The 115,343-nt window shown below is 35.6% G+C and carries 102 protein-coding genes, 4 pseudogenes, 1 riboswitch and 2 other annotated features (2 of these 109 only partly in view); of the genes and pseudogenes, 56 read left to right on the top strand and 50 right to left on the bottom strand.

What is annotated here, in order from left to right:
* Positions 1-224 carry the 5' end (the start) of an isochorismatase family protein gene (locus ACQKTA_RS12625; RefSeq protein WP_427814929.1) on the bottom strand. 367 nt of this gene lie to the left of the window's left edge, so only the first 224 of its 591 coding nucleotides appear in the window; it begins with the start codon at positions 222-224; the stop codon falls past the left edge of the window.
* Positions 225-360: 136 nt separating this feature from the next.
* Between ACQKTA_RS12625 and ACQKTA_RS12620 the strand changes: the two genes are divergently transcribed.
* Both ACQKTA_RS12620 and ACQKTA_RS12615 read left to right on the top strand, forming a co-directional pair.
* The gene (locus ACQKTA_RS12620; protein WP_427814648.1) at positions 361-819 is read left to right on the top strand and encodes a MarR family winged helix-turn-helix transcriptional regulator; all 459 of its coding nucleotides are present in this window, start codon (positions 361-363) and stop codon (positions 817-819) included.
* Positions 820-935: 116 nt separating this feature from the next.
* Positions 936-2,288: a dihydrolipoyl dehydrogenase family protein gene (locus ACQKTA_RS12615; RefSeq protein ID WP_427814647.1), complete on the top strand. Its 1,353-nt coding sequence runs from the start codon at positions 936-938 to the stop codon at positions 2,286-2,288.
* 94 nt (positions 2,289-2,382) lie between these two features.
* Here ACQKTA_RS12615 and ACQKTA_RS12610 read toward each other — a convergent pair whose 3' ends face one another.
* Positions 2,383-4,695 (bottom strand): HAD-IC family P-type ATPase, encoded by a 2,313-nt coding sequence (locus tag ACQKTA_RS12610; RefSeq protein WP_427814646.1) that lies wholly within the window; start codon positions 4,693-4,695, stop codon positions 2,383-2,385.
* A gap of 278 nt (positions 4,696-4,973) precedes the next feature.
* Between ACQKTA_RS12610 and ACQKTA_RS12605 the strand changes: the two genes are divergently transcribed.
* From ACQKTA_RS12605 to yjeM, 3 genes are all read left to right on the top strand, one after another.
* Positions 4,974-5,738, top strand: coding sequence for an ABC transporter ATP-binding protein (locus tag ACQKTA_RS12605; RefSeq protein ID WP_427814645.1), 765 nt, complete (start codon positions 4,974-4,976; stop codon positions 5,736-5,738).
* Positions 5,728-7,323 carry an ABC transporter gene (locus ACQKTA_RS12600; RefSeq protein ID WP_427814644.1) on the top strand — a complete coding sequence of 532 codons (1,596 nt, stop codon included), beginning with the start codon at positions 5,728-5,730 and terminating at the stop codon, positions 7,321-7,323. Before ACQKTA_RS12605 ends, ACQKTA_RS12600 begins: the two co-directional genes overlap by 11 nt.
* Before the next feature lie 618 nt (positions 7,324-7,941).
* Entirely contained in the window at positions 7,942-9,429 is a 1,488-nt protein-coding gene (yjeM, locus tag ACQKTA_RS12595; RefSeq protein ID WP_427814643.1) for a glutamate/gamma-aminobutyrate family transporter YjeM, read from the top strand.
* A 35-nt stretch (positions 9,430-9,464) separates the two neighbouring features.
* Here yjeM and ACQKTA_RS12590 read toward each other — a convergent pair whose 3' ends face one another.
* The gene (locus tag ACQKTA_RS12590) at positions 9,465-9,764 is read right to left on the bottom strand and encodes a DUF2316 family protein (protein ID WP_427814642.1); all 300 of its coding nucleotides are present in this window, start codon (positions 9,762-9,764) and stop codon (positions 9,465-9,467) included.
* Between the two features lie 261 nt (positions 9,765-10,025).
* Here ACQKTA_RS12590 and serC point away from each other — a divergent pair, with 261 nt between their 5' ends.
* The 6 genes from serC to ACQKTA_RS12560 all read left to right on the top strand — a co-directional run bounded on the left by serC (position 10,026) and on the right by ACQKTA_RS12560 (position 16,516).
* A complete protein-coding gene (gene serC / locus ACQKTA_RS12585; RefSeq protein WP_427814641.1) occupies positions 10,026-11,108 on the top strand; it encodes a 3-phosphoserine/phosphohydroxythreonine transaminase in 1,083 nt (360 codons plus the stop codon).
* Positions 11,109-12,293, top strand: a complete 1,185-nt coding sequence (locus tag ACQKTA_RS12580) for a phosphoglycerate dehydrogenase (RefSeq protein ID WP_427814640.1) — start codon at positions 11,109-11,111, stop codon at positions 12,291-12,293.
* Positions 12,293-13,519 (top strand): DUF1015 domain-containing protein, encoded by a 1,227-nt coding sequence (locus ACQKTA_RS12575; protein WP_427814639.1) that lies wholly within the window; start codon positions 12,293-12,295, stop codon positions 13,517-13,519. The genes ACQKTA_RS12580 and ACQKTA_RS12575 overlap by 1 nt, the downstream gene beginning before the upstream one ends.
* Before the next feature lie 84 nt (positions 13,520-13,603).
* Positions 13,604-14,704, top strand: coding sequence for an SLC13 family permease (locus ACQKTA_RS12570; RefSeq protein ID WP_427814638.1), 1,101 nt, complete (start codon positions 13,604-13,606; stop codon positions 14,702-14,704).
* Between the two features lie 115 nt (positions 14,705-14,819).
* Positions 14,820-15,977 carry a trans-sulfuration enzyme family protein gene (locus tag ACQKTA_RS12565; RefSeq protein ID WP_427814637.1) on the top strand — a complete coding sequence of 386 codons (1,158 nt, stop codon included), beginning with the start codon at positions 14,820-14,822 and terminating at the stop codon, positions 15,975-15,977.
* A gap of 80 nt (positions 15,978-16,057) precedes the next feature.
* Positions 16,058-16,516 (top strand): hypothetical protein, encoded by a 459-nt coding sequence (locus ACQKTA_RS12560; protein WP_427814636.1) that lies wholly within the window; start codon positions 16,058-16,060, stop codon positions 16,514-16,516.
* Positions 16,517-16,708: 192 nt separating this feature from the next.
* Here the strand turns inward: ACQKTA_RS12560 and ACQKTA_RS12555 are convergent, their stop codons facing one another.
* The 3 genes from ACQKTA_RS12555 to ald all read right to left on the bottom strand — a co-directional run bounded on the left by ACQKTA_RS12555 (position 16,709) and on the right by ald (position 21,561).
* On the bottom strand, positions 16,709-18,454 hold the full coding sequence (locus ACQKTA_RS12555; protein ID WP_427814635.1) for a putative polysaccharide biosynthesis protein: 1,746 nt from the start codon (positions 18,452-18,454) through the stop codon (positions 16,709-16,711).
* 179 nt (positions 18,455-18,633) lie between these two features.
* On the bottom strand, positions 18,634-20,331 hold the full coding sequence (locus ACQKTA_RS12550; RefSeq protein ID WP_427814634.1) for a M3 family oligoendopeptidase: 1,698 nt from the start codon (positions 20,329-20,331) through the stop codon (positions 18,634-18,636).
* A gap of 102 nt (positions 20,332-20,433) precedes the next feature.
* Complete coding sequence (gene ald / locus ACQKTA_RS12545) at positions 20,434-21,561, bottom strand: alanine dehydrogenase (RefSeq protein WP_427814633.1); 1,128 nt, start codon at positions 21,559-21,561, stop codon at positions 20,434-20,436.
* 311 nt (positions 21,562-21,872) lie between these two features.
* Here ald and ACQKTA_RS12540 point away from each other — a divergent pair, with 311 nt between their 5' ends.
* Positions 21,873-22,256 (top strand): hypothetical protein, encoded by a 384-nt coding sequence (locus tag ACQKTA_RS12540; protein ID WP_332579698.1) that lies wholly within the window; start codon positions 21,873-21,875, stop codon positions 22,254-22,256.
* A gap of 5 nt (positions 22,257-22,261) precedes the next feature.
* On the opposite strand, the gene ACQKTA_RS12535 is transcribed toward ACQKTA_RS12540, so the two are convergent.
* From ACQKTA_RS12535 to ACQKTA_RS12525, 3 genes are read right to left on the bottom strand one after another with little or no spacing between them, the layout of a single operon-like run.
* The gene (locus ACQKTA_RS12535) at positions 22,262-23,050 is read right to left on the bottom strand and encodes a hypothetical protein (protein WP_427814632.1); all 789 of its coding nucleotides are present in this window, start codon (positions 23,048-23,050) and stop codon (positions 22,262-22,264) included.
* Positions 23,051-23,056: 6 nt separating this feature from the next.
* Positions 23,057-23,797 carry a helix-turn-helix domain-containing protein gene (locus ACQKTA_RS12530; protein ID WP_427814631.1) on the bottom strand — a complete coding sequence of 247 codons (741 nt, stop codon included), beginning with the start codon at positions 23,795-23,797 and terminating at the stop codon, positions 23,057-23,059.
* Complete coding sequence (locus tag ACQKTA_RS12525) at positions 23,775-25,298, bottom strand: helix-turn-helix domain-containing protein (protein ID WP_427814630.1); 1,524 nt, start codon at positions 25,296-25,298, stop codon at positions 23,775-23,777. The genes ACQKTA_RS12530 and ACQKTA_RS12525 overlap by 23 nt, the downstream gene beginning before the upstream one ends.
* 324 nt (positions 25,299-25,622) lie before the next feature.
* Between ACQKTA_RS12525 and ACQKTA_RS12520 the strand changes: the two genes are divergently transcribed.
* The 3 genes from ACQKTA_RS12520 to ACQKTA_RS12510 all read left to right on the top strand — a co-directional run bounded on the left by ACQKTA_RS12520 (position 25,623) and on the right by ACQKTA_RS12510 (position 27,834).
* The gene (locus ACQKTA_RS12520) at positions 25,623-25,898 is read left to right on the top strand and encodes an HU family DNA-binding protein (RefSeq protein WP_427814629.1); all 276 of its coding nucleotides are present in this window, start codon (positions 25,623-25,625) and stop codon (positions 25,896-25,898) included.
* Between the two features lie 162 nt (positions 25,899-26,060).
* Positions 26,061-26,987 (top strand): permease, encoded by a 927-nt coding sequence (locus ACQKTA_RS12515; RefSeq protein ID WP_427814628.1) that lies wholly within the window; start codon positions 26,061-26,063, stop codon positions 26,985-26,987.
* 10 nt (positions 26,988-26,997) lie between these two features.
* Entirely contained in the window at positions 26,998-27,834 is an 837-nt protein-coding gene (locus tag ACQKTA_RS12510) for a TIGR03943 family putative permease subunit (protein ID WP_427814626.1), read from the top strand.
* Positions 27,835-27,970: 136 nt separating this feature from the next.
* Here the strand turns inward: ACQKTA_RS12510 and ACQKTA_RS12505 are convergent, their stop codons facing one another.
* On the bottom strand, positions 27,971-29,131 hold the full coding sequence (locus ACQKTA_RS12505) for a cation diffusion facilitator family transporter (protein ID WP_427814625.1): 1,161 nt from the start codon (positions 29,129-29,131) through the stop codon (positions 27,971-27,973).
* A gap of 231 nt (positions 29,132-29,362) precedes the next feature.
* Between ACQKTA_RS12505 and ACQKTA_RS12500 the strand changes: the two genes are divergently transcribed.
* The 6 genes from ACQKTA_RS12500 (at position 29,363) to ACQKTA_RS12475 (ending at position 36,844) form a co-directional block, all read left to right on the top strand.
* Positions 29,363-29,701 (top strand): hypothetical protein, encoded by a 339-nt coding sequence (locus ACQKTA_RS12500; RefSeq protein ID WP_427814624.1) that lies wholly within the window; start codon positions 29,363-29,365, stop codon positions 29,699-29,701.
* 378 nt (positions 29,702-30,079) lie between these two features.
* Complete coding sequence (locus ACQKTA_RS12495) at positions 30,080-32,122, top strand: glucosaminidase domain-containing protein (protein WP_427814623.1); 2,043 nt, start codon at positions 30,080-30,082, stop codon at positions 32,120-32,122.
* Between the two features lie 179 nt (positions 32,123-32,301).
* Positions 32,302-33,159: a formate/nitrite transporter family protein gene (locus ACQKTA_RS12490; RefSeq protein ID WP_332579707.1), complete on the top strand. Its 858-nt coding sequence runs from the start codon at positions 32,302-32,304 to the stop codon at positions 33,157-33,159.
* A 273-nt stretch (positions 33,160-33,432) separates the two neighbouring features.
* Positions 33,433-34,953 (top strand): metal ABC transporter solute-binding protein, Zn/Mn family, encoded by a 1,521-nt coding sequence (locus ACQKTA_RS12485; protein WP_427814622.1) that lies wholly within the window; start codon positions 33,433-33,435, stop codon positions 34,951-34,953.
* A gap of 182 nt (positions 34,954-35,135) precedes the next feature.
* A complete protein-coding gene (locus ACQKTA_RS12480) occupies positions 35,136-36,071 on the top strand; it encodes a YibE/F family protein (RefSeq protein ID WP_427814621.1) in 936 nt (311 codons plus the stop codon).
* Positions 36,068-36,844: a YibE/F family protein gene (locus ACQKTA_RS12475; RefSeq protein WP_427814619.1), complete on the top strand. Its 777-nt coding sequence runs from the start codon at positions 36,068-36,070 to the stop codon at positions 36,842-36,844. Before ACQKTA_RS12480 ends, ACQKTA_RS12475 begins: the two co-directional genes overlap by 4 nt.
* Positions 36,845-36,927: 83 nt before the next feature.
* On the opposite strand, the gene ACQKTA_RS12470 is transcribed toward ACQKTA_RS12475, so the two are convergent.
* Positions 36,928-37,209 (bottom strand): hypothetical protein, encoded by a 282-nt coding sequence (locus ACQKTA_RS12470; protein ID WP_332579824.1) that lies wholly within the window; start codon positions 37,207-37,209, stop codon positions 36,928-36,930.
* A 176-nt stretch (positions 37,210-37,385) separates the two neighbouring features.
* Complete coding sequence (locus ACQKTA_RS12465) at positions 37,386-38,345, bottom strand: YncE family protein (protein ID WP_427814618.1); 960 nt, start codon at positions 38,343-38,345, stop codon at positions 37,386-37,388.
* A gap of 124 nt (positions 38,346-38,469) precedes the next feature.
* Positions 38,470-38,708 (top strand) — a binding site (T-box leader).
* Positions 38,709-38,754: 46 nt separating this feature from the next.
* Positions 38,755-38,986 (top strand) — a binding site (T-box leader).
* Between the two features lie 96 nt (positions 38,987-39,082).
* Between ACQKTA_RS12465 and ACQKTA_RS12460 the strand changes: the two genes are divergently transcribed.
* The 13 genes and pseudogenes from ACQKTA_RS12460 (at position 39,083) to cydC (ending at position 54,055) form a co-directional block, all read left to right on the top strand.
* The gene (locus ACQKTA_RS12460; protein ID WP_427814617.1) at positions 39,083-40,429 is read left to right on the top strand and encodes a chorismate-binding protein; all 1,347 of its coding nucleotides are present in this window, start codon (positions 39,083-39,085) and stop codon (positions 40,427-40,429) included.
* A complete protein-coding gene (locus ACQKTA_RS12455) occupies positions 40,426-40,956 on the top strand; it encodes an anthranilate synthase component II (RefSeq protein ID WP_332579713.1) in 531 nt (176 codons plus the stop codon). Before ACQKTA_RS12460 ends, ACQKTA_RS12455 begins: the two co-directional genes overlap by 4 nt.
* Positions 40,957-41,970 (top strand): anthranilate phosphoribosyltransferase, encoded by a 1,014-nt coding sequence (gene trpD / locus ACQKTA_RS12450; RefSeq protein ID WP_427814616.1) that lies wholly within the window; start codon positions 40,957-40,959, stop codon positions 41,968-41,970.
* Complete coding sequence (trpC, locus tag ACQKTA_RS12445; RefSeq protein WP_427814615.1) at positions 41,970-42,725, top strand: indole-3-glycerol phosphate synthase TrpC; 756 nt, start codon at positions 41,970-41,972, stop codon at positions 42,723-42,725. The genes trpD and trpC overlap by 1 nt, the downstream gene beginning before the upstream one ends.
* Positions 42,722-43,327 (top strand): phosphoribosylanthranilate isomerase, encoded by a 606-nt coding sequence (locus ACQKTA_RS12440; protein ID WP_427814614.1) that lies wholly within the window; start codon positions 42,722-42,724, stop codon positions 43,325-43,327. The genes trpC and ACQKTA_RS12440 overlap by 4 nt, the downstream gene beginning before the upstream one ends.
* Positions 43,328-43,339: 12 nt before the next feature.
* The gene (gene trpB / locus ACQKTA_RS12435; RefSeq protein ID WP_427814613.1) at positions 43,340-44,530 is read left to right on the top strand and encodes a tryptophan synthase subunit beta; all 1,191 of its coding nucleotides are present in this window, start codon (positions 43,340-43,342) and stop codon (positions 44,528-44,530) included.
* Positions 44,527-45,279, top strand: a complete 753-nt coding sequence (gene trpA, locus ACQKTA_RS12430; protein WP_332579718.1) for a tryptophan synthase subunit alpha — start codon at positions 44,527-44,529, stop codon at positions 45,277-45,279. The genes trpB and trpA overlap by 4 nt, the downstream gene beginning before the upstream one ends.
* Before the next feature lie 124 nt (positions 45,280-45,403).
* The gene (locus ACQKTA_RS12425; RefSeq protein WP_427814612.1) at positions 45,404-46,810 is read left to right on the top strand and encodes a C69 family dipeptidase; all 1,407 of its coding nucleotides are present in this window, start codon (positions 45,404-45,406) and stop codon (positions 46,808-46,810) included.
* Between the two features lie 153 nt (positions 46,811-46,963).
* Positions 46,964-47,863, top strand: coding sequence for a diacylglycerol/lipid kinase family protein (locus ACQKTA_RS12420; RefSeq protein ID WP_427814611.1), 900 nt, complete (start codon positions 46,964-46,966; stop codon positions 47,861-47,863).
* Between the two features lie 306 nt (positions 47,864-48,169).
* Positions 48,170-49,591 carry a cytochrome ubiquinol oxidase subunit I gene (locus ACQKTA_RS12415; RefSeq protein ID WP_427814610.1) on the top strand — a complete coding sequence of 474 codons (1,422 nt, stop codon included), beginning with the start codon at positions 48,170-48,172 and terminating at the stop codon, positions 49,589-49,591.
* A pseudogene (cydB, locus tag ACQKTA_RS12410) lies at positions 49,584-50,601 on the top strand (cytochrome d ubiquinol oxidase subunit II). The gene ACQKTA_RS12415 and the pseudogene cydB overlap by 8 nt, the downstream one beginning before the upstream one ends.
* Positions 50,598-52,310: a thiol reductant ABC exporter subunit CydD gene (cydD, locus tag ACQKTA_RS12405; protein WP_427814608.1), complete on the top strand. Its 1,713-nt coding sequence runs from the start codon at positions 50,598-50,600 to the stop codon at positions 52,308-52,310. The pseudogene cydB and the gene cydD overlap by 4 nt, the downstream one beginning before the upstream one ends.
* The gene (gene cydC / locus ACQKTA_RS12400) at positions 52,307-54,055 is read left to right on the top strand and encodes a thiol reductant ABC exporter subunit CydC (RefSeq protein ID WP_427814607.1); all 1,749 of its coding nucleotides are present in this window, start codon (positions 52,307-52,309) and stop codon (positions 54,053-54,055) included. Before cydD ends, cydC begins: the two co-directional genes overlap by 4 nt.
* A gap of 154 nt (positions 54,056-54,209) precedes the next feature.
* Here cydC and ACQKTA_RS12395 read toward each other — a convergent pair whose 3' ends face one another.
* Positions 54,210-55,505 carry a chloride channel protein gene (locus ACQKTA_RS12395; protein WP_427814606.1) on the bottom strand — a complete coding sequence of 432 codons (1,296 nt, stop codon included), beginning with the start codon at positions 55,503-55,505 and terminating at the stop codon, positions 54,210-54,212.
* Positions 55,506-55,561: 56 nt separating this feature from the next.
* Positions 55,562-55,635, bottom strand: a riboswitch (Fluoride riboswitch).
* A gap of 361 nt (positions 55,636-55,996) precedes the next feature.
* Between ACQKTA_RS12395 and ACQKTA_RS12390 the strand changes: the two genes are divergently transcribed.
* Complete coding sequence (locus tag ACQKTA_RS12390) at positions 55,997-56,779, top strand: sortase (protein WP_427814605.1); 783 nt, start codon at positions 55,997-55,999, stop codon at positions 56,777-56,779.
* 104 nt (positions 56,780-56,883) lie between these two features.
* On the opposite strand, the gene ACQKTA_RS12385 is transcribed toward ACQKTA_RS12390, so the two are convergent.
* On the bottom strand, positions 56,884-58,434 hold the full coding sequence (locus tag ACQKTA_RS12385; RefSeq protein ID WP_427814604.1) for a helix-turn-helix domain-containing protein: 1,551 nt from the start codon (positions 58,432-58,434) through the stop codon (positions 56,884-56,886).
* A gap of 163 nt (positions 58,435-58,597) precedes the next feature.
* On the opposite strand from ACQKTA_RS12385, the gene ACQKTA_RS12380 reads away from it, so the two are divergent.
* From ACQKTA_RS12380 to ACQKTA_RS12370, 3 genes are all read left to right on the top strand, one after another.
* Complete coding sequence (locus ACQKTA_RS12380) at positions 58,598-59,971, top strand: M24 family metallopeptidase (RefSeq protein WP_427814603.1); 1,374 nt, start codon at positions 58,598-58,600, stop codon at positions 59,969-59,971.
* A 199-nt stretch (positions 59,972-60,170) separates the two neighbouring features.
* Positions 60,171-60,629, top strand: a complete 459-nt coding sequence (locus ACQKTA_RS12375) for an RrF2 family transcriptional regulator (RefSeq protein WP_427814602.1) — start codon at positions 60,171-60,173, stop codon at positions 60,627-60,629.
* 24 nt (positions 60,630-60,653) lie between these two features.
* Entirely contained in the window at positions 60,654-61,376 is a 723-nt protein-coding gene (locus ACQKTA_RS12370; RefSeq protein ID WP_427814601.1) for an SDR family oxidoreductase, read from the top strand.
* 1,143 nt (positions 61,377-62,519) lie between these two features.
* Here the strand turns inward: ACQKTA_RS12370 and ACQKTA_RS12365 are convergent.
* From ACQKTA_RS12365 to ACQKTA_RS12355, 3 genes are all read right to left on the bottom strand, one after another.
* Complete coding sequence (locus ACQKTA_RS12365) at positions 62,520-62,882, bottom strand: cupin domain-containing protein (RefSeq protein WP_407855229.1); 363 nt, start codon at positions 62,880-62,882, stop codon at positions 62,520-62,522.
* A gap of 96 nt (positions 62,883-62,978) precedes the next feature.
* A complete protein-coding gene (locus tag ACQKTA_RS12360) occupies positions 62,979-64,226 on the bottom strand; it encodes an MFS transporter (RefSeq protein WP_427814600.1) in 1,248 nt (415 codons plus the stop codon).
* Between the two features lie 67 nt (positions 64,227-64,293).
* Positions 64,294-65,505 (bottom strand): pyridoxal-phosphate-dependent aminotransferase family protein, encoded by a 1,212-nt coding sequence (locus tag ACQKTA_RS12355; RefSeq protein WP_427814599.1) that lies wholly within the window; start codon positions 65,503-65,505, stop codon positions 64,294-64,296.
* A 136-nt stretch (positions 65,506-65,641) separates the two neighbouring features.
* Here ACQKTA_RS12355 and ACQKTA_RS12350 point away from each other — a divergent pair, with 136 nt between their 5' ends.
* Positions 65,642-67,276, top strand: a complete 1,635-nt coding sequence (locus ACQKTA_RS12350; RefSeq protein ID WP_427814598.1) for a PucR family transcriptional regulator — start codon at positions 65,642-65,644, stop codon at positions 67,274-67,276.
* 30 nt (positions 67,277-67,306) lie between these two features.
* Here the strand turns inward: ACQKTA_RS12350 and arcC are convergent, their stop codons facing one another.
* The 7 genes and pseudogenes from arcC to allC form a co-directional block, all read right to left on the bottom strand.
* Positions 67,307-68,245: a carbamate kinase gene (arcC, locus tag ACQKTA_RS12345; protein WP_427814597.1), complete on the bottom strand. Its 939-nt coding sequence runs from the start codon at positions 68,243-68,245 to the stop codon at positions 67,307-67,309.
* 45 nt (positions 68,246-68,290) lie between these two features.
* Positions 68,291-69,145, bottom strand: a complete 855-nt coding sequence (locus ACQKTA_RS12340; protein ID WP_427814596.1) for a DUF2877 domain-containing protein — start codon at positions 69,143-69,145, stop codon at positions 68,291-68,293.
* A gap of 33 nt (positions 69,146-69,178) precedes the next feature.
* A complete protein-coding gene (locus tag ACQKTA_RS12335) occupies positions 69,179-70,441 on the bottom strand; it encodes a DUF1116 domain-containing protein (RefSeq protein ID WP_427814595.1) in 1,263 nt (420 codons plus the stop codon).
* An 11-nt stretch (positions 70,442-70,452) separates the two neighbouring features.
* Positions 70,453-72,210, bottom strand: a complete 1,758-nt coding sequence (gene fdrA / locus ACQKTA_RS12330) for an acyl-CoA synthetase FdrA (RefSeq protein WP_427814594.1) — start codon at positions 72,208-72,210, stop codon at positions 70,453-70,455.
* A 15-nt stretch (positions 72,211-72,225) separates the two neighbouring features.
* Entirely contained in the window at positions 72,226-73,293 is a 1,068-nt protein-coding gene (gene allD, locus ACQKTA_RS12325; RefSeq protein WP_427814593.1) for an ureidoglycolate dehydrogenase, read from the bottom strand.
* A gap of 20 nt (positions 73,294-73,313) precedes the next feature.
* Positions 73,314-74,100: pseudogene (gene allE, locus ACQKTA_RS12320) on the bottom strand ((S)-ureidoglycine aminohydrolase).
* Between the two features lie 24 nt (positions 74,101-74,124).
* A complete protein-coding gene (gene allC, locus ACQKTA_RS12315; protein ID WP_407855237.1) occupies positions 74,125-75,354 on the bottom strand; it encodes an allantoate deiminase in 1,230 nt (409 codons plus the stop codon).
* A gap of 154 nt (positions 75,355-75,508) precedes the next feature.
* On the opposite strand from allC, the gene ACQKTA_RS12310 reads away from it, so the two are divergent.
* Positions 75,509-76,351 carry an alpha/beta hydrolase gene (locus tag ACQKTA_RS12310; RefSeq protein WP_427814592.1) on the top strand — a complete coding sequence of 281 codons (843 nt, stop codon included), beginning with the start codon at positions 75,509-75,511 and terminating at the stop codon, positions 76,349-76,351.
* Between the two features lie 58 nt (positions 76,352-76,409).
* Here the strand turns inward: ACQKTA_RS12310 and ACQKTA_RS12305 are convergent, their stop codons facing one another.
* The gene (locus tag ACQKTA_RS12305; RefSeq protein WP_427814591.1) at positions 76,410-77,687 is read right to left on the bottom strand and encodes an MFS transporter; all 1,278 of its coding nucleotides are present in this window, start codon (positions 77,685-77,687) and stop codon (positions 76,410-76,412) included.
* 252 nt (positions 77,688-77,939) lie between these two features.
* Here ACQKTA_RS12305 and ACQKTA_RS12300 point away from each other — a divergent pair, with 252 nt between their 5' ends.
* A complete protein-coding gene (locus ACQKTA_RS12300) occupies positions 77,940-78,128 on the top strand; it encodes a hypothetical protein (protein WP_407855241.1) in 189 nt (62 codons plus the stop codon).
* A gap of 177 nt (positions 78,129-78,305) precedes the next feature.
* On the opposite strand, the gene ACQKTA_RS12295 is transcribed toward ACQKTA_RS12300, so the two are convergent.
* The 14 genes from ACQKTA_RS12295 to ACQKTA_RS12230 all read right to left on the bottom strand — a co-directional run bounded on the left by ACQKTA_RS12295 (position 78,306) and on the right by ACQKTA_RS12230 (position 91,981).
* Entirely contained in the window at positions 78,306-79,310 is a 1,005-nt protein-coding gene (locus ACQKTA_RS12295) for a PfkB family carbohydrate kinase (protein ID WP_427814590.1), read from the bottom strand.
* Positions 79,311-79,314: 4 nt separating this feature from the next.
* Complete coding sequence (locus ACQKTA_RS12290; protein ID WP_427814589.1) at positions 79,315-79,959, bottom strand: bifunctional 4-hydroxy-2-oxoglutarate aldolase/2-dehydro-3-deoxy-phosphogluconate aldolase; 645 nt, start codon at positions 79,957-79,959, stop codon at positions 79,315-79,317.
* Positions 79,960-80,016: 57 nt separating this feature from the next.
* The gene (locus ACQKTA_RS12285) at positions 80,017-81,522 is read right to left on the bottom strand and encodes a UxaA family hydrolase (protein WP_407856908.1); all 1,506 of its coding nucleotides are present in this window, start codon (positions 81,520-81,522) and stop codon (positions 80,017-80,019) included.
* A 95-nt stretch (positions 81,523-81,617) separates the two neighbouring features.
* Positions 81,618-83,081, bottom strand: coding sequence for a glycoside-pentoside-hexuronide (GPH):cation symporter (locus ACQKTA_RS12280; protein ID WP_427814588.1), 1,464 nt, complete (start codon positions 83,079-83,081; stop codon positions 81,618-81,620).
* Between the two features lie 96 nt (positions 83,082-83,177).
* Complete coding sequence (gene uxaC / locus ACQKTA_RS12275; RefSeq protein ID WP_427814587.1) at positions 83,178-84,593, bottom strand: glucuronate isomerase; 1,416 nt, start codon at positions 84,591-84,593, stop codon at positions 83,178-83,180.
* Between the two features lie 18 nt (positions 84,594-84,611).
* The gene (locus tag ACQKTA_RS12270; RefSeq protein WP_427814586.1) at positions 84,612-86,030 is read right to left on the bottom strand and encodes a tagaturonate reductase; all 1,419 of its coding nucleotides are present in this window, start codon (positions 86,028-86,030) and stop codon (positions 84,612-84,614) included.
* Positions 86,031-86,233: 203 nt separating this feature from the next.
* Positions 86,234-87,037 carry a LacI family DNA-binding transcriptional regulator gene (locus tag ACQKTA_RS12265; RefSeq protein ID WP_427814585.1) on the bottom strand — a complete coding sequence of 268 codons (804 nt, stop codon included), beginning with the start codon at positions 87,035-87,037 and terminating at the stop codon, positions 86,234-86,236.
* 4 nt (positions 87,038-87,041) lie between these two features.
* Positions 87,042-87,242, bottom strand: a complete 201-nt coding sequence (locus tag ACQKTA_RS12260) for a LacI family DNA-binding transcriptional regulator (RefSeq protein ID WP_427814584.1) — start codon at positions 87,240-87,242, stop codon at positions 87,042-87,044.
* Between the two features lie 293 nt (positions 87,243-87,535).
* On the bottom strand, positions 87,536-87,784 hold the full coding sequence (locus ACQKTA_RS12255; protein ID WP_427814583.1) for a GlsB/YeaQ/YmgE family stress response membrane protein: 249 nt from the start codon (positions 87,782-87,784) through the stop codon (positions 87,536-87,538).
* 26 nt (positions 87,785-87,810) lie between these two features.
* Positions 87,811-88,434 carry an Asp23/Gls24 family envelope stress response protein gene (locus ACQKTA_RS12250; protein ID WP_427814582.1) on the bottom strand — a complete coding sequence of 208 codons (624 nt, stop codon included), beginning with the start codon at positions 88,432-88,434 and terminating at the stop codon, positions 87,811-87,813.
* Between the two features lie 56 nt (positions 88,435-88,490).
* The gene (locus tag ACQKTA_RS12245; RefSeq protein ID WP_427814580.1) at positions 88,491-88,691 is read right to left on the bottom strand and encodes a DUF2273 domain-containing protein; all 201 of its coding nucleotides are present in this window, start codon (positions 88,689-88,691) and stop codon (positions 88,491-88,493) included.
* Between the two features lie 11 nt (positions 88,692-88,702).
* Positions 88,703-89,278 carry an alkaline shock response membrane anchor protein AmaP gene (gene amaP / locus ACQKTA_RS12240; protein WP_427814579.1) on the bottom strand — a complete coding sequence of 192 codons (576 nt, stop codon included), beginning with the start codon at positions 89,276-89,278 and terminating at the stop codon, positions 88,703-88,705.
* Between the two features lie 138 nt (positions 89,279-89,416).
* Positions 89,417-90,310, bottom strand: coding sequence for an SDR family oxidoreductase (locus ACQKTA_RS12235; protein ID WP_427814578.1), 894 nt, complete (start codon positions 90,308-90,310; stop codon positions 89,417-89,419).
* A gap of 615 nt (positions 90,311-90,925) precedes the next feature.
* A complete protein-coding gene (locus ACQKTA_RS12230) occupies positions 90,926-91,981 on the bottom strand; it encodes a bifunctional transcriptional activator/DNA repair enzyme AdaA (protein WP_427814577.1) in 1,056 nt (351 codons plus the stop codon).
* A 206-nt stretch (positions 91,982-92,187) separates the two neighbouring features.
* Between ACQKTA_RS12230 and xerS the strand changes: the two genes are divergently transcribed.
* Entirely contained in the window at positions 92,188-93,297 is a 1,110-nt protein-coding gene (gene xerS, locus ACQKTA_RS12225; protein WP_427814576.1) for a tyrosine recombinase XerS, read from the top strand.
* Between the two features lie 171 nt (positions 93,298-93,468).
* Here the strand turns inward: xerS and ACQKTA_RS12220 are convergent, their stop codons facing one another.
* The 4 genes from ACQKTA_RS12220 to ACQKTA_RS12205 form a co-directional block, all read right to left on the bottom strand.
* Positions 93,469-94,155, bottom strand: a complete 687-nt coding sequence (locus ACQKTA_RS12220) for a hydrolase (protein WP_427814575.1) — start codon at positions 94,153-94,155, stop codon at positions 93,469-93,471.
* A 152-nt stretch (positions 94,156-94,307) separates the two neighbouring features.
* On the bottom strand, positions 94,308-94,838 hold the full coding sequence (locus ACQKTA_RS12215) for a PadR family transcriptional regulator (protein ID WP_427814574.1): 531 nt from the start codon (positions 94,836-94,838) through the stop codon (positions 94,308-94,310).
* A gap of 15 nt (positions 94,839-94,853) precedes the next feature.
* A complete protein-coding gene (locus ACQKTA_RS12210) occupies positions 94,854-95,696 on the bottom strand; it encodes an NAD(P)H-binding protein (protein ID WP_427814573.1) in 843 nt (280 codons plus the stop codon).
* A 276-nt stretch (positions 95,697-95,972) separates the two neighbouring features.
* The gene (locus ACQKTA_RS12205) at positions 95,973-96,566 is read right to left on the bottom strand and encodes a TetR/AcrR family transcriptional regulator (RefSeq protein WP_427814572.1); all 594 of its coding nucleotides are present in this window, start codon (positions 96,564-96,566) and stop codon (positions 95,973-95,975) included.
* A 121-nt stretch (positions 96,567-96,687) separates the two neighbouring features.
* Here ACQKTA_RS12205 and ACQKTA_RS12200 point away from each other — a divergent pair, with 121 nt between their 5' ends.
* From ACQKTA_RS12200 to ACQKTA_RS12180, 5 genes are all read left to right on the top strand, one after another.
* On the top strand, positions 96,688-97,914 hold the full coding sequence (locus ACQKTA_RS12200; protein ID WP_427814928.1) for an MFS transporter: 1,227 nt from the start codon (positions 96,688-96,690) through the stop codon (positions 97,912-97,914).
* Between the two features lies 1 nt (position 97,915).
* Entirely contained in the window at positions 97,916-98,506 is a 591-nt protein-coding gene (locus ACQKTA_RS12195) for an isochorismatase family protein (RefSeq protein ID WP_427814571.1), read from the top strand.
* Positions 98,499-99,008, top strand: coding sequence for an isochorismatase family cysteine hydrolase (locus ACQKTA_RS12190; RefSeq protein WP_427814570.1), 510 nt, complete (start codon positions 98,499-98,501; stop codon positions 99,006-99,008). Before ACQKTA_RS12195 ends, ACQKTA_RS12190 begins: the two co-directional genes overlap by 8 nt.
* 186 nt (positions 99,009-99,194) lie before the next feature.
* Positions 99,195-100,961 carry a CocE/NonD family hydrolase gene (locus ACQKTA_RS12185; protein ID WP_427814569.1) on the top strand — a complete coding sequence of 589 codons (1,767 nt, stop codon included), beginning with the start codon at positions 99,195-99,197 and terminating at the stop codon, positions 100,959-100,961.
* Between the two features lie 76 nt (positions 100,962-101,037).
* A complete protein-coding gene (locus ACQKTA_RS12180; RefSeq protein WP_427814927.1) occupies positions 101,038-101,934 on the top strand; it encodes a LysR substrate-binding domain-containing protein in 897 nt (298 codons plus the stop codon).
* Between the two features lie 26 nt (positions 101,935-101,960).
* Here ACQKTA_RS12180 and ACQKTA_RS12175 read toward each other — a convergent pair whose 3' ends face one another.
* From ACQKTA_RS12175 to ACQKTA_RS12165, 3 genes and pseudogenes are all read right to left on the bottom strand, one after another.
* Positions 101,961-102,680, bottom strand: coding sequence for an alpha/beta hydrolase (locus ACQKTA_RS12175; RefSeq protein ID WP_427814568.1), 720 nt, complete (start codon positions 102,678-102,680; stop codon positions 101,961-101,963).
* A 147-nt stretch (positions 102,681-102,827) separates the two neighbouring features.
* A pseudogene (locus tag ACQKTA_RS12170) lies at positions 102,828-103,744 on the bottom strand (aldo/keto reductase).
* A gap of 112 nt (positions 103,745-103,856) precedes the next feature.
* Positions 103,857-104,723 (bottom strand): VOC family protein, encoded by an 867-nt coding sequence (locus ACQKTA_RS12165; protein ID WP_427814567.1) that lies wholly within the window; start codon positions 104,721-104,723, stop codon positions 103,857-103,859.
* A gap of 159 nt (positions 104,724-104,882) precedes the next feature.
* Between ACQKTA_RS12165 and ACQKTA_RS12160 the strand changes: the two genes are divergently transcribed.
* Entirely contained in the window at positions 104,883-105,185 is a 303-nt protein-coding gene (locus tag ACQKTA_RS12160) for an ArsR/SmtB family transcription factor (protein ID WP_427814566.1), read from the top strand.
* Positions 105,186-105,337: 152 nt separating this feature from the next.
* Positions 105,338-106,522, top strand: coding sequence for an NADH-dependent flavin oxidoreductase (locus ACQKTA_RS12155; RefSeq protein WP_427814565.1), 1,185 nt, complete (start codon positions 105,338-105,340; stop codon positions 106,520-106,522).
* 134 nt (positions 106,523-106,656) lie between these two features.
* On the opposite strand, the gene ACQKTA_RS12150 is transcribed toward ACQKTA_RS12155, so the two are convergent.
* Entirely contained in the window at positions 106,657-107,451 is a 795-nt protein-coding gene (locus tag ACQKTA_RS12150) for an ankyrin repeat domain-containing protein (protein WP_427814564.1), read from the bottom strand.
* Between the two features lie 21 nt (positions 107,452-107,472).
* Positions 107,473-108,426: a DUF4822 domain-containing protein gene (locus ACQKTA_RS12145; RefSeq protein WP_427814563.1), complete on the bottom strand. Its 954-nt coding sequence runs from the start codon at positions 108,424-108,426 to the stop codon at positions 107,473-107,475.
* 311 nt (positions 108,427-108,737) lie between these two features.
* On the opposite strand from ACQKTA_RS12145, the gene ACQKTA_RS12140 reads away from it, so the two are divergent.
* From ACQKTA_RS12140 to ACQKTA_RS12125, 4 genes are all read left to right on the top strand, one after another.
* Positions 108,738-110,081: a sensor histidine kinase gene (locus ACQKTA_RS12140; protein WP_427814926.1), complete on the top strand. Its 1,344-nt coding sequence runs from the start codon at positions 108,738-108,740 to the stop codon at positions 110,079-110,081.
* Positions 110,081-110,773 carry a response regulator transcription factor gene (locus ACQKTA_RS12135; RefSeq protein WP_427814562.1) on the top strand — a complete coding sequence of 231 codons (693 nt, stop codon included), beginning with the start codon at positions 110,081-110,083 and terminating at the stop codon, positions 110,771-110,773. Before ACQKTA_RS12140 ends, ACQKTA_RS12135 begins: the two co-directional genes overlap by 1 nt.
* 346 nt (positions 110,774-111,119) lie before the next feature.
* Entirely contained in the window at positions 111,120-111,425 is a 306-nt protein-coding gene (locus tag ACQKTA_RS12130) for a hypothetical protein (RefSeq protein ID WP_427814561.1), read from the top strand.
* Positions 111,426-111,569: 144 nt separating this feature from the next.
* Positions 111,570-111,908 carry a RidA family protein gene (locus ACQKTA_RS12125; RefSeq protein ID WP_427814560.1) on the top strand — a complete coding sequence of 113 codons (339 nt, stop codon included), beginning with the start codon at positions 111,570-111,572 and terminating at the stop codon, positions 111,906-111,908.
* A gap of 47 nt (positions 111,909-111,955) precedes the next feature.
* Here ACQKTA_RS12125 and ACQKTA_RS12120 read toward each other — a convergent pair.
* A pseudogene (locus ACQKTA_RS12120) lies at positions 111,956-112,362 on the bottom strand (NUDIX hydrolase).
* A 214-nt stretch (positions 112,363-112,576) separates the two neighbouring features.
* On the opposite strand from ACQKTA_RS12120, the gene ACQKTA_RS12115 reads away from it, so the two are divergent.
* Positions 112,577-113,095: a VOC family protein gene (locus tag ACQKTA_RS12115; protein ID WP_427814559.1), complete on the top strand. Its 519-nt coding sequence runs from the start codon at positions 112,577-112,579 to the stop codon at positions 113,093-113,095.
* A gap of 83 nt (positions 113,096-113,178) precedes the next feature.
* Here the strand turns inward: ACQKTA_RS12115 and ACQKTA_RS12110 are convergent, their stop codons facing one another.
* The gene (locus tag ACQKTA_RS12110) at positions 113,179-113,577 is read right to left on the bottom strand and encodes a DUF4430 domain-containing protein (RefSeq protein ID WP_427814558.1); all 399 of its coding nucleotides are present in this window, start codon (positions 113,575-113,577) and stop codon (positions 113,179-113,181) included.
* 312 nt (positions 113,578-113,889) lie between these two features.
* Between ACQKTA_RS12110 and ACQKTA_RS12105 the strand changes: the two genes are divergently transcribed.
* Complete coding sequence (locus ACQKTA_RS12105; protein WP_427814557.1) at positions 113,890-115,056, top strand: CynX/NimT family MFS transporter; 1,167 nt, start codon at positions 113,890-113,892, stop codon at positions 115,054-115,056.
* Between the two features lie 31 nt (positions 115,057-115,087).
* A protein-coding gene (locus ACQKTA_RS12100; RefSeq protein WP_427814556.1) for a FadR/GntR family transcriptional regulator crosses the window boundary here: on the top strand, positions 115,088-115,343 show its start. Its footprint extends 329 nt past the window's final position; 256 of the gene's 585 nt are visible here — the first part of the coding sequence; its start codon is at positions 115,088-115,090; the stop codon falls past the right edge of the window.

The following is a 115,343-nucleotide window of genomic DNA, read 5'->3' as shown; positions in this document are numbered from 1 at the left end:
GCAGCTGAGTGATGGGGATGTAGATAATGGAAGGTAGATACGTCGACATTGACTAATGTAATCAAGGCATCAGTATTTTTAAGAGCTTTGGCAATTTGATTATTTGCTTCAAGCACCTCGGTATTTGAATGAGGGAGAAGCGTACCAGAATTTAAAATTCCTTCTTGTAAGTCAATAGAGATAAAGGCTGTTTTTGATAAATCTAAAGTTTGAATCACTGATATTCCGGCTTTCTTATTTTTTATAACTGGATCATAGCAGAAAAAAGTAAATTTTGACAATAATATTTTTTACTTTACAAGAATCTAGAAAAGAATTAAGATATAATAAATCGCACGCGATATATTAAGGAGCTTTTATATGACTAAAAATGTTTCTCGAAATGAATTGAATTTGACTAATCAGCTTTGTTTTGCGATTTATGATTCAAATCGTTTATTTAATAAATTTTATCAGCAAGCATTAAAACCATTTGAATTGACCTATCCTCAATACATCGTTTTATTATCGCTTTGGGAAAATGATCGTCAAAGTCTAAAGGATTTGTCAGAAGAGTTGTCGCTTAAAAGTAATACGTTAACACCTTTATTAAAGCGGCTAGAGGATCATGGATGGGTTGTTAGAAACCGACCAACGTCTGATAAACGTCAATTAGAAATTTGTTTGACAGAGAAAGCCAATGAAAATAAGGATGCTGTTCTTCAAGCGATTGAAACATGTATCGGAAATCAATTAGATTCAGATATGTTGTCTTATCAAAATGCGTTAAATACTGTTTTGAAGATCAATCATGGGCTTAAAGAATTGATAAACGAATAGTTCAGATTCATTAAAAATTGAGAGCAATCCTCTTTGAAGTGTACAGTAGTATAGTTCAAAGAATTTTTTAGCTAATATATCGTGTGCGACTTAAAATTAAAAAAGAAGGTTATACAATGAAAAATTTTGATGTTTTATTTATCGGTAGTGGACAAGCTGCTTGGAACGCAGCATTACCATTAGCAATGGCTGGAAAAAAAGTAGGCGTCATCGAAGAAAATAAAGTAGCTGGTGTTTGTACGAATTTTGGTTGCGATGCAAAAGCGGTATTAGATGGTCCGGTCAAAGCACTAGAAATTATGAAACAATATGAAGAAGTAAGTTTGAATCCTTTGGATGCATCAATCAATTGGGAAAAATTAATGCAGCATAAACATACAATCATTGACCCATTAGCTGATCAAGTTCAAGGACTTTTAGAACGAGTAGGCGTGACCTTTATTTTTGGTCATGCAGAATTCACAGATCCAACAACGATCGAAGTAAAAAATGAAAAGTATACCGCAGAAAAATTTGTGATTGCTACTGGACAAAGACCAGCTCGTTTAAATATTGAAGGTAAAGAATTACTAAAAAGCAGTACTGACTTTTTTGATTTGGAAAAATTGCCAAAGGAAATGGTCTTTGTGGGAGCTGGATATGTATCGATGGAATTAGCATCAATTGCAGTTTCATCTGGAGCAAACGTGCAGATCATTGAATTTGGTTCGCGGGCATTGAGTGGTTTTGACTCAGAATTTGCGGATAAATTAGTTAAGAAAATGAGTAATGAGGGTGTGTCCTTCCACTTTAACCAAGCAGTAACAAAAGTTGAAAAAAATGGAGCGGATCAGTTGATCGTTACAACGGACGGAGGCAAACAAATCACCGCTGACTATGTGATCGATGCGACTGGTCGTATTCCGAATGTTGAACATGTCGGCTTAGATAAAGCGGGCGTAACCTATGACCGCCAAGGAATCATTGTCGACGGTTATCTTCAAACTACACAAAAAAATATTTATGCTAGCGGAGATGTTGTCAAAAAAGAAGTGCCTAAATTAACACCAACAGCCGCTTTTGAAGCCAGATATTTAACCCGTTTATTTACTGGTCAAACACAAGCAGAAATCGACTATCCTTTGATTGCGACCGCTGCTTTTACGCTTCCAAGAATTGCTCAAGTAGGTGTAACAACAAGTGAGGCTACAGAAAACCCTGAAAAATATACGATCAAAACAATTGATTTGGCCAATACTTGGGACTACAAAGCCATGAATGAAAAAGAGTCTGCAATGAAATTGATTTTTGATCAATCAAAAAATCTAGTTGGAGCTGCAAATTATAGTAATGAAGCGCCGGAAGTAATTAATAGTTTAACCACCATCATCCAAAATAAATTGTCTTTAATGGACTTGGATAAAATGTTGTACGCTTTTCCAACCTTAGATTACAATTTACCTTTCTACCTTATGCAAGCAATGGGGTAAAAATATAGTACGATTAAGATAAATTATTACTTTAAGCAACGATGAAAAACGTGAAACAAATCCTGCACTGATTTGTTTCACGTTTTTTAGTATTTTAAATTTGTAAAAAGGCCAATTTCAACTTTTGTACTTGTTTAGCCAGTGGCTTCCAAAAGAGTAGATTACCCAGCATAAAAATAATAAATAGTTCAAATGTCAGTGGTGAAAGCGTCCCTACAGATAGCAATTGATGGAATAAGATGATTGCTATATAACTTCCGATAGTTGTAGTTATGGTAAGAAAAAGACGTAACTGATTGAATGGCTGACAAGATTTCATGACCGCAAAACAACTAATCCCAATCAAAAGATAATACATCAAGGTACGAGCATCGGCGGAGGGTAGAAAGAGTTTTTCTAACAGCCATACAAGTAGAATATTAGCCATAACGAGCAATCCGCTTGGTAAAGCGCGTTTGATCGCGGTAGGTAAAAAGCGTCCCATGATTTTTTGATTGTCTTTTTCAAAAGATAAGAAAAAGGCGGGATAACCTTCGATTGCTAAATCAATCAATGTAATTTGCAGTGGGATAAATGGAAACGTTGAGACGGACAAAATACAAAATAGAGAAACAAGTAAAGAATAAATCGTCTTAATAAAAAATACGCCTGAAGAACGAGTGATATTATTAACTACCCGTCGACCTTCAAAAATGATTGCAGGCAGTTTGCCAAAATCTGAGTCTAACAAAACGATATCTGCAATTTGACGAGTTGCATCATCACCTTCAGCCATCGCAATTGAAATATCAGCTTCTCGTAGGGCTAGAATGTCATTAACACCGTCACCAGTCATACCGACAGTTTGATTTTGCTGTTTTAATTCATGGATCAATAATTTTTTTTGCTGCGGTGTCACTCGACCAAAAATTGAATGGCTATGAGCCAACTGGCGGATATCACTTTCATCTGAATAATCGGAAAGATCAATCGCCGTTTGATAATTTTTAAAACCAGCTTTTTCGGCAATCGCCGCTACAGTTTTAGGATTGTCACCCGAAATGATTTTTAAATCAACTGCTTGCGTTTCAAGAAAATCCAATGTTTCTCTAGCATTGTCGCGAATTGGATCGCTTAAAGTAATAAAGGCGATAGGCATTAAATCAAGTGGGACATCTTGAATGGCAGTTGTACTCAGTGCGATCAAAAGAATTCGTAGCCCTGATGCTTGATACTGTTGGATGATCTCAGGAATTTGATTTGCCGCTAAGAGATTTTCAGGCGATCCTAAGTACAAAGTCTGATGATCTTCAAATGTCACAGCCCCATATTTTCTTTCTGATGAGAAGGGGAGTATCTGTTCAGCTGCTTTCGTTTGGCCTTCGCCAAAGAATTGTTTAAGAGCTTGTGCAGTTGGATTACTATCATCGGTTGCTGAAAGATAATTTTTCATTAAATCAGGTAGCGATTTTTTATAAGTATCGTTTAAATAATGCAGTCCTTCTACTTGCATCTTGCCTTCTGTTAAAGTCCCTGTTTTGTCTAAACACAGAACATTCATATGGGCTAAATTTTCGATTGCATACATGTTTTGGACTAATACTTGCTTTTTAGCTAATTTTAAAACACCGGTTGTCAAGGCAATACTAATTAACAGAACCAAACCTTTTGGCAGCATACCTAATAAAGCGGCAACAGAAGCTACGACGGCTGTATTTGTCGCACTATGCTTTAGAAAGAAAGCTTCTATAAATAGTAAAATTCCGATTGGCAAGATGATAAAACTAGTGAACTTTGATATCTTACGAATCGAACCAATCAATTCTGATTTTAATGGTTTAGCAGACTTGGTTTCATTGATTATTTTAGCTGCGTAATTATCCGCACCGACATGTTTAACTTCTGCCAATACCTGACCGCTAGTTAAAAAACTGCCAGATAAAAGCGGATCCCCTATTTTTTTTAGGATTGTATCTGATTCTCCAGTCAGTAACGACTCATTCACTTCGGCTTTGCCATCCAATACTTTCATGTCACTAGGGATTTGTTCACCAGATTTCAACTGAACATAGTCACCTAAGACTAATTGATTAGGAGCAATTTTTTGTTTCTTGCCATCTCGTATGACAGTGATATCACTCTGAGCTAATAAAGTTAAACGTTCCACCATTTTTTTTGCTCGAATCTCTTGGACGATACCAATCGTAATGTTCATAATAATGATGACAATGAAAAACATATTGCTATATGCTTTCACTGCAAATAAACAGGCCGCCAATAAAAAATTGAGCAGATTAAACAAGGTAAACGTATTTTCTCGGATGATTGTTCCAATCGTTTTTCCTGGATTTAAATTTTGTTCATTGTGTTGACCAGCGCTGTGCCTTTTTTCCACTTCCTCTGTTGTTAGTCCAGTAAATTTGTACATAAATAAGTGCCTCCGTTAAATAAGAATGTATTCAGTAGTATTAGTTTAAGCTTATACTAATCAATAAAAATAACGTCAAGAATACGTTAAAATTAGTAAAATGTTTACAAATTATAGGTGTTTTGCTGAGAAAATTTCTCAGAATACCTGAAAAATAATAAAGATAACTAAAAAAAGTTTTAGAAAAGCTAGTTTAATCTAAGTGTTAGGTTCTTAATCAGTAAGTGATTGTCAGGCGTTGCTTTTTCTCGTATAGTAGAAAAAAGGAGTGAGTAAACATGATTGAATTAGTTGGAGTAACGAAGACGTACGGAAATAAAAAGGCATTAAATAATTTGAATTTAACGATTGAAGCAGGTAAGATTTTCGGTTTTTTGGGACACAATGGAGCTGGAAAATCAACGACTATCAAAAGTTTAGTGAGCATCTTAGAACCGTCTCAAGGTGAAATCTTCTTTGATGGTAAAAATCTAAAAGAGAATCGCTTAGCAATCAAACAAAAAATCGCGTATGTTCCTGATTCACCAGATATTTTCTTACAATTAACCGCCAATGAATATTGGGATTTAATTTCTGCAGCATATGAACTTCAAGCCAGTGATGATAGGCGTCAAGAATTGATCGAATTGTTTTCCTTGGTTGGTCATGAAGATGAAACAATCGAAAGTTTTTCTCACGGAATGCGGCAAAAAACGATTATTATCGGAGCACTGTTACCTGACCCGGATATTTGGATCCTAGATGAACCACTGCAAGGACTAGATCCGCAAGCTGCCTTTGACTTGAAAAAGATGATCCGTCAGCATGCTGAAAAAGGGAAAACGGTTATTTTTTCAACCCATGTATTAGACAGCGCTCAGCAATTGTGTGATGATTTAGCTATCTTGAAACAAGGAGAATTGCTTTATAACGGATCTGTAGTTGATTTACTCAATGCGCATCCTGGAGCGTCTTTAGAAAGTATTTATTTAAAAATGACTGGACGACAGTCAGATGAAGACCTAATAGCGGAGTTGGAAGTGGGGCAAGATAATGAATCGTGAACTCATCAAAAAATTGATTGCTGTAAACATGCTGTACGTGAATCCATCTACCACTAATCAAGTTCGTAAAAAAGGCCATGTAGGTAAGAAGGTTATTCATAGCATCTTGAGACAATATTTGATGTCTGGAATTATTTTTGTCATCATTTATGGATTAACAATGGTAATGATTGATTTTGGAAAATTACCGGGCTACTTCACTTATTATATGGCCTTGTTTTCTTTGATTGGTTTTTCGCAATCCTTATCGGCTATCTTCAATGTTTTTTTTGAGAGTAAAGACTTGATGGACTATTTATCTTTGCCAATTAAACAAAGCCAAGTGTTCATTGCTAAATTTTTAGCAGTAGGAATGACGATCATCCCATTTTTATTGCCACTGTTAGTTTTATTCTTTTTAACAGCTTTTAAGAGTGGAATACCTATTGTCTTAGCTATTCTTTTCGCAATCGTCCTATTTTTGGTTTTTTTCTTTTTATTGTTTAGCCTATGTAGCTTGATTGTTTTTGGGTTAACGAAAACTAAATTATTTCGCCGGCATAAAAAATTATTTACTAGTTTGATGTTAGGTTTTTCAATGCTGATATCTATCGGCGGGATTTTAGCAATCAATTTCACGCAAAATTCAGGTAGCTATGAAAGTGTTCGGACAGACCGGGCACCAATCAGTTTGTTCTTACCTTTTTATCAAGTCCTGCATCAGTTATTTTCGATTGAAGGATTGTTGATGCTTTTAAGTATTTTATTCGTAACAGTCATCTTATTTGCAATCCTAAAAGGATTTGTGATCCCCAGTCTCTATGAGCAATTCAGTGATGAGGGAGCCCAGGACTTTGCTACCAAAAGAAAACACAAAAGCAATCAATCTTTAAAAAGGCAGTTAAGCAATTACAATTTTCAATTGATAAAAAATCCATCCCTGATCATGCAAGTCTTGACATCTTCTTTAATCATGCCAATCGTGATGATGGCTACGATCATATCAACAAATGTTATAAATTTACAGGGACTTTCAAATAAATATTTTGGTGTTTTATTTTTAACAGGGATCGTTTTTTCTAGTGTAATGATGAATCAGACATCATTTGTCAGTAACTTTATATCGCTGGATCGTGAAAATTTTTCATTTATTCAATCGTTACCATTATCAATGCATCGCTATCTGAAACAAAAATTTTGGATCGGTTGTAAACTACAGCTAGTAATTTCAGGGATTATCGGTTTGATCATCGCAAGTATCGTTCATTTACCATTAAGCTTGCTTTTGTCTTTCTTGGTTGGGGTGATTTTTGGGACATACTTGCTTTCCTTACACTTTTTTACTCGGGATTATCGGTTGCTAAATGTTACTTGGACCAATGTGAATCAACTATTTACTCGAGGAGGAGGAAATTTTGGATTAGTCTTATGGATGATGGCAGTCATTATTCTTGGAGTGATCCTCATCTCATTATATGCTTTTGCTATTAGTTCAAATTTCAATGCGTCAATTATAAACGTGCTTGTATTACTATGGCTTTTGATTATGTCAGGTGCTTGGATTTGGATCAATCATAATAATTTTTGGAAAAAATTTATCCAGTAATCAGGAATAGGTAATAGCTACAAGTCAATGCGTACGTAACTTTGACGAACAATTATGATTACTCAATTAAGATTTAAATTTTATAGAATTTAAATTGAGTGGTAGAAAAATGGTATTTTGATAAAAAAAAACAAATTTTTAGACAGTCTAAAATTAAATAAAAACATTAGTAAAAAAATAAACACAACTTTAGTGATAATAATTTTGAAAGATAGTCAATAAGACTGTCTTTTTTTAATTTTTATCATCAATTATGATTGCTGAGATAAAAAAATTTTTTGAAAAGATGAATAATAACGTGTGATATAACAGCTTTTTTAAATTATTTCTAACATAGATTATTTTAAAGAGAAATACAGACACGTTTTTATTTTTGTTGTAAGCGTTATTTTTTAATCTTTTCTTTTAAATATACAGATAGGGCTAACTCTATTAAGAAGAGATTTTTCAGAATATTTATAAAATATTGATAACTTGCAAAGTGTATTTTTTCATTGTAAAGTTATAGTCGGGGTTTTACTTTGTTTGAGTTATTATTGTCTAATTAATAACTAGTTATATAGATCGAATAAATTAAAAAAAAACAACCCCTAAATTAATTGAATAGGAGTGGTTTCAATGTCCAAAGCAGAAAAAGGCATGACGCTTGGCGCTCTGGTCATGATGATCTTTACCTCAGTATTCGGGTTTGCCAACGGACCGGTAGCCTTTTACTTGATGGGGTATGGCTCAATCGTCTTTTATGTCGTAGCTGCAATTCTATTTTTCATTCCATTTGCCTTGATGATGGCTGAATTTGGTTCAACAATCAAAGGTGAAAATAGCGGAATGTATAAATGGTTAGAAGTCAGCGTAGGACCACGTTTTGCATTTATCGGAACATTTATGTGGTTTGCTTCTTACGTTGTCTGGATGGTGTCTACATCATCTAAAGTTTGGATTCCTTTTACAACAGCCTTTGCTGGGAGTGACCAAACACAAAAATTACACATGTTTGGTTTAAACTCAACGCAAATGGTTGGGATCTTAGCCTGTGTCTGGATGGTAATCGTTACTTTAGTCTCTATCAAAGGGGTCAAAGGAATCGTTAAAATTACTAGTCTAGGTGGACTTGCTGTAACAAGTTTAAATGTAGTATTGATCGTGATTTCAGGAATTATCTTGGTTGCTAAGGGTGGACATTTAGCTCAACCATTTGATCACATCCTACATTCTCCAAATCCTAGTTACCAAAGTCCGATTGGTTTATTAGGTTTTGCTGTATTTGCTATCTTTGCTTATGGTGGTTTAGAAGCTGTCGGTGGGATGGTGGATAAAACAAGAAATCCAGAAAAAACATTCCCTAAAGCAGTTGTTCTCTCTGCTTTGATTATTTCTGTAGGATACGCTCTAGGAATCTTCCTTTGGGGTGTAAGTACAAACTGGCAAGATGTTTTATCAGGTGATACAACAAACTTAGGAAATATCTCATATGTTATGATGAATAACTTGGGAGTAGAATTCGGTAATGCTATCGGCCTGAGCCATTCTGCTGCTATCAGCATGGGTAATTGGTTTGCGCGCTACACTGGTTTAGGAATGTTCTTAGCCTATAGCGGTGCGTTCTTCACATTGACTTATTCACCATTAAAAACGTTGATTATGGGAACGCCTAAAAAATTATGGCCTAAGAAATTTACAGAATTGAATGAAAATGGTATGCCAAGTTATGCGATGTGGGTACAATGTTTAATCGTTGTGGCAATCATCTTAATTGCATCATTTGGAACGCCTGATCCATCAGCGTTTTATAAGATCTTGACATTGATGGCGAATGTCTCAATGACATTACCATACCTTTTCTTAATTTATGCATTCCCTAAATTTAAGAAAAAACCAGGTTTGGATCGTCCATTTGAAGTATATAAATCTTATGGATTAACAATTGTGATTAGTGTTGTCGTCTTCTTACTTGTTTTAGGTGCGAATGTCTTTACGATTTTCCAACCAATCATTGAAGGTGCAGGTGCACACGATACATTATGGATGATTGCTGGTCCACTTGGATTTACAATTGTGGGTATTATTCTTTACCAAAATTATATTCGACGTTCAAAAGCAGAATAACAAAAAATCCTCAGCAGAAATTGCTGAGGATTTTTTTATCCAATCTTTCTTTTTTCAATTCGGCGGCTATTTAAAAACCAATGACGATGATAATCTCCTACTAGTGCGCTAAAAGGAACGCTAGCAATACCTTTTTTATCAAGCACGGACTTTAAATAATTTTTTAAAACCCAAGGATCTTCAATTCGAGAAACGTTTAATACTAACGTATCCGCAATGATGGCAGGTGAAGTATGCAAATCTTCGGCTATTTGTTCTAAAGTTAAACCAGTACGTTCAAAATTTTCCTGAAATTCTTTCTTTGTATCGAGTGTTTGTTGAGCAGTTAAAGACATGGTATCCGCTTCTTTCTTAAAATAAATAGTTGTAATTTAAACTATAAGAAGAGTAATCCATTCTATTTTAGTTGTCAAATAAATAGTTGTCTTTTTAAGTAAATAATCAATTAAAGATTTACATCGCTATTTTCATCAAATAAATAAGTGGAGTTGTATCAAATTGATTAAATTGCTGATTAATTAGTTTTGGATTAAGCTTTTATCATTTAAAGACATCTGTTATAATTGAAATCACATCTTAAGAAGGAGCGATAGTATATGACAATTTATAATTTCTCAGCTGGCCCAGCAGTCTTACCCCAAAAAGTATTGGAAATTGCACAATCCGAATTGCTAAATTACAGAGGTAGCGGCATATCGGTTATGGAGCTGAGTCATCGGTCCTCCTTATTTGATGAAATTATTTGTTCGACAGAATCTTTATTAAGAGATTTAATGGAGATTCCTAATAATTATAAAGTATTATTTCTTCAGGGAGGGGCTAGTCTGCAGTTTAGTATGGTGCCGTTGAACTTAGCTCAAGGTAAAAAAGCTTTGTATGTAGATTCAGGCTCATGGTCTAAAAAGGCGATCGCTGCAGCAAAAGCAATCCCGAAAGTTGATGTTGAAATTATTGCCTCAAGTCAAGATAAAAATTACAGTTATATTCCCGAGTTGCCGCAAACAGTAGATCAAGAAGCTGCATATGTTCATATCACAACCAACAATACGATTGAAGGAACAGCCTATACGACTATCCCAAATTTTGGAAAAGTTCCTATTGTAGCTGATATGTCGTCAAATATTTTAGCTAATGATTATCAAGTAACTGATTTTGGTTTGATTTATGCAGGAGCCCAGAAAAATATTGGTCCGGCAGGATTGACGGTTGTGATTATTCGTGAAGACTTATTAAATCAAGAGGCCATTTTTTCCCCAATGCTCGACTATACTTTACAAGTCAAAAATAATTCGATGTATAATACACCGCCGACCTATAGTATTTATATCGCTCAGTTAGTTTTTGAATGGTTGAAGGAACAAGGTGGTATTGATAGTATTCTTAAGCAGAACAAAGAAAAAGCAGCAGTGTTATATGATGCTATCGAAAAATCAGCTCTTTTTGAAAGTCCGGTTCGACAGGATAGTCGTTCTTTGACGAATATTCCGTTTATTACAGGAACTGCGGAATTAGATAAAGCTTTCAATCAATCAGCTGTAGCTGAAGGGTTTCAAAACCTAAAGGGGCATCGCTCTGTCGGCGGAATGCGAGCGAGTTTGTATAATGCTTTTCCGCTTGAGGGTGTCAAAGCATTAGTAACCTTGATGGAAAAATTTGAAAGTGAACATGGAGGGAAGTAAATGTTTCAAATAAAAACATTCAATGCGATTGCCCCTGAAGGATTAGAACGATTTGATCAAGAAAATTATCAAATCAATAAGAAGAATGATCCAGATGGAATCATTTTAAGAAGTCAAAAACTCCATGAGTATGATTTTCCTGCATCTGTATTAGCTGTTGCCCGAGCAGGCGCGGGCACAAACAATATACCAGTAAAAAAATGCACTGAAAATGGTATCGTTGTTTTTAATACACCAGGAGCGAATGCAAATGCAGTCAAGGAGTTAGTGATCGCTAGTTTATTATTAGCTGTTCGACCAATGGTAAAAGGAATCGGTTGGATTCAGCAGCTTAGTGGTTCTGATGTGGACGAACAAGCAGAGGCTAAAAAAGCTCAGTTCGCTGGAACGGAACTAGAAGGCAAAAAATTAGGAGTAGTTGGTTTAGGTGCTATTGGAGCAATGATCGCCAATGATGCGTATCGATTAGGAATGGAAGTAACTGGATATGATCCCTATGTTTCCGTTGATACTGCATGGAGCATTTCTAGAAGAGTGCGACGGGCTCAGGATTTAAAAGAGGTTTTAACTAATTGCGATTTTATTACGATCCATGTACCACTGAATGATCAAACACATCACTTGATTAGTGAAAAAGAATTATCGCAGATGAAGCCGACCGCTCAACTACTTAATTTTGCGCGTGGCGAAATCGTTGATACGGATGCCGTTTTGAAAGCAATCAATAAAAATCAACTTGCTGGATTTACGACTGATTTTGCAGAAGAGAAATTATTGCATAACGAAAAAATTACTGTATTGCCGCATCTAGGTGCATCTACAGCAGAGGCAGAGGTGAATTGTGCCAAAATGGCCGCACGTGGCTTGAAACGATTTTTAGAAACAGGCATCATCAAGCGTTCAGTCAACTTTCCTACGGTTGAGATGGCCTTTGATTCGCCATACCGGATTACAGTAATCAATCAAAATGTTCCGAATATGTTAGGAGTAATTGCTTCTGAGATTGCTGCTTTAGAAGTTAATATTGATAATATGGTCAATCGCGGAAAAGATGACTATGCTTATACTTTAGTCGATATTTCTGAAAAAGATCCTGAGAAAATTTCTGCTATTACTGAAAAATTAAATCAAATTGCTGGCATTATCCGTGTGCGGGTTATCAAACATCAGGAAGGGGAATTTTAATGGTTCAAGTATCGCCGTTCAAAGCTATTCGACCGGATAGAAAATTGGCTTATAAAGTAGCCGCTTTGCCTTACGATGTCGTGAACTCACAGGAAGCTCAAGAATTGGCTCAAGGCAATCCTTACAGCTATTTCCATATTGATAAAGCAGAGATTGATGTCTCAGAATCCATTTCTGTTTACGATCAAGAGGTCTATCAAACAGCAGCTAAAAATTTGACCGATTTTTTAGCTAAAGGTTGGTTAGTAAAAGAAGCAGCTGCTGCTTTTTACTTATATGAATTAGTAATGGATGGACGTAGCCAAACAGGGATCGTGACTTGTACGTCTATCCAAGATTATCTAGATGAAAAAATAAAAAAACATGAATTTACTCGTCATGAAAAAGAAATCGATCGAATGAATCATATCCGAACGTGTGATGCTAATACAAGTCCGATTTTTTTAAGCTATCGACCACAGAATGACATTCAAGTATTAGTAGCAGAATGGAAATCTACGCATAGACCCATTTATGATTTTACTAGTTTTCATGAAGTGACTCATCGTGTGTGGATGATTGATGACCCATTAACGATTCAAACAATTAGTGATTTATTTACGAAAGTTGATGCTCTGTATATTGCTGATGGGCATCATAGAACAGAATCAGCAGTGAAAGTCGGTCTAGAAAAAAGAAAAAACGGGGAACAAAATAGTGAAACGGAAAAATTCTTATCGATCATTTTTCCAGAAGACCAATTAGCGATCTGGGAGTACAATCGAGTGCTCAACGTTGATGTACCTGAAGATTTCTTTCCCCGTATGGCTGAAAATTATACGATAACAAAAACACAGCACAAGAAACCAACTCAAGCGGGGGATTGCCAACTATACGATGGTCAAGCTTGGTATACCTTAAGCATTAAACCTGGGAAAATACCTCAAGACCCAGTTGGAAAATTAGATGTCGCTTTGTTACAAAAATATATATTAGAATATATTTTTGACATCAAGGATATTCGAACAGATCAGCGAATTGATTTTGTCGGTGGAATTCGTGGGACAGCGGAATTAGAAGAGTTGGTCGACTCTGGTGCCTATCAATTGGCCTTTTCAATGTATCCGACTCAAATGAAGGATTTGTTAACAGTGGCTGATGCAAAACAGATCATGCCGCCAAAGTCTACCTGGTTTGAACCGAAACTGTTAAGTGGATTGTTTTTACATGATTTAGAAACAAAATAACTTTTAAAAGACTCTTGTTTTAAGAGTCTTTTTTTTGTAAAATTTTTGTTTGCTAAGGTATTCTAAAGATGGAGGTGAGAATATATGAAAAAAGTTCTAAATTATTTTAAAAACAATAAATTATTGAGTTTCTCATTTCTATTAGCAATTATCAGCTGTCTTATTGGTCGCTTTTCGATTGGAGATATTGATTTCAAAGTTATCTTGACTTTATTTGGTTTGATGTTATTGATTCAGGGATTTGAAGAAATCGGTTTTTTACGCTTTGTTGCTCAAAAGTTGATGCATTATTCAAAAGATAGTCGCCAATTAGTTCAACTAATGATCATTTTAGCTTTGATTGGTTCAATGTTTTTGACAAATGACGTAGCGATTTTGACGTTATTACCGATCTATTTGGAAATATTACAAATACTCCCACAGTTTAAAGGGCGTTTTTTGGGCGCGGTATTGATCATTGTAGCAGCAAATTTAGGAAGTAGTTTTTTTCCTTTTGGAAACCCTCAAAATTTATACTTATATGACTTCTATCATGTTGAATTAGGTCAATTTTTGTCATGGATGGGAGCAGTCTTAGTATTAAGTAGTGTATTGATTGGATTGCTGACTTTTTTTGTAGAAAAAGATCCTTTATCGGAAATGACTTTTGAAGAACAAGTAGTAGATAAAAAAGAAGGCTTTTTGTTAGCCGGTTTGATGCTTGTGATGATTCTAGTTGTTTTAAATATTTTTGCATATTTATGGGCGGTGGCGTTAGTCGCATTAATCATTCTATTTTATCGTCGAGAATTATTTGCTCGTGTCGACTATGGTCTATTACTGACTTTTGTTTTCTTTTTTATTATCGTGGGAAATATTGGCCAAATGGCTGCTATCAAAAACTTTTTACAGTCATTGAATGGGCACAGTGTTTATTTAGCCAGCTTAGGATTAAGCCAAGTCATTTCTAATGTACCTGCAGCATTTTTGATTGCACCATTTACGACAAATCAACAAGCTGTGATTTTAGGTGTGAATATCGGCGGATTAGGAACCTTGATTGCTTCCTTAGCAAACTTAATCGGCTATAATTTATTTCGCGAATACTATTCGAATGAAACAAAAAAATTCTTAGTTTTATTCAGTGTCATCAATTTTACGCTCTTACTGGTTTTAGGTGGAATCTTTTATTTTGTGATCCATTAGAATTAGCTAGCTTTTACTAAAAGTTAGCTAAATTTTCTATGGGAATTCTTCTAAAAACGATGAAAACGCTTTTAAAAATGATAAGCTTAAATTGTAGATAAAAGGGGGATTTCTGATGGAAAATAATACTAAATTAATACACGGCTATCGTGCCTTTGATGAAACGACTGGGGCATCATCGATTCCGATTTATCAATGCTCGACATTTAAACAAACGTCAATCAAAGAGGGACAACCGTATACGTATTCTCGTTTCGGAAATCCAACGCGTGCAGCTCTAGAAGAGGCAGTTGCGGCAATGGAGAATGGGAATTACGCTGTAGCTTTCGCTTCTGGAATGAGTGCTATTTCAGCAGTTTTATTGAGCTTTGATCAAGGCGATCATTTAGTGATGTGTAAAAGCATCTATGGTGGGACTTTTCAATTAGTCAATGAGGTCATGCAACGCTTTGGAATTGAGATAACTTTTGTAGATGAAACAGATTTAACTGCTTGGGAAGAGGCGATCCGACCAAATACTAAAGGACTTTATCTTGAAACACCATCTAACCCATTGCTTTCGGTAACTAATATTGCTGGCGTTGTCTCGATTGCTAAAGCACATGGATTAGTCACGATGATTGATAATACATTTATGACACCACAATTTCAAAACCCTTTAGACTTAGGAGTGGATATCGTGATCCATAGCGCTACAAAGTTTATCAATGGGCATAGCGATGTCGTCGCTGGATTAGTCATTACAAATGATCCGGTGTGGCATGAACAAATCTTTTTACAACAAAAAGTATTGGGCGGTATTTTAGGTGTTGAAGATTGCTGGTTAACGATGCGTGGACTCAAAACGATGGGGCTACGGATGGAACAAAGTGTTCGCAGTGCAGAAAAAATTAGTCAGATGTTAGATCAGCATCCGGCAGTAAAAAAGGTCAATTATCCCGGCTTAAAAAGTCATCCTGGATATGAGATCCAAAAACAGCAAGCCTCATCTGGTGGAGCTGTTTTATCCTTTGAATTAGCGGATCAAGAAGCGGTTTTCGCTTTTGCAGAAGCTTTAAAAATACCGATCGCTGCTGTTAGCTTAGGTGGGGTTGAATCAATCTTGTCTTATCCTGTGACGATGAGTCACGCTTGTGTGCCGAAAGAAGAGCGAGAGAAGCAAGGAGTGACTGATGGGTTATTAAGATTATCTGTAGGCATTGAAGATACAGCCGATTTATTAGCTGATTTGACCCAAGCATTAGCCAAAGTTGAAGAAAAAATAGAAAAATAAATAAATAGCGTTGGGATTTTTATCCCAACGCACTTTTTTTTCGGTATAATAGGAACATCATTTAGAGGAAGTGAACGTGAATGGGAAGTAGTAACATCCCCAAAATTTTACTAGCAATTATCGTTATTGGCCTATTTATATTTATTTTATGGCGCCAGAGCAACAAGAAAAAGCAGCCAGTAGCTGAAACGACGGAAACGATTACCGTGCCAGATAAAACGAAAGACATCGCTGCAGTAATAGAAGTTTCGATTCAAACAATGCAATCTTATAAGAACAATTTGAATAAATATGGTTACGTTTATTTTCAAGAGACGACGCCATTTGTTGTTCAACAATTGAAAGCTGAAGCAGACAGCCTATTGTTGGAAGAAATAGAAAATCAAAAAATTTTGACTCAGTTACAAAATAATTACGAAAAGCTCGAAAAATTTTATCAATCAGAGGCTGCGGATCCTAAAAAAACGGAGTTGGAAGTTTTGAATCATGTCAATAAGACAATGATTACTTGGCGGAATCTATTGAAAGAAAATCAATAAGTTTTAATCCAGAAGCCTATTGTTTTTAGAGAGTAATGCTTTGATCTTCACGTGGCTATTGAGATGACTTAAATTTTAAAAAATATATAAGCATTCTAACTATTTGAATAGTTCAAAAACAACCCAAATAAACGTATTTGAGTTGTTTTTTTTTATAAAAAAGACACGTAATATCATACGTGTCATAAAAAACTATTTAATGTGTAAACGACGGCGAATACCATCTACTCTTGGTCCTAGTAAATTATCAGCCATACGTGTTTTTAAAGCTAGGACGATATAACTCAATCCTCCTAGAGCCGCAACGATTAAGATAATAATCATCGATTGAACTTTAGAATCAGAGCTTAGAACGGCCTCACAAATAAATTTCACAACAAATGCTATGATCCCCATTGCAATTGACATGCCGGCGATTTTAACAATAGCATTAAGAGTATCTCGAAAGGCAAATCCGGTCAGTACATGAATCCGATCCAATAAAAACATATTTGCAACGAACAAGCCGACAAAGGTAGCAATCAAAGGACCGTATGAGCGGAACATATAGATCAATGGGAACTGAGTCAAAACTTTGACTAAAATACCCACTCCTAAGAACCAAACAGCTTGCATGTTTCCATCCAGTCCTTGAAGCATTGTTGAACAAACCATAAACAACCCCATCATGATTCCAACGATACAAGAAGCAGCCAATAGGTGAGCGCCTTGCAGATTAGGGCGATAGAACAATGTATTCAATGGGTATGAAAGAACGATCATCCCAATAGTCGCAGGCATCATGACAAAGAATAGTAACTGAATATTATTCGTTACTAGTTTTGCCAATCCAACATGATCCTTTTTAGTAAAGCGTTCTGTGATCAATGGAAGTCCAGCAGTTGCCATCGCTGTTCCTAATGCGATCACGACCATAGTCAATTTATCTGGGTTGGCAGAAATTAAAGCAAATAGTTCTGCATTTTTAGCAGCAGAATAATTTGTGACCATTCCCATGATCGATTCAAACGAATATTGATCGATCAATTTAAAAATACTGATTCCACTACCGACAATGATGAATGGAATAGCTTGGGCAATCATTTGTAAGACTAATTGACGTCCAGAAAAACTAACCTTATTGCTACTCTCTTTGATCATTTCTCTGAATGTAGCTCGTTCTTTTAATAATGAAACCAGTAAAACGGCCATTGCGAAGGCTACACCGATAAATGCAGCAAACGTTGATTGGACAACAGCTGTTTTATAGCTGCCTTGATTGACTTGCATAATGATATAAGCTGTCGCTAGCATATAGCAAACTCGAGCGATCTGCTCAACGATTTGTGAAATAGCATAGGGCTTCATATTGTTATTTCCTTGGAAGAAACCTCGGATTACGCTCATTGCTGGGAAAATCAATAAAACTACGCTTAGTGAGCGCATAACCGGAATCAAATCCGCATTTCCTTGAGCTAAGAAAGGGGCTCCCAAGTACATAATACCTGCACAGATAATACCACCAATGGTCATCAAGCGTAATGTATAAAAAAGTAATTTTTTACTTAATCCATACTCATTCATGGAATTGTATCGAGCCGTTTGTTTGGCAACGGCGGCTGGAATTCCGGCCGTGGAAATCATCAAGAACAAGGCATAAACGTTGTAGCCTTTGGTATATAAATAATTGGCAGCTTCCCCGTGAGGTTGCATCCACATATACCAAGGGATGACATAAACAGCTCCTAAAAGACGGGAAAAAATATTTCCGACAGTCAGCCAGGCAGTGCTTTGTACCATTTTTTCTTGAGCCGTGGCTTGTTTCTTTGGTGCAGTAGTCGCAACGGCTACTTCTTCATCAGGTTCCTTTTTAACGATTGGAGCCTTCTCAGTGTGATAACGGGCCACTCGTGAAGAACTATTTTGCGACTCCGCCTCATGTAAATTTTTTTCAGTCATATAAACCAGCTTTCTACAAAAGTGTCCTCCATATTTTACCCGTTATTCCGCTGAGATACAATCCTGTCAGCAAATTATTAGAAAAAACGGATAATCTATATAGTTCTATTTATATTTAGTGGTTGATAAATAAAATAATAAAAGCCTCTTAAATTAGAAGAGGCTTTTATTATTCACAATTAACATAAGTCAGATTCATTGATCATTGATAAATAATCATCGGCAACAGTAAGTAAAGACTTCATTTTATTTTGATCGAAAGGGGAAGCGAGGTGGCCGGTTTTAATTGTTTCTAAAAATGTTTTACTGCCGCCGATGCGACAAATAGCGAGGTAATCCGTCCAAGTCGTAGGATCTCGTTCGACGATCGCTCGTTGCCAAAATTGTAATGCACAAACTTGAGCTAACGTATAATCAATATAATAAAAAGGAACTTCAAAAATATGACCTTGACGGTACCAATAAATTCCACGCGCCAACGCTTCAGATGTTTGATAATCACGTTCAGGACAATACAATTTTTCTAATTCGCGCCAGCAATTTTTTCGCTCTGTTGGTGTCCATTCAGGATGTGAATAGACTTTTTCTTGAAAATGATCAACTAATGCTCCATAGGGCAGAAATTCTAGGGCACTGCTTAAGTGAGCAAATTGATACTTTTTACTTTCTTCTCCAAAAAAGTTAGACATCCAAGGCCAGGTTAAAAACTCCATGCTCATTGAATGGATCTCAGCAGTATCTGAAGTTGGAAAAACTAATTCAGGTTCTTCAATCCAGCGTGACAGATAGCTTTGGAAGGCATGACCAGTTTCGTGGGTCAGGACATCGACATCATCAGAAGTACCGTTAAAATTTGCAAAAATAAAAGGCATTCTGACTTCATCAATGTATTCACAGTAGCCACCACTTTGTTTTCCAGGCCGACTAATCAAGTCCATTAATTGTTCTGCAATCATTTGATCAAAAAATTCGCCGGTTTCTGTAGATAATTCATGATACATTTTTTTTGCTTCGTGAACCAATGTTTCAGCGTTACCATGAGGTTGAGGATTTCCTTTGGGATAGACAAGGGGTAAATCATAATACTCCAATGATGCTATATCCAGACGTTCTTGTTGTCTTTTATATAGTTTTTGATTGATCGGTACAACATTTTCAATGATAAATCTACGAAAATTCTGAAGCTGTTCACGATTATAACTCCAACGATTCATCAAACGATCGCCATATTCCACATAATTTGCAAAACCTAATTTTTTTGCCTGCTGATCTCTTAAATGAACGAGTTGGTCAAAAATTTGATCGAATTCTGATTCATGCTTACTAAAAAATTGAATGTAGGATTCTTGCGCCGTTTTACGTAGTTCACGATCAGGTTGACTGAAATATGCTGCTAATTCAGAAAGGGTACATTTTTTTCCATCGAACAATAATTCTGCAGAAGCAATCAATTGAGTATAGCGGCTAACGACTTCATTTTCTTTTTGTTTCAATTCAATGACTGATTCGTTTAATAAAGCGAGTTGATCTTCTGCAAAAAGAAAAAGTGTTTCTGGATAGTCATTCAGTAAGTCCGTTTTAAAAGGAGAAGCGAGCAGACTTTGATAAAAGGTATTATGTAGTTGATCAACTAGTGGTTCATGATGATCCCAAAATTCATTTTCTTGATTGTAAAAATCATCCTTTGTATTGATAGAATGGCGAATATACGCCAACTTCATATTTTTAGTCATTTCACTGCGCATCGCATTTAATTTTTTCATGGCGTGTTTCGCATTGGTATAATTTTTGGCTGTTGAAAATGTTTGCGTTGCGGATTCAAATTCCTTTTTGTATTGTGCTAGATCCGGACGTTCATATAGAAAGTCAGAAAACATAAATAAGATCCTCCAGTCTTGTAGTAAAAATTGTTATTAAAATATAATATCCTTCATTATACCAAAAAAACCTGTCAGTAAGAGCTGACAGGTTTTTTATTCCTATGAATTTGCTGGCGCTAATAAATCGTTGATCGGAGTATAATCCATTGATAAATCTTTTGCCACTGCTTCTAAGGTTAAGCTTCCATTGAAAGTATTCACACCGCGACGGATAGCTAAATTATCAGCTAATACTTTTTCTAATGGATTATTAGCTAGGATATTGGCATAGGTCATTGTGCTGTTACTCAAAGCATGGGTTGCTGTTTGCGGAACTGCACCCGGCATATTAGCTACAGCATAATGGACGATTCCTTCTTTAACGTACGTAGGATCATCATGGGTCGTTACGTGATCTTCTGTTTCGAAAATTCCTCCTTGATCGATAGCGACATCGACAACTACAGAGTGATCAGGCATTGCAGCCACCATTTCTTTAGTTACTAAAGTAGGTGCTTTATGGCCAGGAATCAAAACAGCGCCAATGACTAAATCGGCAGTTTTCAAACATTCTTGAATATTGAAACTGTTAGACATCATGGTTTGGACACTGTTACCAAAAATGATATCTAATTCTTTCAATCGAGCAACACTAACATCTAAAATCGTTACATTTGCACCTAATCCGACAGCGATTTTTGCAGCGTTCAAACCAACGACACCGCCGCCGATCACTACTACATTCCCTCGACGCACACCCGGAACACCGGATAATAAAATACCCTTGCCACCATTGATACGTTCTAAATAGTTGGCACCGATTTGTGCAGCCATGCGACCAGCAATTTCACTCATTGGAGCTAGTAAAGGAAGTGTGTTGTCTGCTGGTTGAACATTTTCATAAGCAATCGCATTTACGCCACTTTCAATCAATGCTTCGGTTAGTGGTTTATTTGCCGCTAAGTGTAAATAAGTAAATAGGAGTAGTCCTTTGCGGAAGTATTTATATTCTTCTTGTAATGGTTCTTTTACTTTCATCACCATTTCAGCAGCCCAAACATCCGCTGCGTTCTCAATAATCGTTGCACCTGCTTCGATGTATTCATCATCTGAAATGGCAGAACCTTTACCAGCGTCTTTTTCCACTAAGACTTTGTGACCACGATTTGTTAGATCAAAGACACCAGAAGGGGGAAGGGCTACTCGATTTTCGTTGTTTTTGATTTCTTTTGGAATTCCAATAATCATTTGACACACTCCTTTTTGACAGTTTTCGCGCGAAAACGAATTCGCTTACACTATAATTGTACAGGTTTTTGTGAATATTTCAAATAAGAATTTGCCTAGTATTATTAACTATTTTGATAATAGGCCATGATAAAAAAGCTTATAATTAATTAGTATCATGTGCTAGAGAGAGTTTAATTATTAAGAATTTTGGTCGATATTTTCTATTTGTTTAACAAAAAGGAAAATATCGATTAGATAGACCAGAAAATATTTGCTTAAAAGGCATTTAGTAGAGATAATAGAGCCAGAGTATAAGGAGCGAAATAATTATGCCGGAACAACGGATTGACTTATTAAAAGAACAAATTAGTTTTCTTGAAGCTCGATTGATACGCTATGAAGGATTGCTTAACGGATCAACCTTAAATCGAATCATTTTTGGCGGTGGACGTCGAGCAAAATTGAGTATCATCGAAACGGTCATTGCTATCATCGTATTGTTGTATACATTACTACGAGTGAATCTGAATGCTATTTCAATTGTTGTGATTCTCTTAGCGTTAATAGTTATCCTATTTTCATTTGTTGAATTGAACTTGATTCGTAAAAAAAATGGGAAAGAAAAATATCAGCGTATGATCGATAGTTTGACAGCAGAAAAAAATTCTATGGAAAAAGAATTATCCCGATTAAAAAATGAAAAAACACAGTAGAATAATTATTCTACTGTGTTTTTATTTGTTTCTATAAATTTTTGACTACGTTCTCTTTGCAATTGATCGATTAAATTTTGGATTTTATTCAATGATTGGATGCTGGGACAAAGTTCAACTGCGATGATAGGGGTTTGACAATTTGGCACGTCGAAGGTGGAGGTACTGACTACGATATCACTCCGATTAAATACGGGTAGTAGATTATCGCCCTGTATTTCATCTATTCCAATTTGTTGCAGTCGATAATTTCCACGGATCGAAAATTTGATAAACTCTGTCAATAAAGCCTCTTGCATTTTTGAATCGGTCGAAATAATCGTAATATCTATCGGTTTTTCACTTTGTTTCATACCGTCCATACAACGAGGGATCGTAGCGATGATTTGGTAAATGTAATTATCAATAAATTCAGGTGTATTGAATAATTGATATTGCTCAGTAAAGTCAACAACCAATTGTCGTAATTGATAAACACAATGAGCGTGGAAAGCTTCCATTAATTGAAGACAGTCGCGTTTACGATCTTGTACAACGCTGATAAATTCTTTCGTTTTTGCATGGAAAAGATGTTGATTAATTAAAATCGTGGCTAATTCATCTTTCTGTTGCTCACTCAAGGGTTCGATCAATCGTTTACTGAGTGTTTCAGCAAATTCATAGTGGGTCTCGTAGTGATAAGCTAATGAAAAGTTAGTACTTAATGACTTTTGCTTTTGTTTTTCACTTAATAAAAAAAGATCTGCATATAACAGCCAAAAACTATCTTTCATGATATCTTCAGAATAAATCAATCGTAATTATCTTCTTAAATAAGGACTAAAATTATTGATCGCATGTTGATTTGGTGCCTCAATACTTTTAGACGTCAAATTACGAGAAGTAATTCGATGTCCCTTAGAGATTCGAATCAAACTAATAAAAAAATTGAGATTCAATCGATTATATTGAGCTATTGAAACAGGAAGCTCATTTTCAGTAATCATTGAGCGAACGATAGCATCACCAAATTGATAAAATTCAGTACTATAACGAGTCTGCTCACGAACGAATTTTTTCTCTGAAAAATACAAAAAGAACAAGTGTCGAATGGCGATCTCATTTCCAGTTAAACGAAATGGGCGGCGTTCTACGGTCATTTTCCATTGTCCTAGAGCTTCTTGCAAGTCTTTCATCGCAGACTGAACAGTCGTCAAACTACAAAATAATTTTCGTGACAATTCTTGCAAGGTGGAGCAATCCTCAAAAAAGATGGCCTCTAAGATTTTAAAGGCCATTGATTGGTTGATCAAAGTAGAAAAAAGGACATCGATCGTCGCGTTATCTGCTAACTCTAAGCGGTACAAACTATTTTCGCGAATAATTTGATAATAGTCACTTTGGGTATTGATTGAACGAATATCATTTAAGAGCGCTGGTGTCGTACATTTTGTGATTTTAGAAAGCTCTTCACTAGACCGTGGATTCGGAGAGTAATAGAGTGTTTCTATCAATTGTAATTGTCGTTGGCTGTCGCGTTTAAGTAGATGGCGTAAGTTCATTGCTCTGTTCCTTTCGTGATGTAAGAGGTTCGTATTGATTAATAAAATGTTGGATTCGATCATAGTCTTTGCTTGTAGGATACGTATTGATCGCAATCAAAGGGCAGGCGAAGTATAAATGATCCATCGTGATATTGGTAATGACCAAATCATAATGTTTGGTTAAACTTGTCAATTCGTTTTGCGAAATAAAACTATTTTCGAAGTATTCATAACAGACCGATCCCTTGATGAAAGCGGGAAAAATCGATTGCCAAAACCGTTCATGAGTAGAAGAAGTATCTGAAAGTAACAAAATTTTGATAGGTTTTTCTGCATCAATTAGTCGTTGTAATAAACCATCGATAGTTGTAATCAAGCGACTAACATACATATCAATAAAGGCAGCGTCGTATTGATCAACTAAGAAATCAGCAACTAATTTTTTTAGTTTTCGAATTTCACGATTATACTTTTTATCAAGCAAAACCAATGAGTTTTTACTCGTTTGTTGGAGTATTTCGATCGAATGTCTTTCGGGATAATAGCAGAATAACTCATTTCCTAGCAAGCGTAATGCTTCGACTATCTCAGTTCTTACGATTTGGTGACTTAATTTAAGATTTAGTTGTTCTAACAATAGATTATGAGCTTCGTAAAAATCCGATAAGTCTTCGTCCATTTGATTTGCCAATGATTGTTGTCGAGCATTCAAAATCAATTGATGTGTAAACAACGGCCATAAGCATTCTGTTAATTGTGCTTTATTGAAATCTAAATTCGTTTCACGTTTAATTAACTTGGCTAGTCGTTCCAATTGATCTAGTGAAGGGATGATCAAGCCACTATCTGAAGAAAGCTTGGCTATATGATGTCCTTGTTTAATGCGCTGCAATCCAATTAGAAAGCTGTGCATCAATTGCGAATGGATATTTATATTGTTACTGATTTGATTCATTTCTAATAACTGTTGAACCATTTGGTCAATACTTGAAATAAGTTCTTCAGAAAAATCATATTCATTAAAAGACATCCGAGATTCTTTAAAGAAAAGGTAATAGAAATGTCGAATCGTTACTTCATCACCAGCTACACGAAGAGGACGATGATAGACGTTGATGTCCCAATAGGCTAATTTATTTTTTATGGATTTCAAGTAACGCTGCATGTTAGAAAAGCTACAGTTCAAACGATCAGCAGCTAGTTGGATTCCGCGATTCTTCTCAAAAAATAAACTTTCAATTACTTGAAATTCTAAACTTGTTTTCAAAATATAAGCGTACATTACATCAATAGTTGCATGGACATCAAAATCGATTGAATTTAATCCTTTGATTTTTGTGATGGTTAAAGGCAAAGGTTCCTCATTTAAAAAACGAATGTCACTAATCAATGCAGGTAATGAGCATTGTAATAAGTCCATAAGTTGTTCGGAAGTAAGACGATCCTTGGCGTAATATAATTCCTCGACCAATCGTAATCGTCTTGTTGTTTCTTTTTTCATTAAGCTTCTAAGATTCATATTAAACTCCTTGAATATTTTTTTATTTAATATAATGTTCAAAGCTTGTTAAAACAACCTGTAAGTGCTTAATTTTCAGTTATTTTCGTTATTTAACTAAGTATCAATAAGCTTTATTATAATTAAATGTATTAATTTAATAAGGGAAATGCCAATTAATAGAAAAAAACTTTTAGAGATTTTTTTATTTTTTTTATTTGGATAAATAAAAAAATAAAGTTGAGAGAAATTCGATTAAAAAAGAGGTTAAGTGTTGCCTTTCTGGGAAAGAACGAATAAAATTAGCCTTGGAATACATTATAAAGATAGTGGAGGCAATACAATATGATTAATAAACAAAGCTTAGTTGAACAAGTAGCAGAAAAAACTGGTTTAACAAAAAAAGACGCAACATCTGCAGTAGATGCATTGTTTGACGGTATCCAAACATCACTACAAGCTGGAGAAAAAGTTCAAGTTATCGGTTTTGGTAACTTTGAAGTACGCGAACGTGCTGCACGTAAAGGTCGTAACCCTCAAACAGGGGAAGAAATTACTATTGCTGCAAGCAAATCACCAGCATTTAAAGCTGGTAAACAGTTGAAAGATGCTGTGAAATAAAAAAGTTAGTATAAAGCCCACTCCTTAGAGTGGGCTTTTTTTAATAGAAAAGAGCCTAAAATATAAAAAAGACTAAAAAATAACTTTGTGAATCATTCTTTTCTTGTTTCTTACTAAAAAAAAGAGTATATCTGTAAACAGTGAGAAATATGGAGGAATTATATGTTTGATTTTTTACCCCATTCAGTTTTACAGATGAGTACCATTTTTTTATCGATTGTCATTGAGGCAATCCCTTTCGTATTATTAGGTTGTATCATTTCGGGAGCATTACAGGTGTTTTTAACACCAGAGCGTGTTCAAAAAATTATCCCTAAAAATAAATTTTTAGCTATTTTAGTAGGTTCTTTTTTAGGCTTTTTCTTTCCATCCTGCGAATGTGGAATTGTTCCTATCGTGACGCAATTTATGAAAAAGGGCGTTCCTGAGCATACAGCATTTGCTTTTATGGTTACTGCGCCAATCATTAATCCGATTGTTTTGTTTTCTACTTATATTGCATTTGGAAATAGTACAAAATTTGCGCTATTAAGAGCTTTGGGAAGCTTACTAGTTGCATTAGTTATAGGCTCCTGGATCGCCTATTTCAATCGTTCACCGATTTTAAAAAATGAAGAAGGCGCTGATCATCCTCATGGCGAACATAGTCACGTTCATCACGAGGAAGAAAATCACCCGGAACACCCGCTAACTGTTTGGAATAAAATCTGGTCAGTTTTAGTTCACGGAATTGATGAATTTTTTGATACCGGTCGTTACTTAATTATTGGCGCTTTGATTGCCAGTGGGATGCAAGTCTTCTTGCCGACCCAATTCATGTTGCAATTAACTTCATCAAAAATTATCGGAATTTTAGTTATGCTGGTCTTAGCATTTACAATGTCGCTTTGCTCTGAAGCAGATGCGTTTGTAGGCTCTTCTTTGTTAAGTTTATTTGGAATCAATGCGATCGTAGCCTTTTTAGTTTTTGGACCGATGGTCGATATCAAAAATTTGATGATGATGAAACACAATTTCCACGGGAAATTTATTGTCCAATTAATCGCTCTGATCAGTGTGGTCGTGACGATTTTTGCACTTGTAGTATAGGAGGAGACATATGATACGCTTTTTAATTTTATCTGGCTATTTTGAATTAATGATGTATCTTCAAGTCTCAGGGAGATTAGATCAATACATCAATGTACATTATCGTTATTTGGTTTTTTTGACTATGGGTTTATCGATTTTATTAGCCCTCGTTCAATTAAAAATTTGGGCTGATGGCGATAAACATAAACACCATGATCCTCACGATGGTCATGAATATGGATTGAAGAAACCCTACCAACGTGCGATCGCTTATGTTTTACTGGTCGTTCCTTTAGTGGTTGGTTTGTTATTTCCTACAATTACTTTGGATACAACAATCGTAGAAGCGAAGGGATTCAGTTTTCCTATTAGTAAAGAATCCGTTGGTGATCCAGAAATGAATACTCAGTATTTAAAACCGGATACGAGTATCTATTACAATAAGAGTGATTATAATGAACAAATGACAAAACTAATGAAGAAGTATGAAACCGATCAAAAACTAGAAATTACTGATGAAAATTATTTAGAAGTGATGGAGTTGATCTATAATTATCCGAACTCCTTTGTCGGGAAAAAAATATCTTTCAATGGTTTTGTTTATGAAACCTCTAAAGACAATCAAAAATATGATTTCCTTTTCCGTTTTGGAATCATTCATTGTGTTGCTGATTCGGGTGTCTTTGGATTGATGACCAAGTTACCCGCTAATATGACGGTCAAGAACAATGAATGGCTGCATGTGGAAGGAACGATCACTTTAGATTTCTTTGAACCATTTGATCGCCAAATACCATCAGTAGAAGTAACGAATGCTCAGACAGTATCTGCACCTAAAAATCAATATGTCTATCGTGCATTTTAGAATAAGTCATCTCTCTTCGTTTTTAGAAGAGAGATGACTTATTTTTTTATAAATAATATTATAATAGAAGAAAACGGCAGTATTTTTGATTGAATACTAAAAAACCTGTACCAAATAAGGGTACAGGCAAGGAAATTTATAGTAAATAAGTACGATCAAAGGTGATCGTTAATTTTGCTGGTTCAATCAATACAATAAAACTTTCACTGATTCGATCATGTAATTCGGGATTGCTTATTTTTTTTAGATCGCTTGGAACAACCAAATCAAAATAAATAGTTTCCGGAGTAGTAGACTTATCTACCCTCAAATCATGGAACCGCAATTGGGGATGAATGGTTTTTAAAATCATTTTTAATTTTGGTGCGATGCGTTTAAAATCAGGATCGTTTAGAGGATAAGGATCTAAGTGACAAACCAAATCAAAACCTAAATTTTCTTTGATGTCATACTCAATGGCATCAATTACTCGGTGTGCATGGGTCAAACTCCAAGTTTCATCGACTTCAATATGAACTGAAGCAAAAATACTGTTCGGCCCATAACTATGAATAAGTAAATCATGGTAGCCAATTATATCGGGATAATTATCTAAATGTTTGCGGATGGCTAAAATCTCTGTTTCTGGCGCTCTGCCACCCATTAAATCATTGATAAAACTCATGATCATTTTGATACCTGAGTAAATAATATAAAGAGCAATTAAAAATCCGATATAACCATCGATCCGCCAGCCGCTAAACCATTCAATGATGGCGGATAATAAAACGGCAATTGTTGTATAGACATCATTGATACTATCTTGTGCGGTTGCTTTTAATGTGTCTGATTGAATATCTTTACCTAATGAACGGTACATGTGAGCTTGCCAAAATTTCATCAAAATTGATAATCCTAGTACGATGTACACGATAGGAGACAAAGAAATACTACTAGGATGCAAAATCTTTAAAAATGAACTATCTAAGAAACGGAAACCAACATAAGTAACTAAGATAGAAATCACAAAACCACTGATGTATTCAAAACGTTCATGCCCATAAGGATGTCCTTCATCCGCAGGCTTTCCAGCAATTTTAAATCCAGCTAAAGTGATTACTGAAGAGGCGGTATCAGAGAGATTATTCATAGCATCTGCCATGATTGATACACTACCGGATAAAGAACCAATAAAAAACTTAGCCAAGAATAATAATAGGTTTGAAATTAACCCTAAAATCCCTGCTAAGATTCCGACACTCGTCCGTTTATTTCCTTTAGAACGAGCAATAATTTTGTTAGTTAAAAAATTCAGCATAAAAATCATCCTAATCAATAAAGTAGTAACAGTATAACGGAAAAATGAAAAGAGAAAAAGTTAAAACGATTAAAAATGATTTTTATAAATAAAGTTTACTTTATTTATAAAAGGTTTACTTTATTATTTTGCTGTTTAGTTTTTAATAAAACTTTTTTTGATATCTCAGACATTTAAAATGAAAGCACTATATAATAACAATGTAAAGGTATTCAAAACGGAGGTGCTAAGATGAATAGTCAAATAAATATAACGTTATGGAACATCCAGACAACAAATGTTGTTACTGCTTTAGAAGATTTTATCGAGGATTGGAAAGTTTCTAAAAATAGTGATCTTGAAGAGTATTTACGTAGTTATCCAGGATATTTTAAAAGTGATGAGGACACACGTGAAGCGATTCGTTTAGTGTTAGGTTATGCAAAAGAATTGATGGATGGGCAAAGAGATACCGTTGGTTTTTACGAAAATAAAATTTGGCGGACGGAAGATGGTGAAAGTGTCCGTATGACACATTTCCATGAACGGACGATTTCAACTTTAATGCAAAAAATAGTGGTTGAACGATAATAGCAATTCAAATCATCGGTTTAGGATTGATGATTTGAATTTTTTTTTGCGTAATTTATAATAATTACTAAAAAAATAATATACTCAAAATAAATGTATCATTTATTTAATTGAGACGAATGAAATTCTTTTTGTTAAAAAGTAAAATCAAATGAAAGATAACTAAGCATTTTTATCTTTGATAAATTTTGAATTTCTTTATTTTGCTAGTTAATATAAATGATAATTGTTAGATCAACGTAAAATGAAACTATGAAGAAACTGTGAAGTCTGCTGTTCAATTTAGACAGTGCTATAAAATAATGATATTATATTATAGAATTAAGAAATTTAATTGTTAGATCCTTGTATCCAAAAAGAAGAAATGAGGTATAAATGGTGAAGTACAATAAAATTGTAAGTTTAATGGCGATTGGTACTTTGTTTGGACCAACACTATTATCCTCACAACAAGTTTTAGCGGAGGAAACAAGCACGGTTGGAAGTAATACTGTCGCTACAGCGAATACGGTGGATTCGCAAGTTGCTGATGAAACGACTGTAAGTTCAGAAACACCCGCTCCAACCTACCAATTTAAAGTAAATGATAAAGCAATTGAAAATAACTACGTTGATGAATATGGTAATACTATCGCTATTCAATATGATGCTGCTAAGGGATCAAGTGAAGGAAGTGCCATTCATTATATTGTGACACCTTCAACAGACAAAGCTGTTCACTTAAAAAGTGTTAAATTTGTTAGTCAGTCTGATAACAAAGTGTTAGCTGAAAATTCAGATATCACTGCGGCTGTAAATGGTGATTTTAGTATGCCTGCTTCGGATGTCTCAATTGTCATTGAAGCGTCAAAAGATGCTACGGATAATTCATCAAACGGTGAAAGTACGGATACTTCTAATAGTAACAGCTCAAATAGTAGTTCTGAAAGTAGCAACTCAAGTAATAGTAGTACCGGTAATAATAATAGTTCTTCGGGTACTAACAACAGCTCAAATAGTAGTACAGGTAATTCAACTACTGGAAGCAGCAATAATTCTTCAACAAATAGTAATGCAAGCACTAATAATCAAAATGCCAATAATTCAACTGAAGTACAAGGCCCATCTGCTGCGCGTCAACCAGCAAAAGATTCGACAGCTTCAGACGTACGTGTTCCTTCTAACCAGAATGTTCCAACATTTAGTAACGATGTTCAAACAGCCATTGTTCAAGAAGCCTATCGTCATTTAGGAAAACCGTATGTTTGGGGAGCTAAAGGTCCCAATGCTTTTGATTGTTCTGGCTTAGCTTATTTTGTTTATGCGAATGCAACAGGACATAATATTGGCGGATGGACCGGCGATCAACAATACGCAGGAACTCAAATCCCTGTTAGTGAAGCTCAACCGGGGGATCTGCTTTTCTGGGGAGCACCAACGAGCGTGACAACACACGTTGCTATTTATATTGGAAATGGTCAATATATCCATGCGCCCCAACCAGGCGATGTGGTGAAAATTGGAAATATCAGTGATTTTACACCGACCTTTGCAGTACGTGTCAATGTGGCTGGCCTGTCTCAAGCAACAGCTTCTAGCTCGCTATCAAATGCATTCGGGGAATATAGTACGGATACACCGTTTATTTTTAATAAAAATCAAAGCACCGATCAGTTTATCAAAAAAATTGGTGAAACAGCTCGTGAGATTGGACAAAAGAATAATGTTTATTCTTCTGTAATGATTGCGCAAGCTATTTTAGAAAGCGGCTCTGGCAATAGTTCTTTAGCTAGTGAACCGAATTACAATTTATTTGGTATCAAAGGTAAATATAAAGGCCAAGGTGTAACTTTCCAAACTTTAGAACAAGATGAAGCAGGCGCAAATTATCAAATTTCAGCTGAATTTAGAAAATATCCTTCTTATAAAGAATCGTTAGAAGATTACGCAAAATTAATTAAGAACGGGATCTCTGGTAATTCTGATTTCTACAAAGCTGCTTGGAAGAACCAGACAAGTTCATATGAAGAAGCAACAAAACATCTTCAAGGTCGTTATGCTACTGACAAACAATATGCTGAGAAATTGAATGCTATCATTAAAGCTTATGATTTAACAGAATTTGATCAAGCAAAAAATAGCAGTGCCACAACGCTGAAAGCTACAAAAGGTCCTGTGATCAAGTCAATGAAGACGTCCTTCGATTCTTATGATCGGATACAGGCAAAATTGATTGCAAGTGTTATTACCAGTTATCGAATTCCACAGATCATGTCAGCAAAACATTTTGTTAACTTATTTAGAGGAGATAGCCTAATTGCATTAGCGGCAACAGCAACTCCAAAAATCAGTAATTCTGACTCACCTTTACCAAAGACGGCCTCAATTTATGTCGCATTGAGTAACGGATTATTAGCAGTAATACCACCACTAAATGAATGATTTTTTTAAAGCTATTGCTTTTTGCGATAGCTTTTTCTTTTTGAAATTTAATATAAACTAGCGTTTTGTGCATTTTTTAGCAATATTTGTCTATTTCCTGTTTATTTAGTTGTAAAGACACATTGAATCAGGTATGATATTTTTACATTGTGGAATTTTTCCAAGAAGGAAGGAACTATATGAAATCGGATTTGTTTATGGAAATTGAGGAACAACCAGTTGCTAAGAAAGAGAAAATGGTCACATCAGATTCAAGTTTGATGTCACAATTAGAATATTCGATTAGCAAAAAAATTGATTTATTTAATACAAGTTTACCGCGTTATGCTGTACGATCGATGCTAGCGTGTTTATTTTTGTCATTAGGAACAGCAATTGCCTTTTATATTGCAATTCGGATGCAAGAAGCGATACCTGGATTGGAAAAAATGGCCTATGCATTTATGTTTAGTTGGTCTTTAGTCATGATTTTATTTATGAATGCCGAGTTAGGAACTTCCAATATGTTATATACTACGATTGGTGTGTATAAGAAAAAAATGGCGGTATCTTTCGCATTTAAACTATTGTTTACCTGTATTTTATTTAACTTAATTGGTGGCGTCCTTTGTGGATATTTACTTTCATTAACAAGTCCATTTGGCCATTTAGAAGCAGATAATTATATGTTTGCCGGCGTAGCTGCTAAACTTACAAAGTCGACTTGGCAAATTATTATTGAAGGAATGTTTGCAAATATCGTTGTAAATACAGCGGTGTTGATCAGTTTACGAATGAAGGATGATGCTGGAAAAGTAATCGCAATTGTATTTGTTATTTTTATTTTTGCCTTTCTAGGATTTGAACACGTTATTGCAAATTTCCCAGCGTTCTCACTTGTCTATTTTGCTTCACATGGTACTTTAGCAGAAATGACCTTGAGCAATGTCATTCATAATTTAAGTTTCGCTTTGGTTGGTAATTTCATTGGTGGCGGCCTTGTCATGGGATTGGGTTATGCCTGGTTAAACAATACAGAATCAAAATATAAAGATTAAAAAAAATCTAAGACTTCAAGAAATTATATTTCTTGAGGTCTTTTTTCTTTTTAAACTAATACTATTTTTATTATACAAACTCATATGAATATAATTTCATGTTATTTTTTGTTGACGGTTCTTTTGACAGATGTTACAGTGTTAAATGTAAATCGTACTAATTACGCTTTCTTTTTTTACAAAAAAATATTTTTTTTATTTTAAATGATGAAGGATCGTTTTTGGATGTAAGATAATTAGATTTCAAGAAATAGACAACGAAAGAGGATGAGAATGAAAAAGAAAATAGGATTGTTAATGCTGGCAGCATTGGGAGTATTTGGAATAGCTGGTTGTGGAAATAATGAATCAGTACGTGGGGAAGAAAGCGACGAAATAAATATCGTGACGACTTTTTATCCAGTTTATGAATTTACAAAGCAAGTAGCTGGGGAAGCAGCGGATGTTAGTTTATTGATTCCAGCCGGAACAGAAGCGCATGATTATGAGCCTTCAGCAAAAGATATGGCGAAAATCACCGAAGCCGATGTTTTTGTATATCACAATGAAAACATGGAGACATGGGTACCAAGTGCTAAAAAAACTTGGTCGAAAAATGGGCCTGAGGTCATAGAGGGAACTAAGGAGATGCTTTTACTTCCAGGAGGAGAGGATGATCATGACCATCATGGAGATGAGGATCATCATCATGAACTGGATCCTCACACATGGGTTTCACCATACCGTGCGATTCAAGAAGTAACAGCAATTAAAAATCAATTAATAAAATTGTATCCTGATAATAAAGAGCAATTCGAAGCAAACAGTAATGAATATATTGAAAAATTAACTGCTTTAGATAAAGAGTATACAGAAGCTTTTCAGAATGCTAAACAGAAAAATTTTGTCACGCAACATACGGCATTTAGTTATTTAGCTTTGGATTATGGCCTAAATCAAATTGGTATTTCAGGTATCAATCCGGATCAAGAGCCAACTTCATCACGAATTGCTGAGCTGAAACATTACGTAGAAGATAATGGCATTCAATATATTTATTTTGAAAATAATAATACTGGCAAAACCGCACAAACGCTCGCTAGTGAAACGAAAGTCGAACTAGAAGTACTGAATCCTTTAGAAAGCTTGACTCAAAAAGAAATGGATAGCGGGAAAGACTATTTGTCAGTAATGAAGGAAAATCTTTCTGCATTGAAAAAAACAACTGATACTGCTGGAAAAGACATCCAGGCTGAAGAGGAAACACATACCGATGAAACAATCTATAATGGTTATTTCAAGGACTCGCAAGTGAAGGATCGCAAGCTTTCAGATTATGCGGGAGAATGGCAATCGGTTTATCCTCTGTTACAAAATGGTACGCTGGATCAAGTTTTTGATTATAAGGCAAAGCTCCAGAAAGATAAAACAGCCCAAGAGTACAAAGAGTATTATGATATAGGCTACAAAACTGACGTCGATGAAATTAAGATCAAAGACGATCAAATTGAATTTATTGTTGATGGAAAATCACACAAATTTACTTATGAATATTCTGGTTATGAAGTACTGACTTACAAAAAAGGCAATCGAGGTGTTCGTTTTACGTTTGTAACGAATGATCCCGATGCGGATGAATACAAATATGTCCAGTTTAGCGATCATGGCATCGCACCGGCTAAATCTTCTCATTTCCACATTTATTTTGGTGGAGAAAGCCAAGAAAAATTATTAGATGAAGTCGATAATTGGCCAACCTATTATCCTTTAGACGACTCTGGACATGAAATTGCGCAAGAGATGTTAGCGCATTAAAATAAAAAATCTATTCCTAGCGCTTTTTTAGGAATAGATTTTTTATCTTTTGCAGTAATGATAGGGAGGTAAGACAAATCAAAAAAAGTATTTATTCAATCGTATTATTCGTCGCTATTATTTTGGCGGGCCTCTTAATTCAGTTTTATAGTGGCTTTTTTTATTCAGAACCAGTGCTTCGAGTGGAAAGTGTAGAAAAAAATGAAGCATTAAATACCCAAACAGTAGTAGGAACGTTAGTAAATAAAGAGAGTATCAAAATTGAAACACCTTTTTTTGAAAATGAAAGTGTTGCCCCACTTTATAAGCCAGGAAACCAACTAATTGTACAGAAATCAGAAGGATATTGGCGTATTATTTCATTAAAAAGAGATGGCTATATTTTTATTTTAGTCGGAATTTTTATCTGGACGATTATTCTTATTAGTGGGAAAAAAGGTCTTTTTTCATTGGTTGGATTAATAATCAATAGCGGTTTAGTGCTCCTTATTTTATGGATCAATGGCAATTACCCTCGGTTTTCTTTAGTTCTCTTAATGAGTGTCTATACTTGTTTAGCCGTTTTGATCGCCATGGTTACTACCTATGGTTTTAGACAAATCGATGCTCGAAAAATACTAGCTACTTTAATCAGTGTTTTTTGCGCTTTCTTTATTTGTCTGTTAACCATGAACCTTCTAAAAGATCGAGGATTACGATATGAAGAACTACAATTTATTACCCGGCCTTATCGTTCGGTATTTCTGGCTGGATTATTGATCGGAGCGATTGGAGCAAGCATGGATATTGTGGTTACATTGCTAGCTGCTTTAGATGAGATCCGACAAAAAGATCCGAAAGTTTTCTTAGAAGAATTAGTGATCTCTGGAGGAAAAATAGCTCAAGATACAGTACCTTCGATAATCAATGTTCTGATGTTCGCGTATCTTAGCGGAAGTATTCCAACGATTATTTTTTTTATTGCAAATGCTTGGAAATTCGCGAGTGTCTTAGATATGTATCTATCGCTAGAATTTTTACGAATATTGTGCGGTGGTTTCGCGATTGTTTTAGCGGTACCAGCCGCGTTACTTTTATTTGTTTTGGGAGAAAGATCGAAAGGAGCGAATAGAATTTGACAGTACTGCTAGCGCTCACCTTTTTACTTTTGCTGATGACAATGATCGTATTTAAAAAAAGTTCACTCTATATGATTACTGGAACATTTATGAATTTAGGCTTGTTTATCCTTTTGCTTTGTCTAATTAGTCGAGGGTATTCTGTTTATGGAACCGTGTGTTTCATTTTTTTAGGAATTACGATCGTGACATTATTTTATATCAATGACATCAATCAAAAAACACTCGCTGCATTTATTTGTGTGGTCGGCTTTCTCTGCTTCTTTTCAGCCGTTACAATTCCGTTGATTCAAGTACTCAAAACACACGGATTTCCTGTTGAAGAATTGGATGAATTACAAATGATGGATTTTACTGTTTCAGTTCCATTCTCAAAGTTGAATTTCGCCATTATTTTAATGAGTTTCTCGGGAGCGGTCATTGATAGCAGCATAGCTGTCAGCAGTTCAACATATGAAATTTATCAACGTACAAAACCTTTGGTATGGAAAGAATTTTTAAATTCTAGTTTAACTGTTGTTCAAGAAATTGTTAGTACGACAGTGAATACATTACTATTTGCTTTTTTAGGTTCGAGTTTGGGTTTGATTATCTGGATGCAAGACTTAGAATATACATTGATTGAATGGATCAATTCCCAAGCATTAGCCGGAGAACTATTGATCAGTGTGCTAACTTGTCTAGCGGCGATCATTATTTTGCCGATCACATCTTTAGTAGCGAGCTATATTTTTTTCCATCCAAAATTTTTTTCTAAACGCTCTTCGATGTAGATAAAAAAGCTTGGACAAAAGTATTTTAACTTCTGACCAAGCTTTTTTTTATGCTCTTATTGTAGAGACTTAAGGGGGTCTGTCTAAATGAACTGTTGGATAAAGGCTTTAATCACGGGCAAGAAATAGATAAATGCAGCAGCCGCTAAAACCAAAAGCAGATGATTCCGCTGTTTTTTTCGTTTTAGCATACTTGTGGTGGAATTTATAAAATACATTACACTTTTTGCCCCAGCGGTGAGTGTTGATAATAAGACAGTAGGAGAATAGGCATTGTGGTTGCTGGTTAGATTTAATAGACTAAGTCCATGGGTAGGATATTTAATGATTGCTTGATAACTTGCAATTAAAACAAATAGTCCCATAAGATAACTCAAGCCTTTATTGATTCTTTTTTTTAATTTTCTATTCACTAGTAGAACTCCTTTAAAAAACGTTATAAAAATTTTTAACAGAGTTCATTATACAATAAAGAATTAAAAACATACATAACAATTTATATTTAAAATCGTTGTCTAAATACTTTGATAAGTAGTGTAGATCAGGGTTTAAGTAATTTTTTCAAATCAATTTGCAGCACTTCATCCATAATAAAAGGCGTTTTTGTGCGATAATTGGTTGCACCACTTTCAAATAAGGCATATAAATGATGACCCTCTACCCAAATTTGTTCTAAGTAGGGCGGAGTTGAAATAATTTTAATGGCCTCTTTAAGGTTTGAAAAGTCTTTGGTTAAGTGAATATCAAAAATAAAGAGTTTTCCTGCTTGCGGGCCCCAAGACTGAGAGAAAATAACATATTGTTGATAGACGGCTAACCCTTGGATTTTTTGCAAAAGCGTTAAATTTTTGTAAGGTGACTCGACAAAATTTTTAGTGGTTGTTTGCCTTAAATTACCCTTTGTATCTATCGGGTAGCAGGCGAACTGTCCCTTATCTTTTAGTGAAAATAAACCGACATAAAGATAGCCTTTATCATATGACAGAAATGAAGCACGAGGCAGATCTTTTAAAACGATTTTTTGTTGATATCCGATCGGTGCTAATTTCGTTTTATGTTGTATCAAATCTACCAATGGTATCGCAGCAATCGCTGCATAGTTACGATGCGTATTGCTGATCCATAGTTTACGATGGATTGGGTCGTACGCTAAACCGCCCGCATGAGGAAAATCCGGTAAAATCACTGTCTTGATTTTTATTCCGCTGAAGCGGTCTAGAACATAAATGACCGAGTGATGCATGTGCTCGTGGCAATAAGCTGAAATCAATAGATATTCTTCAGTAAAAGTCAATCCTTGGGGAGTCATCGCAGTGCAAAAGTCTAATTGCTGATTTTTATCTAAGGACAGAACTTTTGAGAGTCCCGGTATAGTGTAGGGTGATCTTTCTGCTGCTTCAAACAATTTCGGAAAATGCTTGGCAGTATTATTTGATTTTCTATGAAATATTTTTAGGCTAGTAAAAAACCAATTTTTTTTGAACTTTAGTTTCTTGGTCATAGGGAGCACCTCCAAGTATTTATAGTTTAACAAGTTCGATTTGTTTCGGGTAGCAAACAAGCTTAAAAATATTTTTTTTGAAAAAGAATTGACAAAACTTATTATAAAGCGTAATATTCTAAAAAAATAAGTGTCGAACAAAAGAAGAGTAACATAAAAAAAGACTTTTCAGAGAGCTGATGGGACTGCGAATCAGTAAGTATTTTTATGCGAATGGGCTTTTGGACAGAAGTTTTGAATCAAAAAGTAGGAACTTCCGGGAACTCCCGTTATAGAGTAAGGTCGTTGATGGACGGCTGATAGAGAGATACCTTATTTAGGTATCCATCATTGAGGTGGCACCGTGGATTTTCCGCCCTCAAGTCGATTCGTTTCGGCTTGGGGGCTTTTTTGTATTTAAAAGCATTATAAAAAATCTTAAATAAGAGAAGTAACTAGGATCGTAAAAATGACAGAAAGCTTCGTTTGATGAGAAGAAGTATTTTATCCCTAGCGAATGGACTTATTCGAGCATTCTTGAATCATAGTAGGGAATGACGGGAACTCCCGTTATAGAGTCAAATCGTTGATAGACGATGAGAGTATTATTGAGTTGTTCAATAATAAAGATGAGGTGGTACCGTGCTAATTGCGCCCTCAGACCAATATTTTTTGGTTTGAGGGCTTTTTTTATTTTCTGACGAAAAGTTCAGATGACAAAATTTAGAAATAGTAATAATTAATGAAGGAGTAATTCAATGCGAATAATCAAAAAAATACCTCAAAATAAGTTGTCAGTTAGTGATATCTATTATCGCGTAAAAGAAAGTGGGACGTGTCTTTTGGAACGTAAGTCGTCTGATCGAGCGTATACACTAATCGCGATTGATCCGGTCAAGCATCTTTATTTCAAGGACGGAATGTTTCATGTCGATGATAAAAAATTTCCAACTAAAGACCCGTTAAAAGAACTTGAGAAACAAGTTTTGATCAATGAGCGTGACGAGGATGAAGAGCTTCCTTTCATTGGGGGAGCAATTGGGGATGTCGGTTATGATGTAGCTGCTTGTTATGAAGATATCGGTGATATTCCTTATGATGAATTGGAATTACCAGACTTAGAATTTTATTTATACAACTTATTTATTATTTTAGAAAACCAATCGATCACTTTAGTAGCAACAGATAGTTATAGTGATCAAACAGCGTCGGATTTACGAATAAAAATAAAGGAGCTTGAACAAAAATTAGAAAAGAAGCAAGTGATCCCAGACATCGAATTAGGTCAATTAACATTTTCAAGTAACTTTTCTCAAATTGATTTTGAGCAAATCGTTCGAAAGGCAAAAGAAAAAATTATTGCAGGTGATTTATTTCAAGTTGTTCCTTCGCAACGTTTAACAGCCGATTTTACAATGGACTCTTTTAGTTATTATCGAAAATTAAAGGAAAGTAATCCTTCTTCGTATTTATATCATTTAGTATTTCCAACAGCGACGATAATCGGAAGCTCACCAGAAAGTCTAGTGACCGTTGAAGGTCGCAAAGTTACTACGAATCCGATTGCTGGAACGAGGAAACGTGGACAAGATCTTTTAGAAGATGAAACATTAGCTGCTGAACTACAAAATGATCCTAAAGAGGTAGCGGAACATCGGATGTTAGTTGATTTAGGAAGAAATGATCTAGGAAAAGTAGCCGTTAGAGGCTCGATAACGATTCCAACCTATTTAACGATTGAACGGTACCGTTATGTGATGCATCTTGTCTCGGTTGTTACAGGAACTTTGCAACCGGGATTGCGTTCAATCGATGCATTGAAGGCCAAGCTGCCTGCGGGAACAGTCAGTGGTGCACCAAAAATCCGTGCGATGACCCGAATTTATCAATGGGAGCCGGTAAAACGCTCAATTTATGCGGGTGCGGTCGGCTTTTTAAGTCAAGATGACACGGCTGATTTTGCAATCGCGATTCGGACAATGGTTGTCAAAAATAAAAAGGCCTATGTCCAAGCAGGTGCTGGGATCGTCTATGATTCAAATCCAACGAGTGAATATTTTGAAACATTACAAAAAGCAAAAACATTGATGGAGGTGGGGAAATGATTTTATTAGTCGATAATTATGATTCTTTTACCTACAATTTAGTGCAATTACTGCCGGGAGAAATCCAAATTTTACGCAACGATGATCCGACACTCTTCGCAGTCGCAGCTCAAGCTGCAGCCATTATTTTATCTCCAGGACCGGGCAGACCAGCAGAAGCCGGTCTGATGGAATTACTGATCAAAAAATTTTATCGTAAAAAACCGATTTTAGGTATTTGCTTAGGTCACCAAGCGATTGGAGAAGTGTTTGGCGGAAGAGTCATCAGTGCCCCAGCGATTATGCATGGAAAACAGTCGACATTAGCAGGTGGAGACGGTCGCTTAGTCATGCGCTACCATTCGTTAATCGTCGATGATCAAACATTACCTAAAGATTTACAAGTCACAGCCAGAGTAAACGAGTGTATTATGGCTTTCCGTCATAAACGTTACCCAGTCTTTGGTCTACAATTCCATCCTGAATCGATCGGTACAGAAAATGGAAAACAATATATCCAAAATTTTTTACAGGAAGCAGGGATTTAAATGCAAGAAATATTTGAAAAACTATACCGTGGAAATCATTTAAAAATGGAGGAAATGGAGAAAGTAGGCAGTGCTATTTTTAATCATCAGCTAACGGATAGCCAAATCAGTGCCTTACTAATTGGCTTGAAAGTGAAGGGGGTAAGTGCAGATGAACTTACTGGTCTAGCCCATGCGATGCAGGGACGCGGAACAGTAATGCAAAAAGCCCCTGTCGGAGTCATGGATAATTGTGGGACTGGTGGCGATCATTCTCAAAGTTTTAATATTAGTACGACTGCTGCCTTTGTCTTAGCAGGCGGCGGTGTACCGATGGCTAAACATGGAAATCGTAGTATTTCTAGTAAAGCGGGAAGTGCAGATGTTTTAGAAGCTTTAGGGATCTCCCTAAATTTAACACCTGAAAAAATTGCCTACTTGATTAAAGAAACAGGAATAGCCTTTCTCTTTGCTCCGACATTGCATCCGGCCATGAAAGAAGTGATGCATATCCGAAAAGAATTAGCGACACCAACGATTTTTAATTTATTAGGGCCGATCATAAATCCTTACCCGCTAGAGTATCAACTAATGGGGACGTATGCCGGTGACACACTGATCGAATCGGTCAAAACTTTAGGTAAATTAGGTAGAAAACGAGCGATTGTCGTGCATGGTCACGGCGGAATGGATGAAGCTAATTTAGCAGGCCGGACACAATGTGCTTTGTATGAAGCTGGAGCGGTACAAGAGTTTTCTTTTGAACCAGAAGAAGTGGGTTTTAAAAAGGTTCCGCTTCAAGGCATCATTGGTGGTTCAGCAGAAAAAAATAAAGAAATTTTATTATCGGTCCTAAAGGGAACTCCTTCGGCTTATTATGAAACTGTTTTGGTAAATGCGGGATTAGGCTTTTATGCCAGTGGTAGAGTCAACTCTTTAGTTGAAGGGATCGCTGAAGCAGAAGAATCGATTCTTTCCGGAGCAGCTTATGATTGCCTACAACAACTAATCAAAAAACAACAGGAGGTTGCTTAATGGATTTTTTAACTAAAATATTAGCAGAAAAAAAATACGAAATCGAATCACTTGATCCAGTAGAGAAAACGATTATAAAAGTCCGTCCTTCCTTTTATGACCAGGTTAAAAGTGATTCATCAATGGTTCATATCATTGGGGAAATCAAACGGGCATCTCCCTCAAAAGGAGCAATCAACGAATACGTAGATATTTTAGCTCAAGCTAGGCAATATGAACAAGCGGGGGTCAGTGCTATTTCAGTTTTGACTGATCCGGTCTTTTTTAAAGGTCACATTAATGATCTGGCAGCTGTTGCTACAGCGGTTGATCTACCTATTTTATGTAAAGACTTTATTATTGATGAACGACAAATCCTTAGAGCGAAACAAGCGGGAGCGAGCATCATATTATTGATTGTTGCAGCACTGTCGCAAGAGCGTTTAAAAGAGTTATATCGATTTGCGACAGAACAAGGTTTAGAAGTGCTAGTCGAGGTCCACGATATTGCTGAATTACAATGTGCGCAATTACTAGGTGCAAAAATAATTGGAGTAAATAATCGTAACTTAAAGACTTTTCAAGTTTCCATCGAAACGAGTGTCGAATTAAAGCAGGCAATCGGTGAAACGATTTTTATAAGTGAATCAGGATTTAAAAATCGTCAAGATATTGAAAAAATCTTACCTTATTATCAAGGAGTATTAATCGGCGAGACGCTGATGACGACAGATGATCCAATGAAAAAAATAAAGGAATTGAAGGGATTGCAATGACCAAAATAAAAATTTGTGGTTTAACGAATCGAGCGAGTATCGAAGCAGCAGTCATTGCAGGTGCTGAATATTTAGGTTTTGTTTTTGCGGAGAGTACTAGAAAAATTTCACCTGAAAAAGTCCGTTTATTAACAACAGACTTACCCAAGGAGATAAAAAAGGTAGGTGTCTTTGTTTCTCCTAATTCAGCAACAGTCGAAAGCAGGATTGCGGTTGCTGGATTGGATCTTGTTCAAATTCATGGAGAAAATCGATTAGATCGTTGTTCTCGTCCAATCATTAAAGCGATCAATGTAGCGAAAGATCAATCATTTAATACTAACAAGTACCCCTATTTACTGCTGGACGCCCATCCCGAAAGATATATGGGCGGAACAGGGAAAACCTTTGACTGGGATTTAGTCGACGTCCAATCATTGCCAAAAGAAAAATTATGGATCGCTGGTGGTTTGAATGAAACCAATGTAGCAAGCGCGATCCATCGTTTCGATCCGCAAGTAGTCGATGTCTCTAGCGGAGTCGAAACAGACGGTGAGAAGGATTTAAGTAAAATTTTTGCTTTTTGTCGAGCGGTCAATCAAGCAGATAAAGAAAATTATTAGGAGGAAATAAAAATGTATCATGAACCCAATCAAGCAGGATTTTATGGTGAATATGGCGGGAAATTTATCCCAGAAACATTAATGTATGCCATCCAAGAATTAGAAACGACTTACGAAGCATCAAAGACAGATAAAGCATTCCAAAAAGAACTTGCTTATTATTTAAAACAATATGTGGGGCGAGAAAATCCGTTATACTACGCTGAACGATTGACTAAAGAATTAGGGGGTGCAAAAATTTATTTAAAAAGGGAAGACTTGAATCACACGGGTGCGCATAAAATCAATAATGCTTTAGGTCAAGTACTGTTGGCTAAAAAAATGGGCAAACGAAAAGTTGTAGCTGAAACAGGTGCGGGACAACATGGCGTGGCGACAGCAACAGCTGCTGCACTTTTTGGAATGGAATGCACTATTTTTATGGGAGAAATCGATGTTAAACGTCAAGCCTTGAATGTTTTTAGAATGGAATTGCTAGGCGCAAGAGTTGAAAGCGTAACTTCAGGCAGTAAAACTTTAAAGGATGCTGTCAATGAGGCGCTGCGTTATTGGGTAGCAACCGTCGAAGATACGCATTACGTGATGGGATCAGTTTTAGGACCACATCCTTTTCCAGAAATTGTTCGTGATTATCAAAGTGTGATCGGGATCGAGACCCGTAAACAAATTTTATCCGCAGAACGGCGTTTGCCGGATCTCGTGATTGCTTGTGTTGGCGGAGGCAGTAATGCGATGGGGATATTTTATCCATTTATTGAGGATGAAACAGTTCGTTTAATGGGGGTTGAAGCAGCTGGACTTGGATTGGAGACTAATGAACATGCGGCTTCGATCAATAAGGGCAGCGTAGGGATATTGCATGGTGCAAAAATGCATTTATTACAAGACAACGACGGACAAGTTCAAGAAGCTTTTTCGATTTCAGCTGGCTTGGATTATCCCGGTATTGGTCCAGAACATTCATTTTTACATGAAATTGGTCGAGCAGAGTATGCGGCGATCACAGATCAAGAAGCACTAGAAGCCTTTCATTATCTTTCACGTTTAGAAGGGATCATTCCGGCTTTAGAAAGTTCACATGCTCTAGCTCAAGTGATGAAAGTTGCTCCAACAATGGAAAAAGATCAAATCATCGTGATGAATCTATCTGGTCGAGGAGATAAAGACGTCCAGCAAGTCAAAGAATTGGAGGCGGAAAAATGAAAGCATTGACGAGAATTCTAAAAGACAAAGCAGTGAACGAAAAATTATTTGTGCCATATATCATGGCTGGAGCTCAAGGGCTAGCCCAATTACCACAAGAAATCGAAATGTTGATTGAAGCCGGTGCTTCAGCGATTGAACTCGGCGTTCCTTTTTCTGATCCAGTAGCAGATGGACCAATGATTCAAGCAGCGGGAATCCGAGCTTTTGAACATCAAGTAACCTTGAAAAAAATTATTGCGGTATTAACAGAAAATAACTTTTCTGTTCCGTTAATACTGATGGGCTACAGTAATTCTTTTTTTCATTATGGAATTAAAAACTTAGTAACTGATCTACAAAAAACGGATGTGAAAGGTTTGATCATCCCGGATCTACCCTATGAGCATCGAGCACTGATTTTAGAAGATTTAGCGGACATCGCACTACTGCCGTTAATCTCATTGACTAGTTCTAGTGAACGAATTCAGACATTGGTTTCAGAAGCTGAAGGTTTCGTTTATGCTGTTACTGTCAATGGAATAACCGGGACAGATCAAAATTATCGGACGGATTTAACAAAACATTTGGCAAACGTCAAAGCGTTCAGTGATATTCCTGTACTTGCAGGTTTTGGTATTTCGACGAAAGAACATGTTGAAAATTTTGAACAAGTTTGCGATGGTGTAGTGATCGGCTCGAAAATCGTCCAATCGCTTTATGAAGATGGCATTGCAGAAACCAAAAAACTGTTAGCAAAAATCATTTGATAGTCAGTTTAAATAAAAAAGATTGATTTTTTTGTTTAAAAAAACCTGTTTTAGGCTTTCGTTTGGTATTTATTTTTTTTAGCGTTATACTTGAGCTACCATGAAAAGGGAGAGTGTTTCAAGTATGACAAAACGAGTAAAAGGATCTTGTACTACGGTACTAGTCGGAAAGAAAGCATCGATCGATGGCTCAACTATTATTTCAAGGAACGATGATGGGCATGAAGCTTTAGACCCACAACGCTTCGTGGTAGTTCAACCAGAAGAGCAACCAAAAAATTATCAAGCGGTTATCAGCGGAGTAAAAATCGAATTGCCAGATAACCCATTACGCTATACGTCAATGCCAAACTCTATTTTGACCAATGGTATTTGGCCAGCAGCAGGAATTAATAGTGAAAATGTTGCAATGTCAGCAACAGAAACGATCACAACAAATCCTAGAATCCAAGGAATCGATCCATATGTAGATGGAGGTATTGGAGAAGAGGACATCGTAACCTTAGTCTTACCTTACATTCATAGTGCACGTGAAGGGGTGGAACGTTTAGGCGCGTTACTAAAAGAATTTGGTACCTACGAACCAAATGGAATTGCTTTTTCTGATAAAGAAGAAGTTTGGTGGTTAGAAACAATCGGCGGTCATCATTGGGCAGCAGTTCGTATTCCAGATGACGCGTATGTCGTTGCACCAAATCGCATGAATATCGATACGTTTGATTTTGATTCTGCAGATACATTGTGCTCAGCTGATTTAAAAGATCTAATCGAAGAAAATCATTTAAATCCTGATTTTGAAGGGTATAATCTACGCCATATCTTCGGCAGTGCATCAATTAAGGATACTGTCTACAATAATCCACGTGCATGGTACGGTCAAAAATACTTTACACCAGATGCAGAACATGACATGATGGACCAAGATTTACCATTCATTTGTCATGCAAATCGAAAAATATCAATCGAAGATATGAAATTTGTTTTGAGTTCACATTTTGAAAATACTAAATTTGATCCTTATGGTGACGGTACTGAAACTGAAAAAACATTGATCCGTCCAATCGGTATCAATCGTAATCATAATGTTCATATTCTACAAATTCGTAATGGTGTTGCAGATGAGATCGCTGGGGTACATTGGTTAGCCTATGGTGCGAACACCTTTAATACAGTCGTTCCGTTTTATGCTAATGTGAATGACACACCTGCTTGCTATAAAGATGCGACAGGAACTTTCGATTTGAATAATATGTACTGGTTAAGTTGTGCAACTGCTTTGCTAGGAGATACGGATTACAACTTCTATGTTGACTTCCGCAATACGTTTGAATTAGAAGCGATGTCTGCTTATCACCGCATTCAAAATGAAACAGATAAAGCAGTGGCAGATCAAAAAGATGTTCAAAAATTCTTAGAAGCAGCGAATGAAAAACTAGCGACTGAATCGTTAACTCGCCAAACAAAATTATTTGGCGATATGGTGATTTCTGGTTCTGAGCATATGAAATTACGGTACAATTTGAACGACTAAATTTTTCATTTAAACATAATAGAAGTAGAAAGGCAGAAACGCTGATGTTTCTGTCTTTTTTTGTTGAGTCGTCTTGAAGAACGATAACTAAAAAAACTGTTATACTACAAATATAAAAATAAGCTAGCCAGATATTCGAGAGGATGAGTACGAATGAAAAAAGCAGTATTGATCGTCAACCCAAGCTCCGGAAATGAAGAAGCACTAGAATATGAAAGCCAAGCTGAACGTAAATTAAGTCTTTTTTTTGATGAGGTAGAAGTCAAACGAACAGAGAAAGCTAACGATGCGACCAAATTTGCAAAACAAGCGGCTGAAGAAAAAGTCGACAGCGTTTTTGCTATGGGAGGAGATGGAACAGTCAATGAAGCCATCAGCGGATTAGCTGAACAAGAGTATCGCCCCAAATTTGGATTTTTTCCATTAGGAACAGTCAATGATTTAGGACGTTCACTAAATATTTCGATGCATCCACAAAAAGCTATTTCGGATTTTGATGTAGAGCGAACAATCGATTTGGATATCGGTAAAATCAATGATGATTATTTTATGAATATCATTGCCGTAGGTGGAATACCTGAGGCAATCAGTGATGTCGAGGTGGAAGAGAAGACTAAATTTGGCAAATTGGCTTACTTTATCTCTGGCGTTAAACAGGTGCTGAATAATAAAACGTATCACTTTGAATTGAAAATTGATGGAGAAGAAAGTGAGATTGAGAGTAGTGCGGTAGTCATTGTGTTGACTCGAACGGTGGGTGGATTCCAAAACATTGTTCCAGACGCAAAAGCAAATGATGGTAAGTTGTATTTACTTTATCTGAAAGATCAAACAATCACCGACACCTTAAAAAGTGTTCCTGATATTGTTAAAGGAGTCGATCAATCGACGGAAAATATTGGTTATAAACCATTTACCAAAGGACGTTTAACCATCAAAGAAGACGCCGAATTACATCCAAGTGTTGATGGCGATGAGGGGCCAGAGTTACCGCTGGACATTGAGGTGCTGCCCCGACATTTAGAAGTTTATTTCGGTTCTGAACCCCTGTAGACCACCATTTAAGGTGGTCTTTTTTTATGTAGTAATAAAAAAGTAGTAAAACGAATTTTTTATTTTTTTCTATGTGAAAAACTATCATAGTTCAACTAATAGTCATTAAATTAATTAAAAAAACAAAAATTTAATTTCCCAAAATCACCTATTTTTGATACTTTCTCTAGGGTGAATTTTCTCGTATACATTCATAAAAATGCAGTTTAAGCTGAAAATTTGGCAATTCTTTTTATTAAGCTTATAGTTAGATAGTAAGGGCTTTATTATCGTTTTTTTATTCACAATAGTAGGGGAGGAATCAATATGGATATAGTGACGTTGGCTCGTTTTCAATTTGCGATGACGACCGTATTTCACTTTTTCTTCGTACCATTCTCAATCGGGATGGGATTAGTTGTTGCCATTATGGAAACTTTATATGTTAAAACGAAGAATGAGAAATATCGTCAATTGGCGAAGTTTTGGGGAAATATCTTTTTACTAAGCTTTGCGGTAGGGGTCGTGACCGGGATCATTCAAGAATTTCAATTTGGAATGAACTGGTCTGATTATTCTCGTTTTGTCGGGGATATTTTTGGTGCGCCTTTAGCAGTAGAAGCACTGTTAGCATTTTTTATGGAGTCGACTTTCTTAGGACTCTGGATTTTTACGTGGGATCGGGTCAAACCACTCACCCATGTCATTTTTATGTGGTTAGTGACTATCGCTTCAATCTTATCAGCTTTCTGGATTTTGACTGCAAATAGTTTTATGCAGCATCCGGTTGGCTATGCCCTTCGTAATGGTCGAGCAGAAATGACCGATTTTAGTGCATTATTGACCAATCATCAAGTTTGGTATGAATTTTCTCACGTAATTGCAGCAGCGATTACGATGGGCGGGATGATTGCTGCTGGTTTAGCAGCGTTCCAATTAATTAAAAGAAAAGATCCATTGATGCGGGCGTTCTTTAAAAAATCAATGCGAGTCGGATTAGTGATCACTTTGTTAGGTTCATTAGCAGTACTGACCGCCGGTGATTTGCAGATGAAAGCCTTGATTGAAGAGCAGCCAATGAAATTTGCGGCAATGGAAGGAACATATGAAGATACCGGTGATCCGGCTGCATGGACATTGATTGCTTGGGCAAATGAAAAAGAACATTCACAAGTATTCGGAATCAAAGTACCATATGTCTTGAGTATTTTATCTTACGGAAAACCCTCTGGATCGATCAAGGGGATGAACACGGTCAATCAAGAATTGATCGAAGAACACGGGTTTAAAAATTATTATCCGCCGGTAAATACGCTATTTTGGAGTTTCCGGATCATGGCTGGTTTTGGTATGTTGATGCTTTTTGTGGCTGTAGCAGGATTATTTTTAACAAGAAAGAAAAATCCGATTTTATACGAAAAAAAATGGATGTTGTGGATCCTGGGATTATGTACGTTTGCACCATTTTTAGCTAATACTGCGGGTTGGTTAGTCACGGAATTAGGCCGTTATCCATGGACTGTTTATGGATTGTTTACCATTAAAGACAGCGTATCGCCAAATGTATCAGCGACCTCTTTATTGATTTCCAATATCGTTTACTTTTTACTATTTTCGGGCTTAGCGATCACAATGATTTATTTAGTGAAGCGTGAATTGAATAAGGGACCTGAAATAGAAGGTACGATTGATCCTGATCAAGATTCTTCAATTGATCCTTTTGATAAGGGGGCGTTTACGAATGAGTAGTTTACAATTTTTTTGGTTTTTATTGATTGGTATTTTATTTGCAGGTTTCTTCTTTTTAGAAGGTTTTGACTTCGGTGTTGGGATGTCAGTGCAAACACTTGCTCATGATGAACATGAAAAAGATCAAGTTGTTGAGACGATTGGGCCGGTATGGGACGGAAATGAAGTTTGGCTGATCACTGCCGGAGGCGCTATGTTCGCGTCATTTCCTTACTGGTACGCCTCATTATTTAGCGGCTACTATCTAATATTATTTGCGATTTTATTTGGCTTGATCATTCGAGGTGTTTCTTTTGAATTTAGAAGTCACATGCCCAAAAAATATAAGAATATTTGGAATTGGACATTGACGATTGGCAGTTTTATTGTGCCATTTTTCTTTGGTATTTTATTTATCAGTATGATTCAAGGAATGCCGATGGATGCTAACCATAATATGATGGCTACATTTACTGATTATATCAACTTGTTCTCTGTTGTTGGTGGTGTGGCTTTGACCTTATTATGTTATTTACACGGTTTGAATTATATTTCGTTACGAACAGAAGGCCCAATACGGGCTCGTGCGAAAAATTATGCGCAAGTTTTATATGGTGTTTTGTATGTAGGCTTGATTGCCTTTGCAGTTTTGATGTATTTCAAAACAGACTTTTTTCCAAAATCATTTTACGGTGACTCTTGCTTTGTTAGTCGTCATTGTATTATTGACGGTCATCGCCAATATCTCTGTCTTTAGAGAGAAAGAATTATTGGCATTTCTAGCTAGCGGCTTTACTATGCTTGCTCTAGTTGCATTATTGTTCAGCGGACTATTCCCACGCGTTTTGATTAGTTCAATTCCAGGAAATGATTTATTGATTCAACATGCTTCATCTAGTCCGTATACGTTACGAATTATGTCTTATATTTCGTTGACGATTTTACCATTCGTGCTCGCTTACACAGCATGGACATATTACATTTTCCGTAAACGGATCAAACATCCGCATGCGGTGGGGGTTCAACAATGATCGATAAGAAGTTATTACAACTTCCTGGTATCAAAAAAATTCTTGGATTGCTTGCAGGATCATCGATCTTGCAAGCAATCTTTATCATTGGCCAAGCTTATGGATTAGCACGGTCAATCACGAATTTATGGAGTGGGGAAGTCATACGTAACCAATTTATTTGGCTAGGTCTTTTTTTTGTTTCTTATGTATTGCGTCATTTGATGACCTATTTAAGAGAACAAGTTTTAGAATATTATGCTTATGAACAAGCACGCGGGTTAAGGAGTCAATTATTGACGAAAATTTTTCGTTTAGGCCCTCAAGTTGTCCAAAAACAAGGCACTGGAAGTGTTGTAACAACAGCATTAGATGGTATCAATCAAGTTGAAGAATATCTTCATTTGATATTGCCTAAAATGCTAAATATGATGATCATTCCTTGGATTTTATTAGTAATGATATTTCTCTTAGACTGGCAGTCTGGAATTGTCTTATTAGTTGTTTTCCCGTTGATCATTATCTTTATGATTATTCTGGGTTATGCTGCTCAAAGTAAGGCGGATAAACAATACAAAGTTTTTCAATTGTTATCCAATCATTTTATTGACTCATTGAGAGGAATCGATACATTAAAATTTTTCGGTATCAGCAAACAATATAGTCGTAGTATTTTTTCGACTAGCGAACGTTTCCGTGAAGCAACTATGAGTACATTAAAAGTGGCAATATTATCGACATTTGCTTTAGACTTTTTTACGACACTATCAGTAGCAGTCGTAGCGGTCTTATTAGGTTTACGTTTGATCAACGAAGAAATTTTTCTTTTTCCAGCGCTAACAGTATTAATTTTGGCGCCAGAGTATTTTTTACCGATCAGAGACTTTTCCAGCGATTATCACGCAACACTTGATGGAAAAAATGCTATGGATGATGTAAACAAAATTTTAGATATACCCGAGAACCAAGATGAAAAGCTGTCACTGCCTAGATGGGACAAAGACAGTCGATTGGCCGTAGCATTGCAATATAACTACAAGGATAAGTTAGGGGCTGAAGTAGACTTTTCAGTTAAGGGCTATCAAAAAATTGGAATCATCGGGATGAGTGGATCAGGAAAATCGACACTGATTAACTTACTGAGCGGCTTTTTACGACCGAATAAAAGTCAAATTACTTTTGACGATATTGAGATAAAGGCTTTTGACCAACCGAATTGGCAAGAACAATTAATATATATTCCACAAAATCCTTATGTTTTCCAACGCTCTATGCGAGAAAATATTGCCTTTTATCATCCGAATGCTACTGACGAAGAAATTTTACAAGCGATTGAGGTTACTGGATTAACTGAATTACTCGCAGAACTTCCAGACGGGTTAGATACCAAACTCGGTGAGGGAGAACGCCCATTGAGTGGTGGGCAAGCCCAGCGGATTGCATTAGCCCGTGCCTTTTTAAACCAAGAACGAAAAATATTATTATTTGATGAACCGACAGCGCATTTAGACATCGAAACCGAAGTAGAGATAAAAGAGCGGATGCTGCCATTAATGGAAACGCATTTAGTCTTTTTTGCAACACATCGACTTCATTGGTTAGTTGAAATGGATTATATTCTTGTGATGGATGAAGGCAAGTTAGTCGAAAAAGGAACGATCGAAGAATTAAAACAAAAAAATGGCGCTTTTGTTAAATTGACTCAGGCCTTGCGAGGTGAAAAAGCATGAATCGAATCGGTTTATTTCAAGTTTTAAAAACAGATGAATGGGTAAAACCGTTCTTCAAACAATATAAAAAATCTTTGATTCTTGCTTTGATCCTAGGTTTTATTACGTTCTTCTGCGCAGGAGCATTGATGTTCAACTCCGGCTATTTGATCAGCCGAGCAGCTTCCTTGCCAGAGAATATTTTATTGATCTATATTCCAATTGTTTTAACGCGTGCTTTTGGGATCGGTCGACCTGTATTTCGTTACATTGAACGCTTAGTAAGTCATAACTGGGTGTTAAAGATGACCTCGAATTTAAGAGTGAAGCTCTATGATTCATTGGAACAAGATGCGATTTTCTTCAAGCAAAACCATCGAACAGGAGATATCTTAGGACTACTATCTGAAGATATCAATCACATCCAAAATTTGTATTTAAGAACGATATTTCCAACAATTATTGCCTGGATATTGTATGCCTTCCTGATTATTGGATTAGGGTACTTTTCTCCGTTTTTTGCACTAGCAATGTTGTTGCTATTAGGCATCGTGGTATTTTTACTGCCGTTATGGTCAGTGATCATTAATGGTGCTCGTCAGGAACAGCAAAAACAAATGAAAAATAATTTATATAGTGATTTGACGGATAATGTTCTAGGTGTCTCCGATTGGATTTTTAGTCAAAGAGGACAGGATTACGTGAATCATCATGAAACTTCTGAAGCAGAACTATGGGAAGTAACTCGGAAGATTCAGAAATTTCAGCGAAAACGTAATTTTATTTTACAACTGATGTTCGGGATTATTACATTAGCTTTATTGTTATGGACAAGCAAAACCTTCCCTGGAAATCATGGAGGAGCTGCTAATTGGATCGCCGCGTTTGTTTTATCGGTTTTTCCACTAATCGATGCTTTTGCGCCATTACCAGCTGCAGCACAAGAAACCAATATTTATAAGGATTCAATTGAAAATTTAAATGCTTTACCCGAAATCAATCAAATAATTACTGAGATTCCAAAGATCAATCAACCGATAACTTTAGTAGTGGAGGATGTTCATTATCGCTATCCGAATAGTCCCAAAGAAGTTTTAGCAGGAATTGATTTGCAATTAGTTCCGGGAGCTAAAATAGCGATTTTAGGCCGGAGTGGTTCAGGTAAAAGTACTTTAGCCAATTTAATTCGTGGTGATTTGAAGGCGACTAAAGGAAAAATTGCTTTAAATAATATTGAGACAGATCAGTTTGGTGATGCGATTAGTCAGTATCTAGGTGTTATTCATCAGACACCTTATTTATTCCATACAACGATTGCGAATAATATCCGGATTGGCCGAGAATCAGCAACAGATACTGAGTTATGGTCGGTTCTTGAACGAGTCGGATTAAGAAAATTGGTTGAGAACTTGCCCAACAAGCTAGAAACAATGGTTGATGAAGCGGGATTACGTTTTTCTGGCGGTGAAAGACAGCGATTGGCACTTGCCCGAATTTTATTACAAGAAGTACCGATCATCTTACTGGATGAACCTACTGTTGGATTAGATCCTGTAACTGAGCAGCAGTTAATCAATACTTTTTTTAATGAATTGAAGGATAAAACAATTATTTGGATCACACATCATCTACAAGGAATAGAAGCCATGGATCAAGTTATTTTCATTGAGGATGGGGAACTGACTATGCAAGGAACACCAACGGAATTGAATAATAGTAATAAGCATTATCAAAAAGTAAAACAAATCGATAATGGAATCGTGTAATAACAGAGCGTTCTAGGAAACTAGAGCGCTTTTTTTGTCTTTGAAATAACGGACTAAAAATATTGCATATAAAATATTTATAAACAATATTTATCGCCCTTAAAGGACAGATAAAAGTCCTAATCATTTCTTTTATGACTAGGACTTTTATGATCTATTTTCTATTTTTCACGACGTCTTTAAGTGTCCCGATACAATAGCCTTCTTGGTTTTTAAAGAAAATACTCTTTGAGCGAACAATTGTTTGTGAAGTATAAATTCCTTGATGTCCTGAGACATAATAACTGATAAAAGCTGCCAGAACAAAATAAGGTAGCGCATTTGAACCAAAAAGGTCAATACCTAACATGATTGTCGTAAGTGGAGCATTTGCTGCACAGCCAAATACGGAGATCATCCCTAATGCTGCTAAAAAGGCCGGTGAAATTCCAAATAAATTTCCAAAGCTACTACCTAGTGAAGCACCGATCGTGAAAAGGGGCGTTACTTCACCACCTTGTAAACCAGAACCTAAACTAAGTGCGGTGACGATCAATTTCTCAATTGGTTCATAGAAAGTCGTTTTTCCCGCAAATGAATCATCTAGTAAAGGTAAACTTAAACCTACGAATAACTGATTATGTAATAGCCAGATAACCAATACGGCGATTGAAGCTGATAAAAAAGCGCGCACTAAATAGTTTTTGAATATTTGACTATAAAGATGTTTCAACGTATGAGTAAGTAAAGCAAATAAATGTCCAAAAAGACCAAAAAAGATCGAAGCGAGTAACACGACTAAAATCAACTTAATATCTAAGTGAGGAATCGCTCCTATTAAATGTTGCTCATGAACAGTTCCCATTGCAAGCGAAACGTAATTAGCCAAATAGGAAGCGTAAAAGCAGGGGATAAGTGCAGCACGTTCTAAATTACCGACATATGCCATTTCCATTCCGAAAAAGGCTCCTGCTAATGGTGTGCCGAAAATAGAAGAAAAGCCTGCACTGATTCCTGCATGAATCAATGATTTTCGGTAATTCTTTGCTAAATGAAAAGCATCAGCGGCTTTGTTTGCAAAGACGCCGCCGATTTGAACAGCACTTCCTTCACGACCTACAGAAGCTCCGAATAAGTGAGAGAGTAAGGTAAAAATAAAAGTAAAGATTGCCATTCTACCAGGTACTTTTGTTACTTTTTCAGTACTTTCAATGATCAAATTATTTCCTTTTTGAGATCCATTACCAAATTTTTGATAGGTAAAGGCCGTTAGCATACTTATCAGGGGCAGAAAATACAATAAGTAATTATGTTGCTCCCGATAGTTTGTTACAAAATGAAGCCCAGCTAATAAATAATGTGAAACAATTCCTGTGATGATACTTGTTAATGTTATTAAACAATAAAAGATAATCAGAGCTTTTAAATCCCTTCTTCGACGATCTGCGTTGTCTATTTTATTTACTTTCATAACAATTAGAACCCTCCTAAAAAATAAAAAAAAAGCCAATGATCCCTACAACAAAAAAGATTGTAGAAGTCATCAGCTTGATTAGCGGTTTAAGAAAAATCTAAGGGAGACATTCATTCCCGTATTAAATTCTTAATAATTTTACATTAGGAAAGGCAAAAAGTAAATAAAAAGATTGTCTTATTTTGCTATATGATAGAAAAAAATGACAAAACATTTTATTTTACATTTCTCAAAAAAAATTATTTAATAACTAAATTTATATAACAATTGAATAAAGTAAAATTGTTAAAACTGAAAATTTTGCTCGACCACTTTTATCTCTGTAATAGAAAGTTATGAAAGTAAGGATTAAATGCTTGATATCAGTACTTAACAACTATGTTAATATAATAATATTTGTTATTTAAGAAATGATTTACAACATAACCTCCTGCATATACGGTATGGTTAAGACAGATAAAACAACAACAAACTAGGAGGAAAACAACATGAACACCCATATAAAATTTATTCTTATTGCTGCTTTGTTTTTTACTACTAGTGCCGTGTATGCTGCTACGAATCCATTTGATCAATCTAAACATTCAGATACAAGCGAACAGTTAGTAACTAGCGAAACAACAAATTCATCCATCGCAAATTCTAGTGAAGCGTCTACTGAATCGAATGTTAGCGATACTGAAGAAAAAGAAAATGCTTCTACATCAAGTACTGAGGCATCTGAAGAAGCAAACAACATAGAAGAATCTGTTGAGGAATCCCTAGATGAAGCAGATATTCCTGCTGATAATACAAATATTGCCGAACAAACTTTTGAAGAACCAACTCAAGAAGAAACCTATTATACTGAAGAAACAACATTAGTTGACGAACAGACCGCTTCAGAGACTACATCCGAAGAAACAACCCCAACTCAACAATCTATCCAAGCAAACCAGTTAAATATAAATGGGCAATTTATTTCTTATACGAACGCTGGACAAGGAAATGGACAAGCTATTATTGATGCAGATCATAATCAAGTAGCTACTTGGGGAGGAGCTTCTGTCCAATCCGGTGAAGACGGATCGAATACACATTTCATTGGTCATAATCCAGGGATATTCAATGTTCTATTTTCAGTCTCAACAGGGGCCACTATTGCCGTATCAGACGAAAACAATACTGTAACGAATTACACAGTGAATCAAATTGTTACAGTTAACGATTCAGCAACTGGAACGGATGGCGTGAATTATTGGGATCAAATCACTAGTACAAGCGGAGGATAACGAATTACCTTACAAACTTGTATCAACGACGATTACAACTTAATCATCTTTGCCAGTAAATAAAACCACGTCGTGTTAACGAAATGCTGACACGACGTGGTTTTTTATTGTATAAAAGGTTGTGAAAAATAAATTTCTTTGGCTGTTTTTAATTTGATATTTCCTAAGCTCTTCAAGTGATTTTGTGAGGCGCATTTTTGAATCGCTACAATGAAGTTCACTAAATTTTCTCGGTCAGAAGCCGAGAAAAAATTATTTACGATCAACACATTTTTCTTATCATATCCTTTGATTGGATTATTACTTAGTACGATATCATATTGATCAAATTGCTTGAAATCTTCTGGACCGGTAAATAAAACAGCCTCTTTATAAATCGAAACAACAATTCGATTAGGATAATTTGCCAGCAAAAATTCTTGAGTCATCTCTGCGTGACGTTGCCCTAGGTCACTTACAACGATAATAGAGACTTTACGTCTCAAATTTTCTAACTGTGTAGAAAGGTGCCGCCATTCTTTCATCAAGAGATAATAAACATTGGTTAATCGAATATCCGTCCATAACTCAGGGGCTTTTTTTTCAATATCCGCTAAATATATTTTTACTAAAGTTGAAAATATAGGATAGACGGTCTGGATTTCGCGTGCAAATTTCTGATGTTTGTCATACAACATATCTAGACGATAAGGGTAAAAATTATATTCGACATACCAGGTCATCATAGTTTGAATAATTTTTTGTCTATCTTCTTGGATGATAGGAAATTGTACTGTATCAGAAAGAGTGTCTAAAAAAGTCTCAATTTTCTCTTGAATTCGAATCATCTGTTGGGGATTGTCCCAATTATAAAATTCATGAAAGACTGTACGGCTTATTTCACGATACCATTTATTTGATAAGTTATAATCGGTATTACGTACTAAATTTTCAGCAAGGGGAGTGCTATAATTCAATACTTTATCGATGGTATCGTCTTCTTCATCATAAACTTCTTGAGGCAAATAAAAACCTTGATGCATTCGTTTTAAGGAGACGACAAATAGAAAAGCGGCTTCTTGAATTTCACGATCATCTAAAGCTACATCAAATTCAGTCGAAGCACGCATAATGAAACAAATAGTTTCTTCATGGCTAATAGTGAACGGCCACTTTTTCACCCCATACGCTTCAGAAAAATATTGTTGATAAAAGAAGCGAACCCACCGTTCATCAGGACCAGTTATTCTAAAAGGTGCTCTTTCTAAAGTTAATCCACGCCGTTTTAAAAAATCTTCCAAGGTATTGACCATTCGATAGAACGAAGCTTCGCTAATGAATAATTCGTTGATCCAATAATCCGCATCTTGATTTGCTTCTGAAAGCATTTTTTCGACAAATTGAAATTCTACTGACTCAGAATAAACCAAATTGTAGATATTGCTCAATTTATTGGAGGTAATATTATTTAAACGTACACCCTGAAATTTTGAATATTCAATATAAACATATCGACCCCAAAATTCATTAATAAAAGTGATATCTGATAACAATGTTTTCACAGAACACCCTATTTTTTGAGCAATTTCTTTAGTATCGTACCAAGAGGGCATCTGATCTAACAATTCGACAAATTGAAGCCGTCGATAGGTAGATGAGTTTATTAGTGTCTTCATTTGAAAACTCCTTAAAAAATAATCTTTATAGTAATAATTTTATCTAATTTTTGCTAATAAAGCGAATTATTAGCTACAGAAATAAAAAAGAACTTCGGTCTAAATATCTATTTTATTACTTATGACTGTGCTATGATAGAAAAAAATAAAGGAGTTACGACTAGTGATCAAATTTGATAAAATAACTGCACCTCAACTCGATAAAGGACTAAAACCTGTCCAGCTAACGGATGAAACAATTGATCTTCGCAAAGATAAGTTACTAAAAAAAATGGAACAAGAACAATTAGATGCTGTTGTGATCTACGCTGATTTGGAACATAGCGGAAATTTTGAATATTTAACCGGCTTTGTTCCACGCTTTGAAGAAGCACTATTAGTATTACATGCAAATGGAAAGGCTTTTTTAATTTTAGGGAACGAGAATCTTAATAAAGCAGCTTTAGCTAGAATTGAAGCCGAAGCCATCCATATGCCGCATCTTTCACTACCAAATCAGCCAATGGCTACCGTGCTGAGCGTCGAACAAATTCTTAATCAAGCTCAAATTGATCATGCTAAAACGATTGGATTGATCGGGTGGAAAAAATTTACTAGTCCAACTGATGATAATTCCGTTCTCTACGATCTTCCTTATTTCTTGGTCGAAGGCTTAATGGCAGCAGCTCCGATTGCCCAATTTAAAAATGCTACTGATTTAATGATTGGATTAAATGGTGCTCGAATTACAAATAATGAAAATGAAATCGCTCATTATGAATTTGGAGCTATGTTGGCTGGAAATGGGATTTTATCAGCTATGGATCAATTAGAACTTGGAAAAAGCGAAATGGAAGTAGGCGGCTATTTAAATGCTGCGGGACAGACTCCCAGTGTCGTAACAATTATGGCAACGGGTGAACGCTTTGAAAAAGCTAATCTATATCCTACCACCAAAAAGATTCAATTAGGTGATCGTATTTCGATGACTGTCGGTTATAAAGGCGGATTACAAAGCCGAGGCGGTTATGCTGTGAAAATGACCGATGAATTACCAGAAGAAGAAAGAGCTTATCTAGTTCGTGTAGCTAAACCTTATTTTAAAGCTGTCTCTACTTGGCTAGAAACCATTAAAATTGGTGTCACTGGTGGAGAAATTTACGACAAAATTGAAGCGATCCTACCAAAAGAAATGTATGGCTGGCATTTAAATCCAGGCCACTTATGCGCAGATGAAGAATGGTTAGCTTCACCTGTTTATCCAGAATCGGCTGAAGTTATTCAGAGTGGAATGCTTTTCCAAATAGATATTATTCCTTCTGTCCCTGGCTTTTCAGGAGCTAGTTGTGAAGGTGGAATTGTCTTAGCGGATCAAAATCTACGTCTGAGAATCCAAGCAGAATACCCTGAAATGTGGAATAGAATGCAATTAAGAAGAGATTATATGATTGAAACGCTTGGTATTCATTTGTCTGAAGAAATTTTACCAATGAGTAATGCGACAGCTTATTATCGCCCGTATTTTTTAAATAAAGAATCAGCATTGATCAATTGTTGATTAAACTATATTTTAAGACGAAAAGCAGCAACCCATGACTATTGGTGTTGTTGCTTTTTTATTCCGTCTATTGAGAAAATTTTTTACTACTAGTTGTTCAAGTGTTAATTATTGCAATTTATTTCCCGTAGTAATATAATATCCAAAGATTTTATTATTCCACGGATTTACTTAGAAGAAAATGTTTGGAGGAGCTAGAATGCGTTTAAGTAAACATGTAGAAGAAGCATTATATGTGATTTTATTATTAGCAACACAAAAAGAACATCAGCCTTTAAAGAGTAGTCGCTTAAGTGAAATATTAAATGTATCAGATTCCTCCTTGAAAAAAGTACTGCGGCGACTAGTTGTAAAAGAACTCATTATTTCGTCGGCTAGTAAAGATGGAGGATTTGAATTAAAGAAAAAGATTGAAGACATTACTTTGTTGGATATTGTTGCGGCGATCGAGAGCGAAACATTGATAACTTATGCTCCTAATAATGTCGCTGAAACGATTTTCTCTAGAAAAGATCATGCAAGAAAAAGTGAACAATATTTTGCTGATGGATTTGAACAAGCAAGTAATGCCTATGCTGCAGCATTAAAAAAAATAAGGATAGCTGAAATTTTAGAGGCCGATTCCATTCAATTCGGCACGATTGATTGGACAAAATAACTTTGAGTAGAAAGGTAGAGCGCTATGGATTTGGTAAATGATACGATTTTAATTACAGGAGGATCATCAGGAATTGGACTTGAAATGGCTAAGCAATTATTAGCTCTAGGAAATACTGTCATTGTGACGGGACGTAATGAAGAAAAAATGAACCAAGCAAAAGCAAAGTATCCCCAATTATACACTTACTCAGTTGAAGTAACCGATATTGAATCGATTCAGCAGTTGTATGTGCAAATTATCCGCGATTTTCCAGCATTGAATATTTTAATCAACAATGCGGGTATGATGAATGCCATTAAATTCCAAACGGCCAAAGCAGAAGGGATAGCAGATGAAGTTACCACTAATTTAGCAGGCCCCATTTTAATGACACAGGTCTTTTTACCGCATTTATTAAAACAAAAAGAGGCGGCTGTTTTAAATGTAACTAGCGGTATTGCTTACTTCGCATTCGATAAAGCACCGATTTATAGTGCTTCAAAATTGGGCCTACATTCTTACACCCAATCACTTCGCAAACAATTAAAAAAGACTTCTGTTAAGGTGTTTGAATTGGCTCCTCCTAGAACTTCAAAACCAATGTTTAGTGGAACTGAGGAAGATAATGCCTCCGTTGATCGGATTCCAGAAATGCCCATTGCAGAAGTAGTAAAAAAAATGATCGAAGGTATCAAAAAAAATCGAGAAACAATTGTTCCAGGAATGAGCAAATTACTAAAATTAGTAGGGAAAATTCAATTATAAATTAGTCGTTAAGTAAGGTCAGTTTAAATTTGATCTTACTTTTTTATGATTATTAGAGGCTGTATGATTTCAGTTGGATTGAAAGACTGCAAAATGAATATATCCAGATTTTAGATTCTGTTCAATTTCTGTCACGTTTTGCATCTAGTTGATTAGTTAATTTCTAAAATATCAATTGTTGAATGAATATTAAAAATCAATTGATTAAACAGCAATCCAAAAAATTTTTTAGACTCAATAATATAAATATTAACGTGTAGCTATAATTAATTTGCTATATTTAGATCGAAAAACGTTCGGAAAACCATACTATCGATAGAGGAATCAATTTTTATGGTTTAAGAATAATGTTAGTTTTTCTCAAACCATAACAAAGAATCTAAACCTCTCTCAAGATTTATCTAAAATTCTTAGATTTTAACCGTTACTTTTATTTTGCTATTTTAGCGTAAAAAAAAAAAAAAAATTATTCTTAACTTTATAAATTCGAATGAATACTAGATTTAAATTGACGTTCTATTTTTATCCATCTTCAAAAGATAAATGAATTGTCTTAATTATTCGGATGCAAAATATGTGCGTTACTTGAAATCTTTATTTGAATAAAAAAATCTGAAATAACGTTTTTTTATCTTAATATTTTTTATAAACTAGTCAACTAAAATTTCTCTTAATTTGCAAAAGAACTTTTAATAGTCTTTTTTAAGATTGCTGTTATGCAGATTTTTAACCATAAAATTCATTCATTTTCGTTTTTGTCTTCTTTTAGTTTAAAAAAATAGTGCTAAATTCTTTTGCAAATTAAAAAAATCTTTTAAAAGTCTTATGTGTTCGCTTTTATAAAAAAGAATTAATTGTATTTAAAATGTTATTTATCTACCCCCTCCTTTTATCTATTATCTTTAGAAATGTTGATTTATCAATATTTTAGAAATTTAAATTGAACTATTCATAATAAAATTAAATAATAAAACTGAGCCAATAAAAAATAAAATTTGGCGCTTTTTTAGATTATTTAATCCGATGGCTCAATAATTTTGAAACGATTTAGCTACCGTTATACGCTTAAAAATTTTAAATGAGCTTAAAATGCTCCTCTCGCGACTTTGAAAAAATAGTAATAAAAAAGCTGGGCTTGCCAGCTTAAGGGTGTGTAATGACATCCATGGGATTTGGTCCTGCTACACCTACAAAGATAAATTGTTCTGAGCCGGTATTTTTCATTCCATGATGTTCACCTGGTCTTGAAATAATCATGTCACCTTTTTCAATTACGACTTCTTCACCAAACCCCGGAAAAAAAGTTCCTGTTCCTTGAATACAAATCCAAAAATCATCTGAAGTTGTATGCGAATGATTGAACACTGATTGACCGGGTTCCAAACACCATAACGCTCCCGCAGTTTTTTCTGTTTCATATAAGAAAGTTTTCTTTCCTTCATTTGGATCGAATGTTGCTACTTTTTCTACTTTGAATAGTCGTTCTTCGATTTTCGAATTTGACATGTAAATCCTCCTTCTATCATTAAAGAAAATACCTTTTTAATATTCAGTGTGGTACACAAAATACTAAAAAGGTACTTAGCATCCTACAGGTTTGGTCTAAGCTTTTCTTTTGGCTTTATTTATATTTGAAATTAAGAATAAGATCGAACCGATCACTAGTAAGACAACTGCAATATAAAAACCCATTACTTTTGAACCAGTGGCATCAGAGATTGAACCTGTCAATGCAGGCGCAATTACTGAAGACATCATCCCAAAGAAATTGAAAACACCTAATGTTGTACCAATCCCTACTTGTGGTGCATTTTCGCCTAACCAAGAAATAATGATTGGTTCTACCGCTAATTTGCCAAGAAATCCATACATGATCAACGCAATCATTAAATAAGTAGAAGTTGATGATTGAACTGTAATAAATAGCATGGCTGCTGCCAGTAATTCTAAAATGACAATAAAACTAACTTTTCGATGCATGTATTTATCGGCCAAGCGACTAAAGAACAAGGCTCCAGGAATCGAAGCGAATGCAACAAGTGAAGAAGAAAATCCGATCGCCGCCCCTTCAAATCCACGCTCAGTTCCTAAATAATTGGGTAACCAAGTGACAGTAATATAATAAGCATAACAAGTAGCAAAATAAAGAACATAAGTAAACAGCATCGATGGTGAGAATAAGGTCTTGAGCGAAATTGATTCTTCAGCTTTCTCTTCAATAGACTCGTCCGGCTGATTATTAAAGGCAACATCATCTTTATTGTTTCGAATGATCAAACTAAATGCAAAGAGCATAATCACAGTCATAACCATTGAGATATACATCATGATCTGCCAAGGTAATCCTAATTGAACGACTAAGTAACTAGATAAAATCATTCCTAACCCCGAACCAATTGCGGAACCGCTGTTTACAATCGCTGTAGAAAAACTTTTCTTTTCTGCTGGAATATTTTGTGAAGTCAGTGAATAGGCTGAACCATAAAATGATCCACAGCCAACACCGGCGATAAAGCTCCCTACATAAATCATTGTAATCGTTGAAGCTTGCGAAATGATCAATGCTGCAATAGCAAAAAAGATAAATCCGGGGATCAAAACTTTTTTCTTACCAATCATATCGACTAAAAAACCAGCAGGAATTTGCATGATCACATACCCTAAAAAGTAAAAACTGGCAATCGATCCTAACGCTGTATCTGAAACATTCCCCCCTAATGATGCATTGATCTGTTGATAGACCGGTGACAATGCTGAGCGATAGATCCAAATTGAAACCCAGCCTGAGCATAGTAAGATAATAATTTTTTGCCAATACTCCATACCGGTTCGATGTTTATTCATTTCCATCGTTTTTCCTCCATGTAATAAATAATTTATATTTCTTTAGAGACACTTTTTCATTTGGCCCATAATTTTAGACTGAATACAGCTCTAAGGCAGCTTTTACAGCTTCCCCTTTATTAATTTTTGCACCATAATAGATCAAAGCTGCTTCCAAAGCACCCAACACTTGGAGTACATTTTCTCTTCGACTGCTATACCCCATGTTGCCAATCCGCCACACTTTTCCTTTTAAATCACCAAATGAAGAGGCGATTTCAATTCCAAAAACATTCAATAGCATTTTTCGAATGTCTTCACCGTCTTGTGCGTCTTCAGGAATTAGAATAGGTGTTACTGTCGGCATTTTTGTATCCATATCACCATAAAAGTCTAAGCCCATAGCTTTGATTCCAGCAATGATCGCTCGGTCATTCAATTCATGTCTAGCCCAAACATTTTCGATTCCTTCATTGATCATAGTGCGCAACCCTTCATGTAACGCATAAATCATTGTTGTAGCTTCGGTATGATGGTTGATTCGTTCAGAATTCCAATAACGCTGCAATTGACTCAAATCCAAATAATTACTACTGATATGATTTTGGTTACGAACATCTTTACTTAAACCTAATTCTTTTTGGTATCGGCTCGTCAATATTTTTTCAACCCGTTCATTGTAGGTCACTAACGACATCCCTGAAGGCACACTGACACATTTTTGTGTCCCTGCGATCGCAATATCAACCTTCCAATCATCGACGTAAATAGGAACACCGCCATATGTAGCCACCATGTCTACCACGAAGAAGATATCCTTTTCTCTGCAGGCGGCACCGATCTTATCTAACCCTTGCATCTGACCATTTGCTGTCTCACCATGAACCATAGCAACAATTTTAGGTTGAAACTCCTCAATGGCTTGAATGATTTCGCTCTGTTCAAACGGGGCTGACCAATCTTTTTCTAAATATTTAACCTCAGCTTGAGCACGCTCACTGATTTCACCTAGTAAATAAGCGAATCGACCATATACAGGAATCAATACTTTGTCTCCCGGTTCAATCAGACCAATCAAGGCAGCCTCTAAGCCCGAACGAGAAGTCCCGTCGATAGCAAAAGCTTGTTCATTTTTTGTTCCAAATGGGACTTTAATCATTTCTTTTACTTCATCCATGATGGTTAAAAAAGCCGGATCGAATTGCCCTAAGATTCTTGAACTCATGGCCCGCAAAACATTTGGGTGTGCTTCTACTGGACCTGGAGTCATGATCGTACGATTTGGTATAGTTAATTCTGAAAACATAAGCATTCTCCTTTTAATCATTTTTTCTGGTTCAATTTGTATTATTTGCATAAAATATTCGAAAAACTATTATCTATAGCTAGACATTTCTTGTATCTTTTCTTAGTCTCTTCTATACTTGATTCAGGAGGTGTTTATGAAAACATTAGTTGATTTATTAGAATTGCCGCGTTTTTCAGATTTAGTTTTACTAACAGATAAAACGACAGCCAATTTAGAAGTTGATAGTATCGAAATTACAGAGACACCTGATATTTCATTATATATTCCTGAAAAAACATTCCTATTAACAACGGCTATGATCTACCAAGAGCATCAAACGGATCTATTTGCCTTGATCGATTCGCTGCAAGAAAAAAAGGCAGCCGGACTGGGGATCAAAGTTGGGCGTTTTATTGATTCGATTTCCCCTGAAGTGATCGCCTATGCAAATAAAGTTGATTTCCCAATCGTACAAGTTCCCTTATCTATCCCTTTAGGAAGTCTGCTGCATCAAATGTTGAATTTCTTATGGGATAAAAAGACGGAACAATTGAATTATGCGCTCGATATTCAGCAACGTTTTTCAAATATGTTGGTCAATGATGTCAGTATTGCTCGCTTTATTGCTGATTTTGGTCGGTTGATCAATACACCAGTTATTTTAATGGACCCCTATAAACGAGTATTTACAGCTTCGAAGCACTTTTCAAAAACAACAAAACCTGCGGAATACTATGTCGATCAGTTGGCATTGACTGACCCTTTGTTTACAACTAAAAAAGAAGATTCTGTTTTGATCAAAGACTTAGATCAAAAAGCCTTTCTTGTTTCGTATTTTTCAATCGAAGCGAATCATTACTTTCCTCACTATTTGATAATTTTGAATCCAGAAAAAATTCCTTACCCGATCTCGAACTTTGCTTTGGAACAAGCCGCGCTAGTTCTTTCGTTCATGTTATATAAGAATCAAAAAATTCAAGAATCTTACGATGTTTTGAAAACAGATTTTTTGACTCGGATGATCGAAATCCAACAGACGCCAAATCAAGTTCCTCGTGATTGGATCGACTCTGGAACTATTTATGGCTTAGTCAAAGCTCGGCATTACCGGATCATTTATGCTGCTTGCGAACAAACGAATAAAACGAATCCTCGAATCAAATACGATGAAGAAGTCAGTCAATTAGGCTTCAACTGGTTAAGTGATAAGTTAGCCCACCATATAAAAGATGTTGTATTGTTTAAGGTCAAGGATACCGATCATTACGCGATTCTGATTCAGCATAAACAAGATAATTTGGAACCGATTTTGACAAATGTAGCTGCAGATTTTGCTGAACGTGTGACGATTAATTTACAGTTTGGCCTTGGAAATATTTATGATTCGATCGATGATCTAGCTAAGTCATTTATCGAAGCCAAGACAGCTTTTGAAGAGATGCAGTTATTGACAAATGTGCCTCAAATTTATCAGTATCATCAAAAAGGGCTCCGTAGTTTGTTCGAAAAAATGGACGATTCGAACATTACTTATTTCTGTGAAACGACATTGAAAGATTTAGCCTATCCCAAAGAGCCTTCATTGATCGAGCTTCGCAAGACGCTGAAATATTTTTTGGATTATCAGTGTGAAATTGCTCGTACATCAAAAGCTTTATTTGTCCATCGAAATACGATTAAATATCGGATTGATCAGTGTAATACACTATTAGGACGAAATGTTCATGACCCAAGTGTGAGTTTAGACTTGCGATTGGCTTTAGAATTATCTGAGGACGCTAATTTGTAACCGTTTTTAATATTAGAGGGGATCGCAGGCTTAGCCTACGATCCTTGTTCCTGCAGTTCCTGCTAATGCTTTATCTGCTTCTTCTAACGAACAAATAATTGCCGTTTTTCCTTGCTCAGCAAAATTGATTGCAGCTTCGATCTTTGGTCCCATGCTTCCTTCAGCAAAGTGACCAGCATCGAAATATTCCTGTGCTTTTTTGGGTGTGATCGTTTCTAATTTTTCTTGGTTTGCTTTGCCGTAATTAATATAGACATTGCTGACATCTGTCAACATCATGAAAACATCCGCATCAACTTGTTCAGATAGCTTTTTACCTGTCCGATCTTTATCGATCACTGCTTCAATACCTTTTAAATATCCTTGATCATCACGGGTTACAGGAATCCCGCCACCGCCGCCGGCAACTACGATTGTGTTTTGATTTAATAAATTAACGATCGAATTAACGCCATGGATAGTCAATGGTCTTGGTGAAGGAACGACTCGACGGTACCCACGACCAGCATCTTCCATCATGGACCATTTTCTTTTTCTCACCATTTCATCTGCTTCTTCTTTAGAGTAAAAGACACCAATTGGTTTACTAGGTTTTTCAAAGGCTTCATCTTCGGCAGAAACTTCCACTTGTGTCAGCATCGTGACTACACCACTAGTCAGCCCTTCTTCTTCAATCTTATTTTTGATTGTTTGTTCCATTAAATAGCCGATAAATCCTTGTGATTCTGCATTACATACGTCCATTGGAAACGGTGGAACAATCTCTTTTGCTTCTTCATTTTGGCGCAAAATGTTTCCCACTTGTGGGCCGTTTCCATGAGTAACAACAATCTGATAATCTAATTTTTCTATTTTTGCGATCATTTTTGCACTGGTTTTGATATTTTCTAACTGTGCTTCAACCGTTTCTTCTTGCCCTGGTTTTAAAATTGCATTACCTCCAAGAGCAACTACCACTCGATTAGCCATCTTTTTCCTCCTTAACAGTTACAAACCCTAACTATTGTTTTCATTTTAAATCCTTACTTTTTCATGAGTAAAATTTTTGATAGATCTAGTAAATCCGGCTAAAAAATCAGCACCAGAAGTATGTCCCGTGTTTAAAATTTCTTGTATGTTATTTTGAACATTAGACGGTTCATCATTGATTAATGCACTTATTAACGCTATAATACTGCGGTTAAAGCGTTGGTCTAAGCTGCATAAAAGATAATGTAAACTAACATCGGTTGTTAAATCATTGACGGTCATCAATTTAGTACCTAAATAAGATTCCATTACTTGGTCTCGGTTCTTATTGATAAATCGTGCTGCTAGATGACCCACGATCATATCGTCACCTGAAGGAGTCAGCCCCGGACCACGGCCAATTAAAAATTGGAGTGCTTGTCGTTGTTTAATGAGTTGGCTTGAGCATAAGTGATCGATCGCGATCAAAAAAGGATCACCGCTAACTGATACAGAGGATAATGATTCATGATATCCCGTCTTTTTTTCAACTTTTTCCAAACTAGTCAGCAGTAAAGAGACTGAATTTGAATCCAGCAATTTTGTTGTTTCGATCAGTCTCGTTTGATATTGCTGACCAGTTAATTCTAATATGTTGAATCCAAAACGTAATGAATGTCTATCCATCCAAACTAAGTCATTGATCTTTATTTCAGAAGTCAATCGTTTGAAGCTGTGCTGATCAACATAGATTCCGTTAGGTACTACATTTTTTTGTTCAATGGAAACAACTACTAACTTTTTTTTAGTTTCAGCTTGAAGATTGAAACTATTTTTAAAGATGCTATGGATATACCAACGGCTTTTAGCAAATGAATAATCATAAATATCACGATCTAAATACATTGCATCTATCCTCATTTTGTACACTCCTCAATGATGCGTCGGACTTTTTTACGCTTCAAAACCTAATTTCTTAGCATAAGCCAATACGGCTTTTTCAAAACAATCCATTGGCGGATGAACAGTTCCCGCACCGATTTGTCCTAATCCAGCTTTTTTATTAGCGATTCCCGTATTGATAACCGGTAAAATCCCCGTTTCTACCACTTTTCGCGCATCGATTCCCAGACAAGTTCCTTTGAAATCCCATGTTGGTACAGAAAAATTTGGATTATGATCAATACAAATCTCGGTCATTTCATTACTCGTATTTAATGCATCATAAAAACCACCGGAGCCGACAAAACGTGTGACAGCTGGAGCTGCAATCATTGCCATCCCGCCAACACCAAAGGTCTCGGTAATTGCACTATCACCCATATCAGGTGAAGCATCCGCTTCACTAAAACCAGAAAAATATAAGCCTGCAGGTGTATTTACAGGACCAGTAAACCATTCATCTCCCATACCGGCGATGCGAATACCAAATTCATGTCCATTACGACACATAGCGGTGACGATCGTTCCTTCCTCGATCGTTCGTGCGCCATCTAATATGGCTTTAGCTGATGCCATCATGATATTCAAGAAAAATTGATCGGTATCTGCTAAGAATTGAATGACTTCTTGTTTTTGGTCCTCAAATCCTTCTAATGCCACAATCACAGGCGCCATTTCTTTTAGGAAAGCTAACGAGGCAGCGATATTGCGTTGGTGAAATTCATCTCCCATAGCAATCGCTTTCGCAACTAATACATTAACATTCAAGCCATTCTCCATTGATTGTAAAGCGGCACTTAAGACTGGACCTAAAGTATTTTTCATCCAGTGCAACCGATCGATAACCTCTTGGGAATACGCCCCAAATCTTAAAACAGCTCCAATTCCTTCATTCATTGTACAGAAAGCGCGATTTCCATCTGTTTTATTTTCAACAACTAAAACAGCCATATTGGCAGATGTGATACCGCCCATTGGTCCAACGGCGTCCACATGATGACAAGGAATCAGTGTAACTTCTCCAGCTTCTAACTGTTGGCGAACTTCTTCTTCTGTATCGCCCCAGCCTTCAAATAAAGCGGCACCTACACAAGCACCTTGAATAGGATCAATCATTTGGTCATAGCGGATCGGTGGTCCGGCGTGTAATAAAACTTTTCCGTTATTCAATTCTTTAATCACTGATTTTGCTGGAACTACATCTAGTAAAAAAGGAGATCCTGCAACGATTTTTGCTGCTACAGCCTCATTGGCTTCATCAATTGTTTGATACACTTTTTCTCCTCCTAAGATAATTTTATTTTATTTAAGAACTGTAAGGCTTTTTGCAAGGTAACATTTCCACCCGCAACCGGCTGCCAATCAAATTGAATGACTTTGCCATCGTGACTAGTGATTGCTTCGGAAAAACTGCGAATACCAATATTGATAAAGGCCGAATTAGTTAACATAGCGGTCATATCTTTACTCGGTGTAAGCGGCGTATGTTCGCTCGTTTTTTCAGGCAAAATATCTCTAGCTTTCATCTGAAGTGGGTGACCTAACATAACTAAAGCCAACTTCACTGCTTGAGCATTGCTATTACACAAGAAAACACCTGCTTCTGTTAGAATTTGTTTTTGTTCTTCAATATTTTGAGGATCTTCTTCTGTTCCAACGATAGTTGCGATAACTGCTAGTTCTCGTTGGTGTTGTTGGGCTTTATTTTTTATCTCTTTGATTGTAGGAGCCAATTCTTTCGCCATATTTTGATGTGAACCATAGCCTAAAACGATATCTAACAAAACGACTGCTGTGGATGGATCGTCAGCTACTTTGGCCAACATTTCTTTACGGATCGTCGGATCAATCATCGGATGTGGTTTTCCTTGAGTATAGATATCATCCCCTAGATCAATAATTTCATAGGGACCTGTTTTTAAAATAAAGCCAGCTGTTGCTTTTTGATTTGTGGTTAAATCTAAGCCATTTCTAACTAGCATGGCCGCCTCATAAGCTAGCGTCCCACCAGAATAAAAACCTTTGATCCCAGTCTGGCCAGTTGAAAAAGTAAGTCCAGGATTTTTGGGTACTTCTTCTTTTAATTCAACTGATTGACCGTTCAATAATTGAACAGCGATCTCTGCAGCTTCTTCTAATGTATATGCGCGGTACAGATTTTTTTCGTGATCAGTCGGCTCTTCACCTAGAAAAATCGTTACTGCTGGTTTTGATAAGCCTCTTAATAGGTCTAGCACTTCATCTCTAACCTTAGGTGCTGGCGGTTTAGAAATCACAACGATCACTTTTGTATCTGGGTCATTTTCTAGTGTGGCAATACTATCTTTTAACGTGATTCCGGCGACTTCAGCTTTTAAATCACGTCCGCCTGTTCCGATAGCATTCGTTACGCCACCTCCTAATTTATGGATCAAGGTCGTTACTTCTTGGATACCCGTTCCAGAAGCACCAACCACACCGATTTTGCCTTTTCTAATTGCGTTGGTAAATGCAACCGGGATGCCATTAATAATCCCCGTCCCACAATCTGGACCCATTAAAAGCAGACCTTTTTCATGAGCTATTTTTTTCAAACGAACTTCATCTTCTAAAGCAATGTTATCGCTAAAGCAAAAAACATGTTTTCCTTCATTTAATGCATGTTCAATTTCAGGAGCAGCATAACTACCTGGGATCGAAAAGACAGCAACCTGAGCATCCTTTCCAATAGCCAATGCCTTATCCCAGGTTTTGACCGTTTCTGTCCCTTGATCATTATTGCCGGCGCTTTGTTCTTTCAAAAATTCATCAACTGTGGTTAGTACATTTTGGATTAATGTTTCATCATTATCTGCGATATCTAAAACAATCGCCATATCATTTGAAGAAGCAGCGGCTAATTCCGGTGTATCCAATCCACCCGTTTTAAAAATATCTTTATTTGCGGGAGTTCCCATCATAACGGAGGCTTTTTTTACACCCTGAATCGTATTTAATTGATTCGTTAATAGCATTAAAACTATCGAATCTTGATAACTATTTTTTTGGATGATCGTGTGTAACACATGATTCCCTACTCTCTATGATTTAGTTGCAAAACTTCCTGTACCGCCATATTGATCAAAATGAACCGTTTCACTTTTTAAATAGTCAAAAACAGCTTTAGCGATCGGGATCCCTTCTTTCATATAGCGATCATAATTAATTTGATTTATTTCGCCAGGATAATAAACTTGGTTAAAACCTTCCGCTGACTTCGTTGCGTGGAGTTCTCCGATCATTGTTTCGATACTATGTTTAAAACTCACTAAATCGGTGAACCGCTGCGGATCAATCAAAATAAATAATTGACCCAAGTTTCTCTTTTCGGTTAGATCGGCATACATAGATGACACATGTTTTCCAAAAGGCAAGCCTAATAACATACCTGAAAGTACATCGACCATCATCATTAAGCCAAAACCTTTAGGTCCAGCCATTGGGAGCAGACCTTGAACATCATGAGGATTCGTCGTTGGTTTGCCATCAGCATCGACAGCCCAGTTATTTGGAATCGATTGATCTTTTGAACGAGCATCTAGAATTTTCCCCCACGCCTGAACAGTCGTCGCCATATCAAAAACAACCGGTGCACCTTGTTCTCGAGGAGCAGCAAAGGCAATTGGATTCGTTCCAAAATAATTTTCTGATCCGCCAAAAGGAACGACCATTGGATCGGATTGACACATTGAAATTGCGATTAAGTTTTTTTCAGCGGCTCGTTTGACATAATAAGATAACGCTCCACAATGACTCAAACGTTTGATCCCTACAACAGCGGCTCCAGATTCTTCTGCTTGATGGATCGCATATTCTAACCCTTGCAATGCAACGTAATGTCCCACACCATTATCGCCATGGACGATTCCGGTACTAGGACCCGTTTTTTCAAATGTAATATCCGGATCAAGCGTGATTCCGCCTTTAGCGATTCGTTCTGCGTAATAATCGACACGAACAGCTCCATGAGAATGAATACCGCTTGCATCAGCAAAGACTAAATGTTCCGCAACAGTATCTGCTTGGTCAGCTTTTAAGCCAGCTTTAATCAATTTGGCTTGAATCAATTCATGTAATTTTTTTGGTTGTACTGTGACTGTTTCTTCCATAATTAAACGACTCCCTTTTTTTAGATTTCAGGGTCACGATTACAATCTTTTGAATAAACATATTTCAATGGTTCTTTACGCCCAACGGCATAAGCTGCTTGATGAACATAGGAGCTCATAAAGATATAGTCCCCTTTTTCGACTGGCAGCCATTCATTATCTAAGTTGTACATGCCCTTTTCCTGAAAGTAAATATGCGCCATGCTCTTGATAGTGAGTCTCGATATACCCATGACTTGCACCTGGCTCAAATGATAAGATATGAAAATTCATATCAAAGCCTAAATCTTTTGGTAAGAAATCCCAAAGCAAGACATCTTCCATACCTTCATAATGGATGGGTTCGATATCTGAATTATTTCCAACTACTTTATGTGCTTGATAGCCTTCTAAAGGTTGATAACGTTTTTTGTATAGGAAAAATTCTGTATCTTCAGTTTGTCCATTCGCTAAATACATTTTTTCTCCTGCCGGCAAATACACATAGCCACCAGAAGTAACGGTATGGCTTTCATGACTATCCTTAACGGTCAAAATACCATCGATTACATAAACCAATGTTTCAATTCCTTCTCCGCCAAATCCACGGTCATTTTTTCCATTTTCATGGAACGTCATGATGTAATCAACAAAACTTGCGCCTAATTTGGGTGATCCCAAGATCGAGCAATCGCAATTTTCAAAACCAGGGATAACATTATTGACTAAACCATCGTGTAGTAAAACAGCATAATTATCTTTTTTAATGATAGCTCGCGATGATAATAGGCCTTCAATGTAGCCTGTATTTTTATTTTTATACCCCATTCTTTTCTCCTCTTTCTCTACTAGTTACTCTTGATAAGCCAATTGATAAAGTGCTTGTGCTAATACTTCAACACCATTGACAAGATCATCTAAATTTGTTGCTTCCGCTGGGTTATGACTTATTCCATTAATACTTGGAACAAAAATCATAGCCGTTGGATAATACGGTGCAATAATTTGGGAATCGTGTCCCGCACCGCTATGCATGACTTTATATTTTTTATTTTCTGTTTTTGCTGCTTTTTCGACTACATCTACGATTGTTTGATCCATTGGAATTGGTTTTTCATCCATCCATAAATCTGTTTCGAGTGTTAGCCCTAATTTATCAGCCACTTCGTGCATATACGTTTCAGCTTCTTTTGAGAAACGATCTAACGCTTCTGCATCTGTGTGGCGACAATCCATCGTAAAGGTAACTTCCCCCGGCACTACATTGACAGTATTGGGTTTTGGTTCAACTTTTCCAAAAGTCACGACTAATGGATCACCTTCTTCTAACGCTTTATCGATCACGCCCGAACAAATTTTAGAAAATCCATAGACTGCATCATGGCGATACCCCATAGGTGTTGTCCCAGCATGATTAGCTTGTCCTTTTAATACAAAGGTATAACGCTTTTGACCAACAATATTATTGACCACACCGATTTGTAATTTTTCATTTTCTAAAACAGTTCCTTGTTCAATATGAATTTCAACAAAAGCTTTGATGTCTTTTCGATGTGAGTGATTTTTGGGTTCGAAATCAAAACCTTGGCGATGCATTTCATCAACGAATTTATTTCCCTCAGAATCTTCAATAGCTTTTACTTGATCATCTGAAGCTTCTCCGACAAAATTTTTACTGCCCCAAAAAGCAAAAGGGAAGCGGCTTCCTTCTTCTTCAGCCATAGAGATCGTTTCTAATGAACGTAACGGTTTACCATGGTTTTCTAATAAATACTGCACGGCTAGATAAGCAGCTACTACGCCAAATTGGCCATCTAAGGTGCCGCCATTCACCACAGTATCGATGTGTGAACCGGATAAAATCGTCTCGTCAGGATACTTCGTCCCATCAATGTGACCATATAAATTTCCGACTGCATCGAATTTAGTTTTTAATCCAATCGTTTGCAATTTTTTTTCAACAAATTTTTGTGCTTCTAACCATGAATCTGTATAAAGCAACCGCGTCATACCGCCTGACGGATCACTACCTATTTTTGATAATGCTTGTATATTTTCATCTACGCGTTTCTTCAAAGTCATTTTGTGGTCCTCCTTTATTTGTTACATTTAGTATAACTAAGATATACAGCGCCTTCATTGGTTAATAAAAACAAATTATATAGTTTTTTTGTTCAATTATTACAAACCTATTCTTTTTCAATTTTCTATAATAAGTAAAAAAAGGAGTATTCTAATGACACCTAAAAAATTTATTTATACTACTTATCAAGATTTACCGCTCAATCTTTCCTTTTATCCCAAAAAGAAACCCACTTCAGCTGATCAAACAATCCTCTATATCCATGGTGGTGGTTTTATTTTTGGTGAGCGAGATGATTTAGTCCCAAAATATCTTGAAGAATTATTGAATTCAGGATTTAATATCCTCACGCTCGACTATCCATTAGCACCAGAAAGCCCATTAATTGATATTATTGAGTGTTTAAATCAAGCGGTAGAATGGTTTCTGACAAATTATCATGAACAATTAGCTCTTTCAGACGCGGATTTTTTCCTATTTGGTCGTTCGGCCGGCGGCTATTTAGCGACATTGTTGACTACGTATCAATACCAACAGCAAATAGGATTGATTCGCTTTTATGGTTATCATGATCTTTCCATGACGGAATTCCGCATGCCAAATCGCTTTTATAATCGGCTACCGAAAGTTGCACCTATAAATGCTCAATTACTGATTAAAAACACCCCACAAATAGCCAGTGCACTGACTGATCGTTTTCCTATTTATCTTTCAGCCCGACAGTATGGGAACTGGTTGACTTATCTTGGTCCCGTGGCTAATTTGATGACGACTGTTGATCAATCATTGAAACAATTTCCTTCGACATTTATTGTTCACTGCTCAAAGGACCCCGACATTCCAGTCCAAGCTTCCCGTGATTTTGATTCGTCGCTTGCAGACAGTGTGTATTTTGAATTAAATCGGGAAGAACATGATTTTGATCGAACAGAAAATATTTTGGCTGACCGTATTTATCAAAATTTGATTGATTGGTTGCAAGAGAAAATAAAATGAACACAAAAAAATTGTTTCGTTTTTACTATTTTAGTAGAAATGAAACAATTTTTTTTATTTATTTTACTGAACTCATTTTTATAGCTAAGATTGCTTTTTCTTTTTTAGCATAATGACTACTGATGAAATAAAATAAAAGTGCACTAAAAATCATAATAAAAATCGATACATAAAATCCGGCCTCTTTTGAACCAGATACATCCGAAATCATCCCAGTGACCGTCGGTGCAAAAATCGAGGCACTCAAACCAAAAAAATTAGCTATTCCCAATGTCGTACCCAAAATTTTGGGATCTGCTTGTTCACTAATATAAGAAATCAGAATCGGTTCAACGGCTAACTTTCCCAGTAAGCCATATAATATCAGTGAAATGAGTAATAATGTCGCGTTAGTAGCTAAAACTGTTATCAATAGCATCATAGCTGCTCCTAGCTCTAGGACTAAAATAAGCGCAGCTTTTTTTTCACGATGTTTATCTGCGATTCGGCTGAAAATCAACGCACCAGGAATGGCTGCAAATGCAACCAAGGCTGAAGAAAATCCGATAGCAATTCCTTGAAAGCCTCGTTCTTCTTGTAAAAATGCTGGCAACCAAGTAACGACCATATAATAACCGTAACACGTTCCAAAATAGATTAAATAGCACATGAGCATCCTAAGTGACAATAAGCTGATCTTTTTGTGTTCGATAGTCGGATTTTGGACGGAACTATTTGAATCCAGTATTTTGATCGACTTTTGCTTGGATGACCTCAATCCAAAAATAAAGACTAACAACGTCCCAGCAATTAAGAATAAACATAGGTACATCATGGATTGCCACGGTAAACCTATTTTTTTAACTAATAAGCTGGATAGAATCATTCCCATGCCCATTCCTACAGCAGCACCATTATTAATAAATGCTGTAGCAACACTTCTTTTTTCTTCGGGAATATTTTCTGAAGTAATCGAATACGCCGCACCATAATAGCACCCACAGCCTAGACCGGCAAATACACTGGCAGCGTAGATTATTTGTAAGCTAGGAGTCTGAGAAATAACTAAAGCAGCAATTCCAAACAATAGAAAACCTGGTATTAAGATTATTTTTTTCCCAAAACGATCCACCAATACGCCGGCAGGAATCTGCATAAAGGTTGAACCGGCAAAATAAAAGCTAGCAATCATTCCCATTTGAGTATCACTATGATTACCGACAGTTCCTTGGATTTCACTGAATAGTGGGGGCAGTGCCGAACGATAAATCCAAATCGTTACCCATCCCATGCATAACATCACGACAACTCTCATCCAATAGGTATCTTTCTTTGAGGGCTTACTTTTTGACTCCATCTATAGAATGTCTCCTTTATAAAAATTTGACTTAATTACCCGTTAATTGTAATCGCTTTCTCGGCGCTGTACATTATGGAAAATAACTAATTAAATTTTGAGACTTGAGCAGAGTAACTAAACTACATTTATCTTACGTTCTCGTTTGCACGATCAAATCAAGAATCATTCTTTATAAAAATAAAATTGGAAGATTTGATAAATATTGTTTTAAAATTGGACATGGTACAATCATTTTAAAGGAGTGATCACATGAGTATCTTGATACTTTTAGGTGTCGTATTATTTTTAATTGGTATGTTTATTTTTCTATTCGGTAAAAAATTTTTTCTATTAAGAGCATTTTTTGGAGATAGAAGTATGTTTTCTCAAATCTTTTGGGGCATAGTAATCGTTATTATTGGTTTACTATTTATGTACTTAGGAGGAGCTTTCAAATAGATCTGCTTTTCTTCGCTACAATTGTGAAACTAGGATTCTCTCCAAAATACACTTCTTCAAGTTAAGAGACTTTTTATTTAGTCCAAAATAGCATGAAGGATTTTAAACCAAATGAAAGCCTCTGATATTTGCATATCAGAGGCCTTTTTTGTCAGCTATCATTACTTGTACTGATGATTATCGCAGAACCTCACCAGAATTACTATTCATATAGGCAATGATTTCACTTTCGGAGAATTGATTCTCGTCTCCAAAAACGGTATGTTCCAGGGCCGAAGCAGCTGTCGCAAACTCAACGATTTGTTGTGGCTCTTGATTGGTTAGAATTCCATGGAGAATTCCTCCGGCAAATGCATCACCGCCACCGATACGGTCAACGATCGGATCCATTTGGTGGACACGCGATTCTACGTATTTGCCATTGGACCAAAAAGTGCCAACTAAATCATTATGGCTAGCAGAGTAGACGGTTCGAATCGTGGAATACAAAACTTTTATATTGGGATATAATTGCTGGATTTGTTCATTATAATAAATAATTTCATTACCACTGCCAGTAAAGGCAGGAATTGCTAATAAATATTGAGCATCTAATTTTCCGGCAGAACAGATATCGACTAATGGCAAGACTTCTTTTAAAAAAGCTGTGCATCCATTAGCCCCCCATAATTTTTGGCGATAATTAATATCCAAACTGATCATACAGCCAGCTTTTTTAGCAGCTTTGATCAATTCTAGTGTCATCGACCGCCAATTATCTGATAATGCCGGGGTAATACCCGAAATATGAAAGATGGTGACATCTTTAAGTAATTGATCAATTTCCCATTCCAATTCGGTCATCTCGGCAAAACTTGAACCTTTACGATCGTAAATCACTTGTGACGCTCGAGCGCCGCTGCCCATCTCTAAATAATACGTTCCTAAGCGGTCACCGCCAGCTAACATAAATTGCGTATCGACACTTGAACGTTTTAAGTGTTCGATTGCAGCTGTACCTAGATGATTAGCTGGTACTTTACTTGCGAATGATACTTGATGGCCATAATTGGCTAGTGAAATAGCGACGTTGGCTTCTCCTCCACCGTAGTGAGCCATAAATGAATGTGCACGTGTCACTCTCGTCCCGACAGTTGTCGAAAGACGCAACATGATTTCTCCTAAAGTAACTATTTTAGCCATCTAATCATCCCTTTATCTCTGCAAATTTTTCCATATATTGACGTGCAGCGTGTGTCACTGCGGCAAAATCTCCTGTTTCCGCCGGAGCTAATAAATTCCCGCCGACACCAACAGCCGTTACCCCTGCATCAAACCATTCTTGCATATTTTCCAAACAAACCCCACCAGTTGGCATAATATTTAAATGTGGCAACGGTGCCTTGAAGGCTTTGACGATCGATGGTCCAAATGCTGTTCCTGGGAATAACTTGATGATATCACTTCCCGCTTTTAAGGCTTCTTTCATTTCAGTAATTGTCATACAGCCAGGTAAATATGGAATTTGATACAAATTACATATTTGTGCAGTTTCCAAATCAAAAGACGGGCTAACGATGTATTCAGCCCCAGCCATGATAGCGATTCTTGCTGTGATAGCATCTAAAACAGTTCCTGCACCAATCACGACGTCTTCATGATCAGCATAAATTTCGACTAATTCCGCAATCACTTCTTCTGCTCTTGGAACCGTAAAAGTCAATTCGATCCCTTTCATCCCGCCAGCGACGAGAGCCTCAGTAGCTTTAATGGCTTCCGTTTTATTTTTCCCGCGTACCACCGCAATCACACCAGCGGCTTCTAATTTATTCAAAATAGTATTTTTTTTCATAATTAATCCCTTTCTCCCTAACAAGAAGTACCAAGAGTATTCTTTATTCTACAAATTTTATAATGTGACCCCATTTTTAAAAATGGCAATTTCTCTGAAATTATTTTCTTCATTTCGGGTTTCTTCTCCGCTAGCAACGGCTATTATCTTATCAATAAAATCCGTTAGAACGTGTTCCTTTTCTTCCTGTAATAATCTTCCGGCATTAAAATCCATCCAATGAGGTTTGGCATGAAAAATCTCATTATTGGTTGCGACTTTCATAGTCGGGACATACGATCCAAAAGGCGTCCCTCTTCCGGTTGTAAATAAGACCAATTGACAATCAGCTGAAGCCAAATTGCTCGCAGCAACTAAATCATTTCCTGGACCTTCCAACAAACTCAACCCTGTTTTTCTTAACTTTTCTCCATATTTTAAGACATCAACTACAGGAGCTGTCCCCGCTTTTTGTGTACAGCCAAGTGATTTGTCCTCTAACGTTGTGATACCGCCATCTTTATTTCCTGGAGAAGGATTCTCATAAATGGGTTCGCCATAATTCGTAAAGTAATGCTTGAAGTCATTGATCAAATCAACAATATTTTCAAATACTTCTTGATTTTCAGCTCGAGCCATCAATAGTTGTTCTGCCCCAAACATTTCGGGAACTTCTGTTAGTACTGTACTACCACCTTGAGAGATCAAGAAATCAGAAAACATACCTAATAATGGATTCGCAGTAATACCTGAAAAGCCATCTGATCCTCCACATTTCAAGCCTATTTTTAATTCAGACAAAGGAATCTCTTCACGGTGATCATTTTTAGCTGCTTGATAAATCTCTTCTAATAAGTTGGCACCTGTATGAATTTCATCTTCTACTTTTTGAGCCACTAAAAATTTCACACGCTCAGGGTCCACTTCTCCTAACAATTCACGAAACCCATCAACGGTGTTATTTTCACAACCTAAACCAAACACTAAAACCCCACCTGCATTTGGATGTTTGACTGCATCTGCTAAAATCTTACGTGTATTTTCGTGATCGTTTCCCAATTGTGAACAACCATACGGATGTTTTAAAATAGTAATATTGTCGAAAGGAGCAATCGTTGGGTGATTGTTCTTGAACAGCTCAACAATTCGCTCAGCAATGCCATTAACACAACCAACAGTTGGAACGATGAATAGATCATTTCTGATTCCAACTTTTCCATTCTTTCTTCGATAGCCTTGGAATGTTCTGGCTACTTTGGGATATGTAATCGTTCGTAATTCTGGCTCATAACTATATTCCAATTCATCATTTAAATTTGTTTTTACATTATGTGTATGTAGCCATTCTCCCGGTTTTACATCTGTGGTGACATGACCGATTGGCGCACCATATTTAATAACGTCGTCGTCTTTCTTTAAATCGCTCAATGCAATTTTATGTCCTTGCGGAATATCATTTAATACTGTTAAATATAATTCGCCTTCACTAATAATTGTGCCTTTTTTTATTGGATGAAGTGCTACAACAACATTGTCACAGGGATTCAACTCCATGATATCTTTTATTGCACCTTTTTTTTCCATCACACTGTTCATCGTTTATCCCTCCAAAATGTAAATAAATGTTCACGTTAACATATGTAAGAATACTCATCGAGTATTCTTACATCGTTAAGTTATTAATCTTCTTTTTGACTTTCACCAATAATCCCATGTTCCCAACGTCCGTTAGAAAGGTCTTCTGCGATTTGACGATATTTGTCATCTGATAATCCATATAAGAAGAAGATAATGATCGCAACCATAACTAATGCGATTGCTGGATATAGCGTCATGGCGCTCTTTATTCCTAATAATGTACTAGCTGATTGATGTTCATTGGCAATATAGCCAGTTAATCCTAAAATTCCTGCTGAAATAATCGCCGCTAGTGATTGGGCTAATTTTCTTGAAAAATTGAATGCAGCATACGTGATTCCTTCTTTTCTGATACCTGTATGCCATTCTCCATAGTCGATAACATCTGATACAAAGGCCCAAGTGATACCATTTGGGATCGCCAATGCTACATAACCAATTGTGACTAAAAGAATAAATGTGACGATGTTCGTCGGTAAAATGAAGTTCAGACCGTTTGCGACTGCCCCAATAATAAATGAAACGATTGCTGTTTGTTTTTTACCGAAACGTTTTACCAAAGTTGGGATCAAAAGAATCGCAACTACTGATGCGCCCATCATGATACCGTTAACAATCGGTTGTAATGCTAAATTTCCTAAATTGTATTGGCAGAAATAAACCATCATTGTATTGTTTGTATTCATAGCAGAAATAGTAAATAAAGTTAATAAGATCATTGCACCTAAAGGTTTATTTGTGAAAATTACTTTAGCATATTCTTTAAAGCCTTCTCGTTTCGTATCCGACGCTTGACGATTTACTTTAACATGTTCCCGTGTTCCTAAATAACAAACAACAAATCCTAAGATACCGGCTAAAGCCATTACTAATGCAGCAATCGTATAACCGTGAGCACTTGGCTTTCCGCCATGATTTGTAAACATCATCATGATCGGGATAAATGCGACTCCAGTTACTAATTGCGCTCCTAAAGAACCTGCTTGTCTTGTCGTTGCTAATTCAGCCCGGTCTTCAACATTTCTAGTCATAACAGAAGCAAGTGATCCATAAGGAACATTGGTAAAACTATAGACAACACCCCAAGCCATATAGGTTAATAGCGCATAAAGGATTTTTCCTTTCATCGAGATGTTCGGCATAGTAAAAGTTATTACAGTCAATACGGCTAAAACACATGCAGAAACCATCATAACTGGACGGAATTTTCCACGATGACTGATTTTTTTACGACCATCGATAAATGAACCTGCTAAAGGATCCATAAAAGCATCAAAAATCTTAGTAGCTGCAAAGATAGTTCCTACGATTCCAGGTGCGATCATAGCTACGTCAGTGAAAAATTTAGTTAAATATGCTTGTCCTAAGTCAAACATAAATCCATTTCCGAAATCACCAAAACCATAAGCAATTTTCTCTTTCCAAGATAATCTGCCACTACTTACTTTCGTTACTGGAGCTCCCGATTTTGGGATTCTAGTATTATTTCCTACATTTGTTTCCATCTTCTTTCCTCCTTGATTTAAAGCGAACGTTTTCACCTAATTAAAATTTGAAACGAGACAAATAGTTAGCATATCCACCTGTCTCGTTAAAGACAATTATTTTAAAAATCCAAAATATTCATCGGCATTATTGAAGCTGATATCTTGAACCATTTTTCCTAAGCGTTCTTCATCGTTAGGAATTTGACCTCGTTCAACCATTTCTCCAAGCAATTCACAAAGTACGCGACGGAAATATTCGTGACGAGGATAACTTAAGAAACTGCGGGAATCAGTCAACATTCCAATAAAATTACCTAATAAACTTTGTTCCATCAGCATCTGTAATTGGTTGCGCATACCTGTTCGAGTATCATTGAACCACCATGCAGTTCCAAATTGGATTTTTTGTTTCATTCCTCCCTGGAAACAGGCCATAACTGTCAATAACTGCATCCAATCATTTTGATTCAACGAATAGATGATTGTTTTTGGTAGCTCACCTTCTTTGTAGCCAGCTTCTAATAATCTACCTAAAGAAACAGCCACCGCTTCATCATTGATTGCATCATAACCAGTATCTGGTCCCATCATATCGAAAGTTGTTGCATTTAAATTCCGAAGCGCATGCATATGATATTGCATGGTCCACTCGTGGTCCGCATAAACTTTGATCAGTGCTACTAATAATGCTGAGCGATATTGTGCGACCTCTTTTGAATTCAATGTCTCTTTTTGAAGCGCCTTAACTAAGATTTCATCTAATTCTTCAATTGTTGCTTCTTGATAATCTACAGAGTCTAAGGCATGATCACAAATAGTACAGCCATATTTTTCAAAATATTCCACTCGTTTTTCTAACGCACTTACGACATCTTTAAAATGTTCTATTTTAACACCGCTGACTTCACTTAGACGATCCATATAATCAGAAAACTCATTTTTATGGATGTTCAATGCTTTGTCGGGTCTAAAACCAGGGATGACTTTAAAACCATTTTCTTTTTCCTGTGCTTTTAACAGTTCATGATAATGTAAATCATCAATTGGATCATCGGTCGTCGATAAAGCTTTTACCTTCATATTTCGAATCAAACTTTTTCTTGAGAAAGCAGACGCTGCTAATTTTTGATTGGCCTGTTCCCAAATCTCTGGCGCTGTTTCGGTTGTTAAAACAGTCTCAATATCGAAGAAACGTCTCAACTCAAGATGACACCATTCAAAAATTGGATTACCATAAGCTTTTTCTAAGACGCCAGCAAAAGCTAGAAATTTTTCGTAAGGATCACCATTTCCGGTGATCAATTCTTCTGGTACACCATTAGCTCGCATTAATCGCCACTTATAATGATCACCGAAATTATTTCCTTCTGTTAACCAAGCTTCCGTGATGTTATTGAAGTTTTTGTCTTCATAAATTTCTTTTGGATTCAAGTGACAATGGTAGTCGATAATTGGCATTTCTTTTGCGTAGTCATTAAAAAGTTTTTTTGCAACATCCGTAGTTAATAAAAAATCTTGGTCTAAAAACATAGTATTTTCTCCTTACTATTATGAATTTTTATTGATGGTTTGTACTAATTTGCGCGCACCTTGTGCTAAGATAAACGCTACGTCATCTTTTACTTCTGTTTCTAATTCAGGGTATTGAGTTAAATCCTCTCCCCAAAGTTCTTGATCGCTCAATACTGCATGCACATAATCATTTGATGCCTTCAATGTTTTAAATTTAGCAATCGTCTCTTCTCCGTCAACAGGTTGAACGGTGATTTCTTCATAGTTTCCGTAGATGACAAGCAATGCGGCCAAGGCTGCAACCATCCGACGAGGTACTTTATTCGTTTCATTAAGGCTTTGGATAACTCCCGGTAATAAACGGGTTTTATATTTTGAAATACTATTTAAAGCGATTGATTGCAATTCGTGGTGAACAAATGGATTTTCGAAGCGTTCTTTGATCGCTTCACAGTAAGAAGCCAGTTCATCTTTTGGTAGATCAATGATCGGTGAGATTTCTTTAGTCATTTCATCTTGAATAAATTGACCAAAATCTTCATCATTCATAACCGATCCCACAGTATCAATTCCAGCTAATAGACCTAATGGGGTCATTGTCGTGTGTGGTCCGTTTAACAATCTGACCTTTCTTTCACGATACGGCTGCATATCATCGGTAATGATTACATTCAATCCGGCTTCTTTAAATGGCAGAACTTCTGCTAATTTACTATTTCCTTCAATCACAAAAAGTAAGAAAGCTTCTGCTTTGACTAACATGTTGTCTTCGTAACCAATTCGCTCAAATACTTCTTCTTTATTCTCATGAGGAAATCCTGGAACGATTCGATCAACTAATGTGCCGTAAAAGTAGTTTTCTTTTTCAATCCATTCTTTAAATCCTGTGCCTAGTTCCCATAAGTCTGCATATTTTAAAATAATTTCTTTCAATTTCTTTCCATTATAGTTAATCAATTCACATGGGATGATATGAAAACCAGCCTCACCTAATTCGAATCTTCTATATAGTAACTGAGTCAATTTTCCAGGATATGATTTTGCTGGTGCAGCATCTTTTTTATCTGTTTCATCAAAAGTAATACCTGCTTCGGTTGTATTTGAAAAAATAACTTCAATCGTATCTTCTTCAGCAAGTTCTAAATATTCTGAAAATTTAGCATATGGATTAATCGTGTTATTGATTGATGTAATCACTTCATCACTTTGAATTTTCTTTCCATCTAACAATCCTTCTAATGTTACAGTATATAAATTATCTTGTGCCTCTAAATAATCGATCATTCCTTTTTCAATTGGTTGAACAATCGTTATTCCACCATTAAATAATTGCTGATTGTTCATCTGTTGAATTTGCCAATCAATAAACGCACGTAAGAAGTTCCCTTCGCCAAATTGAATAACTTTTGTCGGTAAATTTTTTTTGTCTAAGTTTAGTTCATTTATTTTTTTCATACTACTACTCCTAACATCTATCTTTGTTAACGTTAACAAGAACTTATAAAAAATATTATTATGAATTTTTTCCTTATTTTGTTAGCGTGAACATTTGTTAAAAAGAGCTTACCATCATTTTATTGTGAAATCAATAACTTTTTTCAAAAAATAAAAACTAGTGCAAATATTTTTATTTACACTAGTTTTCAAGCTAATAAACTTTATTTTACGGAATCACGAATTATTAATTCGCTATCGATATTATATTTGTATTTTTGAGGAGGTTTTTCTTCTAGTAAATCTAATAAAATTTCCATTGATTTTTGAGCCATTTCTCGATAAGGTTTATGAATCGTAGTCAATGCCGGACTCATATACTTTGCATAATTTGTGTCATCAAAACCAATAATGGCAAGATCTTCGGGAATCGAATACTGTAACTCTTTACAAGCTTTGATAGCGCCGATCGCCATGTCATCATTTCCACAAAAGATTACTTCCGGTAGTCTATCATTCTTCATAAGAATTTTTTTCATGGCTTCATACCCACTTGCAATCGTATACTTTCCTTCTTCAATAGCGGAATGAACAATATTGATTCCGGCTTGATCACAAGCTTCTACTAATTTATGATACCGTTTTTTAGCAGAAGAAAAACTAGAGAATCCTTTGATCGTTCCAACCGTCTTAATACCGCAATCAACTAAATAATCAACCATTTCCTGAATACCCATAGATTCATCTGTTGATACATTATAAATTTCCTTGTTTTCTATGTATCGATTCATAACTACGATAGGAAGATTCAATTGATGGAGATATTCAATAAATAAGTCATCCTTTTCGGATTGAGTAGCTATGATGACACCATCAAAACGACCGATCACTGCTTCAATAAGCGAATTTTTTTCTTCGTTGATATTCATCTTATCTATGCTGTTGACAGATAATAAATAATTATGCGGCAGCAATTGATAAATCTGATTGACTAAATCGCCTAGGAAAACTTCTGAAGTTCCCTCCATTGAACTAAAAAAAAAGCCCGATTGAAAAGTTTCGATTCATGACTAAACTTTTAGCATTATAATTAGGGATATAGTTCAATTTTTTCGCAGCTGCTAAAACTTTTTCTCTCGTATCTTTTTTTATACTACTGTTTGCTTGAAAAGCTCTTGAAACAGTCATATGAGAAACATTTGCTGCTTTTGCAACATCTTTACTGGTTACCATCTAGTTATCACTTCCTGTCGTTTATTCAAAATTAGTATTTCTTTATGTACTAAAGTCGTTTTTTTATACGAGTATAATTAATTTGTATAAAAAAATGAATTTCAGAGATAGTATATCATCATAAATAACTATATACTATTAATTTTACATAAATAATACCCCCGTGATCTTCTTATAAGAACACGAGGGTATCATACTTTCAATATTTAACGCAAGGCTGTATTGACTGATTTTAATCATTTCAACATAACTAATTTAGCAATTATTTGTTATTGTTAAACCAAAATCAATGATTATGATTTTGATCTGCCTAAAATAAGTGAAACAATCAAGACCAAAATGACTGCCCCAATGATCGAAGGAACTAAAGCCATACCTGCTAGTGATGGACCCCAAGTACCTAATAAAGCTTGACCTAGAGCTGAGCCCACTAAACCAGCAATGATATTAGCGATCCAGCCCATGCTGTTTCCTCTTCCAGTGATTGCTCCTGCAATTACACCAATAATAGCACCTACGATTAATGACCAAATTAAACCCATGATAATTCCTCCTCTATTTTAATTTTTTATTGTACACGAGGTTCACGATTTTCTTCTATTTTTGCTTGCGCTTTATTCGTGCCTCGGTTTACCGCATTTTTTGCCTTATCTGTTTGTTTTGAAGCGAATTGCCCCGTTGTTTTTGCAGCACTTGTGACTTTGTCCTGAACTGTTTCACTGTCATCTTCATATTCAGAACGTGATTTGATATCGACAACATTGACATTTACTTCAATTACTTCAAGATGTGTCATATGAGCAACTTCTTCTGTGATCACTTTCTTGATTTGATCATCAATAGCTGGGATATCGCGGCCATATTCAATGACAACATCCATATCCACTGCAACTTGTTTTTTTCCAACTTCTGTTTCAATCCCTGCTGTCACATTGTCGGCATTAACTAATTTTTCTGCAATATTAGAGAAAAATCCACCATCAACCGTTAATAATCCGTCGATTTGTTCTACGGCCTTGCCAACGATTTTTTGAATTACTTTATCATCATAAGTCAATTCACCGTTGATATTGTCCACATGATTATTTTTTGTTGGATCATTTAAATTTGGATTGGCAGCATGCTGCGCTCGTGTTTGTCCAGCAACTCCTGGAGTTGGATTTAAATTATTGTTCTCAAAATTGTTAGCCATTATAAATTCCTCCGTCTTGGTTAAAATATTTAAGTTTTTTTAATCATAAAAGATAGTTATTTATTTTTTTGTTGATCGAAAAATTCATTTAATAAGCCTGTTTGCTCAAGATAGAAACCTAGAGCAATCCCTAAACCAGTTAATATGATAATCAACAATGTTTTAAAGAAACCGATAGAAACAAACAAGATTGCTAAAATCAATCCTAATCCCCCAAAAATAATCGGGAGCTTATATTGTTCAAATATTTTTTTCATGGAACTCCCTCCTATTCTACGCGTGAGTGATCAGACACATGTTTATCTTGCTCATCATCATATTTAGCGAATGTAACATCTACTTTAACTTTTTCTTCGTTACCTAAAATGTCTTGTAATTCTCGTTGGATTTCTTCCATTATGGCTCCTGTTTTTCCAATAATCGAAGAAGTCCGAGTGAGTTGGCCTTTCACTTTTACCTTGATTTTATTCTTTGTCGCTCTCACTTTAACGCTTGGCGATGAGACAAAACCTTCACCGTTTAATTTTGAACGAACAAAACCTTCAATTGCCTTTTTATCTAACGTCAGTTGTCCTTTGTCTTCTTTAAGGACAAAAGTTTGTTTGGCTTTTGGATAGAAGATAAGGAATAAAATGAAAATTAACAAAATCGCAATAAGTACTAACGCCACCCAAAATAGATATTGTCGGAAATAATAGTTTGATAGCGAGCCTAGCAGAAACTCTGTACGCTTCATTCCAAAGGGCAGATTCAAATATGGAGAACTGATTGCAAGGACCATCAAGAATACCGATATCAATATCACTGATACAATAATCCCAACTGCTTTTAATCCACGATTCATGACGCACCTCCTTCAATATATTGCAACTGATTCGAAGTACTATGGTTATTAAAATGTTGTTTGTATACTGTTGAATCAGTTTAGTAATACTCAACAAAAGAAATAATAATAATTTCTTTTTAAAACCTCAGATAAGTTTTAAAGATTGATCGATTCTCCACCCGTCACACCATAAATTTGAGACGTCACATAGCTTGCATCATTTGATGCTAAGAAAACATACACTGGAGCTAATTCAACCGGTTGGCCAGCTCTTTCTAGTAAAGATTCTTGACCAAAATCTGGTAATTTATCTTTTGGTTGTCCCTGATCTAATTGAAGCGGTGTCCAAATTGGACCTGGTGCTACTCCATTGACACGGATACCTTTCTTCGCTAATTGTGCTGCTAAACTAACTGTGAAATTCGCAATCGATGCTTTAGTTGCTGCATAATCCATCAGATGATCACTAGGATTAAATGCCTGAACTGAAGTTGTCGTAATGATACTACTGCCTGCTGGTAAGTGGGCGATTGCTTCTTGAACAATTGCAAACATCGAAATAATATTTATTGTAAACGTATCTCTTACTTGTTGAATCGGTAAAGTTTCAATTGATTCTTGAGAAATTTGCTGTGCTGAGTTAAGCACCAATGTATCTAATCCATTCAATTCAGCGACCGCTTTTGCAACGATCTCTTTTGGAGCAGATTCATCTCTTAAGTCATAAGGAAGTAATACTGCTTTTCTGCCAGCTGCCTCTATTAACTCAGCAACTTCTTTTGCATCTTTTTCCTCACCTGGGAAATACTGAAAAGCGATATCTGCACCTTCACGAGCAAATGCAATTGCTGCAGCACGTCCAATTCCTGAATCTGCACCAGTAATTAACACTCTGCGGTTTTCTAATTTTTTACTCCCAACATAACTTTCTTCGCCACAATCGGGGCGTGGAGTCATGTCTGTTTGTACAGCGGGAGTTTCTTGATCTTGTTTCTCAAAACGATCATTATAAAATAACTTTCTAGGATCCTTTAAATCAGGTTCTGTCATTTACTTCTCCTCACTTTCTTTATTTATCTTAACGTACTTTAAATTTTTTTAAAACTGATATGCCTATTTGTCACAACAATCACAATATTTTTATTTGAAATTTGATAAAAATAGGCATTAAATTGGTTATAAGTTATAAATTGATCTTCTATTTAATAAAATAGTCTTTCGATTATCACTAACAATAAATAACTAATCATAGATTGATTTTTTTCTCTTTTACCTAAAAAAAATTGTCGCACCACACCATAGTAAGGGGTTTCATGCCAAGTTTCATTAATCCTCTTGAATAATGTTTTTATAAAGAACATTAACGGATACATTCACCATTGAAAGTCTTCCAAAAAATAATACCGATCCTCAATTTTCTAGTTATCTCATTTTGAAAAACTTTTTGAGAATGAATGAATATGATCAAGTATGAAATCGAAAAATTTTACCAATAAATTTGGAAATAAATAGGCATCAACAAGTCAGTACCATTCCTAGCTACTTTTTTATTATTTTATAAATAATTCATTTGCGATATTAATAATTTATTTTTAGCGATTTTTAATTCGAAATTCTCTGTGCCTAAAGATGATTGTTCAATAAAAAAAGATGATCAAAATAAGATCATCTTTCAGGATTATTCATTTGCTCTAAATTAAGTAAATATTGTTTACGGGCTAATCCACCGGCATAACCAGTCAACTTCCCATCCTGTCCAATTACTCTGTGACAAGGAACAATAATGGCAATTTTATTCATGCCATTCGCTCTGCCTACAGCTCTGACCTTATTTCGATCTCCTAAACGAATTGCCAATGCTTGATAGCTTCTTGTACTTCCCGAAGGAATCAATTCTAATTCACTCCACACTTTTCGTTGAAATTCAGAGCCATCATAAAATAATGGGATCGAAAATGTTGTACGTGTTCCCGCAAAATATTCATTCAGTTGCTGCTCAACTTTTTGACTGATCGCTGTTTGACCGTATATAATCCGAAAATTATATTTATTCCGTAGTTTTTCAATCTCTAACTCCAAACCTCGACGATCCTCAAATTCTAATAGGTACAGATAGTCTTCATCTGTTAAACACAACATACGGCCTATCGGTGTAGAAATAAATGAAGCCATCAGAGGTTTTGTATTCATTTTCTTAATCGGATTTCCCATAATTTTACTAAATGCATCATTAAACCCGCTGGCTGATTCATAACCAGTATTTAATTGTTGCTCGATTACTTTACTCCCTTTTTTTATTTCTTTAAAAGCAGCCCCCATTCGTCTTGCTCGTGCATATTGGACAAAAGTCATCTGATAAATTTCTTTGAATTTTCTCCTCGCACTAGCAGAATGTAATCCGATTGCTGAAAAATCTTTTTCTTTCCATCGTTTCTCAGGATGTTCTTCTACTGCATTAACTAATAATTGAACTTCTTCCGGAATCATTTTGGGAAAAGAAAGCGGCCGACATATTTTACATGGCCGATACCCTGCTAATAAGGCTTCTTGAGCTGTTTTATAGAATTCACAATGCTCAAACTTTGGCTTACGAGCTGTACATGATGCATGACAAAATATTCCAGTTGTCGTGATACCCGCAAAAAAGATTCCGTCATAGGCTCGATTCTTTGCTTTTAAAGCTTGATAATATTCTTGTTGCTGTTCAAAAGAATCAATCAATTAAAACGCCCCCTTTTATATTTTTAGTTTACTACGCTTTTAATTGTTGTTCTTTCGAAAACTGAACAACTAATTTTTTCTAGTTAAATAACTAACTAATAAAACCAAATGCCTTAATATTTAGTTTTAATTTTATATAAAATAACCAATGTTTGACATTTTAAAAGAGCTGTTTTATACTTTCATTTATAAAGGAGCTGGCATAAATGAATCAACAAGAAGCCAATCGGCGAATGGAAGAAGAAATTCAATTCTTTCCTTGGTTTATCCAAAACTATTTTCGAAAAAAAGGTGGAGATCAATATTCATCCATCACTCTTTATGAATATGCAAAAGAATACCGTCGCTTTTTGAACTGGTTGATTCAAGAAGGTTTCTCTTCTGCTGATAAACTTTCAGCAGTCACTTTAGCTGAATTCGCTAATTTATGGCCGGAAGATTTAGAATTCTATAAGGCACATTTAGTGAAAGCACCTAAAATTTTAAAAGAATCGACACAAAAACGTTTGGAAGAAAATGATCAGTCTTTACCCCTAAGACAAAATGCGACTGTTCAACGAGGGATCACTGCTTTACGTTCCCTTTTCAATTACTTAAATGATGCTGTTGATCGTAATACCGGAAAACCTTATCTTGAAAACAATATGATGGCAAAAGTTGCCAATGTCAAGGACAATAAAACGATGGCTGAACGCGGAGCTGCGATCGAAAAAAAATTATTTTTAGATGAAGAAGCTATCGACTTTCTTGATTATATCGAGCATCGCTATATCGATACTTTAGAGACAAGACAAGCGATCACGGCTTTCAAAAAAAATCAACTCCGCGATTTAGCAATCATCGCTCTCTTCTTAGGCACCGGGATGCGTCTTTCAGAATTAGTCAATATGAATGTTCAAGATTTAGATTTGGCTGCTGGCGAAGCACGCGTTTACCGTAAAGGCGGTAAATGGGATATGGTCGTTATCTCTTCGATTGCTATGGAATTTTTAACGAAGTATCTTGCTCAGCGGGAACAATTGTATCAACCCGTTGAAACAGAAACGGCACTCTTTCTAACTCGTTATCGCGGCAAAGCGAAACGTATCGCCAGTGGTGCCGTTGAAGCAATGGTCGGTAAATATTCCGAAAGCTTCAAAATAAAAATATCTCCCCATAAATTACGCCACTCAGTAGCTACTCAACTATACAGCAAAACAAATTCTTTAGTCCAAGTTGCTGAACAATTGGGGCAATCCGGCACATCTGCCACAACAGTCTACACTCATATCGCCGGTAAACAAAAACGCGATGCAATGAATGATCTATGGACTTGATTTGAAGACTTAAAAAAAGTGCGAACATTGACTGTTCGCACTTTTACTATATTTAGCTTCCTGCAATTTAATATCTATAAATATACCGTCAATTATCCAAAATAAATTTTAGATCATATGAATGATTGATCGAAAATACTCTAAAAAATACTTTTTCCGGAATCTTGCCATTTATTTGCTTCGATAAAGTTCCATTTTTTTCTTGAAAATTTTATCTGTTAAAGAACTTGCCGAAAAAGTAATTGCATTTGCTCCTGCATCTATAGTCTCTTGAATAGATGCATCAGTATGACCACCAGAGGCAATAATAGGAAAATTGGGATATTCTTTTTCTAACTCCTCCCTAATCCAATAAACTAATTTAGCTGTTTCTTTACCTCCAGCAACATTAAACGCATTTACTCCAAGTTGAATCAACTTTTTTAGATTCGCCTCATTATTTACCACTGTATAAAATACCGGGACATCTATTCCCTTACTCACAGCCATAATACTTTTGTGAGATGTTGGAGCGTTCAAAACTACACCGTTTGCCCCCATCTCCTCAGCAAATCTACCAATCGTAACTGATCGCAATCCTTTGGTAAGCCCTCCGCCTATCCCAGCTAAAAAAGGTACATTTGCTACACAGCTAATTGCCTGCAGAATTCTAGTATTTGGAGTCCAAGGATATACTGCCAAAATTGCATCAGCATCACAATTTGCAATTACTGCAACATCAGTAGTATAAATGATGCTCTTTATTGTTTGACCAAATAATTGTATTCCACTAGCATTTTGTATAACTTGTGGAGAAAACACCAAATCTTTTCTTAGTTTAGAAGTCAAATTAGGAACTTCTAGCTGTTCATTTTTCATTATAATAATTACAACCCTTTCTTTGAAACCCTATATTTATATTATAAAAATATTAGATTACAAAGAAATGATAATTATGTTAACCGTTTTGAAGTATTAATGTTTTTTTAGAGAGAAAGCGAACATTTCTAACGATGTATTTTAGCGATATCTCACGTTTCGTCTCTCATTTTCGTTATTAATTCATCAAAAAACGAAAGATTCAACAAATGATGGTTCTTTACATTTAGCATCATTAAACGGGAACCTTCAGGAATTACCTCGCTATTTTTTTTCAATGAATAATCGATTGCTTCTATTTTATTTTTAGTACTTTCTATTTGGGCTTTTAATGATTCTTGGAAAACTTCATGATCAAAGCTATCTAAAAACAAAGTAGTCATATAGATCGATAGAGTAATATCATCCGTTTTTGCAGAATATTTTTTCATTAAATCATTGAACTTTTCAACGCCTAATTCAGTCACTGAATAAATATTTCGCATAGGAGCATTAGCAGATATTTCTGTTCGTACTAATTTAATCTCTCCTTTTTTTTCTAGCTGCTGAATATTATAGTAAAGTGAGCCATTCGTAACATGAACTAAGTATTCGTAACTTCTTTCGGAAATAATAGTAATTAACTCATATGGACTTGCCTCCTTTACTTGTATAAGAAGACCTAAAATCAATAATTGTATCATTTAAACACCTCTAAATCATTTAAATAAATCAAGATTGTCCGAAACCCATTCTCTAAAAGTTAATGGCTCTTTGCCCGTAACTTTCAAAACTGTGTCAGTTAGAGTAAGATCATTATTCATGGAATAGTTCCAGTCATTAATTCTTAAATCAATATACTCTCTAGCCATAAATTTTTCCATATAATTTTCAAACTCATTGATACTCTGTTCTTGTAATCTAAGTTTAGGATTAGATTGTCGAATTATTTCAGAGAGCATTTCTTCTTGGCTCAATATATTAGACCCAGTTAAAGTCAAAATTTCACCGGTATATTTTGAAAAATTTACTAAAACATCCGTTACCACTTCTGCAATATCTTTTTCATGGATATTAGCATATGTTGCTTTTAACGCAGGCCATTTTATTACATCATTTGCATATTTAAATAAATTTGACCAGTATACGGCATTACGCATAAAAGATTCTGGGCGAATAAATACATAGTCAAAATTCATAGCTTTAACAAGGTTTTCAACAGCTAGATGATTTTGAGCATTATTATTCGTTTCAACATCTGCATGGTTAATCGAAGCAGATGAAAGAAAAACAATTTTTTTAATGCCATATTTTTTTGCTGCTTCTAAAATTGGTTTTGGATCACTTAAAAGTTCTAAAAATAAGATATCTGTTCCTTTAAGTTCAGTTTCCCAATTATCTAATTCAGATAAATTTCCAGTTACAATTTGCATATTAGAAAATTGTTTTTTGCTTAATTTTTCTGTTCTTCGTGTTAACGCTTTAAATGAAACATTCTTCTCTTCTAAAAATCTGATAACATTTGAACCTACTGCTCCTGTAGCACCTGTAATAAATAGCATATTAAGCACTCCTTTTATTTTAAATCTCACTAATCTAATTAGAATAGCAATCTACAAATACATACTATTCTAATTAGATTAGTTTGTCAAACCTTTTATACGTTCACTTAATATAACTCTATTTTTACTACCATCGAGTTCAAGAACAGGCCATAAGTTTTTGTGGATTAAAAAGAATTTTAACAATTCAAATTTTTTTAAATGTAGATAATATCAAAATTTCTTTTTAAAATTATTTTTCTAGATTTTATTCACAAAAAAGGACTGAGCTATAGCTCAGTCCTTTTTACTTTTGCTGATTTCTGAAATAAATTCCTCAATCATCAGATTAAAACTTTGATCATCATCCATGCGAGGATTTTGGAAATATCCGAGTTGATTTAATGTGATATATCCATGCAGCATGCTTCTAAACGACCTGCTTTTAACAATCATTTTTTCTTCAGAGAGATCAAAACTAGTAAGAATCTTAGTTAATATTTGATTGTTTTTTGCACCAACTTCATTCAATTTTGTATCTTGCATCAGTGGAATTGTATTTAATAACTCATAAACTGCAAAAAACTCTTTAGAAAATGCACGATAAGTTAAAGCATATTGAAAAAGTGCCTGCCCATTAGATTTACCAACTAATTCTTGCATTAATAATTCATTCAGCTCTTGATGTAAATAAATCGCTGTTTGAATTTTCAAATCATCCAAATTTTTAAAGTGATTATATAATGATGGGGTTTTAACCTCTAATTTTTCAGCAATTCTAGGGAAACTAACCTTATTGAGACCTATTTCTTGAGCTAGTTGAATATACAAACTAATAATTTTTTCTTTAGATAAATCGCGCTTTTGAGAAGAATTTCCAGTATCTTTCATTAATTTTGTCTCCTTATACTATCTAAAATCAGAATAACACAACCATAAGTTACTAATCAATAATTGACAAATTACTATCCGTAGTTTATATTTACGTTTATTAATTTAGAAAGAAGGATTTATAGTGTCGAAACTAAAAAATTGGCTTTTCGGCGGTGAATTGTGGCAACGAAACTTGAGAATATTATGGCTTGGAGCTTTTATGGCTGGAGTTGGAGCAAGTATTGTTTCGCCTTTCCTATCGCTATTTATTGATTCTTTAGGAAATTTTACTCATAAAGAATTGAGCTTTCAGAGCGGTATCATCTTTGCTAGTACGTATTTGATGACTGCTATCGTCTCACCCTTTTGGGGTAAACTAGCTGATCAAAAAGGACGAAAACCAATGTTGATAAGAGCTAGTTTAGGAATGGCGATTACTATTTTTCTAATGGCTTTCGTTACTTCTACTTGGCAATTACTCGTACTCCGCATGTTGTTAGGAGCTTTCTCAGGTTTTACTAGTAATTCCATTGCATTGATGGCGATTATTACTCCTAAAGAAAAATCTGGACAAGTTTTAGGTACTTTATCCACCGGGACAGTTGCAGGGACATTACTTGGACCAATACTAGGTGGTTTGATCGTTGCTCATACTAGTTATCGGGCTACCTTTGCAATCACAGGTAGTATCATGTTTTTGGTTTTTCTGCTCACTGTTTTCTTTGTAAAAGAAAAATTTTCACCAAAGAAAAGAGCCGATATTTTACCTACTCGGGATATGTTTAAAAAGATCATCTCTCCAAGTATCGTAATTGGCATGTTGCTCACTACCATGATTTTGCAATTAACCGATAAATCAATTAGTCCAATTCTTAGCCTTTACGTCAGAGAACTCGTAAAAAACCCTCAAATGGTTACTATTTTTAGTGGAGTCGTTGCTTCCGCACCTGGATTGGTTATGATATTTGTCGCACCACTATTTGGACGACTAGGTGATAAAATTGGACAATATAAAATACTTTTTATTGGAATCAGCGTTTCCTTAGTTATTTATTTATTATTAGGATTTACGACTAATATCTGGCAAGTAATCCTTTTACGGCTTTTTATCGGTGTAAGCGATGCTGCCTTGGCACCAAGTGTACAGATTATTCTTTCGCGTAATACACCTACTGAAGCTACAGGTCGTATCTTTAGTTACAACCAAACAATGCAATCAATCGGAGCCGTAATTGGACCCTTAGCGGGATCAGCAATCGCCGCTAGCTTTGATTACAGAATTGTCTTTTTCTTTGCTGTAATCTGTATTATTTTTAACTTGATCAATTATGGAACAAATTTTAAACATTTAAAAATTCAAAATTAGGATGGTCTCAATGAAAAAATTAGATTTATCAAAAACTGCATATGTAGCAATAGATATCCAAAAAGGTATCATGGATTCACACCAAATGTCGCCCTACACAAATGAAGAAATTTTATCTGCATCAAACAGACTAGCTAACTTATTTAAGAATACAGACTCCCTCATTGTTCTCGTAAATGTTGATGGAACAACTTTTTCTTATTTACATCCTTCAAGAATAGAACGATCAGAAGAAACGCCTATGCCTAAAATATATACAGAATTTTCAATGAATATTGCAAAAGATGAGTCCGCTAAAAATGTCATTCAAATCACTAAACATAATCCGGGTGCTTTTTTCGGGACAGATCTAGATCTTCAATTACGTCGAAGAGGAATCGATACGATTATTTTATCAGGAGTATCAACTAGTAATGGAGTGTATGCAACAGCCTTAGATGCTTTTCAATATGGGTATAAACTTTATATTGTAGAAGATGCTACTGCTGACAGAGATACTGAAATACACAATTTATTTTTTAAAAAGCTATATCCAAAACTAGGAACCGTTATTGAACTATCAGAAGTATTGGAGCTGAGAATTGATGATTAATAAAGATACTGCATTAATCGTAATTGATATTCAAGCAGGAGTAAAATTTATTGCTAAGCATTTTTATAAGGAATTATCTCAAAACGAATTGCTCAAAATCATCAAAAACAATCAACAGCTAGTTGATTCGTTCCAACAAAAAGGCTTACCAGTTTTTATCGTAACGGTCGCTCCACCTTTTTTCTCTAAGAGTTTAAAGAAAAACTTTACAAAAAGTCTCCTTTCATTTTCCAAGGAAGCTTTTCAAATAACAAAAGAAAGTCCAAGTGCTTTTAAGAAAACAAATTTAGAAAGTTTATTAAACGCAAATAATATTCACTCTTTGGTTATCACTGGAATATCAACCGATAATGGTGTCTTAAAAACCGAAAAAGCAGCTAGAAGATTAGGTTTTCAAACAGCGATTATTTCAGATGCAACAGGGGCAAAAAATAAAAATACTCATTTAAAAGCACTCAGCAATTTTGAATATGTACAAAAAGTGAATGAATATTTGGACTAATTATTGAATAAAAAAGGTGTAAATAGGATTTATCCATTTACACCTTTTTTATTTGTTAAAGTATTATTCATTTTTTGTATATCACTTATTTCAAAAGTCGTTCTATACGAAATTGCGATTGTACTTCTACTGTTCTTGGTTCTATACTCAGTGCTGTTAAAGAATTTATTTATGGAGGTAGCAATCATGACTACAAAAATTACTAAAGATATGTGTTTTAGTTCAGCATTTGATTATATTGATAACGGCATCGAGCATGGTGTCTTAAGTCCATTTGAAACAAAAGAAGTATTATTAAAAAAAGGCACAGTGATTGCTGAAGGCTTTAAACCACTATCTGGCGATATAAAAATGTTAAAAGATGTCCCAGTAAAATTAAGAGATGGCATAACAATCTATACAGATATTTATTTACCCGTAACAGAAGAAAAAGTGCCTGTATTGATTGCTTGGAGCCCCTACGGTAAAAGTGCAGGAACTGCTCCTCGCTACAAAAATTTATTCAATATGCTTGGTATGGGAAATCACTGGAACTCTGGTTTAACTAAATTTGAAGCGCCCGATCCTGATTACTGGTGTGCACATGGTTACGCTGTCTGCAATCCAGATATGCGCGGCATCGCATACAGCGAAGGCGATACAACAATGCTTGGTTCACAAGAAGCTGAAGATGGTTATGATTTGATCGAATGGTTAGCAGACCAAGCATGGTCAAATGGTAAAACAGCCTTGACCGGAACTTCTTATTTAGCGTTCTCACAATGGTATATCGCGGCTGAACAACCACCACATTTAACATGTATTAATCCAACTGAAGGTTTAGCAGATGGCTATCGTGATTTGGCCTATATCGGTGGTATCCCTGATAAAAATTTCATTGAACGGTTACAAGTCAATCACGTGAGCGCGACTGGTGCGAAACGAGAAGACTTGGTAAAAGAAATGACTGCTTATCCTCTAGCCGACACAGCGCTTTGGCAAGATAAAAAAGCTGATCCAAGCAAGATCACCGTTCCTGCATTTGTAATTGCTAGTTATTCGAATACCCTTCACACAATGGGAACTTTCCGTTCATGGCGTACGCTTGGCTCAAAAGAAAAATGGCTACGAATCCACGACCGTCAAGAATGGCCATACTATTATGAAGAAAAAAATATTGAAGAGTTACGTCGCTTCTTTGATTATTATTTACTTGAAAAAGAAAACGATTGGTTAGAAACACCATCTGTTCGTTATTCAGTCCTTGATTTTCAAGGTGGAAACCAAACGGATCTTCCAGCAGAAAGCTTCCCACCGGCTGCTAGTGAAAACAAACGCTACTATATGAATGGCCAATTCCGTACCTTACAAGAAAGTGCTTCTACAGTAGATGTACCTGTCACTTATAGTGCTGCAGCACTACCTGGTCGGACTTCATTCCAACTAACTTTTGATAAAGCAACAACCTTTGTTGGCTATCCAAAAGCTAAATTATTCATGGAAGTCAATGACCATGATGACATGGACGTTTTCGTCTGGGTTCAAAAATTAGATAAATTTGGGAATGTTTTAAGTGAATTCGTTGTTCCAAATCATGGAGCTGCTTTACAAGACTTCACTCAAGAAGGTGCTTCTGCCTTACGCTACAAAGGTGCTTGGGGACGTTTACGTGCATCAATGCGTAAATTAGATGAACAAGTTTCAACGGATGAAATCCCCGCATACAGTTTTGATCAAGTTAACAAACTTAAGGATGGCGAAATTGTTGAATTGGATATTGTATTGAGTCCAATGGGATTAAACTATCAAGCGGGTGAAACATTACGTGTAGTTATTAGTACAAAAGATGAACTTGGTTCTGTTATGCCAGGAACACCAGGATGCACACCAGACAATAAAGGCACACATACACTGCATACTGGTGGCGAATATGCTTCTTATCTTCAATTACCAGTCTTAGCTGACGAAAAATAGACTTTAAAAACTTGTAAATAAAGGTTGATACTTTTATACTGATACCACCACAATGATTTATTGGAACGAAGTCAGTATGAAATTATCAACCTTAACTTATTTTAGAGAAGTTGCGACAGAAGGTAGTTTTACGAAAGCCGCTCAAAAAATATATATCTCCCAACCTACGTTAAGTAGACGAATTCAGGAATTGGAAAAAGAAGTTGGTACCAAATTGTTCATTCGCCGTACCCATTCTTTGGAATTGACCGCTGCTGGAGAACAATTTTTAATCAAAGCCAACGATATCCTTAATCAAGTAGATCAATTAACCCATATGTTTGATGAGCAGCTGGAGCCAAACGAACCCACACGATTGATAAAAATTGGCTATCTCTCTAATTTCAATTTAAAGAAAATGTATCAAGTAATGGCGCAATTTAAAGAAAGACATCCTAATATAAAATTCTTGTTAAAACAAGATAACCCCATGAATTTAGTGGATGGCCTTGCTGCCGAGGAATATGATTTTGTTTTTGATTTAGCCACGTATTTCCAACAAACGGCTGCTTATGAAACAACTACTTTTCAAAACAATTATTTGCAAGTGGCTATGCCGCTTAATCACCCGTTAAGCGACCAAAAGCAACTTTCCTTTTCAGATATGAGTCAAGAAACCTTTATCTTATTAGAACGTCAACACTCTCCGATCATTGTTGATTATGTAGTCAGTCAATTTATCAAGCATGGTTTCAATGTCAAAGCCACTACTTATGTTAAAAATTTAGATGAAGGTTTAGCTAATGTTTCACTAGGTGAAGGTTTAGCATTTTTATATTCTGGTATGGATGACGGAACATTAGAAGAAAAATATGCGATAAAAATCGTTGACTTAGAATCAGATGATTCCAATCAAAATATCATCGCTGCCTTTAACCATAAAAATACCGATCCGATTATTCGAGAATTTTTTGAAATTACAAAAGAACCTTGATCTTTCAACGGATCAAGGTTCTTTATTTAATCTTTGATTGTTTCTAACCAATCGATCAAATCAGCGGCTACTTGCTGGTTTTGATTATTGATTTCTGATTTTCCATCGCCTTTTTGCCTCCCATAATCACCAAATCCAGCATGGTTTCCGCCAGCAATTTTTTTATACTCCGTATCTTTAGGTAAATAGTTTTTTGCCTCTTGGTAGGACGTTTGATTTAAGACATGATCATTAGAGCTAGTGATAGAAAGAACTGGAATGTCTAGTTTTTCTAAACTTCCTTTTTCATCAGGATAACTAGCTAAAAAGAAAACCCCTTTTAAATTTTTACTGTGTTCCTCGGCAAAACGACTCGCCATTACACCGCCCAGTGAGTGTCCTCCAATGATATATGATCGATTCAGATCTTTTGCTAATACCTTTTTGGCACTATTTGGTGACAATACAGCTAAATCTAGCGGCATCTTCATGATATACACAGAATATCCCGCTTCAGCAACCGCTTCTGCCCAAATACTATAACTTGTTGGGTCTACTAATGCACCTGGATAAAAAATAATAGCAGGATTTTTTTGATTTTTTGCCGGAAAGTACAACCAATCATTCGTTACATTCGCTTGTTCAGCAGAACTTTGTGCTTGTTCACTGGCAGAATATGTCTGGGTACGCAAATAAAAGATACTTCCTAAAAGAATTACTACAATACCCACTAAAATCCCTAAAAGAATTTTTTTCCATCTTTTCATTTATTGACTCCTCTCTTACCTTATTCAACTGAATAAAATTTCCAACTATTTCAGCTTTATCTATCATACATGATAAAAAGTATTTTTATAACTAAATTATCTGCATAAAAAAAGCGTGCTTGGTTAACAAGTACGCTTTTTTACAATTTACTTAAATGAGGCGAATACAGCATCAATTTTTTCATATTCCGTTTCACTTAAAGAAATTTCTGTTGCTTTGACTAGTCCTCCACTTGCTCAGCATTTCGAGCACCTGGAATCACCGTAGCAATATCAGGATTTTTCATATACCAAGCTAAAATAATTTGTAAGACTGTTGCTTCATAAGCTTCAGCAATCTCTTTTACAATAACTAAACATTGAATGATCTCTGTAAATTGCTCTTTAGAATATTTATCAAATTTTTCGTAATCTGCTTCAGAATATTTTCCCGTCAATAAGCCAGACGCCAAAGGAAAATACGGCACGAAAGCAATATTATTCTCACGTAAATATTCAAACAGCTGGTTTTCAGCTTCACGATGGATCAAATTATAATGTTCTTCTACGATATCTACTAATCCATCACGATTGGTCTCTTTTAATTGCTCAAAACTAAAATTAGAAACGCCCACTGCACGAATCTTTCCAGCTTTTTTCAATTTATCTAGCGCGGCTACAGCCTCTGCTTTATCTGTTTTTTCATCTGGAAAATGAATATAAAAAATATCGATATAATCTGTTTGAAGGCGCGCTAACGCTTCATCTACGGCTTTGATCAAAAAAGCCGGATCATTCGTTACTTTTAAATCATTAGCTGGGTCTTGTGCCGCTTTGGTTGCAATAATAACCTTGCTTCGATCGTATTCCTTCAAGACTTCCCCAATAATTTCTTCTGAGCGACCTAATCCATATACATAAGCTGTATCCAACAAAGTAATTCCTGAATCAAGTGCTGCTCTTACTTGATCATACCCATTTTTTTCGTCTAAGTTATCAAATAGATTATGCCCACCAACCTTATTGGTACCCAATCCTAATTTACTGACAACAACTTCAGAGTAGCCAATTTTACTAGTCTTCATCGCTTATCCCTCCACATATAGTTAATGTATTCAATAAATTAACCACATAAAGAAAAATAAATCAAAACATCGACACTTTGACTTAGGTTTAATGCTAAATCTAGTTAAATAATTATTTTACTTCGATTCGAATCAAAATACCATTGGGATCATTTAGAGAAAGACTTTGATTGGTTTCTGCATCAAAATTTGTAGCGGTTGCTTTCAATTGTTCTTTTAACTGGTCAAAAGCTGTTTGATTAGGAACAACAAAGGTATAATACGCCAAACCTAAATCATTTTCTTCCATTGCGGGAATATTATTTCCCATCCAAATGTTCGAACCAATATGATGATGGTAGTCGCCGGCAGCAAAAAATTTAGCTTGAGCGCCAAAATCAGAAGTGCGAGTCAGACCTAAGATATTAGTATAAAAATCATCGGTCTTTAACAAATCCGAAACTTTTAAATGGACATGACCCACTGTTGTTCCCTCAGGAAATGATGCCGACTTACGATCAGCTGTAGCAAGTACCCCTTCTGCATCCATCTCGATAGTAATCCCTATAATATCGCCATTCGAACGAATATCCCATTCACTTCTTGGTTTATCATGATAAACTTCAATTCCGTTACCTTCAGGATCTGTTAAATAAAGGGCTTCACTATAACCATGATCACTAGCGCCTTGTAGTGGTGCTTGTGTTTCTAAATAATGATACAAAATATTTCCTAAATCTTTACGTGATGGTAATAAAAATGCGACATGAAAAAGACCCGTTTTTCTAGCTAACGGCATAGGGTTATCAACTTTTTGCAGTTCTAACAATGTCTGATCAGCTACTCCTAAACTGGCTGTATTTCCATTTTCCCCTAGAACAGTCAAGCCAATGATTTCAGAATAAAATGCGGTCACTTTCTCAATATTTGCTACTTTAAGGACTACTTTTCCAATTGTAGTTTTTGAATCGATTTTAAAATTTGCTGTAGTTGCTTCCATCATAACTCCTTCTTTCTAAAAAAATAGTCTATGTACTACTTCTAGTATAACGCTAACTAATAGTAAGTAAAATTAAATGCTTCGCTCTTTATTTTATAGTTGAATTGATCCCTAGCATTAATTACTTTACATATCGAATTTTAACGATATAATAAATTTATGGAAAATATTGAGATATTTAAAGCTTTAGCAAATGAGCATCGCTTACAGATTCTTTTTTGGTTAAAAAACCCTACTGCTTATTTTGTTCATGATACAGATGTTGATATGGTCGAAATCGGTGTTTGCGTTGGTGAGATTCAGAAGAAACTTGGCTTAACACAATCAACGACTTCCCATTACCTTTCGATTCTACAAAAATCAAATTTATTGATTGCTACTAGAATTGGGAAGTGGACTTATTATCGTCGGAATGAGGTCACCTTAGCCAACTTCCGTTCTTTTGTTGAGCAAGATCTGTAATTTCAAATAAGAAGATTTATTAAAAATCTTCTTATTCGATATGCCTCATTCAATTCTTTACTTCTCTATTTTTTATTTTTTCATATCGATAAAACGCGATATTTAAATACAAACTATGAATGATATGTACTACGAAAGGATGAACTCAACGAATGAAGCATTTAACAGATTCAATTACTTTAAGACATGGTGCTACTTTAACGAATCGTATCGTTATGTCACCGATGCAAACCCACTCAGGAAAACGCGGAGGCTTTGCCTCTGACGACACGATCAATTATTATTCAGCTCGTTCACAAGCTGCGGGAATGTTGATTACTGAGTTTCATTACGTGAGTAAAAATGGCGGCCCAGCCTATACTCCAGGATACCCAGAACAACTAGGTGCTTATTCCGACGAGCATCTTGAAGGATTAAGCAACGTAGCTAAAGCCTTAAAAAAAGATGGGAATAAAGCAATTTTACAAATTCATCATGCTGGCCGCGCAGCCATTGGCCAAGCCGTAAGTGGTGAAGATGTTGTCGCTCCAAGTAACATCGATTTTTCTTTTTTAGATTATCCAGTAAGAGAATTAACCCATGAAGAAATTTTAGCGATCATTGCTGATTTTGGGCGAGCAACAAGACGCGCGATCGCCGCAGGTTTTGACGGAGTGGAAATTCATGGCGCTAACCATTATTTGATCCAACAATTTTTCTCTAAACTATCAAATCATCGAACAGATCAATGGGGCGGTGATTTAGAAAAAAGAATGGCCTTCCCCTTAGCAGTTGTTGAAGAAGTAAAACGAATCGTTGAATTGGAAAAACAAAAAAATTTCATTATCGGTTATCGGATCAGTCCCGATGAAATTCATGGTTCTGAAATTGGTTATTCTGCTGAAGAAGCAGCACAATTAATTTCAGAAGTTTCAAAACATGAATTAGATTATATCCATCTTTCATTGTGGGGCGGATATGGTTCAAGCCCAAGTGATAGTGAAAAATCTTACGCAGAATTATTTAAAGAAGTCCTAGATGATGAAACAAAATTAATCATTGTTGGTGGAGTATTTAGTGAAGCTGATGCTCAAGATGCTGTCGAAAACTATGCTGATTTAATTGCTGTCGCTAGAGGAACCTTAGTAGATCCTAAATTTGCACAAAAAATTATCGAAAATAAAGGTGAAACGATCCATCATGAAATATCACCCGCAACAATCGATTATGTTGAATGGACACCAGGATTAAAAGAAGCCTTTAGTCGTAAAGATTCATTAGGCTTGCCTCCACTGCCCGGTGGTGAAAGCATTCAAGATCTACACACTGGCCGCTTTGATATGTTTTATAAAAAATAAACTTTGCTTTACTAATTAAACTATACAAAAAGTATTGTCCCTCATTTTATTAACGATGAACAATACTTTTTTTGTATAAAAAAATCAAAGTAAATTGTTAAATTACCAACCATAAATCAATTAAAGCTAATTAATTATTGATATTCGGTCAAAATCTCTTTCATTTCCTCATAGCCATTTTGATTGGCGTAATCTAATGCGGTGCGTCCTGAATTATCGCGAATATGTTGATCCGCTCCATTTTCCAAAAGAAGCTTAATGATATCTTGATATAATTTTGATCCATCTCGTAATGCGACAGCCTCAATCAAGGCTGTATAGCCAGAATTATTCTGAAAATTAATGGGTTCTTGTTTCGCAGCCAATAATAATTTCACATTTTCAATATGTCCTTTTTCTGCGGCAGGAATCAATCCATTTCCACCATAGCGATTATGAATAGTCAAATCAGGTGTAGCATTTTCTAGCATATAGGCTAATATTTCCGTTTTTCCTTGTGCCGCAGCATAAAGATAGGAGCTATCATTCATGGTGTTCTGGATATTAATATTTGCTTGATGATCAATCAATAATTTAGCAATCGTTATTTCATTGGCATGTACTGCTAAATTTAACGGAGTATTGCCCTCGGTGTCCTTCTCATTGATATCATAATCATTCGTCTTCAATATCTCTTCAACTAAATCGGTATCCTTTTGATTAACTGCTGCTAATAATGATCCTGGATTATATTTCTTCATTATTATTTCCTCACTTTCGGTTGTTTGTGTTTGACTAGTTGTTGTTTCTGTACTAATTTTTTTCTCAACACTTGAAGTTATTACTGTCTCAGTGCTTTTTGAATATTTAGTTTGCGTTGTTTGACAAGCACTAAGAAGCAGCAAAGTACCTACAACGACTAAACTTGAGATTGGCTTGCTCAACCGCATGCTTTATCTCTCCTTTCATTTTTAGAAGGTGAATTCTGGCGATAATTTTCCAGTATATGGCTCATGCTCAACAAAAACTTTGATTTCTTTACCAGCCTGGTCTTTTCCCATTCGAGTATAGGTAAATCGTTTGTCATTTAACTCAGTCAATTCGAGTGCAGCACCATATTTATTCTCGCCTAAAGAAACATGAGCACGAATTTTATTATGGTCTAATACCTTAAAGTAACCAAAATCACCCCGACTCTTACCTGAATCTTTATCAAAAAACTCATATTTGTTTGTTGCATCATCAAACTTAGCTAAACTAATAAACATCTGATTTTCAGCTGTGAGATCATTTCCGTCTTCGTCTATTACTTTTGTACCATTCCATAACGTTTTACCTAATAGTTGATTTCCATCTTCACTTGTAACAATTTCTCCTGTACTTGTTTTTAATTTTTCGGGTTCATTTGTAAAGGATAATTTTTCTTCTTCATACGGAACATGTTCAACAAAGACTTCAACTTCTTTCCCATTTTGGTCTTTACCCATCCTTTTATAAGTAAATTTTTCATTGGTTACTTCGGTCAGATCTACAACGGCTTGGTAATTTTGCGATGACGAAATTAGAATGCGTTTTGCCCCATCTGCTGTTATAAAGAATGTCCCTTCATCGCCTCTGCTCTTACCACTTTCTTTATCAAAAAATTCATACTGACCTGTTGTACCATCGTATTTTGCTAATCCTATAAAATTAGCATTTTCTGCTGTTAAGTCATTATTATCTTTGTCATATACGCGCGTTCCTTGCCAATCTGTTTTTGTTAAAATAGTCGTTAGGCTGTCCCCTTTAGTAGAATTCTCCTTTTTTACACTTGCAGCTGTTGTGGTATCAGCTGCTTTTTCAGTAGAAGTCGTTTCACTGCAACCTGCTAATGCAACTCCGCCAAGCGTCGTTAACATCAATACTAACAATAATTTATTTTTCATAACTGTTCCCTCTTTTCTATTGGATAAATCTAGGATAGCATCACTTCCTAAACTGCTTCTGTCTGAAATATGAACAAAATATAAACTCTTTCACAGTTTAAAGTAAATCGTTCGCCTTTCATGATTCCTTCCGATACACTAAATGAAATGTTATTAGTAAAGGAGCCTGTGTCATGACGATCAAGCAACGGTTTTTTATTTCCTATATAAGTGCCATTATTATTACACTGAGTGCTGTACTGGTGGTTCTTTCTTTAGCTTTTTATATTACCTCAGGAGCTATCCCTAGTATTCCACAAGCTTATAAAATGATGACGAAACAACGACCGTTGACTCAAATAGAAGAAGATAGTTATATCGCACTAGATCGATTAGTCAATCGTTCTCCTGAACTACTTGCTTTTCCCATGAGTGATGAATTATCAGAAACAATCCATTCAATTGAAGAAAAAGGCTTAGAAGTGGTTATCCGTAAAAATGCTTCCTTTCCTTATTATTCAAAAGATTTAGTGGAAAAATCTTTGATCGTTCATAGTCCTGATTATGAAATGAATAATTTTATGCCGACAGGAACTTTAGATAATGCCGGACGGCTGTATCATTATGTTAAATCTGATTTTCAATATCTAGATGGGAGCAAAGGAAGTTTCATTATTCTGAAAAGGGAAAGCAATCTCTTCGAATTCATTACTCGATGGATTATTTGGGTAGTGATTTTGATTATCGTGATAGCTTTTTTAGCCGCTTTTTATATCAATAAACGATTAACCAAAACAACTATCGAACCATTAGAAGCTTTAGAAAAAGCATCAAAAAAAATTAGTGATTCTACGCTAACTACCAACCCATTTACTACAGAAAATCAGCAAAAACTGTCTTCTGAAGTAAAACAACTACAAGTCAGTTTTGAGCAGATGTGGCGAGACTTACAAGTAGCTAAGCAGGAAAAAGAAATAGATGAAGATAGTCGAAAAGAATTGATAGCTAATATTTCTCATGATTTAAAAACTCCTGTTACTTCCATTTTAGGTTACGTTGAGGGACTTATAGACGGGGTAGCGAATACTGACGAGAAAAAGGAGCATTATTTAAAAGTAATTTATGAAAAAAGTGTTGCTCTGAATGAGTTGATTGAAGAGCTGTTTTTTTATTCAAAACTCGATTTGGATCACTCGATTTATGACATGAAACCAACAGATTTTAGTTCATTTATTCAACCAATTTTAGAAGAATATCGTTGGGAGAAAGACCTCGATGTAATAATAGATTTCCCAGATAAAAATTTAGTTGTTACTATGGATGAGATTCAAATGAAACGTGTGATCACTAATTTAATTCAAAATAGTATAAAATTTTCTCATGCTGAAAAAGAACGATTAATTATTTTATTCTCTATCACCTATTCCTCTAGTGATCTAACTCTCACAATTACTGATAACGGAATTGGGGTAGCTGAAGAAGAACTGCCTCACCTTTTTGATCGATTCTATCGAACAGACAAGTCTCGTACGCCAACCATTAAAGGTAGTGGTTTAGGATTAAGTATTGCTAAACAAATCATTGAGCATCATAAAGGAAACATTTCCATCGCTAGTGATCAAGGTAAAGGTACGATCGTAACGATCCGAATGCCTTTAACAAAGGAGGCCAACTAATGACAGCAACTATTTTAATTATCGAAGATGATCCGAGTATTGCAGAACTTCAAAAGGATTATTTAGAAATCAATAATATGGATGTTACTATTGAGTGCGATGGTAAAATTGGCTTAAAAATAGCTTTAGAACATGACTTTGATTTGATTATTTTAGATATTATGCTTCCTAGCATGAATGGATTTGAGATTTGTAAAGCGATCCGAGAAGAAAAACAAACACCTTTGATTATTGTTTCAGCAAAGACAGAAGACATCGATAAGATTTGGGGACTTGGTTTAGGCGCAGATGATTATATTATCAAACCTTTTAGTCCTAACGAGCTTGTTGCGCGAGTAAAAGCTCATATGAATCGTTACCAATTATTGAGCGGTAATAATGATCGGCCAAAAATGATTAAGCTAGCTAATATTTCAATCAATATCGATGCTCATAAGGTTTATGTTTTAGAAGAAGAAATTATTTTTACTAACAAAGAATTTCAACTACTCTTATTTTTGATGAAGCATCCGAATCGAGTATGGAGTAAAGAGGAATTATTTGAACGAATTTGGGATTTTGATGTCTTAGATACAGAAGTAGCAACGGTCACTGTCCACATTAAACGAATTCGAGAAAAGTTGAGAAAGACTAAATTAACTGAATTACCAATTGAAACCTTGTGGGGAAGCGGGTATCGCTTCAACACGTAAAAAAGCATCGAGCATACTTTCAAAAGTACGCTCGATGCTTTTAATATTATGTCAATTATCTTCTGATTCAGTAATCAACTGCTGATACTTTTCCCAAACTATTTCCATACTGCTTGAAAAATCAATTTCTTCATTTTTTAATCATGGAAAATTAGTTCTTTCATTTTAACTATCTATCCCAATTGTTGACCTTCTTAATTACATAAGAAAGCATGCGGTGAAATAAGAATCACTCCATATTTTGTCTGTCGCTAAGTATTGGATAGAATAACTGCTCTTATATCTCAATTACCGTTTGAAAAGCGCTTTCATTATTCTAAAATTGTTTATATAAGGGAGGGAAAACATGAAAAATTTATGTTTTGTATTAACAGTCAGTTCTGGTATCAATTATGGGTCAATTTCATCAGTACCGCTGATCAAAAACAACGAAGACTTAAAAGAATACTTCTCAGATGACTACATTGTTTCGACAAATTATATCCGAGACAAGGACAAAGTAGATTATTTAGTTGTTCCTGATCCGTTTGTTCCTTTCGAAAATGAAAATGACCTCCCCATCATCAAGGTACCAGCGAGACTTTTTATGACTAAAGATTTTGATAAAATAGCAAATTGCATTGAAGAGTACTTTGATAAAAATCCAACCTAAAAAATACAAGTGCTTGTTCGCTTGTATTTTTATATTCGATCGCAGTAACCATAGTTTAATGAATAAAAAGGCTCTATTTAATAAATTTTTTAACTGCTATCATTTTAGCTTTTTATGCTATGATTCTTTAAAAGGAGGAATTCTATGGCTATTTATTCTAACAGTATTGTCACAGACTCACCTTTACTAATTATTTCTGGTCAAACACCACAAAAAGATGACTACATTCCGGAGGATATCACCGAACAAATTGAACTTGTTGTAGAAAAAATTAATACTATCATTTTAGAGAATCACACAAATGCTAAAAATATCGTCAAAATGAATGTCTACTTAACAAATGCTGATTATTTAGATCCACTTAGAAATGTATTAAGTAAATTTTATGGTGAGTATAAGCCAGCAATGACATTGGTGATCGTAGCCGGCTTGGTCCATTCTAAGTTCAAGGTAGAAATCGATAGCATCGTAGCAATCAAATAGTCGTTTTTAGACACATATCAATGTGTCTTTTTCTGTAGAAAAGAGTATTACATACCATCAAAAATTTCTTTCAGATAGTCGACAAAATTTTCTTCATTATTTAATTCAAAGATAAAGTTGTATTCCGTGTGCTCTTCGGGATCTAACTGGATGGATTTCAAATCAATTAGTTTCCCTAGATAAACTAAACGTGTAAAAAGAATATCTTTCTTTTTGTCATAATGACTATCTTCATGAATGATTTTAGTAATTTCAACTTGTTGACCGGTTTCTTCAAAAACTTCTCGGATTGCAGCACTTTGCGGCATCTCTCCGTCCTCACAGTTCCACCTGGAATGTCCCAATAACCAGGATAAACATTTTCTTCTCCTCGTTTAATTTCCGTTCTTCTAATAACCAAATAGCCTTTTTCTGTAAGTAATAATACATGAGCAATCAATTTATTTTGGACCAATTCACTCTCCCCTTTCACCTTTAAGTCATGCGAATCATTTATTGAATCGATTCTAATCGATCATAAAACTCAGATTTCTATAGTGATGCAGAAATGGATAAACTATTTTGCTTCTATTTAAGTAGTTTCAAAAAGCAATCAAATCAATTGTTTTGCTATTTTTTTACTATCATTTATATTGAATATAACCTAATAATGCTTGGAGGCATGTATTATGAAAAATAATATCCATGGTATCGATCACATTGGACTAACTGTTCCTAGTTTAGAAGAAGCAACCGATTTTTTTATTAATGCCTTGAATGCGGAAATTATCTACGATGCCTATAAAAAAACGGAACCGATACGAGATTCTGATTTCACCAAAAAACGTTTAGGGATTCCCGATGACATGGCCGAAAGAGCTATCAGAATGATTGGATTACCAAATGGACCACAAATCGAACTATTCGAATTTTCTGGTCCAAATCAGCATGGTCCCGTCAATCCCTCAGATTTTGGTTGGCAACATGTCGCCTTTGCTGTTGATGACATAGAACAAGCAATCGAACAAATTGAAAAGTTTGGCGGAAAAAGAAATGCTGATCCTACAGATCTTGGAGGAGTAGAAGCCGGTGAAGGAAATAAATTTTGTTACTGCAAAACTCCTTGGGGTTCAACGATAGAATTGATATCTTATCCGACTCCCCAACCCTATTTAAATCATTCCACAAGAAGAAAATGGACAGTTTAATTCAAAGTTCTTCTAAAAAAAGTACCTCATTCAATGAGGGACTTTTTTTAGAAGTATTTCTTTAATACTTAAGTTAGTAATTCCTATTTGTACACACCTAAAGTAAAAACTACTTTGTCCTTATTTTCTAATTTAGTATCTGCCGCACCTTTTTCACTCATATTACCGTTAATCGTAAAGGTCCAATATTTATTGTTGCTTTCGTCCTGATTATGGCCATCAATCGATGTAATAAAACCATTTTTTTCTTTGATATCAAAATTTTGTTTTAAAACAGCTAACAATGACTCTCCATTTTGATAGTCTATCGTTTTGGAAGTAATCGTCTTTTCATCAGCAATCAGCTTAATTACAGCACTCGATTTCACTTGCTGGCTTGTTGCCTGTGTTGACGATTGTTGCTCTTTTGTTTGACTTGATTGACACCCTGATATCATAAATAAACCTAAAAAAATAGATAAAAGTAGTACAAATTTCTTCATTTATTAAATCCTCTTCCAATCACATATTCTTTTTGAAACGCGTTGTTTCTTTTACTTTTATACTATATAGAGTATTCAAAGAATGAGCAAGCTAAGTATCGAATATCCTAATCAAAAAGAAGCTCCATTCTTTTTATCATTTTATAAAAAAAATTTTCCTACTCAATTTACTAGAAGAACTAATTAATATAATACAACTATTTTTTATATCTGTGATATTAAAAAGATTCCTTTAGTTCGATTGAACTTCTTACTCCAAAGTGATATGATGACTTAAAATTCATCATATCACTAAAAAAGAAGGCAGATTTTATGAAAAAAAATTTCAACTATATTTTACTCATTTTTATGGTTTCGTTTAATTTACGATTAGGGATTTCTAGTGTTTCACCACTCATCACGGTAATAAAAAAGGACTTATCCCTCACTAATTTCCAAGCTAGCTTACTTACCAGTATCCCAGTAATTTGTATGGGTATTTTTGCATTTTGCGTTATTTTTTTTGAACAAAGATTTGGTAAAAAAAATAGTATCTTTTTTTTACTATTATTATTAGGACTCGGTACTCTATCTCGCAGTATATTTACCAATTATTTTTATTTACTATTTACTGCCTTTATTATCGGTTTTTGTGTAGCAATCATTGGCCCTCTTTTATCCGGATTCATCAAACAAGAATTTCCTGAAAATTCAGGTCTATTGATTGGCATTTACTCATTAGCCATGGGATTAGGTTCTACCTTTGCATCCGGCTTTGCTTCAATTTTAGCAGCGTTATTTGATGGTAACTGGAATAAATCTTTAGCCATTTGGGGGATCTTATCCTTGATTTCAGCGATCTTTTGGAAAAATAAAGTTACTAATGACAGCTCAACGACTAAAGTTGATCAGAAAATTCATTTACCGTTAAGAAATACTACTGCCTGGAAAATGGCTTTGTTTTTCGGTATTCAATCTGGAATATTTTATAGTTTAATTACTTGGCTGGTCGAGTTCTTCAAGTTTAAAGAAATGTCAAATCAAGAAAGTGTTATTTTACTTACAGCCTTTACCGCCATGCAAATGGCTTTTAGTTTCATCATTCCAGCTGTCATGGACAAATTTGACAATAATAAGGTCTGGATCTATATCTGTTGCTTTTCAATGATTGGAGGAATGCTCCTATTAAGTAGCTATGATCGTTTAGAGATCTTTTTATTTGCGGTTTTACTCTTAGCTTTTAGTACCGGTGGATTATTTCCCATCGCTCTTTTGTTACCTTTAAAATTTGTCCATTCACCAGTAGAAGCCAGTGTTTGGACAAGTATGATTCAAGCATTCGGCTATATGATTGGCGGTATTGTTCCAATTCTGATTGGTGTATTAATCGACGCTACAGATAACTATCTCGTCTACTCGATTATTATAGGTATTCTGTTTATACTTGTGTTAAATATATTATTACCTAATAGGAAGGTGACCAATAAAAATGTCGGCTAACAGAAGTCTAGTCAATAAAACAATTTCCGAAATGATGATTTATGTCGAAAAAAACAAATTGACTATCGGTGATAAATTACCTAATGAAACTGAATTATCAAAAACATTGAAAGTTGGACGTTCGACTTTACGCGAAGCAGTAAAAATTTTATCTTTTTCAAATGTACTTGATGTGAGACATGGATCAGGAACATACATCAAAAATACTGCGACTTTAGCGTTCTCAAATACTCAACTATTAACGGTTAGAGAAATGTTAGAGGTCACAGCTGTTGAACTCATCATTA

It is taken from the genome of Enterococcus sp. 22-H-5-01 (genome assembly GCF_050310005.1).
In the GTDB taxonomy this organism is placed as follows: domain Bacteria; phylum Bacillota; class Bacilli; order Lactobacillales; family Enterococcaceae; genus Enterococcus_A; species Enterococcus_A hailinensis.
This window is presented reverse-complemented; position numbering and strand designations above follow the sequence as displayed.

What these genes read in the sequence shown, in the direction of transcription:
- ACQKTA_RS12210 (WP_427814573.1), bottom strand. Translation starts at nt 95,696, where the DNA reads ATGCTATTTATTACAGGTGCTACAGGAGCAGTAGGTTCAAATGTTATC.
- ACQKTA_RS12245 (WP_427814580.1), bottom strand. Translation starts at nt 88,691, where the DNA reads ATGAAAAAAATATTTGAACAATATAAGCTCCCGATTATTTTTGGGGGA.
- trpD (WP_427814616.1), top strand. Translation starts at nt 40,957, where the DNA reads ATGCAAGAAATATTTGAAAAACTATACCGTGGAAATCATTTAAAAATG.
- uxaC (WP_427814587.1), bottom strand. Translation starts at nt 84,593, where the DNA reads ATGTTTTTAGACCAAGATTTTTTATTAACTACGGATGTTGCAAAAAAA.
- serC (WP_427814641.1), top strand. Translation starts at nt 10,026, where the DNA reads ATGACAATTTATAATTTCTCAGCTGGCCCAGCAGTCTTACCCCAAAAA.
- yjeM (WP_427814643.1), top strand. Translation starts at nt 7,942, where the DNA reads ATGTCCAAAGCAGAAAAAGGCATGACGCTTGGCGCTCTGGTCATGATG.
- ACQKTA_RS12250 (WP_427814582.1), bottom strand. Translation starts at nt 88,434, where the DNA reads ATGGCTAACAATTTTGAGAACAATAATTTAAATCCAACTCCAGGAGTT.
- ACQKTA_RS12460 (WP_427814617.1), top strand. Translation starts at nt 39,083, where the DNA reads ATGCGAATAATCAAAAAAATACCTCAAAATAAGTTGTCAGTTAGTGAT.
- ACQKTA_RS12395 (WP_427814606.1), bottom strand. Translation starts at nt 55,505, where the DNA reads ATGAAAGTAAATAAAATAGACAACGCAGATCGTCGAAGAAGGGATTTA.
- ACQKTA_RS12525 (WP_427814630.1), bottom strand. Translation starts at nt 25,298, where the DNA reads ATGAATCTTAGAAGCTTAATGAAAAAAGAAACAACAAGACGATTACGA.
- ACQKTA_RS12280 (WP_427814588.1), bottom strand. Translation starts at nt 83,081, where the DNA reads ATGGAAACAAATGTAGGAAATAATACTAGAATCCCAAAATCGGGAGCT.
- ACQKTA_RS12115 (WP_427814559.1), top strand. Translation starts at nt 112,577, where the DNA reads ATGAAAAATAATATCCATGGTATCGATCACATTGGACTAACTGTTCCT.
- ACQKTA_RS12260 (WP_427814584.1), bottom strand. Translation starts at nt 87,242, where the DNA reads ATGGTAACCAGTAAAGATGTTGCAAAAGCAGCAAATGTTTCTCATATG.
- trpB (WP_427814613.1), top strand. Translation starts at nt 43,340, where the DNA reads ATGTATCATGAACCCAATCAAGCAGGATTTTATGGTGAATATGGCGGG.
- ACQKTA_RS12600 (WP_427814644.1), top strand. Translation starts at nt 5,728, where the DNA reads ATGAATCGTGAACTCATCAAAAAATTGATTGCTGTAAACATGCTGTAC.
- ACQKTA_RS12490 (WP_332579707.1), top strand. Translation starts at nt 32,302, where the DNA reads ATGAAATCGGATTTGTTTATGGAAATTGAGGAACAACCAGTTGCTAAG.
- ACQKTA_RS12455 (WP_332579713.1), top strand. Translation starts at nt 40,426, where the DNA reads ATGATTTTATTAGTCGATAATTATGATTCTTTTACCTACAATTTAGTG.
- ACQKTA_RS12465 (WP_427814618.1), bottom strand. Translation starts at nt 38,345, where the DNA reads ATGACCAAGAAACTAAAGTTCAAAAAAAATTGGTTTTTTACTAGCCTA.
- ACQKTA_RS12610 (WP_427814646.1), bottom strand. Translation starts at nt 4,695, where the DNA reads ATGTACAAATTTACTGGACTAACAACAGAGGAAGTGGAAAAAAGGCAC.
- ACQKTA_RS12185 (WP_427814569.1), top strand. Translation starts at nt 99,195, where the DNA reads ATGACTACAAAAATTACTAAAGATATGTGTTTTAGTTCAGCATTTGAT.
- ACQKTA_RS12180 (WP_427814927.1), top strand. Translation starts at nt 101,038, where the DNA reads ATGAAATTATCAACCTTAACTTATTTTAGAGAAGTTGCGACAGAAGGT.
- ACQKTA_RS12580 (WP_427814640.1), top strand. Translation starts at nt 11,109, where the DNA reads ATGTTTCAAATAAAAACATTCAATGCGATTGCCCCTGAAGGATTAGAA.
- amaP (WP_427814579.1), bottom strand. Translation starts at nt 89,278, where the DNA reads ATGAATCGTGGATTAAAAGCAGTTGGGATTATTGTATCAGTGATATTG.
- ACQKTA_RS12165 (WP_427814567.1), bottom strand. Translation starts at nt 104,723, where the DNA reads ATGGAAGCAACTACAGCAAATTTTAAAATCGATTCAAAAACTACAATT.
- ACQKTA_RS12255 (WP_427814583.1), bottom strand. Translation starts at nt 87,784, where the DNA reads ATGGGTTTAATTTGGTCATTAATCGTAGGTGCTATTATTGGTGTAATT.
- ACQKTA_RS12390 (WP_427814605.1), top strand. Translation starts at nt 55,997, where the DNA reads ATGAACACCCATATAAAATTTATTCTTATTGCTGCTTTGTTTTTTACT.
- ACQKTA_RS12615 (WP_427814647.1), top strand. Translation starts at nt 936, where the DNA reads ATGAAAAATTTTGATGTTTTATTTATCGGTAGTGGACAAGCTGCTTGG.
- allC (WP_407855237.1), bottom strand. Translation starts at nt 75,354, where the DNA reads ATGACTTTGAAGAAACGCGTAGATGAAAATATACAAGCATTATCAAAA.
- ACQKTA_RS12110 (WP_427814558.1), bottom strand. Translation starts at nt 113,577, where the DNA reads ATGAAGAAATTTGTACTACTTTTATCTATTTTTTTAGGTTTATTTATG.
- cydD (WP_427814608.1), top strand. Translation starts at nt 50,598, where the DNA reads ATGATCGATAAGAAGTTATTACAACTTCCTGGTATCAAAAAAATTCTT.
- ACQKTA_RS12195 (WP_427814571.1), top strand. Translation starts at nt 97,916, where the DNA reads ATGGTCTCAATGAAAAAATTAGATTTATCAAAAACTGCATATGTAGCA.
- allD (WP_427814593.1), bottom strand. Translation starts at nt 73,293, where the DNA reads ATGGAAGAAACAGTCACAGTACAACCAAAAAAATTACATGAATTGATT.
- trpC (WP_427814615.1), top strand. Translation starts at nt 41,970, where the DNA reads ATGGATTTTTTAACTAAAATATTAGCAGAAAAAAAATACGAAATCGAA.
- ACQKTA_RS12565 (WP_427814637.1), top strand. Translation starts at nt 14,820, where the DNA reads ATGGAAAATAATACTAAATTAATACACGGCTATCGTGCCTTTGATGAA.
- ACQKTA_RS12155 (WP_427814565.1), top strand. Translation starts at nt 105,338, where the DNA reads ATGAAGCATTTAACAGATTCAATTACTTTAAGACATGGTGCTACTTTA.
- ACQKTA_RS12605 (WP_427814645.1), top strand. Translation starts at nt 4,974, where the DNA reads ATGATTGAATTAGTTGGAGTAACGAAGACGTACGGAAATAAAAAGGCA.
- ACQKTA_RS12340 (WP_427814596.1), bottom strand. Translation starts at nt 69,145, where the DNA reads ATGAGGATAGATGCAATGTATTTAGATCGTGATATTTATGATTATTCA.
- ACQKTA_RS12220 (WP_427814575.1), bottom strand. Translation starts at nt 94,155, where the DNA reads ATGAAAAATGAACAGCTAGAAGTTCCTAATTTGACTTCTAAACTAAGA.
- ACQKTA_RS12510 (WP_427814626.1), top strand. Translation starts at nt 26,998, where the DNA reads ATGATACGCTTTTTAATTTTATCTGGCTATTTTGAATTAATGATGTAT.
- ACQKTA_RS12555 (WP_427814635.1), bottom strand. Translation starts at nt 18,454, where the DNA reads ATGACTGAAAAAAATTTACATGAGGCGGAGTCGCAAAATAGTTCTTCA.
- ACQKTA_RS12360 (WP_427814600.1), bottom strand. Translation starts at nt 64,226, where the DNA reads ATGGAAATGAATAAACATCGAACCGGTATGGAGTATTGGCAAAAAATT.
- ACQKTA_RS12440 (WP_427814614.1), top strand. Translation starts at nt 42,722, where the DNA reads ATGACCAAAATAAAAATTTGTGGTTTAACGAATCGAGCGAGTATCGAA.
- ACQKTA_RS12500 (WP_427814624.1), top strand. Translation starts at nt 29,363, where the DNA reads ATGAATAGTCAAATAAATATAACGTTATGGAACATCCAGACAACAAAT.
- ACQKTA_RS12505 (WP_427814625.1), bottom strand. Translation starts at nt 29,131, where the DNA reads ATGCTGAATTTTTTAACTAACAAAATTATTGCTCGTTCTAAAGGAAAT.
- ACQKTA_RS12265 (WP_427814585.1), bottom strand. Translation starts at nt 87,037, where the DNA reads ATGGAGGGAACTTCAGAAGTTTTCCTAGGCGATTTAGTCAATCAGATT.
- ACQKTA_RS12270 (WP_427814586.1), bottom strand. Translation starts at nt 86,030, where the DNA reads ATGAAAAAAATAAATGAACTAAACTTAGACAAAAAAAATTTACCGACA.
- ACQKTA_RS12190 (WP_427814570.1), top strand. Translation starts at nt 98,499, where the DNA reads ATGATTAATAAAGATACTGCATTAATCGTAATTGATATTCAAGCAGGA.
- arcC (WP_427814597.1), bottom strand. Translation starts at nt 68,245, where the DNA reads ATGGCTAATCGAGTGGTAGTTGCTCTTGGAGGTAATGCAATTTTAAAA.
- ACQKTA_RS12300 (WP_407855241.1), top strand. Translation starts at nt 77,940, where the DNA reads ATGAGTATCTTGATACTTTTAGGTGTCGTATTATTTTTAATTGGTATG.
- ACQKTA_RS12130 (WP_427814561.1), top strand. Translation starts at nt 111,120, where the DNA reads ATGAAAAATTTATGTTTTGTATTAACAGTCAGTTCTGGTATCAATTAT.
- ACQKTA_RS12540 (WP_332579698.1), top strand. Translation starts at nt 21,873, where the DNA reads ATGCCGGAACAACGGATTGACTTATTAAAAGAACAAATTAGTTTTCTT.
- ACQKTA_RS12385 (WP_427814604.1), bottom strand. Translation starts at nt 58,434, where the DNA reads ATGAAGACACTAATAAACTCATCTACCTATCGACGGCTTCAATTTGTC.
- ACQKTA_RS12420 (WP_427814611.1), top strand. Translation starts at nt 46,964, where the DNA reads ATGAAAAAAGCAGTATTGATCGTCAACCCAAGCTCCGGAAATGAAGAA.
- ACQKTA_RS12530 (WP_427814631.1), bottom strand. Translation starts at nt 23,797, where the DNA reads ATGAACTTACGCCATCTACTTAAACGCGACAGCCAACGACAATTACAA.
- ACQKTA_RS12160 (WP_427814566.1), top strand. Translation starts at nt 104,883, where the DNA reads ATGGAAAATATTGAGATATTTAAAGCTTTAGCAAATGAGCATCGCTTA.
- ACQKTA_RS12355 (WP_427814599.1), bottom strand. Translation starts at nt 65,505, where the DNA reads ATGTTTTCAGAATTAACTATACCAAATCGTACGATCATGACTCCAGGT.
- ACQKTA_RS12560 (WP_427814636.1), top strand. Translation starts at nt 16,058, where the DNA reads ATGGGAAGTAGTAACATCCCCAAAATTTTACTAGCAATTATCGTTATT.
- xerS (WP_427814576.1), top strand. Translation starts at nt 92,188, where the DNA reads ATGAATCAACAAGAAGCCAATCGGCGAATGGAAGAAGAAATTCAATTC.
- ACQKTA_RS12375 (WP_427814602.1), top strand. Translation starts at nt 60,171, where the DNA reads ATGCGTTTAAGTAAACATGTAGAAGAAGCATTATATGTGATTTTATTA.
- ACQKTA_RS12295 (WP_427814590.1), bottom strand. Translation starts at nt 79,310, where the DNA reads ATGGCTAAAATAGTTACTTTAGGAGAAATCATGTTGCGTCTTTCGACA.
- ACQKTA_RS12575 (WP_427814639.1), top strand. Translation starts at nt 12,293, where the DNA reads ATGGTTCAAGTATCGCCGTTCAAAGCTATTCGACCGGATAGAAAATTG.
- ACQKTA_RS12515 (WP_427814628.1), top strand. Translation starts at nt 26,061, where the DNA reads ATGTTTGATTTTTTACCCCATTCAGTTTTACAGATGAGTACCATTTTT.
- ACQKTA_RS12125 (WP_427814560.1), top strand. Translation starts at nt 111,570, where the DNA reads ATGGCTATTTATTCTAACAGTATTGTCACAGACTCACCTTTACTAATT.
- ACQKTA_RS12370 (WP_427814601.1), top strand. Translation starts at nt 60,654, where the DNA reads ATGGATTTGGTAAATGATACGATTTTAATTACAGGAGGATCATCAGGA.
- ACQKTA_RS12140 (WP_427814926.1), top strand. Translation starts at nt 108,738, where the DNA reads ATGACGAAACAACGACCGTTGACTCAAATAGAAGAAGATAGTTATATC.
- ACQKTA_RS12135 (WP_427814562.1), top strand. Translation starts at nt 110,081, where the DNA reads ATGACAGCAACTATTTTAATTATCGAAGATGATCCGAGTATTGCAGAA.
- ACQKTA_RS12520 (WP_427814629.1), top strand. Translation starts at nt 25,623, where the DNA reads ATGATTAATAAACAAAGCTTAGTTGAACAAGTAGCAGAAAAAACTGGT.
- ACQKTA_RS12285 (WP_407856908.1), bottom strand. Translation starts at nt 81,522, where the DNA reads ATGGAAAAAAAAGGTGCAATAAAAGATATCATGGAGTTGAATCCCTGT.
- ACQKTA_RS12570 (WP_427814638.1), top strand. Translation starts at nt 13,604, where the DNA reads ATGAAAAAAGTTCTAAATTATTTTAAAAACAATAAATTATTGAGTTTC.
- ACQKTA_RS12470 (WP_332579824.1), bottom strand. Translation starts at nt 37,209, where the DNA reads ATGGGACTATTTGTTTTAATTGCAAGTTATCAAGCAATCATTAAATAT.
- ald (WP_427814633.1), bottom strand. Translation starts at nt 21,561, where the DNA reads ATGATTATTGGAATTCCAAAAGAAATCAAAAACAACGAAAATCGAGTA.
- ACQKTA_RS12415 (WP_427814610.1), top strand. Translation starts at nt 48,170, where the DNA reads ATGGATATAGTGACGTTGGCTCGTTTTCAATTTGCGATGACGACCGTA.
- ACQKTA_RS12550 (WP_427814634.1), bottom strand. Translation starts at nt 20,331, where the DNA reads ATGTTTTCTGACTTTCTATATGAACGTCCGGATCTAGCACAATACAAA.
- ACQKTA_RS12290 (WP_427814589.1), bottom strand. Translation starts at nt 79,959, where the DNA reads ATGAAAAAAAATACTATTTTGAATAAATTAGAAGCCGCTGGTGTGATT.
- ACQKTA_RS12305 (WP_427814591.1), bottom strand. Translation starts at nt 77,687, where the DNA reads ATGGAGTCAAAAAGTAAGCCCTCAAAGAAAGATACCTATTGGATGAGA.
- ACQKTA_RS12620 (WP_427814648.1), top strand. Translation starts at nt 361, where the DNA reads ATGACTAAAAATGTTTCTCGAAATGAATTGAATTTGACTAATCAGCTT.
- ACQKTA_RS12425 (WP_427814612.1), top strand. Translation starts at nt 45,404, where the DNA reads ATGACAAAACGAGTAAAAGGATCTTGTACTACGGTACTAGTCGGAAAG.
- ACQKTA_RS12175 (WP_427814568.1), bottom strand. Translation starts at nt 102,680, where the DNA reads ATGAAAAGATGGAAAAAAATTCTTTTAGGGATTTTAGTGGGTATTGTA.
- ACQKTA_RS12590 (WP_427814642.1), bottom strand. Translation starts at nt 9,764, where the DNA reads ATGTCTTTAACTGCTCAACAAACACTCGATACAAAGAAAGAATTTCAG.
- cydC (WP_427814607.1), top strand. Translation starts at nt 52,307, where the DNA reads ATGAATCGAATCGGTTTATTTCAAGTTTTAAAAACAGATGAATGGGTA.
- ACQKTA_RS12350 (WP_427814598.1), top strand. Translation starts at nt 65,642, where the DNA reads ATGAAAACATTAGTTGATTTATTAGAATTGCCGCGTTTTTCAGATTTA.
- ACQKTA_RS12145 (WP_427814563.1), bottom strand. Translation starts at nt 108,426, where the DNA reads ATGAAAAATAAATTATTGTTAGTATTGATGTTAACGACGCTTGGCGGA.
- ACQKTA_RS12485 (WP_427814622.1), top strand. Translation starts at nt 33,433, where the DNA reads ATGAAAAAGAAAATAGGATTGTTAATGCTGGCAGCATTGGGAGTATTT.
- ACQKTA_RS12365 (WP_407855229.1), bottom strand. Translation starts at nt 62,882, where the DNA reads ATGTCAAATTCGAAAATCGAAGAACGACTATTCAAAGTAGAAAAAGTA.
- trpA (WP_332579718.1), top strand. Translation starts at nt 44,527, where the DNA reads ATGAAAGCATTGACGAGAATTCTAAAAGACAAAGCAGTGAACGAAAAA.
- ACQKTA_RS12235 (WP_427814578.1), bottom strand. Translation starts at nt 90,310, where the DNA reads ATGACAGAACCTGATTTAAAGGATCCTAGAAAGTTATTTTATAATGAT.
- ACQKTA_RS12215 (WP_427814574.1), bottom strand. Translation starts at nt 94,838, where the DNA reads ATGATACAATTATTGATTTTAGGTCTTCTTATACAAGTAAAGGAGGCA.
- ACQKTA_RS12150 (WP_427814564.1), bottom strand. Translation starts at nt 107,451, where the DNA reads ATGCGGTTGAGCAAGCCAATCTCAAGTTTAGTCGTTGTAGGTACTTTG.
- ACQKTA_RS12105 (WP_427814557.1), top strand. Translation starts at nt 113,890, where the DNA reads ATGAAAAAAAATTTCAACTATATTTTACTCATTTTTATGGTTTCGTTT.
- ACQKTA_RS12205 (WP_427814572.1), bottom strand. Translation starts at nt 96,566, where the DNA reads ATGAAAGATACTGGAAATTCTTCTCAAAAGCGCGATTTATCTAAAGAA.
- ACQKTA_RS12310 (WP_427814592.1), top strand. Translation starts at nt 75,509, where the DNA reads ATGACACCTAAAAAATTTATTTATACTACTTATCAAGATTTACCGCTC.